Annotated in this window: 106 protein-coding genes (1 of these 106 cut by a window edge); 81 read left to right on the forward strand and 25 right to left on the reverse strand. The window is 71.3% G+C overall.

Going from position 1 to position 114,370, the window contains the following annotated elements:
• The first annotated feature begins 84 nt into the window (after positions 1–84).
• The 33 genes from OG392_RS21790 to truA all read left to right on the forward strand — a co-directional run bounded on the left by OG392_RS21790 (position 85) and on the right by truA (position 19,278).
• Positions 85–447 (forward strand): YciI family protein, encoded by a 363-nt coding sequence (locus OG392_RS21790; protein ID WP_329281962.1) that lies wholly within the window; start codon positions 85–87, stop codon positions 445–447.
• On the forward strand, positions 444–1,685 hold the full coding sequence (locus tag OG392_RS21795) for an RNA polymerase sigma factor (RefSeq protein ID WP_329281964.1): 1,242 nt from the start codon (positions 444–446) through the stop codon (positions 1,683–1,685). The genes OG392_RS21790 and OG392_RS21795 overlap by 4 nt, the downstream gene beginning before the upstream one ends.
• Positions 1,686–2,131: 446 nt before the next feature.
• A complete protein-coding gene (rpsJ, locus tag OG392_RS21800; protein ID WP_003948644.1) occupies positions 2,132–2,440 on the forward strand; it encodes a 30S ribosomal protein S10 in 309 nt (102 codons plus the stop codon).
• Between the two features lie 11 nt (positions 2,441–2,451).
• The gene (gene rplC / locus OG392_RS21805) at positions 2,452–3,096 is read left to right on the forward strand and encodes a 50S ribosomal protein L3 (protein ID WP_148005762.1); all 645 of its coding nucleotides are present in this window, start codon (positions 2,452–2,454) and stop codon (positions 3,094–3,096) included.
• Positions 3,097–3,103: 7 nt separating this feature from the next.
• Positions 3,104–3,754: a 50S ribosomal protein L4 gene (gene rplD, locus OG392_RS21810; RefSeq protein WP_231072450.1), complete on the forward strand. Its 651-nt coding sequence runs from the start codon at positions 3,104–3,106 to the stop codon at positions 3,752–3,754.
• Positions 3,754–4,077: a 50S ribosomal protein L23 gene (rplW, locus tag OG392_RS21815; protein ID WP_024755407.1), complete on the forward strand. Its 324-nt coding sequence runs from the start codon at positions 3,754–3,756 to the stop codon at positions 4,075–4,077. Before rplD ends, rplW begins: the two co-directional genes overlap by 1 nt.
• Before the next feature lie 40 nt (positions 4,078–4,117).
• Positions 4,118–4,954 (forward strand): 50S ribosomal protein L2, encoded by an 837-nt coding sequence (gene rplB / locus OG392_RS21820; protein ID WP_030318653.1) that lies wholly within the window; start codon positions 4,118–4,120, stop codon positions 4,952–4,954.
• A gap of 12 nt (positions 4,955–4,966) precedes the next feature.
• Entirely contained in the window at positions 4,967–5,248 is a 282-nt protein-coding gene (gene rpsS, locus OG392_RS21825; RefSeq protein ID WP_015035577.1) for a 30S ribosomal protein S19, read from the forward strand.
• Positions 5,249–5,290: 42 nt separating this feature from the next.
• Positions 5,291–5,638, forward strand: coding sequence for a 50S ribosomal protein L22 (gene rplV / locus OG392_RS21830; RefSeq protein ID WP_056552397.1), 348 nt, complete (start codon positions 5,291–5,293; stop codon positions 5,636–5,638).
• Entirely contained in the window at positions 5,638–6,486 is an 849-nt protein-coding gene (gene rpsC / locus OG392_RS21835; protein ID WP_017239578.1) for a 30S ribosomal protein S3, read from the forward strand. The genes rplV and rpsC overlap by 1 nt, the downstream gene beginning before the upstream one ends.
• 5 nt (positions 6,487–6,491) lie before the next feature.
• Positions 6,492–6,911, forward strand: coding sequence for a 50S ribosomal protein L16 (gene rplP, locus OG392_RS21840; protein ID WP_015035580.1), 420 nt, complete (start codon positions 6,492–6,494; stop codon positions 6,909–6,911).
• Positions 6,911–7,135, forward strand: coding sequence for a 50S ribosomal protein L29 (rpmC, locus tag OG392_RS21845; protein ID WP_017239580.1), 225 nt, complete (start codon positions 6,911–6,913; stop codon positions 7,133–7,135). The genes rplP and rpmC overlap by 1 nt, the downstream gene beginning before the upstream one ends.
• Complete coding sequence (gene rpsQ / locus OG392_RS21850; protein ID WP_015035582.1) at positions 7,135–7,416, forward strand: 30S ribosomal protein S17; 282 nt, start codon at positions 7,135–7,137, stop codon at positions 7,414–7,416. The genes rpmC and rpsQ overlap by 1 nt, the downstream gene beginning before the upstream one ends.
• A 100-nt stretch (positions 7,417–7,516) precedes the next feature.
• Complete coding sequence (gene rplN, locus OG392_RS21855; RefSeq protein ID WP_003956455.1) at positions 7,517–7,885, forward strand: 50S ribosomal protein L14; 369 nt, start codon at positions 7,517–7,519, stop codon at positions 7,883–7,885.
• Positions 7,886–7,887: 2 nt separating this feature from the next.
• Entirely contained in the window at positions 7,888–8,199 is a 312-nt protein-coding gene (gene rplX, locus OG392_RS21860) for a 50S ribosomal protein L24 (RefSeq protein WP_024755412.1), read from the forward strand.
• Positions 8,196–8,753 (forward strand): 50S ribosomal protein L5, encoded by a 558-nt coding sequence (rplE, locus tag OG392_RS21865; RefSeq protein ID WP_106975815.1) that lies wholly within the window; start codon positions 8,196–8,198, stop codon positions 8,751–8,753. Before rplX ends, rplE begins: the two co-directional genes overlap by 4 nt.
• 5 nt (positions 8,754–8,758) lie before the next feature.
• Entirely contained in the window at positions 8,759–8,944 is a 186-nt protein-coding gene (locus OG392_RS21870) for a type Z 30S ribosomal protein S14 (protein WP_003948630.1), read from the forward strand.
• Between the two features lie 206 nt (positions 8,945–9,150).
• On the forward strand, positions 9,151–9,549 hold the full coding sequence (rpsH, locus tag OG392_RS21875) for a 30S ribosomal protein S8 (RefSeq protein WP_329281974.1): 399 nt from the start codon (positions 9,151–9,153) through the stop codon (positions 9,547–9,549).
• 21 nt (positions 9,550–9,570) lie between these two features.
• Positions 9,571–10,110 (forward strand): 50S ribosomal protein L6, encoded by a 540-nt coding sequence (gene rplF, locus OG392_RS21880; protein ID WP_329281976.1) that lies wholly within the window; start codon positions 9,571–9,573, stop codon positions 10,108–10,110.
• Positions 10,111–10,113: 3 nt separating this feature from the next.
• Positions 10,114–10,497: a 50S ribosomal protein L18 gene (gene rplR, locus OG392_RS21885; RefSeq protein WP_017239584.1), complete on the forward strand. Its 384-nt coding sequence runs from the start codon at positions 10,114–10,116 to the stop codon at positions 10,495–10,497.
• 45 nt (positions 10,498–10,542) lie between these two features.
• On the forward strand, positions 10,543–11,145 hold the full coding sequence (gene rpsE / locus OG392_RS21890; protein WP_017239585.1) for a 30S ribosomal protein S5: 603 nt from the start codon (positions 10,543–10,545) through the stop codon (positions 11,143–11,145).
• A complete protein-coding gene (gene rpmD, locus OG392_RS21895; protein WP_015035589.1) occupies positions 11,145–11,327 on the forward strand; it encodes a 50S ribosomal protein L30 in 183 nt (60 codons plus the stop codon). The genes rpsE and rpmD overlap by 1 nt, the downstream gene beginning before the upstream one ends.
• Position 11,328: 1 nt before the next feature.
• Positions 11,329–11,784 (forward strand): 50S ribosomal protein L15, encoded by a 456-nt coding sequence (gene rplO, locus OG392_RS21900; protein ID WP_030318646.1) that lies wholly within the window; start codon positions 11,329–11,331, stop codon positions 11,782–11,784.
• A 213-nt stretch (positions 11,785–11,997) separates the two neighbouring features.
• Positions 11,998–13,317 (forward strand): preprotein translocase subunit SecY, encoded by a 1,320-nt coding sequence (secY, locus tag OG392_RS21905; RefSeq protein WP_329281980.1) that lies wholly within the window; start codon positions 11,998–12,000, stop codon positions 13,315–13,317.
• Entirely contained in the window at positions 13,317–13,964 is a 648-nt protein-coding gene (locus tag OG392_RS21910) for an adenylate kinase (protein WP_329281982.1), read from the forward strand. The genes secY and OG392_RS21910 overlap by 1 nt, the downstream gene beginning before the upstream one ends.
• A 95-nt stretch (positions 13,965–14,059) precedes the next feature.
• On the forward strand, positions 14,060–14,911 hold the full coding sequence (gene map, locus OG392_RS21915) for a type I methionyl aminopeptidase (protein WP_329281984.1): 852 nt from the start codon (positions 14,060–14,062) through the stop codon (positions 14,909–14,911).
• A gap of 231 nt (positions 14,912–15,142) precedes the next feature.
• Positions 15,143–15,364: a translation initiation factor IF-1 gene (gene infA / locus OG392_RS21920; RefSeq protein ID WP_003956442.1), complete on the forward strand. Its 222-nt coding sequence runs from the start codon at positions 15,143–15,145 to the stop codon at positions 15,362–15,364.
• A gap of 62 nt (positions 15,365–15,426) precedes the next feature.
• Positions 15,427–15,540 carry a 50S ribosomal protein L36 gene (gene rpmJ, locus OG392_RS21925; protein ID WP_003956441.1) on the forward strand — a complete coding sequence of 38 codons (114 nt, stop codon included), beginning with the start codon at positions 15,427–15,429 and terminating at the stop codon, positions 15,538–15,540.
• A 190-nt stretch (positions 15,541–15,730) separates the two neighbouring features.
• The gene (gene rpsM / locus OG392_RS21930; RefSeq protein ID WP_015035595.1) at positions 15,731–16,111 is read left to right on the forward strand and encodes a 30S ribosomal protein S13; all 381 of its coding nucleotides are present in this window, start codon (positions 15,731–15,733) and stop codon (positions 16,109–16,111) included.
• Positions 16,112–16,177: 66 nt separating this feature from the next.
• Positions 16,178–16,582, forward strand: a complete 405-nt coding sequence (gene rpsK, locus OG392_RS21935) for a 30S ribosomal protein S11 (RefSeq protein ID WP_006376016.1) — start codon at positions 16,178–16,180, stop codon at positions 16,580–16,582.
• A 127-nt stretch (positions 16,583–16,709) separates the two neighbouring features.
• Complete coding sequence (locus OG392_RS21940) at positions 16,710–17,732, forward strand: DNA-directed RNA polymerase subunit alpha (protein ID WP_003966937.1); 1,023 nt, start codon at positions 16,710–16,712, stop codon at positions 17,730–17,732.
• Positions 17,733–17,874: 142 nt separating this feature from the next.
• Positions 17,875–18,339: a 50S ribosomal protein L17 gene (gene rplQ, locus OG392_RS21945; protein WP_266895457.1), complete on the forward strand. Its 465-nt coding sequence runs from the start codon at positions 17,875–17,877 to the stop codon at positions 18,337–18,339.
• 81 nt (positions 18,340–18,420) lie between these two features.
• A complete protein-coding gene (gene truA / locus OG392_RS21950) occupies positions 18,421–19,278 on the forward strand; it encodes a tRNA pseudouridine(38-40) synthase TruA (RefSeq protein WP_329281987.1) in 858 nt (285 codons plus the stop codon).
• Here truA and OG392_RS21955 read toward each other — a convergent pair.
• Positions 19,249–20,232 (reverse strand): hypothetical protein, encoded by a 984-nt coding sequence (locus OG392_RS21955; protein ID WP_329281989.1) that lies wholly within the window; start codon positions 20,230–20,232, stop codon positions 19,249–19,251. The genes truA and OG392_RS21955 overlap by 30 nt on opposite strands.
• Positions 20,233–20,279: 47 nt before the next feature.
• On the opposite strand from OG392_RS21955, the gene OG392_RS21960 reads away from it, so the two are divergent.
• The 4 genes from OG392_RS21960 (at position 20,280) to glmM (ending at position 24,651) form a co-directional block, all read left to right on the forward strand.
• Positions 20,280–21,911 carry an ABC-F family ATP-binding cassette domain-containing protein gene (locus OG392_RS21960; protein ID WP_329281991.1) on the forward strand — a complete coding sequence of 544 codons (1,632 nt, stop codon included), beginning with the start codon at positions 20,280–20,282 and terminating at the stop codon, positions 21,909–21,911.
• 261 nt (positions 21,912–22,172) lie between these two features.
• Positions 22,173–22,616: a 50S ribosomal protein L13 gene (gene rplM, locus OG392_RS21965; protein WP_030318630.1), complete on the forward strand. Its 444-nt coding sequence runs from the start codon at positions 22,173–22,175 to the stop codon at positions 22,614–22,616.
• A gap of 44 nt (positions 22,617–22,660) precedes the next feature.
• Entirely contained in the window at positions 22,661–23,173 is a 513-nt protein-coding gene (gene rpsI, locus OG392_RS21970; RefSeq protein ID WP_015035601.1) for a 30S ribosomal protein S9, read from the forward strand.
• A 119-nt stretch (positions 23,174–23,292) separates the two neighbouring features.
• The gene (gene glmM / locus OG392_RS21975; RefSeq protein WP_329281994.1) at positions 23,293–24,651 is read left to right on the forward strand and encodes a phosphoglucosamine mutase; all 1,359 of its coding nucleotides are present in this window, start codon (positions 23,293–23,295) and stop codon (positions 24,649–24,651) included.
• 65 nt (positions 24,652–24,716) lie between these two features.
• Here glmM and OG392_RS21980 read toward each other — a convergent pair whose 3' ends face one another.
• The 4 genes from OG392_RS21980 to OG392_RS21995 form a co-directional block, all read right to left on the reverse strand.
• Positions 24,717–25,676: a DUF389 domain-containing protein gene (locus tag OG392_RS21980; RefSeq protein WP_329281996.1), complete on the reverse strand. Its 960-nt coding sequence runs from the start codon at positions 25,674–25,676 to the stop codon at positions 24,717–24,719.
• Between the two features lie 2 nt (positions 25,677–25,678).
• On the reverse strand, positions 25,679–26,647 hold the full coding sequence (gene coaA, locus OG392_RS21985) for a type I pantothenate kinase (protein WP_329281998.1): 969 nt from the start codon (positions 26,645–26,647) through the stop codon (positions 25,679–25,681).
• A gap of 124 nt (positions 26,648–26,771) precedes the next feature.
• Positions 26,772–27,176: a DUF5959 family protein gene (locus OG392_RS21990; RefSeq protein ID WP_329281999.1), complete on the reverse strand. Its 405-nt coding sequence runs from the start codon at positions 27,174–27,176 to the stop codon at positions 26,772–26,774.
• A gap of 13 nt (positions 27,177–27,189) precedes the next feature.
• Positions 27,190–34,221 carry a polymorphic toxin-type HINT domain-containing protein gene (locus OG392_RS21995; protein WP_329282001.1) on the reverse strand — a complete coding sequence of 2,344 codons (7,032 nt, stop codon included), beginning with the start codon at positions 34,219–34,221 and terminating at the stop codon, positions 27,190–27,192.
• Positions 34,222–34,760: 539 nt separating this feature from the next.
• Here OG392_RS21995 and OG392_RS22000 point away from each other — a divergent pair.
• The 10 genes from OG392_RS22000 (at position 34,761) to OG392_RS22045 (ending at position 48,825) form a co-directional block, all read left to right on the forward strand.
• Entirely contained in the window at positions 34,761–39,659 is a 4,899-nt protein-coding gene (locus tag OG392_RS22000) for an FG-GAP-like repeat-containing protein (protein WP_329282004.1), read from the forward strand.
• A 254-nt stretch (positions 39,660–39,913) separates the two neighbouring features.
• Positions 39,914–40,669: a hypothetical protein gene (locus OG392_RS22005; protein ID WP_329282005.1), complete on the forward strand. Its 756-nt coding sequence runs from the start codon at positions 39,914–39,916 to the stop codon at positions 40,667–40,669.
• A gap of 39 nt (positions 40,670–40,708) precedes the next feature.
• The gene (glmS, locus tag OG392_RS22010) at positions 40,709–42,556 is read left to right on the forward strand and encodes a glutamine--fructose-6-phosphate transaminase (isomerizing) (RefSeq protein WP_329282007.1); all 1,848 of its coding nucleotides are present in this window, start codon (positions 40,709–40,711) and stop codon (positions 42,554–42,556) included.
• Between the two features lie 24 nt (positions 42,557–42,580).
• Entirely contained in the window at positions 42,581–42,949 is a 369-nt protein-coding gene (locus tag OG392_RS22015; RefSeq protein WP_041664125.1) for a holo-ACP synthase, read from the forward strand.
• A 149-nt stretch (positions 42,950–43,098) separates the two neighbouring features.
• Entirely contained in the window at positions 43,099–44,562 is a 1,464-nt protein-coding gene (locus OG392_RS22020) for an NAD(P)H-hydrate dehydratase (RefSeq protein ID WP_329282012.1), read from the forward strand.
• Positions 44,563–44,785: 223 nt separating this feature from the next.
• Positions 44,786–45,613: a L,D-transpeptidase gene (locus OG392_RS22025; protein WP_443055088.1), complete on the forward strand. Its 828-nt coding sequence runs from the start codon at positions 44,786–44,788 to the stop codon at positions 45,611–45,613.
• Positions 45,614–45,633: 20 nt separating this feature from the next.
• Positions 45,634–46,782 carry an alanine racemase gene (gene alr, locus OG392_RS22030; protein WP_329282017.1) on the forward strand — a complete coding sequence of 383 codons (1,149 nt, stop codon included), beginning with the start codon at positions 45,634–45,636 and terminating at the stop codon, positions 46,780–46,782.
• Positions 46,783–46,792: 10 nt separating this feature from the next.
• Positions 46,793–47,965, forward strand: a complete 1,173-nt coding sequence (locus OG392_RS22035) for an alpha/beta fold hydrolase (protein ID WP_329282019.1) — start codon at positions 46,793–46,795, stop codon at positions 47,963–47,965.
• A 33-nt stretch (positions 47,966–47,998) separates the two neighbouring features.
• Complete coding sequence (gene tsaE, locus OG392_RS22040; protein WP_329282021.1) at positions 47,999–48,499, forward strand: tRNA (adenosine(37)-N6)-threonylcarbamoyltransferase complex ATPase subunit type 1 TsaE; 501 nt, start codon at positions 47,999–48,001, stop codon at positions 48,497–48,499.
• A gap of 134 nt (positions 48,500–48,633) precedes the next feature.
• Positions 48,634–48,825 (forward strand): hypothetical protein, encoded by a 192-nt coding sequence (locus tag OG392_RS22045; protein ID WP_329282023.1) that lies wholly within the window; start codon positions 48,634–48,636, stop codon positions 48,823–48,825.
• A gap of 111 nt (positions 48,826–48,936) precedes the next feature.
• Here OG392_RS22045 and OG392_RS22050 read toward each other — a convergent pair whose 3' ends face one another.
• The gene (locus tag OG392_RS22050; protein WP_329282025.1) at positions 48,937–49,503 is read right to left on the reverse strand and encodes a hypothetical protein; all 567 of its coding nucleotides are present in this window, start codon (positions 49,501–49,503) and stop codon (positions 48,937–48,939) included.
• A gap of 96 nt (positions 49,504–49,599) precedes the next feature.
• Here OG392_RS22050 and tsaB point away from each other — a divergent pair, with 96 nt between their 5' ends.
• The 8 genes from tsaB (at position 49,600) to OG392_RS22090 (ending at position 55,441) form a co-directional block, all read left to right on the forward strand.
• Positions 49,600–50,256 (forward strand): tRNA (adenosine(37)-N6)-threonylcarbamoyltransferase complex dimerization subunit type 1 TsaB, encoded by a 657-nt coding sequence (tsaB, locus tag OG392_RS22055; RefSeq protein WP_329282027.1) that lies wholly within the window; start codon positions 49,600–49,602, stop codon positions 50,254–50,256.
• 23 nt (positions 50,257–50,279) lie between these two features.
• Positions 50,280–50,750 (forward strand): ribosomal protein S18-alanine N-acetyltransferase, encoded by a 471-nt coding sequence (rimI, locus tag OG392_RS22060; RefSeq protein WP_329287388.1) that lies wholly within the window; start codon positions 50,280–50,282, stop codon positions 50,748–50,750.
• Positions 50,740–51,855: a tRNA (adenosine(37)-N6)-threonylcarbamoyltransferase complex transferase subunit TsaD gene (tsaD, locus tag OG392_RS22065; RefSeq protein WP_329282029.1), complete on the forward strand. Its 1,116-nt coding sequence runs from the start codon at positions 50,740–50,742 to the stop codon at positions 51,853–51,855. Before rimI ends, tsaD begins: the two co-directional genes overlap by 11 nt.
• Positions 51,852–52,106 carry a hypothetical protein gene (locus tag OG392_RS22070; protein ID WP_148005788.1) on the forward strand — a complete coding sequence of 85 codons (255 nt, stop codon included), beginning with the start codon at positions 51,852–51,854 and terminating at the stop codon, positions 52,104–52,106. Before tsaD ends, OG392_RS22070 begins: the two co-directional genes overlap by 4 nt.
• A 66-nt stretch (positions 52,107–52,172) precedes the next feature.
• Positions 52,173–53,021 carry a polysaccharide deacetylase family protein gene (locus OG392_RS22075; protein WP_329282032.1) on the forward strand — a complete coding sequence of 283 codons (849 nt, stop codon included), beginning with the start codon at positions 52,173–52,175 and terminating at the stop codon, positions 53,019–53,021.
• 98 nt (positions 53,022–53,119) lie between these two features.
• Entirely contained in the window at positions 53,120–53,485 is a 366-nt protein-coding gene (locus OG392_RS22080) for a YciI family protein (RefSeq protein WP_187623382.1), read from the forward strand.
• A gap of 93 nt (positions 53,486–53,578) precedes the next feature.
• Complete coding sequence (locus tag OG392_RS22085) at positions 53,579–54,784, forward strand: RNA polymerase sigma factor (RefSeq protein ID WP_329287390.1); 1,206 nt, start codon at positions 53,579–53,581, stop codon at positions 54,782–54,784.
• A 21-nt stretch (positions 54,785–54,805) separates the two neighbouring features.
• Positions 54,806–55,441: a hypothetical protein gene (locus tag OG392_RS22090; protein WP_329282034.1), complete on the forward strand. Its 636-nt coding sequence runs from the start codon at positions 54,806–54,808 to the stop codon at positions 55,439–55,441.
• 51 nt (positions 55,442–55,492) lie between these two features.
• Here OG392_RS22090 and OG392_RS22095 read toward each other — a convergent pair whose 3' ends face one another.
• The gene (locus OG392_RS22095) at positions 55,493–56,683 is read right to left on the reverse strand and encodes a class I SAM-dependent methyltransferase (protein WP_329282036.1); all 1,191 of its coding nucleotides are present in this window, start codon (positions 56,681–56,683) and stop codon (positions 55,493–55,495) included.
• Between the two features lie 129 nt (positions 56,684–56,812).
• Between OG392_RS22095 and OG392_RS22100 the strand changes: the two genes are divergently transcribed.
• From OG392_RS22100 to groL, 4 genes are all read left to right on the forward strand, one after another.
• Positions 56,813–57,730, forward strand: coding sequence for a polysaccharide deacetylase family protein (locus OG392_RS22100; RefSeq protein WP_329282038.1), 918 nt, complete (start codon positions 56,813–56,815; stop codon positions 57,728–57,730).
• Positions 57,731–57,813: 83 nt separating this feature from the next.
• Positions 57,814–57,999 (forward strand): hypothetical protein, encoded by a 186-nt coding sequence (locus tag OG392_RS22105; protein ID WP_329282040.1) that lies wholly within the window; start codon positions 57,814–57,816, stop codon positions 57,997–57,999.
• A 211-nt stretch (positions 58,000–58,210) separates the two neighbouring features.
• Positions 58,211–58,519, forward strand: a complete 309-nt coding sequence (gene groES, locus OG392_RS22110) for a co-chaperone GroES (protein ID WP_017239619.1) — start codon at positions 58,211–58,213, stop codon at positions 58,517–58,519.
• Between the two features lie 132 nt (positions 58,520–58,651).
• Positions 58,652–60,280 carry a chaperonin GroEL gene (gene groL, locus OG392_RS22115; RefSeq protein ID WP_073910534.1) on the forward strand — a complete coding sequence of 543 codons (1,629 nt, stop codon included), beginning with the start codon at positions 58,652–58,654 and terminating at the stop codon, positions 60,278–60,280.
• Between the two features lie 77 nt (positions 60,281–60,357).
• Here groL and OG392_RS22120 read toward each other — a convergent pair whose 3' ends face one another.
• Positions 60,358–61,056 (reverse strand): ester cyclase, encoded by a 699-nt coding sequence (locus OG392_RS22120; protein WP_329282044.1) that lies wholly within the window; start codon positions 61,054–61,056, stop codon positions 60,358–60,360.
• A 46-nt stretch (positions 61,057–61,102) separates the two neighbouring features.
• Between OG392_RS22120 and OG392_RS22125 the strand changes: the two genes are divergently transcribed.
• Complete coding sequence (locus OG392_RS22125; protein WP_329282046.1) at positions 61,103–64,507, forward strand: hypothetical protein; 3,405 nt, start codon at positions 61,103–61,105, stop codon at positions 64,505–64,507.
• Here the strand turns inward: OG392_RS22125 and OG392_RS22130 are convergent.
• From OG392_RS22130 to OG392_RS22150, 5 genes are all read right to left on the reverse strand, one after another.
• The gene (locus OG392_RS22130) at positions 64,484–65,506 is read right to left on the reverse strand and encodes a hydroxyacid dehydrogenase (protein WP_329282048.1); all 1,023 of its coding nucleotides are present in this window, start codon (positions 65,504–65,506) and stop codon (positions 64,484–64,486) included. The two genes, OG392_RS22125 and OG392_RS22130, sit on opposite strands and share 24 nt — an antisense overlap.
• A 17-nt stretch (positions 65,507–65,523) precedes the next feature.
• Positions 65,524–66,378 (reverse strand): carbohydrate ABC transporter permease, encoded by an 855-nt coding sequence (locus OG392_RS22135; protein WP_329282050.1) that lies wholly within the window; start codon positions 66,376–66,378, stop codon positions 65,524–65,526.
• Entirely contained in the window at positions 66,375–67,274 is a 900-nt protein-coding gene (locus tag OG392_RS22140) for a carbohydrate ABC transporter permease (protein ID WP_329282052.1), read from the reverse strand. The genes OG392_RS22135 and OG392_RS22140 overlap by 4 nt, the downstream gene beginning before the upstream one ends.
• A gap of 4 nt (positions 67,275–67,278) precedes the next feature.
• Positions 67,279–68,607, reverse strand: a complete 1,329-nt coding sequence (locus OG392_RS22145) for an ABC transporter substrate-binding protein (protein ID WP_329282054.1) — start codon at positions 68,605–68,607, stop codon at positions 67,279–67,281.
• A gap of 122 nt (positions 68,608–68,729) precedes the next feature.
• Positions 68,730–69,827, reverse strand: coding sequence for a substrate-binding domain-containing protein (locus OG392_RS22150; RefSeq protein ID WP_329282056.1), 1,098 nt, complete (start codon positions 69,825–69,827; stop codon positions 68,730–68,732).
• Between the two features lie 198 nt (positions 69,828–70,025).
• Between OG392_RS22150 and OG392_RS22155 the strand changes: the two genes are divergently transcribed.
• Positions 70,026–71,840: a DUF2264 domain-containing protein gene (locus tag OG392_RS22155; protein ID WP_329282058.1), complete on the forward strand. Its 1,815-nt coding sequence runs from the start codon at positions 70,026–70,028 to the stop codon at positions 71,838–71,840.
• A gap of 5 nt (positions 71,841–71,845) precedes the next feature.
• On the opposite strand, the gene OG392_RS22160 is transcribed toward OG392_RS22155, so the two are convergent.
• Both OG392_RS22160 and OG392_RS22165 read right to left on the reverse strand, forming a co-directional pair.
• Complete coding sequence (locus OG392_RS22160) at positions 71,846–72,619, reverse strand: SDR family NAD(P)-dependent oxidoreductase (RefSeq protein WP_329282060.1); 774 nt, start codon at positions 72,617–72,619, stop codon at positions 71,846–71,848.
• A 61-nt stretch (positions 72,620–72,680) separates the two neighbouring features.
• Positions 72,681–73,355 (reverse strand): MOSC domain-containing protein, encoded by a 675-nt coding sequence (locus OG392_RS22165; protein ID WP_329282062.1) that lies wholly within the window; start codon positions 73,353–73,355, stop codon positions 72,681–72,683.
• A gap of 81 nt (positions 73,356–73,436) precedes the next feature.
• On the opposite strand from OG392_RS22165, the gene OG392_RS22170 reads away from it, so the two are divergent.
• Positions 73,437–74,354, forward strand: coding sequence for a LysR family transcriptional regulator (locus tag OG392_RS22170; RefSeq protein WP_329282064.1), 918 nt, complete (start codon positions 73,437–73,439; stop codon positions 74,352–74,354).
• 77 nt (positions 74,355–74,431) lie between these two features.
• Here the strand turns inward: OG392_RS22170 and OG392_RS22175 are convergent, their stop codons facing one another.
• On the reverse strand, positions 74,432–74,821 hold the full coding sequence (locus tag OG392_RS22175) for a WhiB family transcriptional regulator (protein WP_266968442.1): 390 nt from the start codon (positions 74,819–74,821) through the stop codon (positions 74,432–74,434).
• Between the two features lie 432 nt (positions 74,822–75,253).
• Between OG392_RS22175 and OG392_RS22180 the strand changes: the two genes are divergently transcribed.
• The 4 genes from OG392_RS22180 (at position 75,254) to OG392_RS22195 (ending at position 79,614) form a co-directional block, all read left to right on the forward strand.
• Positions 75,254–75,865, forward strand: a complete 612-nt coding sequence (locus tag OG392_RS22180) for a response regulator transcription factor (protein WP_003948568.1) — start codon at positions 75,254–75,256, stop codon at positions 75,863–75,865.
• A 244-nt stretch (positions 75,866–76,109) separates the two neighbouring features.
• Entirely contained in the window at positions 76,110–76,712 is a 603-nt protein-coding gene (locus OG392_RS22185; protein WP_030318557.1) for a sigma-70 family RNA polymerase sigma factor, read from the forward strand.
• A 168-nt stretch (positions 76,713–76,880) separates the two neighbouring features.
• On the forward strand, positions 76,881–78,383 hold the full coding sequence (guaB, locus tag OG392_RS22190) for an IMP dehydrogenase (protein ID WP_329282069.1): 1,503 nt from the start codon (positions 76,881–76,883) through the stop codon (positions 78,381–78,383).
• Between the two features lie 106 nt (positions 78,384–78,489).
• Positions 78,490–79,614 carry a GuaB3 family IMP dehydrogenase-related protein gene (locus OG392_RS22195; protein ID WP_030318553.1) on the forward strand — a complete coding sequence of 375 codons (1,125 nt, stop codon included), beginning with the start codon at positions 78,490–78,492 and terminating at the stop codon, positions 79,612–79,614.
• Between the two features lie 71 nt (positions 79,615–79,685).
• On the opposite strand, the gene OG392_RS22200 is transcribed toward OG392_RS22195, so the two are convergent.
• Positions 79,686–80,174: a hypothetical protein gene (locus tag OG392_RS22200; RefSeq protein WP_329282072.1), complete on the reverse strand. Its 489-nt coding sequence runs from the start codon at positions 80,172–80,174 to the stop codon at positions 79,686–79,688.
• A gap of 118 nt (positions 80,175–80,292) precedes the next feature.
• Complete coding sequence (locus OG392_RS22205; protein ID WP_329282075.1) at positions 80,293–81,534, reverse strand: nucleotide sugar dehydrogenase; 1,242 nt, start codon at positions 81,532–81,534, stop codon at positions 80,293–80,295.
• Positions 81,535–81,810: 276 nt separating this feature from the next.
• Between OG392_RS22205 and OG392_RS22210 the strand changes: the two genes are divergently transcribed.
• The 6 genes from OG392_RS22210 (at position 81,811) to OG392_RS22235 (ending at position 95,110) form a co-directional block, all read left to right on the forward strand.
• On the forward strand, positions 81,811–83,517 hold the full coding sequence (locus OG392_RS22210; protein ID WP_329282077.1) for a glycerol-3-phosphate dehydrogenase/oxidase: 1,707 nt from the start codon (positions 81,811–81,813) through the stop codon (positions 83,515–83,517).
• A 232-nt stretch (positions 83,518–83,749) separates the two neighbouring features.
• Positions 83,750–86,188: a serine/threonine-protein kinase gene (locus tag OG392_RS22215; protein WP_329282079.1), complete on the forward strand. Its 2,439-nt coding sequence runs from the start codon at positions 83,750–83,752 to the stop codon at positions 86,186–86,188.
• Positions 86,189–86,346: 158 nt separating this feature from the next.
• Entirely contained in the window at positions 86,347–89,472 is a 3,126-nt protein-coding gene (locus OG392_RS22220) for a serine/threonine protein kinase (RefSeq protein WP_329282081.1), read from the forward strand.
• Positions 89,473–89,608: 136 nt separating this feature from the next.
• Positions 89,609–91,435, forward strand: a complete 1,827-nt coding sequence (locus tag OG392_RS22225) for a serine/threonine-protein kinase (RefSeq protein ID WP_329282083.1) — start codon at positions 89,609–89,611, stop codon at positions 91,433–91,435.
• A gap of 144 nt (positions 91,436–91,579) precedes the next feature.
• Complete coding sequence (locus OG392_RS22230) at positions 91,580–93,244, forward strand: succinic semialdehyde dehydrogenase (RefSeq protein ID WP_329282085.1); 1,665 nt, start codon at positions 91,580–91,582, stop codon at positions 93,242–93,244.
• A 54-nt stretch (positions 93,245–93,298) separates the two neighbouring features.
• Positions 93,299–95,110, forward strand: coding sequence for a GMC family oxidoreductase (locus OG392_RS22235; protein WP_329282087.1), 1,812 nt, complete (start codon positions 93,299–93,301; stop codon positions 95,108–95,110).
• A gap of 611 nt (positions 95,111–95,721) precedes the next feature.
• On the opposite strand, the gene OG392_RS22240 is transcribed toward OG392_RS22235, so the two are convergent.
• Positions 95,722–96,015, reverse strand: a complete 294-nt coding sequence (locus OG392_RS22240) for a chorismate mutase (RefSeq protein WP_329282089.1) — start codon at positions 96,013–96,015, stop codon at positions 95,722–95,724.
• 321 nt (positions 96,016–96,336) lie between these two features.
• On the opposite strand from OG392_RS22240, the gene guaA reads away from it, so the two are divergent.
• The 4 genes from guaA (at position 96,337) to OG392_RS22260 (ending at position 100,968) form a co-directional block, all read left to right on the forward strand.
• On the forward strand, positions 96,337–97,929 hold the full coding sequence (gene guaA / locus OG392_RS22245) for a glutamine-hydrolyzing GMP synthase (protein ID WP_329282090.1): 1,593 nt from the start codon (positions 96,337–96,339) through the stop codon (positions 97,927–97,929).
• 149 nt (positions 97,930–98,078) lie between these two features.
• Positions 98,079–98,867 (forward strand): class II aldolase/adducin family protein, encoded by a 789-nt coding sequence (locus OG392_RS22250; RefSeq protein ID WP_329282091.1) that lies wholly within the window; start codon positions 98,079–98,081, stop codon positions 98,865–98,867.
• 176 nt (positions 98,868–99,043) lie between these two features.
• On the forward strand, positions 99,044–100,276 hold the full coding sequence (locus OG392_RS22255) for a hypothetical protein (protein WP_443054836.1): 1,233 nt from the start codon (positions 99,044–99,046) through the stop codon (positions 100,274–100,276).
• Positions 100,277–100,368: 92 nt separating this feature from the next.
• Positions 100,369–100,968, forward strand: a complete 600-nt coding sequence (locus OG392_RS22260) for a DoxX family protein (RefSeq protein ID WP_329282095.1) — start codon at positions 100,369–100,371, stop codon at positions 100,966–100,968.
• Here OG392_RS22260 and OG392_RS22265 read toward each other — a convergent pair.
• Together OG392_RS22265 and OG392_RS22270 are read right to left on the reverse strand one after the other, a co-directional pair.
• Entirely contained in the window at positions 100,878–101,138 is a 261-nt protein-coding gene (locus tag OG392_RS22265; RefSeq protein WP_329282097.1) for a hypothetical protein, read from the reverse strand. The genes OG392_RS22260 and OG392_RS22265 overlap by 91 nt on opposite strands.
• Positions 101,125–102,471, reverse strand: a complete 1,347-nt coding sequence (locus tag OG392_RS22270) for a PspC domain-containing protein (RefSeq protein ID WP_329282099.1) — start codon at positions 102,469–102,471, stop codon at positions 101,125–101,127. Before OG392_RS22270 ends, OG392_RS22265 begins: the two co-directional genes overlap by 14 nt.
• Positions 102,472–102,627: 156 nt before the next feature.
• Here OG392_RS22270 and OG392_RS22275 point away from each other — a divergent pair, with 156 nt between their 5' ends.
• Both OG392_RS22275 and OG392_RS22280 read left to right on the forward strand, forming a co-directional pair.
• Entirely contained in the window at positions 102,628–103,890 is a 1,263-nt protein-coding gene (locus OG392_RS22275) for a PspC domain-containing protein (protein ID WP_329282101.1), read from the forward strand.
• Positions 103,887–104,597 (forward strand): response regulator transcription factor, encoded by a 711-nt coding sequence (locus OG392_RS22280; RefSeq protein ID WP_329282103.1) that lies wholly within the window; start codon positions 103,887–103,889, stop codon positions 104,595–104,597. The genes OG392_RS22275 and OG392_RS22280 overlap by 4 nt, the downstream gene beginning before the upstream one ends.
• A 6-nt stretch (positions 104,598–104,603) precedes the next feature.
• Here the strand turns inward: OG392_RS22280 and OG392_RS22285 are convergent, their stop codons facing one another.
• Entirely contained in the window at positions 104,604–105,719 is a 1,116-nt protein-coding gene (locus OG392_RS22285) for a C40 family peptidase (protein ID WP_329282105.1), read from the reverse strand.
• Between the two features lie 339 nt (positions 105,720–106,058).
• Here OG392_RS22285 and OG392_RS22290 point away from each other — a divergent pair, with 339 nt between their 5' ends.
• Both OG392_RS22290 and pcrA read left to right on the forward strand, forming a co-directional pair.
• Entirely contained in the window at positions 106,059–106,412 is a 354-nt protein-coding gene (locus tag OG392_RS22290; protein WP_329282107.1) for a hypothetical protein, read from the forward strand.
• A 134-nt stretch (positions 106,413–106,546) separates the two neighbouring features.
• Positions 106,547–109,000, forward strand: coding sequence for a DNA helicase PcrA (gene pcrA / locus OG392_RS22295; RefSeq protein WP_329282109.1), 2,454 nt, complete (start codon positions 106,547–106,549; stop codon positions 108,998–109,000).
• Positions 109,001–109,075: 75 nt separating this feature from the next.
• Here the strand turns inward: pcrA and OG392_RS22300 are convergent, their stop codons facing one another.
• Both OG392_RS22300 and OG392_RS22305 read right to left on the reverse strand, forming a co-directional pair.
• Entirely contained in the window at positions 109,076–110,737 is a 1,662-nt protein-coding gene (locus OG392_RS22300) for a M23 family metallopeptidase (RefSeq protein WP_329282111.1), read from the reverse strand.
• Positions 110,738–110,959: 222 nt separating this feature from the next.
• A complete protein-coding gene (locus OG392_RS22305) occupies positions 110,960–111,721 on the reverse strand; it encodes an esterase/lipase family protein (RefSeq protein ID WP_329287392.1) in 762 nt (253 codons plus the stop codon).
• Positions 111,722–112,048: 327 nt separating this feature from the next.
• Between OG392_RS22305 and OG392_RS22310 the strand changes: the two genes are divergently transcribed.
• Positions 112,049–112,456 (forward strand): cobalamin B12-binding domain-containing protein, encoded by a 408-nt coding sequence (locus OG392_RS22310; protein WP_187623423.1) that lies wholly within the window; start codon positions 112,049–112,051, stop codon positions 112,454–112,456.
• Between the two features lie 181 nt (positions 112,457–112,637).
• On the opposite strand, the gene OG392_RS22315 is transcribed toward OG392_RS22310, so the two are convergent.
• Positions 112,638–114,370 carry the 3' portion of a DUF5691 domain-containing protein gene (locus tag OG392_RS22315; protein WP_329282113.1) on the reverse strand. Its footprint extends 40 nt past the window's final position, so the window shows 1,733 of its 1,773 coding nt (coding positions 41–1,773); its start codon lies beyond the right edge, outside the window; the stop codon is at positions 112,638–112,640.

The following is a 114,370-nucleotide window of genomic DNA, read 5'->3' on the forward strand; positions in this document are numbered from 1 at the left end:
GATCATGTCGAGGAGCGGACTTCGGCTCCGACCACGGGGTGACAGCACGCCACAGGGGCGCGCGGGACGGGGAGGACATCCACCATGAAGTACGTCGCGATGATCTACGGCAACCAGGCCAAGTGGGACGCCTTCCCCGCCGAGGCCTGGCCCGAGGCGATCGCCCGCCAGGAGGCCTTCAACAGGAAGTACCGCGAGAGCGGCGAGCTGATCGGCGCGTACGGCCTCGCCGACGCGGCCACCGCCCGGCTCGTACGCCGTGAGGGCGGCGCCCCGGCGGTCACCGACGGCCCCTACCTGGAGACCAAGGAGTACCTGGCCAGCTTCTACCTGCTCGACTGCGACAGCCAGGAGCGGGCCCAGGAGATCGCCGCGGACATGCCGTTCGCGGACACCGACCCCGTCGAGCTGTGGCCGGTCCTGCACGAGTCCGCGGCCGAGGTGTGAGCGGCTCCCCCGAGGTCGAGGGCCTGCTGCGGACGTACGCGCCGCAGGTCCTCGGCGCGCTCGTCCGCCGGTACGGCGCCTTCGACCTGTGCGAGGACGCCGTGCAGGAGGCGCTCATCGCCGCGGCCGGGCAGTGGCCGGCGGACGGCGTCCCCGATCACCCGCGCGGCTGGCTGGTCACCGTCGCGACCCGCAGGTTCGTCGACCTGGTGCGCAGCGAGGCCGCCCGCCGGCGCCGCGAGGACGCCGTGGCCCTGGCCACCCCGGACTCCGAGCTCCTCGCCCGCGCCGCGGACGAGACGGCGGGCGAGGACCGGGACGACTCGCTCTCGCTGCTCTTCCTCTGCTGCCACCCGGAGCTGTCCCCGCCCAGCCGGATCGCGCTCACGCTGCGGGCCGTCGGCGGCCTCACCACCGCGCAGATCGCCGCCGCCTTCCTGGTGCCAGAGCCGACGATGGCGCAGCGCATCAGCCGGGCCAAGCAGACGGTCAGGGCGGCGGGCGGCTCGCTCACGCTGCCGCCGGGGGAGGACCGTACGGCCCGGCTGGCCGAGGTCCGGCACGTGCTCTACCTGATCTTCAACGAGGGCTACACGGCGAGCGCGGGCGAGGAGTTGACCGCGCCCGAGCTGTCCACCGAGGCGATCCGGCTCGGACGGCTGCTCCACCGGCTGCTGCCCGAGGACACCGAGACCGCGGGGCTGCTCGCCCTGATGCTGCTCACCGACGCCCGCAGGCCGGCCCGGACGGGCCCGCAGGGCGAACTGGTGCCGCTCGCCGAGCAGGACCGGGGGAGGTGGGACGGCCGCCTCGTCGCGGAGGGGGTCGAGCTGATCAGCGCCACCCTGCCCCGGGGCCAGGTCGGCCCGTACCAGCTGCAGGCGGCGATCGCGGCCGTGCACGACGAGGCGGAGACCGCCGCGGCCACCGACTGGCCGCAGATCCTCGCGCTCTACGAGCTCCTGGAGCGGACCGGGCCGAACCCGATGATCACGCTCAACCGCGCGGTGGCCGTCGCGATGGTCGAGGGACCCGCGGCCGGGCTCGCGCTGCTGGACGAGCTCGCGCGGGACGCACGGCTGGCCCGGCACCACCGGCTGCTCGCGACCCGGGCCCATCTGCTCGAACTGCTCGGCGAGCGGGAGACCGCGGCGGAGGCCTACCGGGAGGCGGCACGCCGTACGACCAGCGCTCCGGAACGTCGTCATCTCACGGAGCGGGCACGGCGCTTGGGGTGAGGCGGCGGGGGGCGGCCGTCCCCGGCGCGTGCGCCCCGGCGTATGACCGTACGTGACGTGGGGTACAGTCTTCGCTCCCGATTGGCGGCCGGATGGCCCCGTATGGCAGACTGTCGGGGTTGCTCGGTTGAGTGCCGATGCTGCGCGCCTCCCGTCGGGAGGACCGGAAGCGAGTCCCACAGTACTCGTCGCTCCTTTTCAGGAGCGGACGTACGGGAATCTTCTGGGAAGCGTCAGCGGGGTTCCGACCAGGCGCCCGGTGGGTGTTGTGCCCCCGGCCTGCGGTCATGGCGACCGTGCCCCCTTGGTTGGGAAATCCTTAGGGATTTCTGCGTAGAGGGAGTGCGACACGCCCGACCGCGTGGGTCGGAGACACGACAACGCTTTTCAGTAGGCGAAGCCGATCGGGTTCCAGAGCGTTACGAGACAAAGGACTACTAGTAGCCATGGCGGGACAGAAGATCCGCATCCGGCTCAAGGCCTACGACCACGAGGTCATCGACTCCTCGGCGAAGAAGATCGTCGAGACGGTGACCCGCACTGGTGCGTCGGTCGCGGGCCCGGTGCCGCTGCCCACTGAGAAGAACGTGTACTGCGTCATCAAGTCGCCGCACAAGTACAAGGACTCGCGCGAGCACTTCGAGATGCGCACGCACAAGCGCCTCATCGACATCCTCGACCCCACGCCGAAGACGGTTGACTCGCTCATGCGTCTCGACCTCCCGGCGGGCGTTGACATCGAGATCAAGCTCTGAGGGCGCGCGAGATGGCTAAGAACATCAAGGGCATCCTGGGCGAGAAGCTCGGCATGACGCAGGTCTGGGACGAGAACAACCGGATCGTTCCGGTGACCGTCGTCAAGGCCGGCCCCAATGTCGTGACCCAGGTGCGTACGAACGACGTCGACGGCTACGAGTCGGTCCAGATCGCCTTCGGCGAGATCGACCCTCGCAAGGTGAACAAGCCCCTCAAGGGTCACTTCGCCAAGGCCGACGTCACCCCGCGCCGCCACCTGGTGGAGCTCCGCACCGCTGACGCCTCCGAGTACACGCTCGGCCAGGAGATCACCGCCGAGCTCTTCGAGGCCGGCGTGAAGGTCGACGTCACCGGCAAGAGCAAGGGCAAGGGCTTCGCCGGTGTCATGAAGCGCCACAACTTCCGTGGTGGCAAGGCGTCGCACGGTGCCCACCGCGTGCACCGCAAGCCCGGTTCCATCGGTGGCTGCGCCACCCCGGGCCGTGTCTTCAAGGGTATGAAGATGGCTGGTCGCATGGGCAACGAGCGCGTGACCACCCAGAACCTGACCGTCCACGCCGTTGACGCCGAGAAGGGTCTGCTGCTCATCAAGGGCGCCGTCCCCGGCCCTAACGGTGGCCTCGTCCTGGTCCGCACCGCGGCCAAGGGGGTTTGAGGAACCGATGAGCACCATTGACATCCTTTCGCCGGCAGGCGACAAGACCGGGACCGTCGAGCTCCCCGAGGAGATCTTCGGCGCCAAGGTCAGCGTTCCGCTGATCCACCAGGTCGTCGTCGCGCAGCTGGCCGCGGCCCGTCAGGGCACGCACAAGACCAAGCGCCGTGGCGAAGTCCGCGGTGGTGGCAAGAAGCCTTACCGCCAGAAGGGCACCGGCCGCGCCCGTCAGGGTTCGACCCGCGCCCCGCAGTTCGCCGGTGGTGGCGTCGTTCACGGCCCCCAGCCGCGTGACTACTCGCAGCGGACCCCGAAGAAGATGAAGGTCGCCGCTCTCCGTGGTGCCCTCTCGGACCGGGCCACCCACTCCCGCATCCACGTCGTCTCCGGCGTGGTCGAGGGTGCGATCTCCACCAAGGCCGCGAAGACGCTGTTCGGCAAGATCTCGGAGCGCAAGAACCTGCTCCTGGTCGTCGAGCGCTCCGACGAGGCCGCGTGGCTGTCCGCTCGTAACCTGCCCCAGGTGCACATCCTGGAGCCGGGCCAGCTCAACACGTACGACGTGATCGTCTCCGACGACGTGGTCTTCACTCAGGCCGCCCTCGAGTCCTTCGTGTCTGGCCCCCAGACCGCTGAGACCGAAGGGAGCGACGCCTGATGACTGAGGCCGTCGTCACCAGCAAGACCTTCTCGGACCCGCGCGACATTCTCGTCAAGCCGGTCGTCTCGGAGAAGAGCTACGCACTGCTGGACGAGAACAAGTACACGTTCATCGTCGCGCCTGGCTCCAACAAGACCCAGATCAAGCAGGCCGTCGAGGCGGTCTTCTCGGTCAAGGTCACCGGGGTCAACACGATCAACCGCCAGGGCAAGCGCAAGCGCACCAAGGCCGGTTTCGGCAAGCGCAAGGACACCAAGCGCGCCATCGTGACCCTGGCTGAGGGCAACCGTATCGACATCTTCGGCGGTCCGACCGCCTAACGGCGGTCTGGATCGTCCGGAATCGGACGAGGACTGAGAAATGGGAATCCGCAAGTACAAGCCGACTACGCCGGGCCGTCGTGGCTCCTCCGTAGCCGACTTCGTCGAGATCACGCGGTCCACGCCGGAGAAGTCGCTGGTTCGCCCCCTGCACAGCAAGGGCGGCCGTAACAACACCGGTCGGATCACCGTTCGCCACCAGGGTGGTGGACACAAGCGCGCCTACCGCGTGATCGACTTCCGTCGTCACGACAAGGACGGCGTGCCGGCCAAGGTCGCGCACATCGAGTACGACCCCAACCGCACCGCGCGTATCGCGCTGCTCCACTACGTGGACGGCGAGAAGCGCTACATCATCGCCCCCAAGGGTCTGACGCAGGGTGACCGCGTCGAGAACGGCCCCGGCGCTGACATCAAGCCCGGCAACAACCTGGCGCTCCGCAACATCCCGGTCGGTACCACGATCCACGCGATCGAGCTCCGTCCCGGTGGCGGCGCCAAGTTCGCGCGCTCCGCTGGTGCCTCCGTGCAGCTGCTGGCGAAGGAGGGCACGATGGCCCACCTTCGTATGCCGTCCGGCGAGATCCGTCTCGTCGACGCCCGCTGCCGCGCCACGATCGGCGAGGTCGGCAACGCCGAGCAGTCGAACATCAACTGGGGCAAGGCCGGCCGCAAGCGCTGGCTTGGCGTCCGCCCGACCGTCCGCGGTGTGGCGATGAACCCGGTTGACCACCCGCACGGTGGTGGTGAGGGCAAGACCTCCGGTGGTCGCCACCCGGTCTCCCCGTGGGGTCAGAAGGAGGGTCGTACTCGCTCGCCGAAGAAGGCTTCGAGCAAGTACATCGTCCGCCGCCGCAAGACGAACAAGAAGCGCTAGGAGCGGGTTTAGATGCCGCGCAGTCTCAAGAAGGGACCCTTCGTTGACGGCCACCTCGTAAAGAAGGTGGACGCTCAGAACGAAGCCGGTACCAAGAACGTCATCAAGACCTGGTCCCGTCGCTCGATGATCATCCCGGCCATGCTCGGCCACACGATCGCGGTGCACAACGGCAAGACCCACATTCCGGTGTTTGTCACCGAGTCGATGGTCGGCCACAAGCTCGGCGAGTTCTCGCCGACGCGCACCTTCCGGGGTCACGTGAAGGACGACCGGAAGTCGAAGCGCCGCTAGTAGCGGGGTGGAATGACCATGACAGACACTGGAAGGACAACCATGGAAGCCAGGGCCCAGGCGCGGTACATCCGCGTCACGCCCATGAAGGCCCGCCGCGTGGTGGACCTTATCCGTGGCATGGATGCCACGGAGGCTCAGGCGGTCCTGCGTTTCGCCCCGCAGGCCGCGAGCGTGCCGGTTGGCAAGGTGCTGGACAGCGCCATCGCCAACGCTGCACACAACTACGACCACACCGACGCCTCTTCGCTGGTCATCAGCGAGGCGTTCGTGGATGAGGGCCCGACCCTGAAGCGGTTCCGTCCGCGTGCCCAGGGCCGTGCCTACCGGATCCGTAAGCGGACCAGCCACATCACCGTGGTCGTCAGCAGCAAGGAAGGAACCCGGTAATGGGCCAGAAGGTTAACCCGCATGGGTTCCGGCTCGGCATCACCACGGACTTCAAGTCCCGCTGGTACGCCGACAAGCTGTACAAGGACTACGTCAAGGAAGACGTCGCCATCCGTCGGATGATGACGTCCGGCATGGAGCGCGCCGGCATCTCGAAGGTTGAGATCGAGCGCACCCGTGACCGCGTGCGGGTGGACATCCACACCGCGCGTCCCGGCATCGTCATCGGCCGCCGTGGCGCCGAGGCCGACCGCATCCGCGGTGACCTCGAGAAGCTCACGGGCAAGCAGGTCCAGCTGAACATCCTCGAGGTCAAGAACCCCGAGATGGACGCTCAGCTGGTTGCTCAGGCCGTTGCCGAGCAGCTCTCCTCCCGCGTCTCCTTCCGTCGCGCCATGCGTAAGAGCATGCAGGGCACGATGAAGGCCGGCGCCAAGGGCATCAAGATCCAGTGCGGCGGTCGTCTCGGCGGCGCCGAGATGTCCCGCTCGGAGTTCTACCGCGAGGGCCGTGTGCCCCTGCACACGCTCCGCGCGAACGTCGACTACGGCTTCTTCGAGGCCAAGACGACCTTCGGCCGCATCGGCGTGAAGGTCTGGATCTACAAGGGCGACGTCAAGAACATCGCCGAGGTCCGCGCCGAGAACGCCGCGGCCCGTGCGGGTAACCGCCCGGCCCGTGGTGCCGGCGCTGGCGACCGCCCGGCCGGCCGTGGTGGCCGCGGTGGCGAGCGTGGCGGCCGCGGCCGCAAGCCGCAGCAGCAGTCCGCGCCGGCTGCCGAGGCCCCCAAGGCCGACGCTCCCGCCGCCGCTGCCGCTCCGGCTGAGAGCACCGGAACGGAGGCCTGACCGAAATGCTGATCCCCCGTAGGGTCAAGCACCGCAAGCAGCACCACCCCAAGCGCTCGGGTATGAGCAAGGGTGGTACGCAGGTTGCGTTCGGCGAGTACGGCATTCAGGCCCTCACGCCGGCGTACGTGACCAACCGCCAGATCGAGGCGGCTCGTATCGCGATGACCCGCCACATCAAGCGTGGCGGCAAGGTCTGGATCAACATCTACCCGGACCGCCCGCTGACGAAGAAGCCCGCCGAGACCCGCATGGGTTCCGGTAAGGGTTCTCCGGAGTGGTGGATCGCGAACGTCAAGCCGGGTCGGGTGATGTTCGAACTGTCCTACCCGAACGAGAAGATCGCGCGCGAGGCCCTGACCCGTGCGGCCCACAAGCTGCCGATGAAGTGCAAGATCGTTAAGCGCGAAGCAGGTGAGCTGTGATGTCGGCCGGTACCAAGGCGTCCGAGCTGCGCGAGCTGGGCAACGAGGAGCTCCTCAACAAGCTCCGCGAGGCCAAGGAAGAGCTGTTCAACCTCCGCTTCCAGGCGGCGACGGGCCAGCTCGAGAACCACGGTCGGCTCAAGTCCGTCCGTAAGGACATCGCCCGGATCTACACCCTGATGCGTGAGCGCGAGCTGGGCATCGAGACGGTGGAGAACGCCTGATGAGCGAGAGCAACGTGACTGAGAAGACCGAGCGCAACGCTCGCAAGGTCCGCGAGGGCCTGGTCGTCAGCGACAAGATGGACAAGACCGTCGTCGTCGCTGTCGAGGACCGCGTCAAGCACGCGCTGTACGGCAAGGTCATCCGCCGTACGAACAAGCTCAAGGCTCATGACGAGCAGAACGCTGCCGGCATCGGCGACCGCGTCCTCCTGATGGAGACCCGGAAGCTGTCCGCCACGAAGCACTGGCGCGTCATCGAGATCCTCGAGAAGGCCAAGTAATTCTTGAAGGGGTAACCCTTCGAGTTCGTTCCGCCAGGCTCGGCCGGGGCTTCCACGTGAAGCCCCGGCCGGGAACCGGCAGACAAATCAGGAGATAGACGTGATCCAGCAGGAGTCGCGACTGCGTGTCGCCGACAACACTGGTGCCAAGGAGATCCTTTGCATCCGTGTTCTCGGTGGCTCGGGTCGCCGCTACGCGGGCATCGGTGACGTCATCGTCGCCACCGTCAAGGACGCGATCCCCGGTGGCAACGTGAAGAAGGGTGACGTCGTCAAGGCGGTCATCGTTCGCACCGTCAAGGAGCGCCGCCGCCAGGACGGCTCGTACATCCGCTTCGACGAGAACGCCGCTGTCATTCTCAAGAACGACGGCGACCCTCGTGGCACCCGTATCTTCGGCCCGGTCGGCCGTGAGCTGCGCGAGAAGAAGTTCATGAAGATCATCTCGCTCGCGCCGGAGGTGCTGTAAGCATGAAGATCAAGAAGGGCGACCTGGTTCAGGTCATCACCGGTAAGGACAAGGGCAAGCAGGGCAAGGTCATCACGGCCTTCCCCCGCGAGAACCGCGTCCTCGTCGAGGGTGTCAACCGGGTCAAGAAGCACACCAAGGCCGGCCCGTCGCAGGCCGGTGGCATCGTCACGACCGAGGCTCCGGTCCACGTCTCCAACGTCCAGCTGGTCGTGGAGAAGGACGGGAAGAAGGTCGTCACGCGTGTCGGCTTCCGCTTCGACGACGAGGGCAACAAGATCCGCGTTGCCAAGCGGACGGGTGAGGACATCTGATGGCTACCACCACTCCGCGTCTCAAGACGAAGTACCGCGAGGAGATCGCGGGCAAGCTGCGTGAGGAGTTCTCGTACGAGAACGTCATGCAGGTTCCCGGCCTCGTGAAGATCGTGGTCAACATGGGTGTCGGCGACGCCGCCCGTGACTCGAAGCTCATGGACGGTGCCGTCCGTGACCTCACCACGATCACCGGTCAGAAGCCGGCCGTCACCAAGGCTCGCAAGTCCATCGCGCAGTTCAAGCTTCGCGAGGGCCAGCCGATCGGTGCGCACGTCACCCTCCGTGGCGACCGCATGTGGGAGTTCCTGGACCGCACCCTGTCGCTCGCGCTTCCGCGCATCCGCGACTTCCGTGGTCTGTCCCCCAAGCAGTTCGACGGGCGTGGCAACTACACCTTCGGTCTCACGGAGCAGGTCATGTTCCACGAGATCGACCAGGACAAGATCGACCGTGTCCGGGGTATGGACATCACCGTGGTGACCACGGCGACCAACGACGACGAGGGCCGTGCCCTTCTGCGTCACCTCGGCTTCCCCTTCAAGGAGGCGTAAGCGAGATGGCGAAGAAGGCTCTCATCGCGAAGGCTGCTCGCAAGCCCAAGTTCGGCGTGCGTGGCTACACGCGCTGCCAGCGCTGTGGTCGTCCCCACTCCGTGTACCGCAAGTTCGGCCTGTGCCGCGTGTGCCTTCGTGAGATGGCTCACCGTGGCGAGCTGCCGGGCGTGACCAAGAGCTCCTGGTAATCCCTTACTTGGGATGACCGGAGTCTCTCGGTAAGCACTGGGTTGTCGGATGCCCATCCCTCCATGGCTTAGGCTAGGAGGGTTGGGCGTCCGCCGCCCGTACGACTTACTACGCCGTAGGTCCCCGCGCCGCACCCGTCCCGCCCCTGTGTGGGGAGAGGGATGGCGCACTGGAAACCCCGGCGAGAGAGGCCGAAGGCCAATTCATGACCATGACTGATCCGATCGCGGACATGCTGGCTCGTCTGCGTAACGCGAACTCGGCATACCACGACTCCGTGACGATGCCGCACAGCAAGATCAAGTCTCACATCGCGGAAATCCTCCAGCAGGAGGGCTTCATCACGGGCTGGAAGGTCGAGGACGCCGAGGTCGGCAAGAACCTCGTCCTCGAGCTCAAGTTCGGTCCGAACCGTGAGCGCTCCATCGCGGGCATCAAGCGGATCTCGAAGCCCGGTCTCCGGGTTTACGCGAAGTCCACCAACCTGCCGAAGGTTCTCGGTGGCCTGGGCGTGGCGATCATCTCCACGTCCCACGGTCTCCTGACCGGCCAGCAGGCAGGCAAGAAGGGCGTAGGTGGGGAAGTCCTCGCCTACGTCTGGTAGTCGGGAAAGGAAGGAAAGCTCATGTCGCGTATTGGCAAGCTGCCTATCCAGGTTCCCGCCGGCGTGGACGTCACCATCGAGGGCCGCACGGTCACGGTGAAGGGTTCCAAGGGCACCCTGAACCACACCGTTGCCGCGCCGATCGAGGTCGCTAAGGGTGAGGACGGCGTTCTCAACGTCACCCGCCCGAACGACGAGCGTCAGAACAAGGCCCTTCACGGCCTGTCCCGCACGCTGGTGGCCAACATGATCACCGGTGTGACCCAGGGTTACGTGAAGGCGCTCGAGATCAGCGGTGTCGGTTACCGCGTGGCCGCGAAGGGCTCCAACCTGGAGTTCCAGCTCGGCTACAGCCACCCGATCCTGGTCGAGGCGCCCGAGGGCATCTCGTTCAAGGTCGAGTCGCCGACCAAGTTCTCGGTCGAGGGCATCGACAAGCAGAAGGTCGGCGAGGTCGCGGCGAACATCCGCAAGCTGCGGAAGCCCGACCCGTACAAGGCCAAGGGCGTCAAGTACGCCGGCGAGGTCATCCGCCGCAAGGTCGGAAAGGCTGGTAAGTAAGCCATGGCATACGGTGTGAAGATCGCCAAGGGCGACGCTTACAAGCGTGCCGCCAAGGCTCGCCGCCACATCCGCATCCGCAAGAGCGTGTCGGGTACGGCGGAGCGTCCGCGCCTCGTCGTGACGCGCTCGAACCGCGGCATCACCGCTCAGGTCATCGACGACCTCAAGGGTCACACCCTTGCGTCTGCGTCGACCCTGGACGCGTCGATCCGCGGTGGCGAGGGCGACAAGTCCGCGCAGGCCAAGCAGGTCGGTTCCCTGGTCGCCGAGCGCGCCAAGGCCGCCGGCGTCGAGGCTGTCGTGTTCGACCGTGGTGGCAACAGGTACGCCGGGCGCATTGCCGCTCTGGCTGACGCCGCCCGCGAAGCCGGGCTGAAGTTCTAAGCCCCGGTTCCGGGACTAACGGACGTAACAGAGAGAGGTAATCCAATGGCTGGACCCCAGCGCCGCGGAAGCGGTGCCGGTGGCGGCGAGCGGCGGGACCGGAAGGGCCGCGACGGTGGCGCTGCCGCCGAGAAGACCGCGTACGTTGAGCGCGTTGTCGCGATCAACCGCGTCGCCAAGGTTGTCAAGGGTGGTCGCCGCTTCAGCTTCACCGCGCTGGTCGTGGTGGGCGACGGTGACGGCACCGTAGGTGTCGGTTACGGCAAGGCCAAGGAAGTTCCCGCGGCCATCGCCAAGGGTGTCGAGGAAGCCAAGAAGAACTTCTTCAAGGTTCCCCGCATCCAGGGCACCATCCCTCACCCGATCCAGGGCGAGAAGGCCGCGGGCGTCGTCCTGCTCAAGCCGGCTTCCCCCGGTACCGGTGTTATCGCCGGTGGCCCGGTGCGCGCCGTGCTCGAGTGCGCCGGCGTTCACGACATCCTGTCGAAGTCGCTCGGCTCCGACAACGCGATCAACATCGTGCACGCGACCGTGGCGGCCCTCAAGGGCCTGCAGCGTCCCGAGGAGATCGCGGCTCGCCGTGGTCTGCCCCTCGAGGACGTCGCCCCCGCGGCTCTGCTCCGTGCACGTGCTGGGGCGGGTGCGTAATGGCTCGCCTCAAGGTCACGCAGACGAAGTCGTACATCGGCAGCAAGCAGAACCACCGCGACACCCTGCGTTCGCTCGGCCTCAAGAAGGTCAACGACGTGGTTGTCAAGGAGGACCGCCCCGAGTTCCGCGGAATGGTTCACACCGTCCGCCACCTCGTGACGGTCGAGGAGGTTGACTGACATGGCGGAGACCAACCCGCTGAAGGCCCACAACCTCCGTCCCGCCCCCGGTGCCAAGACCGCGAAGACCCGTGTGGGCCGTGGTGAGGCGTCGAAGGGTAAGACGGCCGGTCGTGGTACCAAGGGCACCAAGGCCCGTTACCAGGTTCCGCAGCGCTTCGAGGGTGGGCAGATGCCCCTCCACATGCGTCTGCCGAAGCTCAAGGGCTTCAAGAACCCGTTCCGCACCGAGTACCAGGTCGTGAACCTGGACAAGCTCACCGCGCTCTACCCGCAGGGTGGCGAGGTCACGGTGGCCGATCTGGTCGCCAAGGGTGCGGTTCGCAAGAACCAGCTCGTCAAGGTGCTCGGCACCGGCGAGATCACCGTGGCGCTGCAGGTGACGGTTGACGCCGTCTCCGGCTCCGCCAAGGAGAAGATCGCCGCCGCTGGTGGTACCGTCACCGAGCTCGTCTAAGACGACTCGATGGCTTGAACATCCGATCGGGGATGCCTCCCAAAAGGGGCATCCCCGATTGGTCGTTCCTAGGGGGGCATGGTCGCCGGTAAGGTGGCGTGCACTGTCTAGACTCCGTGCGCTATGCCTGCACGGATTTGATGACCGATACCTATTCGTCGAACCTCAAGACCGTCACCCTTGACGCCTAGCGCGGGGGTCGCAGGAGGCACCGTGCTCACCGCGTTCGCCCGGGCGTTCAAGACGCCCGACCTGCGCAAGAAGCTGCTCTTCACGCTCGCCATCATCGTGCTGTACCGCCTCGGGGCCCATATCCCGGTCCCCGGCGTCAGCTACGAGGCCGTCCAGCAGTGTGTGAAGCAGGCCAGTGAGGGCAACAACAGCCTCTTCGGCCTGGTCAACATGTTCAGTGGCGGAGCGCTGCTGCAGATCACCATCTTCGCGCTCGGCATCATGCCGTACATCACGGCCAGCATCATCCTGCAGCTGCTGACCGTCGTGATCCCGCGTCTGGAAGCCCTCAAGAAGGAGGGTCAGTCCGGTACCGCCAAGATCACGCAGTACACCCGGTACCTGACGGTCGCCCTCGCCATCCTTCAGGGCACCGGTCTCGTGGCCACCGCCAAGAGTGGTGCGCTGTTCAGCGGCTGCCGCGTCGCGGACCAGGTCGTGCCCGACCCGTCGATCTTCAAGATCGCCACCATGGTCATCACGATGACCGCCGGTACCTGCATCGTCATGTGGCTCGGTGAGCTGATCACCGACCGCGGCATCGGCAACGGCATGTCGATCCTGATGTTCATCTCGATCGCGGCCGGCTTCCCGGGCGCCCTCTGGGCCATCAAGGAGAGCGGCAAGCTCGCCAAGGGCTGGATCGAGTTCGGCACCGTCATCCTCATCGGCTTCGTGATGGTGGCCCTCGTGGTCTTCGTCGAGCAGGCCCAGCGCCGGATCCCGGTGCAGTACGCGAAGCGCATGATCGGCCGGCGCTCCTACGGCGGTACGTCCACGTACATCCCGCTGAAGGTGAACCAGGCAGGTGTGATTCCTGTCATCTTCGCGTCGTCGCTGCTCTACATCCCGGCCTTGATCGCCCAGTTCTCGAACTCCACCGCAGGGTGGAAGACCTGGATCGAAGCCCACTTCGTCAAGGGTGACCACCCCTACTACATCGCGACGTACTTCCTCCTGATCGTGTTCTTCGCCTTCTTCTATGTGGCGATCTCGTTCAACCCCGAGGAAGTCGCGGACAACATGAAGAAGTATGGTGGCTTCATCCCGGGTATCCGGGCTGGTCGACCTACTGCCGAGTATCTGAGCTACGTGCTCAACCGGATCACTTGGCCGGGCTCGCTGTACTTGGGTCTGATCGCTCTTGTGCCGACGATGGCGTTGGCAGGCTTCGGTGGCGCCAATGCCAACTTCCCCTTCGGTGGGACGAGCATCCTCATCATCGTGGGTGTGGGGCTGGAGACCGTGAAGCAGATCGAGAGCCAGCTCCAGCAGCGCAATTACGAAGGGTTCCTCCGCTGATGCGAATCGTCCTCGTCGGACCGCCCGGTGCCGGCAAGGGAACGCAGGCTGCGTTCCTTGCCAAGAACCTGGACATCCCGCACATCTCCACGGGCGACCTGTTCCGCGCCAACATCTCTCAGGGCACGGAGCTGGGTCTCAAGGCCAAGGCGTTCATGGACGCCGGCGACCTGGTACCCGACGAGGTGACCATCGGGATGGCCAAGGACCGGATGGAGCAGCCGGACGCCGTCAACGGCTTCCTGCTGGACGGGTTCCCCCGCAACGTGGCGCAGGCCGAGGCCCTGGACGTGGTCCTGAAGGCCGAGGACATGCAGCTCGACGCGGTGCTGGACCTCGAGGTCCCCGAGGACGAGGTCGTGAAGCGGATCGCGGGTCGCCGCATCTGCCGCAACGACAGCGCGCACGTCTTCCACGTGGAGTACAACGCGCCGAAGACCGCGGGCGTCTGCGACGCCTGCGGCGGTGAGCTGTACCAGCGTGCGGACGACTCCGAGGAGACGGTCCGCAAGCGCCTGGAGGTCTACCACACGCAGACCGAGCCGATCATCGACTACTACCGGGCGCAGAACCTGGTCGTGACGATCTCGGCGCTCGGCAAGGTGGACGAGGTCACGGCGAAGGCGATGGCCGCGCTCAAGAAGTAACCCTGGCTCGTCGATACGGCCGCGGTGCCCCTCAGGGGCGTCGCGGCCGTATCGTTGTTCTGTTCCCCGTACTCGATGGAAAGGCCGCGGCCACGATGGTGCAGATCAAGACCCCCGAGCAGATCGCGAAGATGCGCGAGGCGGGGCTGGTCGTCGCCGCCATTCACGCGGCGACGCGTGAGGCCGCCGTGCCGGGCGCCACGACGAAGGACCTGGACGAGGTCGCGCGGAAGGTCATCGCCGACCACGGGGCGAAGTCGAACTTCCTCGGGTACGGCGGGTTCCCCGCGACGATCTGCACCTCGGTCAACGAGGTCGTCGTCCACGGCATCCCCGACGACGGGACCGTCCTCAAGGACGGCGACATCATCTCCATCGACGCGGGCGCGATCGTGGACGGCTGGCACGGTGACGCGGCCTTCACGGCCTTCGTGGGCACCGGGCACGCGCCCGAGCTCGTGGAGCTCTCCCGTGTCACGGAGGAGTCGATGTGGGCCGGCATCGCGGCCATGCGGCTCGGCAACCGCCTGGTCGACATCTCGAAGGCGATCGAGACGTACATCAAGCGCCAGCCGCGTCCGGCCGTGGGCGACCACAGCCTCGGTCGGTACGGGATCATCGAGGACTACGGCGGCCACGGCATCGGCACCGAGATGCACATGGACCCGCACCTGCTGAACTACGTCTCCCGCAAGCGCGGCAAGGGCCCGAAGCTGGTCCCCGGCCTGTGCCTCGCGATCGAGCCGATGGTCTCCCTGGGCACCCCGCAGACGGAGGTCCTGAAGGACGACTGGACCGTCATCACGACGGACGGCACCTGGTCCTCCCACTGGGAGCACTCGATCGCCCTGACCGAGGAGGGCCCCCTGGTCCTGACGGCGGTCGACGGAGGCAAGGCGAAGCTGGCGGAGCTGGGCGTGACGGCGGCGCCGGACCCGCTGGCGTAGCGGCGGGGCTTCCGCGGCTGCCGGCCGGCCCGGGGTGTTCGCTCGCCGGCAGGAGTAGCTTTGAAGTTTCTACGGCGTGGTGCCTTGCGTAAGGATCAGTCCGGGTGGGCAGACTTCCCGATTCGTCTTTTCCTGGGGCCTGACGTAGACTGATGCGTCGGCTCTCGTGTACCCGTGTGTCCGCATACGGCGACGAGAGTCGATCAAGGTAGCCGATTCGAAAGGCGAAGCGTGGCCAAGAAGCAAGGTGCCATCGAAATCGAGGGCACCGTGATCGAGTCTCTCCCGAACGCCATGTTCAAGGTGGAGCTCCAGAACGGTCACAAGGTCCTCGCGCACATCTCCGGCAAGATGCGGATGCACTACATCCGAATCCTTCCGGACGACCGGGTCGTGGTGGAGCTCTCTCCGTACGACCTGACGCGTGGCCGGATCGTCTACCGGTACAAGTAGATCTTGCCCGCACCCCGCCTTCACGCGCGGGTGATGGCACTGACCCGGAGAACCTCACACCCATGAAGGTCAAGCCGAGCGTCAAGAAGATCTGCGACAAGTGCAAGGTGATCCGCCGTCACGGCCGGGTCATGGTCATCTGCGACAACCTGCGCCACAAGCAGCGCCAGGGCTGACGCACGCCGACCGACCTGCATTTCGCAGTTCTTCGCGCGACGCATAGCAATACGTACATACGCAGAGCCCGTCGGGCCGTGTTCGCACGGTTGACGGCACCTCCGGCGGGGGCCGGGGACCCGACCTGTACCTCATACGGCAGCCGGGAACGGTTCTGCAGCAGACCCCCGAGAACACAGGAGCCATTGAATGGCACGCGTTTCCGGTGTTGACATCCCGCGCGAAAAGCGTGTGGTGGTCGCACTCACCTACGTCTTCGGCATCGGGCGTACCCGGTCCGAGGAGATTCTCGCCGCGACCGGCGTGAACCCGTCCACCCGTGTCCGCGACCTTGCCGAGGAAGACCTCGTCAAGATCCGCGAGTACGTGGACGCCAACCTCCAGACCGAGGGTGACCTCCGTCGCGAGATCGCCGCCGACATCCGCCGCAAGGTCGAGATCGGCTGCTACCAGGGCCTCCGCCACCGTCGTGGCCTGCCCGTCCGCGGCCAGCGCACCAGCACGAACGCTCGTACCCGCAAGGGCCCGCGTCGCGCCATCGCCGGCAAGAAGAAGCCGGGCAAGAAGTAGTCCTCAGCGGACGCTTGACCAAGCGGTCTTCGCTGTAGGACCGACCACCTCCCGTAGGAGTTATAGATGCCCCCCAAGGGTCGTCAGGGCGCTGCCAAGAAGGTGCGCCGCAAGGAAAAGAAGAACGTCGCTCACGGCCACGCGCACATCAAGAGCACGTTCAACAACACCATCGTCTCGATCACGGACCCCGCGGGCAACGTGATCTCCTGGGCCTCCGCCGGCCACGTCGGCTTCAAGGGCTCGCGCAAGTCGACCCCGTTCGCCGCGCAGATGGCCGCCGAGTCGGCCGCTCGCCGCGCGCAGGAGCACGGCATGCGCAAGGTTGACGTCTTCGTCAAGGGTCCGGGCTCCGGCCGCGAGACCGCGATCCGCTCCCTCCAGGCCACGGGCCTCGAGGTCGGTTCGATCCAGGACGTCACCCCCACGCCGCACAACGGCTGCCGTCCCCCCAAGCGCCGCCGCGTCTGACGCACGGCTGCTTGATCCAGGACTTCGGGCGGTACGGCTCTTCGGACCGTGCCGCCCGTACCCTTGCAGTACGCAGCACTCCGTCGGGCGTCAAATAGTGGGCGTCCACGACTGAAGGATTGAACACATGCTTATCGCTCAGCGTCCTTCGCTGACCGAAGAGGTCGTCGACGAGTTCCGCTCCCGGTTCGTGATCGAGCCGCTGGAGCCGGGCTTCGGCTACACCCTCGGCAACTCCCTCCGCCGTACCCTCCTCTCCTCGATCCCGGGTGCCGCTGTCACCAGCATCCGCATCGACGGTGTCCTGCACGAGTTCACCACCGTGCCGGGCGTCAAGGAGGACGTGACCGACCTCATCCTCAACATCAAGCAGCTGGTCGTCTCCTCGGAGCACGACGAGCCGGTCGTGATGTACCTGCGCAAGCAGGGCCCGGGTCTGGTCACCGCCGCCGACATCGCGCCCCCGGCCGGTGTCGAGGTGCACAACCCCGACCTCGTCCTCGCCACGCTCAACGGCAAGGGCAAGCTGGAGATGGAGCTGACCGTCGAGCGCGGTCGCGGCTACGTCTCCGCCGTGCAGAACAAGCAGGTGGGCCAGGAGATCGGCCGTATTCCGGTCGACTCCATCTACTCCCCGGTGCTCAAGGTCACGTACAAGGTCGAGGCGACCCGTGTCGAGCAGCGCACCGACTTCGACAAGCTGATCGTCGACGTCGAGACCAAGCAGGCCATGCGCCCGCGTGACGCCATGGCGTCCGCCGGCAAGACCCTGGTCGAGCTGTTCGGTCTGGCGCGCGAGCTCAACATCGACGCCGAGGGCATCGACATGGGCCCGTCCCCCACGGACGCCGCCCTCGCCGCCGACCTGGCGCTGCCGATCGAGGAGCTCGAGCTCACCGTTCGTTCGTACAACTGCCTCAAGCGCGAGGGCATCCACTCCGTGGGTGAGCTCGTGGCGCGCTCCGAGGCCGACCTGCTCGACATCCGCAACTTCGGTGCGAAGTCGATCGACGAGGTCAAGGCGAAGCTGGCCGGTATGGGCCTCGCGCTGAAGGACTCGCCGCCCGGATTCGACCCGACCGCCGCCGCCGACGCCTTCGGCGCCGACGACGACGCGGACGCCGGTTTCGTGGAGACCGAGCAGTACTAGCAGATCGTCTGCGGGCCGGCTTCGGCCGGTCGCGCAGTTCCCCGCGCCCCTGACGGGGCGCGGGTCTTCGACGGGCGACCGCCCGCTCGGATACTGACCCCGGTACCTGATACGGCCGAGGCAGATCACAAGGAGAAACACCATGCCGCGTCCCGCGAAGGGTGCCCGCCTCGGCGGTTCCGCCGCGCACGAGAAGCTGCTCCTCGCCAACCTGGCGAAGTCGCTCTTCGAGCACGGCCGCATCACCACCACCGAGGCCAAGGCCCGTCGCCTGCGTCCGGTCGCCGAGCGCCTGATCACCAAGGCGAAGAAGGGCGACATCCACAACCGTCGCCTGGTGCTGCAGACGATCACCGACAAGGGCATCGTCCACACCCTCTTCACCGAGATCGCCCCGCGTTACACGGAGCGCCCCGGTGGCTACACCCGCATCACCAAGATCGGCAACCGTCGTGGCGACAACGCCCCGATGGCCGTGATCGAGCTGGTCGAGGGCGAGATCGCCAAGAAGGCGACCGTCGCCGAGGCCGAGGCCGCCACCGTGCGCGCCGTCAAGGAGGCCGACGCGGCCGCCGAGGCTCCGGCCGAGGAGTCGAAGGACGCGTAAGCGTTCCGACGTTTCTCGTGTGCGGGCCCGTACCCCCTGGGGGGTACGGGCCCGTTCCCGTCTGTTTGAGAGGATTTCCGCGTGAGCGATGACGTGCAGGACGGGTTCGTACGGGTTCGGCTTGACCTGTCGTACGACGGCAAGGACTTCTCCGGGTGGGCCAAGCAGTCCCAGGGGCAGCGGACCGTGCAGGGGGACATCGAGGCCGCGCTGCGGACCGTGACCCGGTCCACGGAGACGTACGAGCTGACCGTGGCCGGCCGGACCGACTCCGGGGTGCACGCGCGCGGCCAGGTCGCGCATGTCGACCTGCCCGTCGAGCTGTGGTCCGAGCACCGCGACAAGCTGCTCAGGCGGCTCGCGGGGCGCCTCTCGCACGATGTCAGGGTCTGGTCCCTGACCGAGGCCCCCAGCGGCTTCAACGCCCGTTTCTCCGCCATCTGGCGCCGTTACGCGTACCGCGTCACCGACAACCCCGGCGGCGTCGACCCGCTGCAGCGCGGGCACGTCCTGTGGCACGACTGGGCCCTCGACATGGACGCCATGAACGAGGCCGCCACCGCCCTCGTCGGCGAGCACGACTTCGCCGCCTACTGCAAGCGGCGCGAGGGAGCCACCACCATCCGCACGCTCCAGGAGCTGCGCTGGGACCGGCGTCCCGACGGGGTGATGGAAGCCACCGTGAAGGCGGACGCCTTCTGCCACAACATGGTCCGCTCGCTGGTCGGCGCCCTGCTCTTCGTCGGCGACGGGCACCGGCCCGTGGACTGGCCGGGCAAGGTGCTCGCCGCCGGTGTGCGGGACTCGGCCGTGCACGTCGTACGGCCGCACGGCCTCACCCTGGAAGAGGTCGGCTACCCGGCCGACGAGCTCCTGGCCGCCCGCAACCGGGAGGCCAGGAACAAGCGGTCACTCCCCGGGAGCGCCGGCTGCTGCTGAGGCCTGGGCGCGGCCGCGGGCGTAGATCTGGTTGAAGGCGAAGGTGCCGAGGTCGTCGCTGGCCTGGAAGATCGGCTTGTCGGCCTTGGTGACCTTCTTGCCGTTGGCGAAGCCGGCCTGGGTGAAGTAGGCGTAGCGCCCGACCGAGTTCGAGCGGCGCAGACAGACCGTGGCGTGGCAGAAGTCACGTACGCCCGCGCCGACGAGCGGGGCGATGCCGCCGGTGGCCTGGCTCTTCGCCTTCAGGGCCGCGGCCTCCGAGGGGAAGACGGCGACGCCGACGGTGATCGCCATGCCGTCCTTCACATAGGTGGCGCGGAGCACCCGCTGGCAGCCGTTCTTCTTGAGGACGGCGCCGAGGCCGCCCTGGGTGACGGCCGCGCAGTCGGTCGTCGCCGAGGTCGCGCCCTTGGTGTACGGGCGCTTGTTCATCGTCAGCTTCCTGCCCGGGAAGAGGCCCTCCGCGGAGAGCGGGGCCTTGTCCTTCTTCGGGTCCGAGATGTAGTCCTTCGGGTTCGGCGGGGGCGGCGGCGCCACCGAGGAGAAGGTCGGCTCGGGGGTCGGCGTCGCGGTGGAGGAGACCGTGCCGGTGGGCACCCCGCCGTTCTTGGCCTCGTCGTTCTTCTTGCCGGAGGCCACCACGGCGGTGGCGACGATCGCGCCGACGACCAGCGCGGCCACCGCGCCGCCGCCGATGATCAGCCAGCGCTTGCGGCGGTTACGGGAGGCCGAGGCGTCGGCCAGGGCGCCCCAGTCGGGGGTCGGCCCGCCGCCCTGGGCGCCCGGGAAGGGGTCGGGCGCCTGCCCCTGGCCAGGCTGCTGCCCGTACCCGTGCTGTCCGTATCCCTGGGGCTGTCCGTAGCCCTGCCCGTACCCCTGCTGCGGCTGCTGCCCGTGCCCCTGCTGCCCGCCCTGCTGCGGCTCTTGCGGCCACTGCGGTCCCCCAAAGCTCATGCCGCGCATCCTAAACCGGTTGGGCTCCGGCGACGCGGGCGGCGACAATGCACCTCATGGGACATGTCGAGGCCGCGCATCTTGAGTACTACCTGCCCGACGGGAGGATCCTGCTCGGGGACGCCTCCTTCCGGGTCGGGGAGGGCGCCGTCGTCGCCCTCGTCGGGGCCAACGGCGCCGGCAAGACCACACTGCTCCGACTGATCGCCGGAGAGCTCCAGCCGCACGGCGGCACCGTCAGGGTCAGCGGCGGCCTCGGCGTGATGCCGCAGTTCGTCGGCTCCGTGCGTGACGCGTCCACCGTCCGTGACCTGCTGGTCTCGGTGGCGCAGCCCCGGATCCGGGAGGCCGCGAAGGCCGTCGACGCGGCCGAGCACCTGATCATGACCGTCGACGACGAGGCCGCGCAGATGACGTACGCGCAGGCCCTCAGCGACTGGGCCGAGGTGCAGGGGTACGAGGCGGAGACCCTCTGGGACATGTGCACGATGGCCGCGCTCGGCGTCCCGTACGAGAAGGCGCAGTTCCGGGAGGTCCGGACGCTCTCCGGCGGTGAGCAGAAGCGGCTCGTCCTGGAGTCGCTGCTGCGCGGCTCCGACGAGGTGCTGCTGCTCGACGAGCCGGACAACTACCTCGACGTCCCCGGCAAGCGGTGGCTGGAGGAGCGGCTGCGGGAGACCCGTAAGACCGTGTTGTTCATCTCTCACGACCGGGAGCTGCTGTCCCGTGGCGCGCAGAAGATCGTCGCGGTCGAGCCCGGCCCGGCCGGCTCGGACGTCTGGGTGCACGGCGGCGGGTTCGACACCTTCCACGAGGCGCGCCGGGAGCGGTTCGCGCGCTTCGAGGAGCTCAAGCGGCGCTGGGAGGAGAAGCACGCCCAGCTGAAGAAGCTCGTCGTCAACCTGCGGCAGGCTGCCGCGGTCAGCCACGACATGGCCTCGCGGTACGCGGCGGCGCAGACCCGGCTGCGGAAGTTCGAGGAGGCGGGGCCGCCGCCGGAGCCGCCGCGCGAGCAGGACATCAAGATGCGACTGCGCGGTGGGCGTACCGGCGTGCGTGCGGTGACCTGCGAGAACCTCGAACTGACGGGGCTGATGAAGCCCTTCTCGCTGGAGATCTTCTACGGGGAGCGGGTCGGCGTCCTCGGGTCGAACGGTTCGGGCAAGTCGCACTTCCTGCGGCTGCTCGCGGGGGACCCGTCCGTCGCCCACACCGGTGACTGGAAGCTGGGCGCGCGGGTGGTGCCGGGGCACTTCGCCCAGACCCACGCCCACCCGGAGCTGACCGGCCGGCCACTCGTCGACATCCTGTGGACGGAGCACGCCAAGGACCGGGGCGGGGCGATGTCGATGCTGCGGCGGTACGAGCTGGAGCGGCAGGGCGACCAGCCGTTCGACAAGCTCTCCGGCGGGCAGCAGGCGCGGTTCCAGATCCTGCTGATGGAGCTGGCGGGCACCACGGCGCTGCTCCTGGACGAGCCGACGGACAACCTGGACCTGGAGTCGGCGGAGGCCCTCCAGGACGGGCTCGAGTCGTACGACGGGACGGTGCTGGCCGTGACCCACGACCGGTGGTTCGCGAAGAGCTTCGACCGCTTCCTGGTCTTCGGCTCCGACGGAGTGGTGCGCGAGACCACGGAGCCGGTGTGGGACGAGCGGCGCGTCGAGCGGGCGCGGTGACCTGGGAGGAACGGCGGGTCGGGCCGGGGCGGTGACCTGCGGGCCCACGGCGTTTTGACCCGTCGGGGGCAGCGCGGGTAGTGTTGCGGTTTGTTATGCGTAGTGGCTTCGTCGTTTCACGCGAAGAACCCTTACGCAGGTTCCCTGGAGCAGTTACCAGTGGCTCGCATACGGGCGATGTTCCCGGCAGTGCAGGCCCCAGCTGCATGATCGCTTCAGGTGTGTCTGGACTCCATCCACTGAAGAAGCGAAGGCTACGAAGTGCGTACGTACAGCCCCAAGCCCGGCGATGTCACTCGCCAGTGGCACATCATCGACGCGCAGGACATCGTCCTGGGCCGTCTGGCGACCACGGCTGCGAACCTCCTGCGAGGCAAGCACAAGCCGGTCTACGCCCCCCACATGGACATGGGCGACTTCGTCATCATCATCAACGCTGACAAGGTCCACCTGTCCGGCAACAAGAAGACCCAGAAGCTGGCGTACCGCCACTCCGGCTTCCCGGGTGGTCTGCGCTCGGTCCGTTACGACGAGCTGCTCTCCAAGAACCCGGAGAAGGCCGTCGAGAAGGCCATCAAGGGCATGATCCCCAAGAACACCCTGGGCCGTCAGATGATCTCGAAGCTGAAGGTCTACGCGGGCGAGAACCACCCGCACGCTGCGCAGCAGCCGGTTCCGTTCGAGATCACCCAGGTCGCGCAGTAGTTCCGGCCACACCCCCTAAGAACGAAAGAAATCTGAGGAGCATCGTGGCCGAGACCACCCCCGAGACCCCCGTCGACGAGTTCGAGGGCGTTGAGGAGTACACCACCGAGACCGAGCTCGTCGAGGGTGAGTACACCTCCGAGTCGCTCGCGTCCCGCTTCGGCGACCCGCAGCCGGCCGCCGGCCTGGGCCGTCGCAAGAACGCCATCGCCCGCGTCCGGATCGTTCCGGGCACCGGCAAGTGGAAGATCAACGGTCGCACCCTTGAGGACTACTTCCCCAACAAGGTGCACCAGCAGGAAGTCAACGAGCCCTTCAAGGTGCTCGAGCTCGACAACCGCTACGACGTCATCGCCCGCATCGCGGGTGGCGGTGTCTCCGGCCAGGCCGGCGCCCTGCGCCTCGGCGTGGCCCGTGCGCTGAACGAGGCGGACGTCGAGAACAACCGCCCGGCGCTGAAGAAGGCCGGCTTCCTCTCCCGCGACGACCGTGCGGTCGAGCGCAAGAAGGCCGGTCTCAAGAAGGCCCGTAAGGCTCCGCAGTACAGCAAGCGTTAATCGCCTGCTCGGTCTGCTTTCGTACGCCCCGGCGGCACTGCCCGTGCCGTCGGGGCGTACGTTTTTTCATAACCTTTTTTCTTTCATCAGCTTGGGCACGTATTTCTCGGAGGACAGCTGTGGGACGACTCTTCGGCACGGACGGCGTGCGCGGTGTGGCCAACGCGGACCTGACGGCGGAGCTCGCGCTCGGTCTGTCGGTCGCGGCGGCACACGTGCTCGCCGAGGCGGGCACCTTCGAGGGCCATCGGCCGACCGCGGTGGTCGGACGTGACCCCCGCGCGTCCGGAGAGTTCCTCGAAGCCGCCGTCGTGGCCGGCCTCGCCAGCGCCGGCGTCGACGTGCTGCGCGTCGGCGTGCTGCCCACCCCGGCCGTGGCGCACCTCACCGGCGTCCTCGGCGCCGACCTCGGCGTGATGCTCTCCGCCAGCCACAACGCCATGCCCGACAACGGCATCAAGTTCTTCGCGCGCGGCGGCCACAAGCTGGCCGACGAGCTCGAGGACAAGATCGAGTCCGTGTACGAGGAGCACCGCACGGGCGCTCCCTGGGAGCGTCCGACCGGTTCCGGCGTCGGCCGGGTCCGTGACTACGACGAGGGCTTCGACACCTACGTCGCCCACCTCCTCGCCGTCCTCCCGAACCGTCTCGACGGTCTCAAGGTCGTCCTCGACGAGGCCCACGGCGCCGCCGCCCGCGTCTCGCCCGCCGCCTTCGCCCGGGCCGGTGCCACGGTCGTCACCATCGGTGCCGAGCCCGACGGTCTCAACATCAACGACGGCTGCGGCTCCACCCACCTCGGGCTGCTCAAGGCCGCCGTCGTCGAGCACGGCGCCGACCTGGGCATCGCGCACGACGGCGACGCCGACCGCTGCCTCGCGGTGGACGCCGCGGGCAACGAGGTCGACGGCGACCAGATCCTCGCCGTGCTCGCCCTCGCCATGCGCGAGGCCGGTGCGCTGCGCGGGGACACCGTCGTCGCGACCGTCATGTCCAACCTGGGCTTCAAGCTCGCCATGGAGCGCGAGGGCCTGAACCTCGTCCAGACCGCGGTCGGCGACCGCTACGTCCTGGAGTCCATGAAGGAGCACGGCTACGCGCTCGGTGGCGAGCAGTCCGGGCACGTCATCGTGCTCGACCACGCCACCACCGGCGACGGCACCCTCACCGGTCTGATGCTGGCCGCCCGGATCGCCGCCACCGGCAAGTCGCTCGCGGACCTGGCCGGGGTGATGGAGCGGCTGCCGCAGATCCTCATCAACGTCCCCGACGTCGACAAGTCCCGGGTGAAGACCTCCGGCGACCTTGCCGCCGCGGTCACCGCCGCCGAGCAGGAGCTCGGCTCCACCGGCCGCGTCCTGCTGCGCTCCTCCGGCACCGAGCCGCTGGTCCGCGTCATGGTCGAGGCCGCGGACATCGAGCAGGCGCGCGCGGTGGCGCAGCGTCTCGCGGATGTCGTGAAGTCGGCACTGGGCTAGGCTTTCTGAGGCGCCGTCATGCGTTGAGGGCCTCGTCGCACCCGTAGCGGTGCGGCGAGGCCCTCTCAGCTTCCCTTCCGGGCCCCGGGCGTGCGGCGCCAGCGGCCGCGCTGGGTGCGCCAGAGGAGCTTCTGCGCGTAGAGGGTCAGGATCCCGGCCAGCATGATGCCGAAGAGGTTCAGCAGGAGCTGCTCGGTCGAGCCCCACATCTGGCCGAACTCGCCGTAGCTGAGGGCGACGGCCGCGTTCGCGCCCGCCGGGACCGTCGTCACCGAGATCGCCACGCCCACCAGGGCGCCGGACTTCGCCGAGGTCAGCGAGAGCGTGCCCGCGATGCCCGCGAGCAGCGCCACGACGAACGAGAACGGGTCCGGCTGCCAGATGAAACTGGTGTTGGGCCGGGGCGCGTCCAGCCGGTCCCGGCTGAACAGGTCGAGCGCGTCCATGCCCAGGCTGAACACCGTCGTCGCCACGATCGCCACCGCGAAGCCGACGAGCAGCGCGAGCAGCGAGCGCGCCGCGAGCTTCGGGGCGCGCCGCACCACCGCCGTACTGACGCCGGCGAGGGGGCCGAACTCCGGGCCGACCGCCATCGCGCCCACGATCAGGACCGCGTTGTCCAGGACGACACCGCAGGCCGCGATCATCGTCGCCAGGATCATGAACGCGCTGTACGTGATGGAGAGCGTCGACTCCTCGTGGGTCGCGCCCGTCAGCTGCTCCCAGATCACCGCGTCCGCCGGCTCGCCCGGGGCCTCCTCCTCGGCGCGGTCCGCGCGCGTGGAGAGGGAGAGGTCGATGTTCTCGACGGCGATCGAGCCGTCCTGATCGATCCTCAGGCCGCGCAGCTCCTTGAGGAGTTCATCGCCCGCCTCACGGGCGACGTCGCACATGACGACGTCGCCGGAGGGCTCCCGGGCGGCGCCGGGCAGCACCACGACGTGCGTGGTGCCGACCGTGGACTCGATCACCTCGACAGCGGCCCGGGTGCGGTCGGGCGGAACGATCATCCGGAGATGCAGCATCCTCAGAGCTTACGGAGGCTCAGCCGCTGCACCTTGTGGTCCTGGCCCTTGCGGACGACGAGAGTCGCCCGGCCACGCGTCGGGGCCACGTTCTCCAGGAGGTTCACCTTGTTGATGGTCCGCCACATCGTGCGCGCGTAGTCGAGGGCCTCGTCCTCGGAGACCCGGGTGTACCGCTGGAAGTACGAGTCGGGGTCCTGGAAGGCGGTGTCGCGCAGCTTGCGGAACCGGTTGAGGTACCAGCGCTCGATGTCCTCCGGGCGCGCGTCCACGTACACCGAGAAGTCGAAGTAGTCGGCGAGGCCGACGCGGGTGCGGCCGTCCTTGCCGGGCAGGGCCGGCTGGAGGACGTTCAGGCCCTCGACGATGAGGATGTCCGGGCGGCGGACGACGAGGCGCTCGCCGGGGACGCGGTCGTAGATGAGGTGCGAGTAGACCGGGGCGGTCACCTCGTCCTTGCCCGCCTTGATGTCCGCGACGAAGCGGGTCAGGGCCCGGCGGTCGTACGACTCGGGGAAACCCTTCCGGGACATGAGGCCGCGGGCCTTCAGCTCCTCCATCGGGTAGAGGAAGGCGTCCGTGGTGACCAGCTCCACGCGCGGGTGCTCCGGCCAGCGGGCGAGCAGGGCCTGGAGGAGACGGGACACCGTCGACTTCCCGACGGCGACCGAACCGGCGACCCCTATGACGAAGGGTGTGCCGCGCTGCTCGGCGCTCTCGCCGAGGAAGGTGTTGAGGGCGCCGCGCAGTCCGCTGGTGGCCTGCACGTACAGGTTGAGCAGCCGGGACAGGGGGAGGTAGATGTCCCGTACCTCGTCGAGGTCGATGACGTCCCCGAAACCGCGGAGCCGCTCGACCTCGTCGGCGGTGAGAGGGAGCGGAGTCTTGTCGCGCAGGGCGCTCCACTCGGCGCGGGTGAGGTCGACGTAGGGCGTCGTGCCGTTGGCGCTTCGTGGCGGCGAAGAGATCACGCTGCCATTGTCCCGGGTCGGGGGGTGGTGTGGGGGGTGGGGTGGGTCACGTGGCGTTCCGAGAGCCGCGCCATGGGATGCATGTGCCCCCCGCCGGAGACCGGCGAGGGGCACACGCGGAGCTCTAGCTTGGACCTGGCGAGCCTTGGATGAACTGCCGAAGACGTTCTCGGTGGTCGTTGATCCAATCGCCTTCCAGGGCGATCGGGACGCGCACGGTGACCATGGAAATGGACTCGTCCTCCACGAGAATGTCCGGGCAACCGCGATCGCCGTCGAGCTCGATGGTCATGGTCGGTCCGTTGTTGTCTGACATCCAGGTAATGTCTCGGCCCTCAGTCAATGAGTCGAGTGCCTGTGCCCATGCTTCCAGTTTCGAACTGTGGAGAACGAGCAGAGTTGTTCCCGTGACGAAGAGGCTGGTGATTCTGATCTCAGCCTCCCACATTCCGCTCTCCATGGGTTCGAGCACGGTGACTTTAACTTCGTTCTCTTCATCCGTCAATTGGATGAGATCGAAAGGGAGCATGGATGTCAGTCTTTCAGTCGATGAGGAATTGGGCGGCCGTTGACCAGCCGTTGTCGTCGAATGCGCTGATGTCCAATCTGAACGGGACGTTCGAGCCCGGCAGGTAGCGGGGAATTGCCTGGTATAGGACGGTGTTTCCTTCTGCTACGTGGCTTCGGATTGAGTCCTGAAATGCTTCGATGGCGCCGTTATCGGTCTTGGTTTTCGTTCGCACGAGGTTCGATGGAGTGAGTCCGTCACCCCCCATCGATCTGGGGAGAAGATGGCCCCTGGTGTGACCAGGCGAGTTCTTTACGAAACCTGGCGGTAGAATTCTGCGGCCGGGACGGGTTCCCTTACCGTGGCCCGGTTCCACTATGGCAGTCACGCCGGTTCGTCGTCCGTCAGGCAGCACTGTGCCATAGTCGGCGTCAACGCCTTGACAGTTGTGAACGAGAACCGGAGCCGGGCCCGCCAGTACGTAGTACGTGTGGAAGTCCGCGACCGTCAGGTTGCGGACGTTCGCCGGCTGGGTCCAGGCCTGGACCGCGGTGATCTGGACGTGGGTGCCGGCGCTCGTGCGGAGCCACTGGCCCGGCTTCAGGTCCTTCGCGTCGATCCACTTGCGGAGCGACGGGACCCAGAACGGGTGGCCGTCCGTGGCCGTGATCGGGGCCGTCTTCGTGCCCTTGGCGCCGTCGATGTCGATCGTGACGCGGACGAGGTGCTTCTCGCCCTTTCCGATGATCGTCGCGGCGACGTTCTTTCCGGTGGTCTCGCCGGTCTTCTCGTCCGTCGCGAGGACCTTGTCGCCCGGCTTCAGGTCCTTGATCGGCTTCGTGGAACCGTCGGCGAGGAGGACCTTCGTCTCCGGGGTGAAGCTGTTTCTGATGGGGCAGGAACCGGCGTCACCTCCTCCGCCGTCGGCTTTCTTCGCCGCGTCCGCCGCCGCCTCGTCGGCCTTTTTCGCCGCCGCCTTCGCCGCGTCCGCTTCCTTCTTCCAGTCGGCCATGTCCTCGGCGTACTTCGCCATGGCCGCGGCCTCGTCGTCCGCCCGCCTCAGGAGTCCGGTGGCCCAGCGGACCTCGTCGCTCCAGCGGTTGTACATCTTCCACGCGGTCTTGAGCGCCTTGAGGGTGCGTTTGGCCTTTGCCGCGAAGGGCATTGCGGCGTCCAGCGCGAGCGCCCCGCAGGCCCAGACATCGCCGCCGAGGCAGGCCTGGATGTCGTCGAATCCGCTGATGCCCTTGGCGACCTCCCACGCGATCTCGAGGATCACGTCCGCCTTGGACTTCTGCCGGATGTTCGACGCCTTCTTGACGTCGTCCTCGCTGACGGTCGTCGTCGGCTTCGTCGGCGGCGGTGCCACATATCCGGGAGCGTCGTTGCCGTCGCGTCCGCCGCCACTGCCGACCTGGGAGGGCGACTTGCCTTCGGTCTGGATCTTCCTCGTGCACTTCTCGTCGATGCAGAACGCCTCGCCCGACGGATCCGCGAAGGTGACCGGGCTGTTGTTCCCGTAGGTGTACGGGTTCATCGTCTGCGATTCGGCGATGTCCATCTTCGGGTCGACCGAGATGAACCGGCCCAGCGTCGGGTCGTACTCGCGTGCGCCCAGGTGGGTGAGGCCCGTCGACGCGTCCTTTGAACCGCCGAGGTAGCCCTTGTCATCCGGCCACATCGACGGGGCCGTGCCGCGGTCCTCGCCGTACGGGGTGAGTTTGCGGCGCGTCACCGCCTTCGTCGCCGCGTCGACCGAGGTCGTCGCGGTGCCGTTGCGGTCGGCGAGCAGGTACGACTTCTTGATCGTGCCGCCCTGGGCGACCTTGACCATGACCGGGCCGGCGGGGTGGGCGTAGTACCGGGTCGTCTTGGCGACCGCGCCCGCGGTGTCGAGCTGGAGCTCGGTGCCGGGCAGGTACAGCGTCGTGCCGCTCGGGTCGCGCTTGATGAGCCGGTTGCCGCCCGCGTCGTAGACGTAGGAGGTCTCCTGGCTGCCGGCGGTCACCTTCTCGAGGTGGCCCTCCACGTCCCACAGCAGGCTCTTCGTGTCGCCCTGGACCGTCCGCGACGTGGTGTTGCCTGCGTCGTCGTAGCCGAAGGTCTCCTCACGCGCGCCCTGCGGGCCCGTCGTGTCGACCTTCGCCAGCCGGCTCTTCGTGGGCAGTCCGGTCGCGTAGGTGTACGCGCGCTGGACGTTCTTCGTGGTGTCGCCGAGCGGGTCGTGCTTCGTCTCGCTGAGGCGGTTGCCGACGGCGTCGAAGGTGTACGAGTGCCAGTAGGCGTCCGGGCCGCCGACCTTCGGCGCCGTGCCGGGGCCGGACGCGCCGGGCTTGAGCGCGCAGGCGTCGCTTCCCGTCCAGGCGTCCGTCATGCGGCGGAGGTGGTCGTAGGCGAAGCACTGGACGTCGGTGGTGGCCGGCGTCGGGTTGTCGCCTGTCGTCTCCGTGATCCGCTGGATGTTGCCGACGGCGTCGTAGTCGGTCACCACGTCGTTGAGCGTGACCGTGTCGACGGTGCCGACTTCCTGGTGGTTCGTCGTGCGGGTGACCCGGCGGGTCTGCTCGTCGAACACGTTGCTGGTGATCAGCGCCTTGCCGGCCGAGTCGACCCGGGTGCGCACCACGTCACCGAGCGAGGTGTACTCGGTCGCCGCGACGAAGGTGCTGGTCCCGACCGCCATGGTGGAGACGGCGTCGAGCGCGTTGTACCCGACCGACACCGTTTCCGTGGGGAGCCCGCCGACCGCGGGATGCGTCGTGGACTCCGGCAGGCCGGTGCGCGAGCTGTACGTGTTGGTGTACTTGTACGTGCCGGCGAGCTTGCCCTCGGCGGCCGGGATCGTCACCGTGGTGCTCTTGGGCCGGTACTCGGCGTCGTACGCGGTGACGGCCTGGGTGTAGGCGTTCGTGCCCGTGTCCGTGGTGACGTAGCGGGTCGAGGAGGCCGGGAGGCCCAGGGCGCCCGGAACCGTGTCGTAGGTCTGCGACGTCAGCATCGGCCCGGCGAGCGAGCCCTCGTGCGTGGCGGTGACACGGCCCAGCGCGTCGTACGCCATCGCGATGGTCCGGGCGGGCGTCCGCCCGTCCGTCAGGGAGACGACGCGGTCACCCTTGTCGTACGCGAGGGAGGTCGTGCCCTTGTCGGGGTCGGAGGTCGACTTCACGCGGCCGCGGAGGTCGTAGGTCTGCGACCACTTGTTGCCGGCCTGGTCGGTGACCGTGTCCAGCTGTCCCTTGCGGGTGTACGAGTAGCTGATCTTGTCGTAGGCGCCGGAGGGGCCGCTGCCCTTGTACTGCCGCAGCTCGGTCTTCCGGCCCTGCGCGTCGAGGAGCGCCATCGTCGGCGTCTCGCCGGCCGGCGGGTCGACCGCCGTCCAGTCACCGCCGTACGTGGTGCTCGTCCGCCAGGTCTCCAGGCCCTTGGACCGGGCGATGGTGTCGGTCGGCCGTCCGACGCCGTCGTACAGCGTCACCGTGGAGGCGGGAACGGTGTTGTCGGTGGGCGGGAACATCGTCGCGGTCGGGCCGCTGGCGCTGTTGTAGTAGCCGCCGTTCTCCTTCCAGACCCGCCCGAGGCTGTCGTAGAAGGTGTCCGTGACGACCCGGCCGCCGTTCATCGCCGGGTTCTGGGTCTGCCGCAGGCGCAGCGCGCCGTCGTAGAAGTCGTAGCTGACCCGGTAGGTGCCGTTCTCGAGGAGCCGCTTGTTGGTGATGACGACCGGGGCGTTCTGGCCGACGGTGTAGTCGAACTCCGCGTCCGGCGTGGTGGTGGTCGGGTTCCGGTCGGGGGACCAGACCTTCTTCATCCGGCCGAGGGCGTCGTACTCCATGACGGTCTTGCGGCCGTTGGTGTCGGTCTGCGAGAGCGGCAGGCCGCGGCCGGGGTCGACCTCGGTGGTGGCCGTGTGGCCGAGGGTGTTCGTCGTGACGGTCTTGGTCACGACCGAGCCGGCGGCGGGTGTGTAGGCCGTCGACGTGGTCTTGCCGTAGACGTCGGTCGCGGAGGTGATGCGGCCATACCCGTCGAAGGTCGAGGTGCCCGACAGGGTGTACTGCGGGACGTCGTCGACGTAGCCGGAGAGCGACTCGCTCTTCACGACGTTGCCGACGGCGTCGTACGCGACCTTGGCGTCGGAGACGACGTCGGCGGGGCGTGCGGGCGTGGCGTCGCACGCCTTGGCGACCGTCTCCACGCGGGTCTGCTGGGACTTGAACCACTTGGCGGTGTCGTCGAGGTACTCGAACCGCGTGCACTGGTCGTCGCCCGCGTCGGTGGTGTCGCCCTTGGTCCAGGTCCAGGTGACGCGACCGCTGTCGTCGTAGCCGTGCTCGACGGCGGTGCGGCGTTCGCCGCGGCCGCCCGACAGGATCGTGCGGGAGGAGGTGGACTTCTGGCCCTGGACCCAGGCCTCCATGGGCGCGGCGCCGGTGGCGGAGCGGTTCCGTGTGGCGACCGGGCCGTGCAGCCACGGGGTGTTGATCGTCGCGGAGTGCAGGGAACCCGAGACGCCGTCGAAGTACTGGGTCTCCCGGACCTGGCCGGCGAGCATCGGGTGGTCGTCGACGGAGGTGTTCTCGGAGTCCGTCACCTGGACCGAGCGGCGGGTGCCGTCGGCCTTGAGGTCGCCGTCGAGGCCCCGGTAGAAGAGGCTCTCCGTGCGGGTGCGCACGTCGGGCAGGACGCCGTTGAGGACGCGGACCCTGGAGTAGCCGCGGTACACCGACCAGGTGCGGGCGGGCTTGTTCGTCAGCTCGCTCGCGTCGTCGTACGCCCAGGCGGGCGTGCCGATGTACTCGTAGTTGGCCTCGCGGGTCGGCGAGGTGCCGTTCTTGTCCTCTTCCCGGACCTGGTCGACGCGGTGCTTGTGGAACCAGTCGGTGGAGTAGACCTTCTTGAGACCCGTCGGATCCGTCGGGTCGTTGGTCTCGTTGACGACGGGGTAGCAGCGCAGGGTGTTGCTGTCCGGTGCGGACGGCAGCTTGACGGAGCCCGGGACGGTGGAGCACTCCGTGGGCGCGTACACGACGACCGTGCGCGCACCCGTCTCGGTCTGCACCTGCTGGACGCGCCAGCGCAGGTACGGCGGGTTTCCGTCGGTGTTGTTGTCGACGCGGTTGGGCAGCTGGATGCCCGTGAAGGTCACGGCGGGCAGGCTGATGGCCGTGCCGTTCTGCCCGGTGCGCTGGATGCTCTTCAGCCAGAGCGGGTACTCGCCGTTGACGGAGCCGTCACCCGTGGACTGGAAGTCCTGGTCCAGGGTCCAGGTGTCGACCGGGGTCGGGACACCGTTCTTGAGGACCTTGGTGGTGATGCTCCTCAGCAGCTTGCGGGTGAAGAACGCGGGCGAGTAGCGGTCCGTACAGGTCTCGCCGGAGGCGCAGAGCTGGTCGGCGGGTACGTCCGGCCAGTTCCTCGCGACCTCGGTCGAGGACTTCGAGGTGAGCTTGGACTCGGCGCAGTCGAAGGTCTGCGTGACGACGCAGCGCTCGCGGGCGTCGTAGGCCACCTCGGCGGGTGCCGCCGCGAAGAGGTCGTCGGAACGGAGGCCGTACGCGGCCCGCTTGAGCCAGCTGCCGCGGTCGTAGGCGCGGGCGGTCGACGTGCCGGTGGAGGTGACGTTGGAGCCGTAGTAGTTGGACTCCTTGCCGTACCAGTACGTCAGGGCGTTGCCGCGCGGGTCGACGACGTAGTCGAGGTTCCAGCGGTAGGTCTGGTCACAGACCGAGGCGGCGTAGCCGGTGGCGTGGCAGGGCTCTCCCTCGTGGTTGCCGTAGACGGGCACGTTGAGGGCCGAGTTGGTCTCGGGCTTTCCGGCCGCCCAGCCGGGGAGGTGGTTGAGGCCGAAGTGGTACTTGACGCCCTCGGAGTTGGTGACGACCCAGTACTCGCCCTCCTTGTCGCCGTTCGTGGCGCCCGTCTCCAGTTCGACCTTGGAGCCGTCCTGGTTGGCGGGGTACCACTTCTTGTCGGCGTCGTTGAGTACGAGCGCGGTGGAGGACCCGTTCAGGGAGAGGGTGACCATCGGAGGGCCGTGACAGAGGTCGCCCGTCGGGTGGGTCGTCGGGTTGTTGAACCCGCTGTCCTTCGCACGGTCCTCGGCACAGGCCACGTAGGTGCGCTCGATGAAGCTGGATCCGGTGTCCCAGCCGTCGCCGACCCAGGACGGCTGCTGCGAGGTCGCGAGGGTGCGGCCGTCGATGCTGCCCGAGTTGTAGCCGATGGAGAGGGCCGGACCGGGGCCGCCGAGGGAGGAGGGGATCTCCATCGGGTAGGTCCAGGAGAAGTCACCCGTGGAACCGCCCGCCGACCAGGTGCCGGTGGGGCTGAGCGAGGTCGCCTTGTAGGTGCCCTTGGAGCCGGAGGCGCTCGCGGTGGCGGCGAGGACCATGGCCCCGGAGCCGGCCGCGGCGGAGCGTGCGGCGTAGGTGCCGGTCAGCGTGCCCGTCGCGGTGTCGTTGACGGTCGGCACGGGGACGGACGCCTGGCACTCCGGCTTCTGCGGCGTCGTCAGTGCGCAGCCGGGCATCGCGCTGAAGCGCAGGCGGGAGCCCCAGTCGCCGCCGTAGGCGTGGGCGAAGGCGCGGTAGTCCAGTTCGACGGAGACAGGGTTGGTGCCCTTGCCCTTGTCGGTGCGCTGGACGGAGAGGAGCAGGCCGCGGATTCCGGCCTTGCGGGCCGCCTCCTCGGTGTGGACGGAGACCTTCGCCGTGACGGCGGGGGCGTCGGCGGCGGGGGCGGTGGCGCCCTTGGCCGCGGCCGGGTTGCCGGCCGCGAGCCGGACCGGGAGCGATCCCGCGCGGGCCGAGGGGCCGACGGGGGCGGCCTTGTCCTGCTGGCCCGTGGCGACGCGCAGCGCGGACCGGGCGGTCCGGTCCGCCGCCGGGACGGTGGTCTCGGCGGTGGCCGGGGCCGGCCACTTCACGCCGGGGGCCGTCTTGAGGGCCGCGGCGCTGCTCTGGTCCTGCGGAGCGCGGGGCGGCTTGGTGGTCCCCCGCGCCGCCGGGACGTCGGTGACCTTCTGGAGTTCGGGGAGGCCCTTCCCTCCTGTGGTCTGCGCGGCCACGGGGGACAGGGACGCCCCTGAGGCCAGGAGGGCCAGGGCGAGTGCGGAAATTCCGGATCGCCATGTCCGTGACGTATGTCTGAAATGTTTTTTTGCATGCCGAAGTGGCACGTTGATCCCCACCCCTAATTCGTTGATCGAACGATTGGGGCGCAGGTTATGTGCGGCAGAGAACGGCAAACAAGGAGTATCTGTGCGCAGCCTATGTGCGGCCTGTGCGCAAAAAGGGAGTGTCACGGCTATTTGCGTACACGTCGCGGGCAAGATCACTTGGAATATGTCAGGTCGTCCGAGATGCCATGGCCCGATGTCGGAGGCGCCTGCTACAAAGCAGCCTGAACCACTCCGTTCGGCCTCTGGGTGATCGCGCAAGGGGGACGCTTCCACCGGATGACAGGGGAAGGCCGCGCCGTCCTGGGGGAACGGAATTAACCATCGAGAATGGGGACGGAACCCACTTCATGTCAGTTTTCAGATCGAGAACTTCCGACCCCGGGGGGGTCATGAGGAGAGGGCTCTCGGCAGTCGTCGTCGCGACGATGTCCGCAGGGCTCCTTTCCGCGGCACCGACCGGGAGCGCCACCGCGGCGACACCGGCGAGCGAGAACGCTCCCGCCTCCACGCAGGCGGAGCGGGAGACCCGGGCGACGGCGCAGGCCCTCAAGGAGGCCAAGCGCACCGGCGACCCCGTGGAGATCGCGTCCCGGCGCACCGAGACCGACGAGGTGTACATCAACCCCGACGGCACGGTCCGTGTCGACCGGGCGATCCTCCCGGTCCGGGTCCGCCAGGGCGGCAAGCTCGTCGACATCGACCCCGTGCTCGCGCAGCGCTCCGACGGCCGCGTCGCCCCCAAGGCGTCGGCGATGTCCGTCACCTTCTCCGGCGGCGGCGACGACGTCTTCGCGACCATGCTCCGCGAGGGCCGCACCGTCACCCTCACCTGGCCGCACGGCAAGCTGCCCAAGCCCACGGTGAGCGGCCGGACCGCCACCTACGCGAACGTGCTGCCGGGCGTCGACCTCACCGCCACCGCGGACGACGTCTCCTTCTCGCACGCCCTGGTCGTCAAGACGCCGGCGGCCGCGAAGAACAAGGCCGTCAGGTCCGTCGACTTCGGCGTGAAGACGAAGGGGCTCCAGCTCGCCTCGGACGCCACGGGCGGGATAGCCGCCAGGACCCCCTCGCTCAACTCCGTGTTCTCCGCTCCGCAGCCGCAGATGTGGGACTCCGCCGGCACCGAGGCGGCGACCCCGGTCGACACGAAGACCCCCAAGAGCGCCCGGCCGGCCGCCCGGTCCCTCCAGGACACCCTCGACGGCGCCACCGAAGGCAGCCGGACGGCCAAGCTGGGCGTGAAGCTCGGAGCGGGCAGGATCACCCTCACTCCCGACACCGCGCTCCTCGACGACCCCAAGACCGTGTTCCCGGTCGTCATCGACCCGACGTGGATGCCGGTCGCCTGGAAGAACGCCTGGTCGATCGCGTACAAGCACACCGCGGTCTCCAACTCCGAGAACACCGTCTACTACAACGGCGGCACCATCTCGGACTCCGCGCGTGTCGGTTACGCCAACGACACGACCAGGGGCGGCACCGTCCGCGCCAACACGTACTTCAACATCCCCGTCGCGAACCTCTGGAACAAGGACGTCATCGAGTCGACGCTCCGCATCCAGCAGACGCACGCCGGCTCCTGGTCCTGCAAGTCCGGTGACGTACTCGTGCGGACGATCGGCAAGAGCCTGCCGAAGAACATCACCTACAACAACCAGCCCGCCTGGGGCGCGATCGTCGACTACTCCGGCAAGTCGTTCGGCGGGCGCAACTGCCCGTCGGACACCGCCGGCCTCGTGGAGTTCGACGTCACGGACGCGATCACCGACGCCGCCGCCTCCGGCTGGGGCAACTGGGCGTTCGTCCTGACCTCGAAGTCCAACGCCATCGACACCTCGTGGCGCAAGTTCGACCCCAGCTCGGCGCGGGTCTCCACCAGGTACAACACCGACCCGGGCCGGCCGAAGACGTCGATCGACCCGTCGCTCCCGTGCGCGGGCGGTGTCATCGGCACGACCGACGAGATCGTCCTGAAGGCCACCGGCCTCAGGGACGACGAGGACACCAACCTGACGGTCGAGTTCCGGTACGCGCTGAACGGCGCCAAGACCTCCACGCCCAGGCCCGTCGCCGCCACCAGGGGCGGCACCGCCATGCTGCGCATCGTGGCGGGAACGACCCTCCCGGCCGGCACGTACTGGTACGACGCCATCGTCAAGGACGGCACGGGCAGCGGCGACTGGGCCGGCCGCTGCTACTTCACGTACGACTGGAAGCCGCCGAAGTACGCGCCGAAGGTCACCTCGTACCAGTTCCCCGAGCACACCCTGACGACCAAGCCCCCGGCGTGCGTCGGCGGTGTGGCCACCGGCGCGTGCAACATGCCGGCGCGGACGGACGGCACCTTCGTCTTCTCGATGGACTCCCGTGAGCCCGTCAAGGACGTCGTCGAGTACGTCTACTGGACGGACTTCGACACCAAGGAGAGGCCGGTGAAGCCCGCCGCCGCGGGCGGCTCGGTCAGCATCAAGGTCAAGCCGCTGAACGCCGGCCCCCAGTACCTGTACGTACGCGGCGAGGACACGGCCAACAACCGCTCCCCGGTGAAGTCGTACATGCTTCTGCCCACCCGCTCCGCGTCGCGCGACCGGCTGGGCGACCTGAACGGCGACACCATGGTCGACCTGGTCACCGTGGACCCCGGAACGGGAACCCTCTGGACGTACCCGGGCCGTGGTGACGGCACGTTCGGTGCGGGCGTGGCGGCCGACGACGCCTCCTTCGCCGCAGGTCCGGTGACGAACGGCGGCAGCTGGGACGACGTCGACTACTACGAGGACATCCTCGTCCTGCAGCCCGCGCCCGACAAGGCGGGCGTGTCCGAACTCTGGGCCTACCGGGGCGACGGCAGCGGCAGGCTGGCGGCCGCCAAGCCCGACGAGGACGCGAGCCGTCGTCTGAAGACCATCGACGAGGACGAGACCAACTGGGACGGATCCTCGGCGTCGGAGAACGCCCACTGGCGGACCGGAGCCGAGATCCTCTCCATCCCCAGCGTCAACGACGACGACGAGAACGGCGCGATCGACGACGGGGACAACCCCGATCTGCTGGTCAAGGAAGGCGCCTCGCTCTGGCTCTACCTGGGCAGCCGCGGTGGCAACATCCTCGGGGCCCCGATCGCCCTCGGCAACGCCGACTGGCAGGACATGACCGTCATGACCCCCGGTGACCTCGACAAGGACGGCCTGCCGGAGATCTGGGCCCGGGACAAGGTCAAGGGCACCGTCCACGAGTACCGGAGCAGGAAGCCGGCGACGCCCGACCCGAGCGGCGTCGCCATCGACCTCGCACTGTTCAGCGACGCGACGGTCCGGTCGACCTCCATCGACACCGGCTTCACCGGCACCGCCTACCCGCACCTCGCCACCACCGGAGACTTCGAGAACGACGGCCGCGCCGACCTCTGGTCGCGCAACGGAGCGGGCCGCACCGTCGAGTTCCCGGGCCGAGCGGCCACCGAGGCGGACCCCACCGCCTTCGGAGCGGAGCGCTACGTGGCCACCACCGGGTACGACTGGGCGGACTGCGAGACCTTCCCCGCCGCGTCGGGCACCGGAACCTTCCCCGTGTGCGGACCGATCCTCGGCAAGTACAAGGCGCTCGGAGGCCCGGCCGGCTACGGCAAGCCCACGAGCGGTGTCACCAACGTCAGCGACGGCGGCCGGTTCGTCAACTTCGCCCAGGTCGGCACGTCGGCCACCGACCGGACCATCTCCTGGAGCAAGTCGACCGGCGCCTGGGCCGTCTCCAACGGCGTCTTCAGCAAGTGGAACAGCACCGGGCGTGAGACCGGTGTCCTCGGCTACCCGACCTCGGACGAGCGGCTGACGCACGTCCTGGGCGGTTCGGTCATCACCTTCAGCAAGGCGGGCAAGGCCGGAGCCGTCTACTGGCGGGACGGCATCGGATCGCAGATGATCCGCGGCGCCGTCTACAGCCAGTACCTGGCGCTCGGCGGCGTCGCCGTGTTCGGCTACCCCACGGGTGACGAGACGGCGACGGCGACCAAGCCGGGATCGGTTCAGCACTTCCGCCAGGGGACCTCCGCGACGGACAACGTCTCCTTCTACTGGAGCAGCGCGACCGGCGCCTGGCCGGTGTTCGGAGCCATCCGCACCCACTGGCTGAGCCAGGGCGGTCACAACGGAACCCTCGGGTTCCCGAAGTCCACCGAGAAGTCGGTGTACGGCGGCCGGCGCACGGACTTCCAGAACGGCTACATCCGCTGGAACCGGGAGAGCTACCAGGTCGCCTCGCACGCCTGGACGGACCGGACCGCGCACCTGCGGACGGACCTGGGGGGTGACTACGACGGCGACGGCAAGACCGACGTCTTCACCGTCTACGACTACGAGAAGGACAGCATCGGTCTGTACGTCGCCAAGGCCAACAGCGACGGCGGGCACAACCCGCCGCTGGAGTACTCCTCCGAGGACCCGGGCGACTGGAACAACAGCCACAGCAAGTGGGCCGCCGGCGACTTCGACGGCGACGGCCGGGACGACCTCATGGGCTTCTACGGGTACTCGGACGGCCACGTCACCGCGTTCTCGTTCCTGAGCCAGGCGGCGGGCACGCCGATCCACCGCAGCAGCATCAACCTCGCCACGGGCTGGGACTGGAACCGGAGCACGCCGATGGCCGGCGACTTCAACGGTGACGGCCGCGACGACCTCGCCTTCGTCTACGACTACGGCGACGGCGTCATGGGCGTCCACACGGCCCTGGCGCGTGCCGACGGCACCTTCGCCAAACCGGTCCTCTCGTACAAGACGGCGCCGGGCTACTGGTACGCGGCGAGCGCCAGTTACACCGTCGGGGACACGAACGGTGACGGCCGCGACGACCTCGTCGGCTTCTACGGCTACGCCTCGGGAGAGGCGCGGCTCTTCACCTTCACGGCGAAGGCCGACGGCACCCTCGCCTACCACGTGGGCTCGTGGAACGTGCCCGCCGGAACCTGGGAGCGTTCGCGGGTCAAGATGACCATGGCCGACTTCGACAAGGACGGCCGCGAGGACCTCGCGGTGATGTACGGGTACGACGACGGCCGGACCGAGATCCGGATCTTCCACGCCCGTGCCGACGGAGGCTTCGACACCTTCGTCACCCCGTACAAGAGCGAGCCCGGCGACTGGTACGCCACGAGCACGGGGAACCTCGTCGCGGGCGACGTGAACGGCGACGCGCGCCCCGACATCACCGTGTCGTACAACTACGGGGACGGAAAGACGAGGGTGTTCACCTTCTACGGCAACGAATCGGGAACCGTCGACTGGCCCACGCGCAAGTGGTACGCGGACGCCGGAACCTGGTGACGTGACACGGAAGGACCACCCGCCCGGGTGACACCGTCAGGGCCGCACCCCAGCCAGGGGTGCGGCCCTCCGCTTTCCGGCATGTCCGGGGCCGCCCGGGAAAGGCGTTGTCCGACCGGCCGCCTAGAGTGATCCTCTGATGCCGCGTGGGCTCCTGGATTCGCTGTCTCACGATTTCACGCGGGGGGAGCCGTCCTTTTGGGCGGCATGTGAACTCGAAGAGAAACAGAGAGCCGCCTCAGATGCGTACGTCCATGAGAAGCGCCGTCGTCGCCGCCACCGCCGTGTCCCTCGCCCTGCTCGTCACCGCGTGCGGCGGCGGGGAGAAGAGCGGCGACAAGGGTGACAAGGGCGGCACCGGTGCGCCCAGCGCCTCCGCCAGCAGCGCGCCCGCGGCCAAGGCGCTGTCGGCCGCCGAGCTGGACAAGCTGATCGTGACGACGGCCGACGTCAAGGGCCACCAGGTGACGAAGACCGACGACGGGGACGTCGTCCCCGCGGCCCAGGTCACCGCCGACAAGGCCGACTGCGCGCCGATCGCCCACGCCATGTCCTTCATCTCGCCCGGCTCGCCCGCCGCGTCGGCCCAGCGCAAGGTTCTCGAGGTGCCGAAGAAGGACGCGTCGGCCTCGCCGGAGGAGGCCGTGCTCGGCGGGCTCGGCGTCCAGGTCACGGCGGTGACGCTCGGCTCGTACGACGGACAGGGCGCCCAGGAGGCCTTCGCCTCGGTGAAGAAGGCCGGCACGGAGTGCGCCGCCGGCTTCCAGGTCGTCCACCTCAAGGAGAAGTCGAAGGTCGCCAAGGTCGCTCCGGAGACCGTCACCGCCGGCGACGAGGCGGTCGCCTTCACCGTCACCAGCGAGATGGAGGGCGAGCCCTTCGTCAGCAAGCTCGTCGTCTTCCGCAAGGGCAACACCCTCGCGTCGTTCTCGACCATCAGCCTCGCTCCCGGTGGCGTCAAGACCCTCCCGCAGGCCGTCGTCGACGCGCAGGCCGCCAAGCTGTCCTGACTCCGGCCCTTCGGGCGCCCGCCGCCGTAGGCTGCCGTCATGTGCGGAATCGTGGGATACGTCGGCGGGCAGTCGGCGCTTGATGTGGTGGTCGCGGGCCTCAAGAGGCTCGAATACCGGGGCTACGACTCGGCTGGTGTCGCGGTGCTCTCCGACGGAGGGCTGGCCGCGGCCAAGAAGGCGGGCAAGCTCGTCAACCTGGAGAAGGAACTCGTGGACCGGCCGCTCGCCGGCGGGTCCGTGGGCATCGGTCACACTCGCTGGGCCACCCACGGCGGGCCGACCGACGCCAACGCGCACCCGCATCTGGACAACGCGGGGCGCGTCGCCGTCGTCCACAACGGCATCATCGAGAACTTCGCCGCCCTCCGGGGCGAGCTGGCCGAGCGCGGCCACGACCTGCTCTCCGAGACGGACACCGAGGTCGTGGCCCATCTCCTCGCCGAGGAGTTCTCCTCCGCCGGGGACCTCGCGGAGGCCATGCGGCTGGTGTGCCGTCGGCTCGACGGGGCCTTCACCCTGGTCGCCGTGCACGCCGACCAGCCGGACGTGGTCGTCGGCGCCCGCCGCAACTCGCCGCTCGTCGTCGGTGTCGGCGAGGGCGAGAACTTCCTCGCCTCCGACGTGTCCGCGTTCATCGCGCACACCCGGTCGGCCATCGAACTCGGCCAGGACCAGGTCGTCGAGCTGACCCGGGACGGCGTCACCGTCACCGACTTCGACGGGGCGCCCGCCGACGTACGGGCCTTCCACGTGGACTGGGACGCCTCCGCCGCCGAGAAGGGCGGCTACGACTACTTCATGCTCAAGGAGATCGCCGAGCAGCCCAAGGCGGTCGCCGACACCCTGCTCGGCCGGATCGACGGCGCCGGCCGGCTCACCCTCGACGAGGTGCGCATCCCCGACGCCGTGCTCCGCGAGGCCGACAAGATCGTCATCATCGCGTGCGGCACCGCGTTCCACGCCGGTCTCATCGCCAAGTACGCCATCGAGCACTGGACCCGCATCCCCTGCGAGGTCGAGCTCGCCAGCGAGTTCCGCTACCGCGACCCGATCCTCGGCCAGCGCACCCTCGTCATCGCCATCTCGCAGTCGGGCGAGACGATGGACACGCTGATGGCGCTGCGGCACGCACGGGAGCAGGGCGCGAAGGTGCTCGCCGTCTGCAACACCAACGGATCGACGATTCCGCGCGAGTCCGACGCCGTGCTGTACACCCACGCGGGGCCCGAGGTCGCCGTCGCCTCCACGAAGGCCTTCCTCACCCAGCTGGTGGCCTGCTACCTCCTCGCGCTCTACCTCGGTCAGGTGCGCGGCACCAAGTGGGGCGACGAGATCCACGCCGTGGTCCGCGAGCTCGCCCGGATCGGCGACGAGGTCGAGCGGGTCCTGGAGACGATGGAGCCCGTCCGGGCCCTCGCCCGGTCCCTCTCCCACAAGGACACCGTCCTCTTCCTCGGCCGGCACGTCGGCTACCCGGTCGCCCTCGAAGGCGCCCTGAAGCTCAAGGAACTGGCGTACATGCACGCCGAGGGGTTCGCCGCCGGAGAGCTCAAGCACGGGCCGATCGCGCTGATCGAGGAGGACATGCCGGTCGTCGTGGTCGTGCCCTCGCCCAGGGGCCGCTCCGTCCTCCACGACAAGATCGTCTCCAACATCCAGGAGATCCGGGCCCGCGGCGCCCGCACCATCGTGATCGCCGAAGAGGGCGACGAGGCCGTCGTCCCGTACGCCGACCACCTCGTCCGCATCCCGGCCACGCCTACGCTGCTCCAGCCGCTGGTCTCCACGGTGCCGCTCCAGGTCTTCGCCTGCGAGCTCGCCACCGCGCGGGGCAACGAGGTCGACCAGCCGCGCAATCTGGCCAAGTCCGTGACCGTGGAGTGAGTGTGTGCGTGTGAAGGTGAGCAGATGATCATCGGGGTGGGGATCGACGTGGCGGAGATCGACCGGTTCGCCGCGTCGATCGAGCGGACGCCGGGGCTGCTCCAGCGCCTCTTCGTCGAGCGTGAACTGCTGCTCCCCAGCGGCGAACGGCGCGGGCCCGCCTCCCTCGCGGTGCGGTTCGCCGCGAAGGAGGCCCTCGCGAAGGCGCTCGGCGCGCCGGGCGGGCTGCACTGGACGGACGCCGAGGTGTACGTCGAGGGCACAGGGCAGCCACGGCTGCGGGTGCGCGGGACGGTGGCGGCGCGGGCGGCCGAGCTGGGCGTCAAGCACTGGCACGTGTCGCTGAGCCATGACGCGGGAGTGGCGTCCGCCGTGGTGATCGCGGAGGCGTAGGCGCCGGCGGGGGAGTGGACGGGGGACGGTGTACGGACCAGGGGCCCGGTCGTCGGACGACCGGGCCCCAGGTCGTGTGCGCGCGGCTGCCAGGGCCGGCGTCGGGTGCGCGGCGGGCAGCCGCGCCGGGGCTGCGGCAGACTGCGACCATGCGTACCGCTCACCGCGTGGAGACCGTCCGGGCCGCCGAAGCCGCCCTCATGGCCCGACTCCCCGAAGGCGCGCTCATGCAACGCGCCGCCGCCGGACTGGCCGCCGCCTGCTGCTCCCTCCTCGGCAGGGGACGGGTGTACGGGGCGAGGGTCGTCCTCCTCGTCGGCAGCGGCGACAACGGCGGCGACGCCCTCCACGCCGGCGCCCGGCTCGCCCGGCGCGGCGCCGGAGTCACCGCCGTCCTCCTCGGCGACCGTGCGCACGACGGCGGGCTCGCCGCACTGCGGGCGGCGGGGGGCCGGGTCGTGGACAGCGCCCACGACGACCCGTTCGAACCGCTCGCCGCCGCCGACCTCGTCCTCGACGGCATCACCGGCATCGGCGGCCGCGGCGGGCTCCGGCCCGACGCCGTGCCCGTCGCCCGCGCCGCGCGCGGCTCCGACGCCGTCGTCGTCGCCGTCGACCTGCCGAGCGGCGTCGACGCGGACACGGGAGAGGTGGCGGGGGAGGCCCTGCGGGCGGACGTGACGGTCACCTTCGGTACGTACAAGCCGGGCCTGCTCGTCGATCCGGCGCGGTCCTACGCGGGCGCGCTGCGGCTCGTCGACATCGGGCTCGGCGGCGAACTGCCGGGCGTGGCCGATCTGGAGGCGCTCCAGCACCAGGACGTGGCGCGCCTGCTGCCCGTACCGGGTGCCGAGACCGACAAGTACCGGCGCGGGGTCCTCGGCATCGTCGCCGGGTCCGCACGCTATCCGGGCGCGGCGGTGCTCGCCGTCGAGGGCGCCCTGCGGGGCGGCGCGGGGGCGGTGCGGTACGTCGGACCGGCGGCGGACGCGGTGATCGCGGCGCACCCGGAGACCCTGGTCCACCCGGGTCCGCCGGACCGCGCCGGGCGGGTGCAGGCATGGGTGGTCGGGCCGGGCCTCGGCGACGAGCCGGGCGTCGCGGAGGTCCTCGCCTCGGACGTGCCGGTGCTCGTGGACGCGGACGGACTACGCGGGCTCGACCCCGCGCTCGTACGGGCCCGCAGCGCGCCGACCGTGCTCACCCCGCACGCGGGGGAGGCGGCGGCGCTGCTCGGCGCGACCCGGGAGGAGGTCGAGACGGGCCGGCTCACGGCGGTACGGGAGCTGGCGGCCCGGTTCGGGGCGACGGTGCTGCTCAAGGGGTCGACGACGCTGGTGTGCGGGGCGGGGACGGCCGCGGCCGAGGGGGGCGCGGTGCGGGTGAACCCGACCGGCACGGGGTGGCTGGCGACGGCGGGCAGCGGGGACGTCCTGTCGGGCCTCGCGGGCTCGCTGCTCGCGGCGGGTCTGCGCCCGGTGGACGCGGCGTCGTGCGCGGCGTATCTGCACGGCCTCGCGGCGCGGCGCGCCGCGGGCGGCGGTCCGGTGACGGCGGGGGAGGTGGCGGGAGCGCTGGGCGGCGCGTGGCGGGACGTGACGGCGGGGCTGTAGGGACGTGGCGGCGGGGCTGGGGTGAGGGAAGGACGGCGCGGCCGTAGTCGGCGAAGCACGGCGCGGTCGTGGTGAGGGAGGGGTGCTTCGCCCTCGTCCGGGTGGGGGCGCTTCGCCTCCACTCGGGCTAACCCGCTCCCCCGGGCGCCTCTCCCGGCGCGCTCCCCCGGGTCGCGGGGGATTGGGTGGGCAGGTGATCAGATCGAGAAGTCGCCTCGTGTCGTTGTTCGTTCTTCTGGGGGTCCTGCTCGTGCCCGTGGCCCCGGGCGGGGCCGTCGCCGACGTTCCCGAGCCCGGGGAGGCGCTCGTGCCCGGGGTGGCCGGGGCAGGGCGGGCCGAGTACCCGATGGATACGCCCGACCAGGTGCTGCCGCCCCTGCAACCCGAGGGCGAGGTGCCCGTGCCCGTGCCGGAGGAGGACGTCGACGAGCTGGTCGAGTACCTCCCCCGGAGCGCCGTGGCGGCCTCCTGCACCGCCACCACCGGACCCCACCAGCGGCGGGTCGAGCGGCTGCTCGGGCTCAGGGCCGACGGGAGGCAGTCCGCCGCCGACTGCCGGGCCATCCGCGCCTTCCAGGTCAGGGAGAGGATCAAGCCCGCCGTCGGCTACGCCGGCCCCGTCACCTGGGCCCGGGCCGAACTGCTCGCCGCCCGGAAGAACCTGGACCCGGGGCGCCGCTGCCCCGTGAAGAAGTACGCCGTCGCCTGTGTCGATCTCGACCGCCAGCTCATGTGGGTGCGGAAGGACAAGAAGGTCACCTTCCCCGTCGTCACCATGCGCAGCGGGCGCGCGGGGTACGCGACCCGGACCGGGTGGCACACCGTCTACTGGCGTCACAAGGACCACTGGTCCACCATCTACAACACCCCCATGCCCTACTCCCAGTTCTTCAGCGGCGGCCAGGCCTTCCACGCCGTCTACGGGCAGCTCGCCACGCCCACCGGCAGTCGGGGCTGCGTCAATCTCAGCTACCGCCACGCCCAGAAACTCTGGGACGTGCTGCGCAAGGGTGACCGGGTCTACATCTGGGGAAAGCGGCCCGGGAGCTGACACCTGAGAGACTGGGCGCGATGACTGAGACACCGCCGCCCCGCAGAGCCCGCGCCGAGATCGACCTCGGTGCGCTGCGTGCGAACGTCCGCACGCTGCGCGCCCGTGTCGCCCCCCACGTCCGGATCATGGCCGTGGTCAAGGCCGACGCGTACGGACACGGCGCGGTGCGCTGTGCCCGCGCCGCCCTGGACGCGGGCGCGGACTGGCTCGGCACGGCCACCCCGCACGAGGCCCTCGCGCTGCGCGCCGCCGGGATCACCGACGTCCCCGTCATGTGCTGGCTCTGGACCCCCGGCGATCCCTGGGACCAGGGCATCGAGGCCGGTCTCGACATGTCCGTGAGCGGGATGTGGGCCCTGGAGGAGGTCGTCGAGGCGGCGCGGAGGACCGGCGGCACCGCGCGGGTACAGCTCAAGGCGGACACCGGGCTCGGGCGCAACGGGTGCCAGCCCGCCGACTGGCCCGAGCTGGTCGGCGCGGCCCTGAAGGCCGAGGTCGACGGGCTCGTCAAGGTCACCGGGCTCTGGTCGCACTTCGCCTGCGCCGACGAGCCGCACCACCCCTCCATCGCGGCGCAGCTCGACGTCTTCCGCTCGATGCTCGATCATGCCGAGCAGGCCGGGGTCCGGCCCGAGGTCCGGCACATCGCCAACTCGCCGGCCACTCTCACCCTTCCCGAGTCCCATTTCGACCTGGTCCGTCCCGGTATCGCCCTGTACGGCGTGTCGCCGAGCCCGGAGCTGGGCACCTCCGCCGAGCTGGGGCTGCGGCCGGTGATGTCGCTCAAGGCGAGCGTCGCCCTCGTCAAGCGGGTCCCGGCCGGCCACGGCGTCAGCTACGGACACCACTACGTCACCGACGCGGAGACGACCCTCGGGCTCGTCCCGCTCGGCTACGCCGACGGCGTCCCCCGGCACGCCTCGGGCCGCGGCCCCGTCCTCGTCGACGGCACCGTCCGTACCGTCGCCGGGCGCGTCGCCATGGACCAGTTCGTGATCGACCTGGGCGGGGACGACCCCGCGCCGGGCACCGAGGCCGTGCTGTTCGGACCCGGCGACCGGGGCGAACCGACCGCCGAGGACTGGGCGGTGGCCGCCGACACCATCGCGTACGAGATCGTCACCCGGATCGGCGCGCGCGTCCCGCGCGTGTACCTGGGCGGATAGAGGGGGGCCCGTGGGCGAGTCCAGCAGCACCGGTACGTGGCGCCGCGCCGGATTCGCCGGCGCCGCGATAGGCGTTCTCGCGGCGGGAGCCGCCGCCGGGGTGGCCGTCGAGCGCCTGACGGTCGGCCGGTCCGTACGGCAGAAGGCGCGGCTCGCCCTCGATTCCACCGGACCGTACGGCGGGCTGCGGGGGACGCCCGGCCGGGCCCTCGCCGACGACTCGACCGTCCTGTACTACGAGGTCGACGAAGTGGCGGCGGACACCCCGCCCGCCCGCCGTCGGCGGCTCTTCGGGCGCAAGGAGCCCGCCCCCGTGACCGTGGTCTTCAGCCACGGCTACTGCCTCAACCAGGACTCCTGGCACTTCCAGCGGGCCGCGCTGCGCGGTCTCGTCCGCACCGTCCACTGGGACCAGCGCAGTCACGGCCGCTCGGGTCAGGGTGTCGCCCAGTCCGGTGCCGACGCCGTGCCCGTCACCATCGACCAGCTGGGCCGCGACCTCAAGGCCGTCCTCGACGTCGCCGCGCCCGAGGGGCCGCTCGTCCTCGTCGGGCACTCGATGGGCGGCATGACGATCATGGCGCTCGCGGACCGGTACCCCGAGTTCGTCCGGGACCGGGTCGTCGGTGTCGCCTTCGTCGGTACGTCCGCCGGGAAGCTCGGGGAGGTCACGTACGGCCTTCCGATCGCCGGCGTCAACGCCGTCCGGCGGGTCCTGCCCGGGGTGCTGCGGGCGCTCGGCTCCCAGGCCGAGCTGGTCGAGCGGGGCCGGCGGGCGACCGCGGACCTGTTCGCCGGGCTGATCAAGAAGTACTCGTTCGCCTCCCGGGACGTGGACCCCGCGGTCGCCCGCTTCGCCGAGCGGATGATCGAGTCCACCCCGATCGACGTCGTCGCCGCCTTCTACCCGGCCTTCGCCGAGCACGACAAGGCCGCCGCGCTGCCCGTCCTCCGCGAGCTCCCGGTCCTCGCGCTCGCGGGCGACCACGACCTGGTCACCCCCAGCTCCCACACCGAGGCCATCGCCGATCTCCTCCCGGACGCGGAACTCGTCATCGTGCCGGACGGCGGGCACCTGGTGATGCTGGAGCACCCGGAGGCGGTCACGGACCGCCTCGCCGACCTGCTCGTCCGGGTGGGAGCCGTCCCGGAGCCGGAGACGGCGGGGCGGCCGTCGCGGTGAGACCGGGGAGTCGCAACGGTTAAGTTGGCGGGTATGGAAGCAGCGCACCCGCCCGTCTCCGGCGCGACCCTGGACATCGACTCCCCCCAGCAGATGCAGGAGCTCGGCCGCCGCCTCGCGAAGATCCTCCGCCCCGGCGACCTCGTCATGCTCACCGGTGAACTCGGCGCCGGGAAGACCACCCTCACCCGGGGCCTGGGTGAGGGCCTCGGCGTCCGGGGCGCCGTCACCTCCCCGACCTTCGTCATCGCCCGTGTCCATCCGTCCCTGGTCGGCGGCCCCGCGCTGGTGCACGTCGACGCGTACCGCCTCGGGGGCGGGCTGGACGAGATGGAGGACCTCGATCTGGACGTCTCGCTGCCCGAGTCGGTCGTGGTCGTCGAGTGGGGGGACGGGAAGGTCGAGGAGCTGACGGACGACCGGCTGCACCTGCTGATCCACCGGGTGACCGGTGACACCGACGACGACCGGCGCACGGTCGTGCTGCGCGGGATCGGCCCGCGCTGGGCCGGCGAGGACCTGGGCGTGCTCTGACCGGCGGTACGGGGAGCCCCACGGTCGTACGTAGTTTCCGACAACGTGTCGGGAAGGTGTTGCGTCGTTCGCACGTGCCGTGGTGACATGGATGCACGAGCTGGTTAGGTGAACCTAACCTACGGGAGGCATGCATGGCGACGCCGAAGCGCGCGGAACCCGTCCGGGACCACGTCTCGATGAGTGAGCTGCTGGCATCCTGCGCGGCCGCCCGCGCCGTGTCGACCCCGCCGGGCGGACGCCCGGACCGGGCGGACGAGGGGCACGGGGCGAGGGCCGGGCAGGTCGAGCGGATCGTGCGGGTCGTCCGCGGCAGAGCGGCGTAGCCCGGGGGGCCGGGCCGCTGTGGTCCGGGGGTGCGGCCGAGCCGTGCGGCCCCCGAGGGCCGGCCGGTGAAGGGCTGGGTCCGGAGCGGCCCGCCCTGTGCGCGCACGCGCCTACGCGACGACGACGACCTTCGCGCCGATCACCGCGAACGTCCACAGCGCGTCCCCGTCGACCCGCTTCATGCGGATGCCGCCGGTCTTCTTCGCCGGGTCCGGGCTCGGCGTCGAGCCGTCGACCGCCGCGCTGAAGCCGATCGCCACGTCCTGGGCCGTCGCGAACCGCACCACGTGCTCGATCTGCACGCCGTCCGAGCCGCGGACCGAGCCCGAGCGGGAGGTCACGCTGTACGCGCCCGGCGCCGGGTGCACCGTGCTCGGCATCACCACGAACGTGCGGGTGGCCCTGTTCTTCGCGTCGACCAGCCACACCCGGCGGTCGGCGAGGGAGTACACGACGCGCTCGCCGCTGCCGGAGGCCGCCGGCACCGCGAGGGGGTTCTTCGCCGGCTGCTTCGGCCCGCCGCTCGGCGAGACCGCCGGGACGGAGGCGCCGGGAGTGCGGGGCTCGGCCGACAGATCGGCGGGGGCGTTCGCCGAAGCCTGGTAGGCCAGGAAGCAGACCGCGGCGACGGCCGCCGCCGTCAGCCCGGCCACGAATCCCGAGCTGCTCCGTGCCACCGTGCCCACCTCTCGTACGAACGTATCGAAGGGTGACGGTAGCAGCCGGGGGAGCGAGGGGCGGGGCACCGTGCCCGGGAGCCGTAGGCTGTTCGCGTGCTGTTGCTCGCCATGGATACCGCCACCCCCGCCGTCACCGTCGCCCTCCACGACGGCGAGGCCGTCGTCGCCTCGTCGAGTCAGGTCGACGCCCGCCGTCACGGGGAGCTGCTGCTGCCCGCCGTCGACCGGGTCCTCAAGGAGGCCGGGCTGAAGCTCGACGCGGTCACCGGGATCGTCGTCGGCGTCGGCCCCGGGCCGTACACCGGCCTCCGGGTCGGACTCGTCACGGCCGCCGCCTTCTCCTCCGCGCTCGGCGTGCCGGTGCACGGCCTGTGCACCCTCGACGGCCTCGCGTACGCCTCCGGGCTCGACGAGCCCTTCGCCGTCGCCACGGACGCGCGCCGCAAGGAGGTCTACTGGGCGCGGTACGAGGACTCCCGTACGCGCGTGACCGACGCGGCCGTCGACCGGCCCGCCGAGATCGCCGAGCGGCTCGCCGGACTCCCCGTCGTCGGCGCGGGCGCCCGTCTCTACCCCGAGGCCTTCCCCGACGCCCGCGACCCCGAGCACCAGTCGGCGGCCGCGCTCGCCGCGCTCGCCGCGGAGAGGCTGGCGGCCGGCGAGGGCGGCTTCCTCGACCCGCTGCCGATGTACCTGCGCCGCCCCGACGCGCAGGTGCCGAAGAACTACAAGGTGGTCACCCCCAAGTGACCGGCGCCGTGGAACTGCGCGAGATGCGCTGGTGGGACATCGCACCGGTGCTGGCCCTCGAGGACGAGCTGTTCCCCGAGGACGCCTGGTCGGCCGGAATGTTCTGGTCGGAGCTCGCGCACGCGCGCGGCCCGCGGGCCACCCGCCGCTACGTCGTGGCGGAGACCGCCGGGGGAGGGCTCGTCGGGTACGCCGGGCTCGCCGCGGCCGGCGGACTCGGCGACGTGCAGACGATCGCCGTCGCCCGTGACCAGTGGGGTACGGGGCTCGGCGCCCGGCTCCTCACCGACCTGCTCCACCACGCCACCGCCTTCGAGTGCGAAGAGGTGCTCCTCGAAGTGCGCGTGGACAACACCCGGGCCCAGAAGCTCTACGAGCGCTTCGGCTTCGAGCCCATCGGTTTCCGGCGCGGCTACTACCAGCCCGGAAACGTGGACGCGCTCGTGATGCGACTGACCGTTCAAGGAACTGAGACTGATTCTGATGGCTGCTGACGAACCGCTCGTACTCGGCATCGAGACCTCCTGCGACGAGACCGGCGTCGGCATCGTCCACGGGACCACGCTCCTCGCGGACGCCGTCGCGTCCAGCGTCGACACCCACGCCCGCTTCGGCGGCGTCGTGCCCGAGATCGCCTCCCGCGCCCACCTGGAGGCGATGGTCCCGACGATCGAGCGCGCCCTCAAGACGGCCGGGATCTCCGCCAGGGACCTCGACGGCATCGCCGTCACGGCCGGCCCCGGCCTCGCGGGCGCGCTGCTCGTCGGCGTCTCGGCCGCCAAGGCCTACGCGTACGCCCTCGGCAAGCCGCTCTACGGCGTCAACCACCTCGCCTCGCACATCTGCGTCGACCAGCTGGAGCACGGCAAGCTGCCCGAGCCGACGATGGCACTGCTCGTCTCCGGCGGCCACTCCTCGCTGCTGCTCTCCGCCGACATCACCTCCGACGTGCGCCCGCTGGGCGCCACCATCGACGACGCGGCCGGTGAGGCCTTCGACAAGATCGCCCGCGTCCTCGACCTGGGCTTCCCCGGCGGACCGGTCATCGACCGGCTCGCCAAGGAGGGCGACCCGGCCGCCATCGCGTTCCCGCGCGGTCTGAGCGGCTCCCGTGACCCCGCGTACGACTTCTCCTTCTCCGGTCTCAAGACCGCCGTGGCCCGCTGGATCGAGGCCAAGCGGGCGGCCGGCGAGGACGTGCCGGTCCGGGACGTCGCCGCGTCCTTCCAGGAGGCGGTCGTGGACGTCCTCACCCGCAAGGCCGTCCGGGCCTGCAAGGACGAGGGCGTCGACCACCTGATGATCGGCGGCGGCGTCGCCGCCAACTCGCGGCTCCGGGCGCTCGCCCAGGAGCGCTGCGAGCGGGCCGGCATCCGGCTGCGGGTGCCCCGGCCGGGTCTGTGCACGGACAACGGCGCCATGGTCGCGGCCCTCGGCTCCGAGATGGTCTCCCGCAACCGGCCCGCCTCCGACCTGGAGCTGTCGGCGGACTCGTCGCTGCCGGTGACGGACCCGCACGTGCCGGGCGCGCACGCGCACGGCCACTCCCACGACCACGATCATGTGCACGAGGTCAGCAAGGAGAACCTGTACTCATGAGGCTCACCCTCATGTGGGAGGCGCGGGCCGCGCAGGGCCGGGGCGCCGAGCTCCTGGAGTGGGCCCGGGCACGGGTCCTCGCCCGTGAACCGGTCCGCCGGGAGGTCCTCCGGGCCCCGCAGGACCGGGTCCTCGTGCTGACCTGGTGGGAGGCGGAGACCTTCGACGCCGAACTGCCCGAGCTGCCGGAGCCGGACGCGGAGCTGATCACCCGTCCGGTCCACCGCTGGCGCTTCGAATCGGTCGAATAGCCGGACAGGGCGACACCCGACCGAAAATAGAGCAACCTTTCGATCGAATCAGGCATCCCACAGCGCGTGAAGAAGACGATCGCGCTGTGGGCGGCACTGACCGCTGCCGCCCTCCTGGTGACCGGCTGCGCGGCGGAGCAGCCCGGTCCCGCCGCCGCCACCGCGAAGACGAACGCACCCACGGCCGACCCGTCCGCCGGGCGCAAGGCACCGGAGGCCGCCGAGGCCGCGACCGCCGCCGCTTACCGCCGCTGGGGGCTCAAGCCCTTCCCGGCCCCGCCCGCCCCGCCGGCGGTCAAGCCGGTGAAGCGCCGGCCGGGCGGCCCGGTCCCCGTCATCAGCGACATCCCGACCACCGAGAAGATCGTCTTCATCACGATCGACGACGGAGCCGAGAAGGACCCCGCGTTCGTGCGGATGATGAAGGACCTCAGGGTCCCGGTCACGATGTTCCTCACGGACTCGGCCGTCCGCGCCGACTACGCGTACTTCACCCCGCTCGTCGCGCAGGGCCACGGACTCGCCAACCACACGCTCACCCACCCCAACCTGCGCACCCTCTCCCAGGACGCCCAGCGCCGGGAGATATGCGGCCAGCAGACGAGGCTCGCGCAGCGGTACGGCACGACGCCGCGCCTCTTCCGTCCGCCCTACGGCAACTGGAACGAGGCCACGCGGGCGGCGGCGGGCACCTGCGGCGTCGACGCGATCGTGCTGTGGCGCGAGTCCATGCAGATCAAGAACATGCAGTACCAGCGCGCCGACAGGAAGCTGCACCCCGGCGACATCATCCTGGCCCACTTCCGGGGACCGTCCGAGCTCAAGGGCCGGACGATGACCGAGATGACGGCGACGATGCTGCGCCGCATACAGGAGCAGGGCTTCACGGTGGCGCGCCTGGAGGACTACGTCTAGAAGAAACCTCTCGCGAGTCGTCGATGCGGACCGGTCCCGTTCGACGTAGGAGTGGAAGGCGGGGAACGGCCCCGCCACCGCACCATCGAGGAGTCGTCATGCCCCGCTTCCTGTCCCTCGTCCGCATCGAGGAGAACACCATCGACATGGAGAGCGCCGACCCCGGCTTCGAGGAGCGGATGGGCGCGCTCTTCGAGGAGATCACCAAGGCCGGGGCCATGGTGGACACCGCCGGGCTCAGGCCGACCTCCGAGTCCACCCGGATCACCTGGTCGGACGGGAAGCTGTCGTTCACCGACGGACCGTTCACCGAGACCAAGGAGGTCGTCGGCGGCTACGCGATGCTCCAGTGCAAGGACATGGCCGAGGCCGTCGAGTGGGGGAAGCGGTTCCTCGCCGTGCACCCGCCGCAGTGGAAGGTCGGGCTGGAGGTCCGCGAGGTCGAGGAGATGCCGGAAGGCTGAGCCGTTCCGGAGCCGTTCCGGAGCCGTTCCTGTGCTGTCATGTGAGACGTGACGGCACAGACGGTCGAGGAGACACTGGAGACGGTCTTCCGGATGGAGTCGGCGCGGATCATCGCCACGGTGGCGCGGATCGTCCGCGACGTCGGCATCGCCGAGGAGATCGCCCAGGACGCGCTCGTCGCCGCGCTCGAACAGTGGCCGCGGTCAGGCGCCCCGGAGCGTCCGGGAGCCTGGCTGACGGCCGCCGCCAAGCACCGGGCCGTCGATCTGGTGCGACGGCGAGAGACCTACGCGCGCAAGCTCGCGGAGGTGGGCCGGACGCTCACGGAGGAGTCGTACGACCCCGAGCCCCCGGGGCCCGGGGACATCGACGACGACGTGCTGCGGCTGATCTTCACCGCCTGCCACCCGGTGCTCTCCGCCGAGGCCCGCGCCGCCCTCACCCTGCGGCTCGTCGGCGGGCTCCGGACGGACGAGATCGCCCGCGCGTTCCTCGTGCCGGAGGCGACCGTCGCGGCCCGGATCACCCGGGCCAAGCGGGCGCTCGCGAAGGCGGGCGTGGAGTTCGAGGTGCCCTACGGGGCGGACCGGGCGGCCCGGCTCGGTTCCGTCCTCGAGGTCGTCTACCTGATCTTCAACGAGGGGTACGCGGCGACCGCCGGCGACGACCTGCTGCGGCCGGGCCTCTGCGAGGACGCGCTGCGGCTCGCCCGGGTCCTCGCCGCGCTCGTCCCGCGGGAGGGCGAGGCGCAGGGGCTCGTCGCCCTGCTGGAGCTGCAGGCCTCCCGGACGGCGGCCAGGACCGGGCCCGACGGGCGGCCGGTGCTGCTCGCCGCGCAGGACCGGCGGCGCTGGAACCGGCTCCTCATCCGGCGCGGGTACGCCGCGCTCGAACGCGCCGGGGACGGACGCTCGTACGGTCCGTACGCCCTCCAGGCCGCGATCGCCGCCCTTCACGCGCGGGCCGCCTCCTACGAGGAGACGGACTGGACGACGATCGCCGCGCTGTACGGGAAGCTGGGCGTCCTGGCCCCCTCGCCGGTCGTCGAGCTGAACCGCGCGGTCGCCGTGTCCATGGCCGAGGGCGCCGCGGCGGCCCTCCCGATCGTCGACGCCCTCGCCGCCGAACCCGGTCTGGCCCGCTACCACCTGCTGCCGAGCGTCCGCGGCGACCTGCTGGCCCGGCTCGGACGCACGGAGGAGGCGCGGGCTGAGTTCGAGCGGGCGGCGGGCCTCACCCGCAACGAGAGCGAACGGGGGCTGCTGCGGGGGAAGGCGCGGGAGTTGGACGGGCCGTGACGCCCCCTTAGGGTGCTTGGCATGTCCCCGCGCAACCCCTTGCCCCCGCCGCCCCCGCCCGCCGAGATCCGGAGCTGGCCCGACCGGGAGGCGCGGCTCGCCGACCGGGCGCGCGCGTTGGACGAGCTCGGCAGGCGGCTGCTCGGGGGCGGGCGGCTCGCCATGTTCCTGCTCTGGTTCCTCCTGCTCCAGCTGGGCTGGGGCCTGGTCGGCGTGCTGCTCATCGCGATCGGACAGCCCGTCCTGGACCCGCTGATGGTGATGACCGGGCTCGTCACGTCGCTTCTCGGCATCGGCGTCCTCGTCCCGGCCGTGTGGCTGACGGTCCGAGGCCTGCGGCTCGACCGTACGGTCCGCGAGCGCCTTGCCCAGTGGGCGGTCCTGGACCGGCACGGTCCGACGGACGCCCGGCTGCGCGCCCCCGTCCTCAGCGCCTCCTGGCTGCTGCTGTCCTTCGCGATGTCCGGGTTCGGGCTCTGGATGGGCTTCGCGGTCCCGGCGGGCGTCAGCCGCGACGACGGCTACGGCCTGGTCGCCTACGGCATGGGCGTCGCCATGATCTTCTGGGTCACCGGCCTGACGGGCCTGGTGAAGGCCGTCGGCCACTACCGCTTCGCGGTGCGGCTGACGGGCCGCGGACCGGCGGAGGCGTCCTGAGAGGGGCCGCCGGCCCGCGGGTCCGGGCCCATGCGCGGGCAGGCCCCGGGGTCAGCGGCCGCCGCCCGCCGGGCGGCCGATCAGCATCGTCGGTGCTCCCGCGACGCGCGTGAGCAGGACCGTCGCCGCGTTCGGGCCCTTCGGCTTCACCCTGCGGCGGATCTCCTCGGGCTCGACCGCCGAGCCGCGCTTCTTCACCGTCAGGGTGCCGACCTCGCGCTCCCTCAGCAGGGCCTTCAGCTTCTTGAGGTTGAAGGGCAGTTCGTCGGTGATCTCGTACGCGGCGGCATACGGCGTCGGGACCAGCGCGTCCGCCGTGATGTAGGCGATCGTCTCGTCGATCAGGCCGCCGGCCAGCTCCTCCGCCACCTCGGCGACGAGGTGCGCGCGGATGACCGCGCCGTCCGGCTCGTAGAGGTAGCGGCCGACGGGGCGGACCGCCGGATCGGGGAGGCCGCGGCCGGTGAGCCCGGCGCCCGAGGGGAGCAGGGTGGCGCGGCGGGCGCCCGGTTCCGTGCCGAACCAGAGGACGGCCTCCTTGACGTCCCCGCCGTCCGAGATCCACTCGGCCTCGGCCTCCGCGGGGACCGCCTCGTGCGGGATCCCCGGGGCCACCTTGAGCGCCGCGTGCGGGGCCCTGCGGGCCGCCTCGACCGCCCAGGACAGCGGCGGGGAGTAGGACTCGGGATCGAAGATCCGGCCCCGGCCGCCGCGTCGCGCCGGGTCGACGAAGACGGCGTCGAACGGGGCGGTGTCGATCTCGGTGACGTCCGCGCACCGCACCTCGATGAGCTCCGCGAGGCTGAGTGCCTCGGCGTTGGCGCGGGCGACCTCCGCGGTGAGCGGGTCGCGGTCCACGGCGAGCACCGAGATCCCGGCGCGCGCCAGCGCGATCGCGTCGCCGCCGATCCCGGAGCAGAGGTCCGCGACGCTCCGGATCCCGAGCGCCTTCATCCGGCCGGCCCGGTACGAACCGACCGAGGCGCGGGTCGACTGCTCGACGCCGTTCGGCGTGAAGTACATCCGGTACGCGTCCTCCGCGCCGAACTTCGCCACCGCCCGCTGCCGCAGCCGGGCCTGTCCGACAGCCGCCGTGACCAGCTCGGCGGGGTGGTCACGGCGCAGCCGGGAGACGGCCGCCAGCTCCTGGGCGGGGTCGTGGTCGCGCAGGGCCGCGAGGAGCGTCTGCCCCTCGGGGGCGAGCAGCGGGGCGAAGGAGGCGAGGTCGGTCACCCGTCCCATTGTGGGCCCTGTGACGCTGTGGGCCGGCCGGGGGACCGAGGGCGCCTACGGCGGTGTCGTACCCGGGAAGTGGCGTCCGCGCTGACAGGATGCGGCGCCATACGACTCGTACGACAAAAGGAATAAACGATGGCAAAAGGTGTGCACGCTTCCGCTCGGGCGCTCGGGGCGGTGCTCGTCGTCGCCGCCCTCGCCTCCGCCGCCACCGGCTGCTCCGAGAGCGCCCAGCCGGACCGCGGCACACCCGGCCCCGCCGCCGGGCAGCAGGCGCGGGCCCGGGAGCAGGGTGCGGCCGGTGCGCTCAGCGCGTACGTCGAGAAGGTCCGCGAGCGGCGCGCCGCCCGGGTGCTCGCGGCCAGGAAGTGGGGCCTCGCCAAACCCCCGCTCGAAGCCCCGGCCCCGCCCGTGGCCAAGCCGGAGATCACCACCCGCAAGGGCTTCGAGACCGACGGCGAAGGGCTGCCGCCCGTCTTCACCACCGTCCCGACCAAGCAGAAGATCGTCTTCCTGACGATCGACGACGGCGCGGAGAAGGACCCCGAACTGCTGCGGATGATGAAGGAGCTGCGGATCCCCTACAGCGCCTTCCTCAGCGACTACGTCGTCAAGGACGACTACGGCTACTTCGCCCGGATGCAGAAGGAGGGGGTGTCCCTGCACAACCACACCCTCAACCACCGCTACCTGCCCGGACTCTCGTACCAGCAGCAGAAGCGCGAGATCTGCGGCATGCAGGACGTCATCGAGAAACGATTCGGCAAGCGGCCCCCGCTGTTCCGCCCGCCGTACGGCAACTACAACGAGGACACCCTGCGCGCCGCCCGGTCCTGCGGCGTCAAGGCCGTCCCGCTCTGGGCGTCCGAGGCCTTCCCCGACCACATGGAGTGGCGCGAGTGGGACCGGGACCTGCACCCCGGCGACATCGTCCTCACCCACTTCCGGGGCAAGGAGGACTGGAAGGGCTCCATGGCCGACATGGTCCGCCGGGTGATGAACGTGATCACGGCCAAGGGATACGCGGTCGCCAAGCTCGAGGACTACGTGTGAGCGGGCGGCGGGAACCACGGGTGAGCGGACGGCCGGGACCACGGACCGGCGGACGCCGGACGCGGGGCGCGAGCGGACGGCGGATGCTGCCCCTCCTGGCAGCCGTACTCGTGCTGGGACTCACCGGCTGCGCCTCGACCGTGGACTCGATCGAGCGGCTCGGCCGGAAGGCGGCGGAACGCGTCGGCCCCCACGACACGAAGCCGGCGCCCCGGTCCGACCGCGCCTCGACGGAGCTGTCGCCGGCGCCGGGCGTCCCGGCCCGGTGAGGCCCGAACTCGTCGCGACGGCACCGCCACGAGTGAGGAATTGGCACTCCGCTTGACCGAGTGCTAATCGCGGTCATAGTCTCGGCTCTGGCACTCACCACTGGAGAGTGCCAACAGAGCGACGGGCAGGTCCGGCACCCGCGACGACGGATCCACCTGGTCGCCACCTCAGACAGTTAACCCCGAGATCTCCGAAGGGGGAGGTCGGATCGTGACGACCACCAGCTCCAAGGTTGCCATCAAGCCGCTCGAGGACCGCATTGTGGTCCAGCCGCTCGACGCCGAGCAGACCACCGCCTCTGGCCTGGTCATCCCGGACACCGCCAAGGAGAAGCCCCAGGAGGGCGTCGTCCTGGCCGTGGGCCCGGGTCGCTTCGAGAACGGCGAGCGTCTGCCGCTCGACGTCAAGACCGGCGACATCGTGCTGTACAGCAAGTACGGCGGCACCGAGGTGAAGTACAACGGCGAGGAGTACCTCGTCCTCTCGGCTCGCGACGTGCTCGCGATCGTCGAGAAGTAATTCACCGACGTACCGAAGTACCTGAAGTACCGAGCACCCAGCAGATGCTCAGAGCTGCGCCCCGAGGCCCCTTCCAGGCGCCCCGGGGCGCGGTTCGTTCCACCCCGATTCCGAGAGGGCTGAACCGCTCCCATGGCGAAGATCCTGAAGTTCGACGAGGACGCCCGTCGCGCCCTTGAGCGCGGCGTCAACAAGCTTGCCGACACGGTGAAGGTGACGATCGGCCCCAAGGGCCGCAACGTCGTCATCGACAAGAAGTTCGGCGCCCCCACCATCACCAACGACGGTGTCACGATCGCCCGCGAGGTCGAGATCGAGGACCCGTACGAGAACCTCGGCGCCCAGCTGGTGAAGGAGGTGGCGACCAAGACCAACGACATCGCGGGTGACGGCACCACCACCGCCACCGTGCTCGCCCAGGCCCTGGTCCGCGAGGGTCTGCGCAACGTCGCCGCGGGTGCCTCCCCGGCCGCCCTGAAGAAGGGCATCGACGCCGCCGTCAAGGCCGTCTCCGACGAGCTGCTCGCCACCGCGCGCCCGATCGAGGACAAGTCCGACATCGCCGCCGTCGCCGCGCTCTCCGCGCAGGACCAGCAGGTCGGCGAGCTCATCGCCGAGGCGATGGACAAGGTCGGCAAGGACGGTGTCATCACCGTCGAGGAGTCCAACACCTTCGGCCTGGAGCTCGACTTCACCGAGGGCATGGCCTTCGACAAGGGCTACCTGTCCCCGTACATGGTGACCGACCAGGAGCGTATGGAGGCCGTCCTCGACGACCCGTACATCCTGATCAACCAGGGCAAGATCTCGTCGATCCAGGACCTGCTGCCCATCCTGGAGAAGGTCATCCAGGCCGGCGCCGGCAAGCCGCTCCTGATCATCGCCGAGGACGTCGAGGGCGAGGCCCTGTCGACCCTGGTCGTGAACAAGATCCGTGGCACCTTCAACGCCGTGGCCGTCAAGGCCCCCGGCTTCGGTGACCGCCGCAAGGCCATGCTCGGCGACATCGCCACCCTCACCGGTGCGACCGTCATCGCCGAGGAGGTCGGCCTCAAGCTCGACCAGGCCGGCCTGGACGTGCTCGGCACCGCCCGCCGCGTCACCATCACCAAGGACGACACCACGATCGTCGACGGTGGCGGCGACTCGTCCGAGGTGCAGGGCCGCGTCAACCAGATCAAGGCCGAGATCGAGTCCACGGACTCCGACTGGGACCGCGAGAAGCTCCAGGAGCGCCTCGCGAAGCTGGCCGGCGGCGTGTGCGTGATCAAGGTCGGCGCCGCCACCGAGGTGGAGCTGAAGGAGAAGAAGCACCGTCTCGAGGACGCCATCTCGGCGACCCGCGCCGCGGTCGAGGAGGGCATCGTCTCCGGCGGTGGCTCCGCGCTCGTCCACGCCGTCAAGGTCCTCGAGGGCAACCTCGACAAGACCGGCGACGAGGCCACGGGTGTCGCGGTCGTCCGCCGCGCCGCCGTCGAGCCGCTGCGCTGGATCGCCGAGAACGCCGGCCTCGAGGGCTACGTCATCACCTCGAAGGTGGCGGAGCTCGACAAGGGCCAGGGCTTCAACGCCGCGACCGGCGAGTACGGCGACCTGGTCAAGGCCGGCGTCATCGACCCGGTGAAGGTGACGCGCTCCGCGCTGGAGAACGCCGCCTCGATCGCCTCCCTCCTCCTCACCACCGAGACCCTCGTGGTGGAGAAGAAGGAAGAGGAGCCGGCGGACGCGGGCCACGGCCACGGTCACGGCCACTCCCACTGAGGCGTGTCCTAGCTCGTAGCTGATCCACCGAGGCCCGGTGCCCCCGTCGCGGGGGCACCGGGCCTCAGTGTCTCCCGCTAGCCTTCCACGGCGCCCAGCTGTGCCATCAGCCCGAGGAGGTCGTACTGCCACCACCCCTCGACGATCTTCCCGTCGTCCCGGAAGCGGTGGATGACCGCCCCCGTCATCGTCACGGCGATGCCGGACGGCTGGAGCCCCATGAAGTCGCCGGAATGGGTGCCGTTCCAGGTCCAGCGGGTGCAGACCCGGTCGCCCTCGGCGATCTGGTCGTCGACGGTGAAGGCGAAGTCGAAGCCGGACCGCCACATCTCCACCTCGCGCCGGACCGCGTCCATGCCCATGACGTCCTGTTCATTGGCCGGATCATGGTCGTGGTACCCCTCGGCCAGCACCTCGTCGAGGAGCGCGAGCTCCGGCTCGGTGGCGATCATCTCCAGCAGCCGCCGGGCGTTGGCCTTGTACATCGCCTCGTCCCGGACCACGTCCAGATCGGTGAAGGTCGGCATCTCGTCACAGAGCGCGACCATCTCCCGGAAGATCCGGTCGGTCTCGGGAAGCTGCGAGTTCCGCATGGCCACGTCGTAGGACGGGAACTCCACGATCTCCACGAGATGCGTGGAATCGGCCCGGTCCTTCCCGAGAACACTGTGCGTGGCGGTCCGCTTGCCCTTCGTCTGCTCGATCCACCGGTCCATGAGCCGGCTCATGTCGTCGACCCGGCTGGTCTTGAAGTCGATGATCTGCGTGAACGTCATGACGCCTCCCGACCCAGGTGGGATCTCTCCAGTCTAGGTTGGGCGCATGGAGCGGGCAGGGGGAGAGCGGCCGGTCACGGTCGACAACGAGGCGGGCGTCGTCGTGATCGGCGACGGCAACCAGGTCGGATTCGGAACGGGAACGGTGGTCCGCTCGGCCTACCGGGAACAGGTCCGACGGATCGCCCCGCCGGAACTCATCGGCCGGGAGGAGGAGTTGGCCGAACTCGCCGCGTTCTGCCGGACCGGGGCCGGCTACCGGTGGTGGCGGGCGGACGCCTGGGCGGGCAAGACGGCGCTCATGGCCTGGTTCGCGCTCAACCCGCCCGCCGGGGTGCGGATCGTGCCGTTCTTCATCACGGCCCGGCTCGGCTCGCAGAACGACGTCGTCGCGTACGTGGACGTGGTCCTGGAACAGCTCGCGGAGCTGGCCGGCGAGGGCCTTCCGGCCCATCTGACCGCCGCCACCAAGGAGGCCCACCTCTTCCGTCTCTACGGCGAGGCCGACCGGGCCTGCGCCGCGCGCGGCGAACGGCTGGTCCTGCTCGTCGACGGCCTCGACGAGGACCGTGGCGTGACGACGGGCCCGGAGGCCCGCTCGATCGCGAGCCTGCTGCCCTCCGACGGGCGCGTCATCGTCTCCGGCCGGCTGAACCCGCCGCTCCCGGCGGACGTACGGGCGGACCATCCGCTCCGGAACCCGCGGGCCGTACGCATCCTGCCGCCGTCCCCACGGGCGCGTGCGATCAGAGCGGAGGCGGAACGCGAGCTCAAGCACCTCCTGGCGGCGGGCGGCCTCCCGTACGAACTCCTGGGCCTGGTCACCACCTCGGGCGGGGGGCTCACGGCGGACGACCTCGCGGAGCTGACCGGAGACGTGCCCTACCGGGTGCGGGACCTGCTGCGCACCGGCCCCGGGCGGACGTTCGCCCTGCGCGGCGGAGGGTACCTCCTCGCCCACGAGGAACTGGTCGTGCAGGCGGGGGAGATGCTCGGTCCGCGCGAGCGGGAGCGGTGGCGCGGGGTGCTGCGCGACTGGGCGGAGCGCCTGCGGGTCCGGGGCTGGCCCGCCGACACCCCCGCCTACCTGCTGCACGGCCGGTTCCCCATGCTGCGCGCGGCCGGTGACCGGGACGGGATGGTGGAGTACGCGCTCGACGCGGTACGGCACGACCGGCTGCTCGCGGCCACCGGGGGCGACGGGGCGGCGCTCGCCGAGATCGGTGCGGCGGGGGAGGCGGTGCTCGCCCGGGGCGACGGTCCCGGCCTGGTCACCACGCTGCTGCGGCTCGCCCTGCGGCGGGCCGCGCTGCGGGACCGCAACGGCCAGGTGCCCGCCGAACTGCCGGTCGCCTGGGCGGAACTCGGTGAGCGCGACCGCGCGTCGGCGCTGGCCAGGGGACTCGAACCGGCGAGCCGCGTCCCGGCGCTGTGCGCCGTCGCGGAACTGCTGCACACCGAGGGCCACATGGCGCGGGCCCACGACCTCCTGGGCGAGGCCGACGCCCTGGCCCGGGCGGAACACCGCACGCAGGAAAGACCTTTCGTGCTCTGGGCCGTCGGCGACTCCTGGCTCGCGGTCGGGGAGGCGGACCGGGCGGAGTCGGTCATGAACGCCCTTCCGGGGGTGATCCTGCGCCGCCGGCCACTGCTGGCCCTGATCGCCTTCCGGTGCCGCGCGGGCGAGTCCGAGCGCGCGCTCGACGCGGTGCGCGAGGTACGCGAGCCCCGGACCCGCGCCCTCGGCCACGCGATCGTCTGCGGTGCGCTGGCAGCCTCGGACCGCACGCCCGAGGCCCTCGCCCTGGCCCGTTCCGAGCAGGGCTTCGGACGGGCACTGGGGCTGCTGCGGATCGCCGAAGCCCTTCGGGCCGGAGCCGCCGGGACGGGCGAGGCTGCCGGGCTCGTCGAGGAGGCCCTCGCCGTCCTCGCGGACGAGGAGCCCGCCGGTGGCAGCGAACTCGCCGCCGAGCTGATCACCGCCCTCGTCGCGGCCGGGGCCGCCGGGCGGGCCGAGGCGCTCGCCGTCGAGCCCGGGACCTCGCGGCACGGGGAGGCGATGCGTCTCGCCCTGGTCAAGGCGCTGGCACGGCAGGGCGACCGGGACCGGGCCGAGGCACTGTCACCCCTGCTCCTCTCGGAGAGCAGCCGGAGCCACGCCCGGGCCGCGCTCGTCGAGGCCTGGGCCGGGGCGGACGACGTCGACCGGCTTCTTCCCGTCCTCGCCGCGCTGACCGACCGGTTCAGCCGCCCGCGGGCCGTGCGCGCGGCGATCGGGGCCCTCGTCCGGGCGGGCTCGGTGGAGGAGGCCGAGGCCCTCGCGTCGAGCGAACCGGAGGTGGCCGATCCGTGGGGATGGGGCCTGAAGGTGGCGCTCGTCCGGGCCCTCACCGCGGCCGGGCACCGCGAGCGGGCCGCCGCGCTCCTCGCCCGGGTGGAACAGGCGAGCCGCGCTCCCCGGCGCGAGGACGCCGCCCCCGTGCTCGCCGCCGTGGCCGAGGCGCTGGCGCTGGCGGGGCACCTCGCGCCTGCCCGGCTCCTCACGGACGGACTGGAGGCGGGGACGGACCGGGCGCCGGGGCTGCTCCGGGTCGTCCGGGCCCTCCTCGCGACGGGCCGTTTCGAGGAGGCGGAGCGGCAGGCCGGGGGCGCCCGCGGCAACCAGCGGGAGTATCTGGACGGGCTGATCGCCCGCGGCCGGGCGGTGGCGGGGCCCGACGCGCTGAGCCGGGAGTTCGACAGGCCGGTCGCGCAGCGCGGCTGTGTGCGGCTGAGCGGCGACGGCGTCCCGCGCCCCCTGCTGCCCGCGCCCGAGACGGCGGTCCCGGTCGCGGAGGTGGAGCGGCGGGCCGAGCGCGCCCTTGCCCTGTCCGGGGAGGGCCGGGGCGACGAGGCGGCGCGGGAGCTGGACCGCGCGGTGGCCGCAGCGCGCGGCACGCTGCGGTACACGGCGGTGCCGCTCGCTGCCGTGGTGCGGGCGCAGGCGGTCCTGGGCAGGCGGGCCCAGGCCGCCGAGCTGCTGGCCGAGGCGTCGGCGTACCTGCGGCTCGCCGACGGACGCCGCGAGGTGTCGTTCGTGGCCCACGCGTTCGTCGCGGCGGGGCTCCACGACGAGGCGGAGTCGCTGGTGGCGACGGCGACCGAGGAAGCGAACGAGGAGACCGCCACGCTCCGGCTCGACCTCGCGGAGGCGCTGGCCCGCGCGGGTGAGCACGGCCGCGCGGAGGCTCTGCTCGACGGGCTCGCGCGCCTCGGTCTCGCCCGGGCCAGGGCCTACACGGTGCTGGCCCTGACGCACCCCGACCCGGTCCGCGCCCGGGAGACCACCGCGCTCGCGCTGCACGTCGGGCCCTGGTACGAGGCGCTGCCCGGCGTGCTGCGCCACGAGCCCGCCGCCCTTCCCCTCGTCCTCGAGGAGGCCGGGCGGCTACGCCGAGCGCTGGAGGTCTGACGCCCTGACCTCGTCCGCGAACGGCTCGCCCCGGTTGTACCGCGCCACCTCCTCCAGCGCCTGGTCCGTCATCCGGTGCAGTTCGTTGCCCAGGGAGCCGGCGACGTGCGGGGTGAGGAGGACGTTGGGGAGGGTGTAGAGCGGGGAGTCCGGGGGCGGGAGTTCCGGGTCCGTGACGTCCAGGGTCGCGTGGAGGCGGCCCGAGATGAGGTGGGGGAGGAGGGCCCGTTCGTCGATGAGCGAGCCCCGGGACGTGTTGATCAGCGTCGTCCCGTCGCGCATCGCCGCCAGTTGGGGCGCGCCGATCATGTGGGTCGTGGACGGGAGCTGGGGGGCGTGGACCGAGACGACCGTGCTGCGGGCGCACAGGGCGTCGAGGTCGGTCACCAGTTCCACGCCGGGGGGCGGGACGTCGACGTAGGGGTCGTACAGGAGGATCTCGATGTCGAAGGGGCGCAGCAGGTCGATCACCCTGCGGCCGATCCGGGAGGCGCCCACGATGCCGACCGTGCGGCGGTAGTTGCCCCAGGTGGCGGACTCGGTGAGCCAGGAGTGGTCGGCGCGGAGCGCGGCGTACCGCTGGGCCGAGCCGAGGACCCGCTTCCCGGCGAAGAGGATCGCGGCGAGCGTGTACTCGGCCACCGGCAGCGCGTTGGCCGCGGCGGCCGAGGTGACGCGCAGGCCGCGGTCCCAGCAGGCCTCGGTGATGTGGTGCTTGACCGAGCCGGCCGCGTGGACGACGGCCCGCAGGCGCGGTGCGCGGTCCAGGACGTCGCCGGTCAGCGGGGTCGCTCCCCAGCAGGTGAGGAGGATCTCGGCCTCGGCGAGCGCGGTGGTGATCCGGGGGTCCCGGGACGTCAGGTCGTGGGCGACCAGGTGCGGGTCCGTGCGGGTGAGGCTGCCGAGGCGGGTGCGGTGGGTGTCGGTGAGGAGGCGGTCGGCGACGCCTTCGCCCATCGCGAGCAGGAGGGACGGGCGGTTGTCGGTGGTCGGGTGCATCGTGGTACCTGAGTTCCTCACTTGACGCTGCCGGCCGTCAGACCGGCCTTCCAGTGGCGCTGGAGGGAGACGAAGGCGACGACGAGGGGGACGACGGCGAGCAGGGATCCGGTGACGACGAGGGGGTAGAAGTCGGGTTCGGCGTGGGCGTTGCTGTTCCACGCGTACAGGCCGAGGCTCAGCGGGTAGAGCTTCTGGTCCGACAGCATCACCAGGGGGAGGAAGAAGTTGTTCCAGACGGCGGTGAACTGGAAGAGGAAGACGGTCACGAAGCCGGGCATCACCATGCGCAGGCCGATGGACCAGAAGACGCGCAGTTCGCCCGCCCCGTCGATCCGGGCCGCCTCCAGGGCCTCGTCGGGGATGTAGCCGGCGCAGAAGACCCGGGACAGGTAGACGCCGAAGGGGTTGACGAGGACGGGGATCAGGACGGCCCAGTAGGTGTTGACGACGCCGATCTCGCTGGCGAGGAGGTACATCGGCAGGGCGAGCGCGGTGGTGGGGACGAGCACGCCCAGGAGCACGAGGCCGAAGAGCTTCTCCTTGCCGCGGAAGTCGTAGACGTGGAAGGCGTATCCGGCGGCGACGCTGACGAACGAGCAGGCGAGGGCGCCGAGTCCGGCGTAGAGCAGGCTGTTGGCGTACCAGTGGAAGTAGATGCCGTCGTTGTACTCGGCGAGCCGGGTGAGGTTGCCGCCCAGGTCGAAGCCCTCGAAGGAGAAGGCGTTCCCGGCGAGGAGGCCGCCGGCGTCCTTCGTGGCCGCGGTCAGCAGCCAGACGAGCGGGAAGAGCATGTAGACGACGGCGAGGACGAGGGCGCCGTTGACCGCGGCCTTGGAGAGCCAGACGGAGCCGGTCGTGGGCTTGCTCATGCCGTGCGCCCCTTCCCGGCCTTGCGGCGGCCGGTCATCCGCGTGACCGCGAACGACAGCAGCGCCGCCGTCAGGGCGAGGAGTACGGAGGCCGCCGCGGCGAGTCCGTAGTCGTTGCGGTCGAAGGCCGCGGTGTAGGCGTACATGTTCGGCGTCCAGGTGGAGGTGACGGCGGAGCCCGTGCCCTTGTTGAGGATCAGCGGCTCGGTGAAGAGCTGGAGGGAGCCGATGATCGTGAAGAGGGCGACCATGGCGAGCGAGGCCTTGACGAGCGGGACCTTGACGGAGAAGGCGATGCGCCAGGCGCCGGCCCCGTCGACGGTGGCCGCTTCGAGGACGGAGCGGTCGATGGCCTGGAGGGCCGCGTAGAAGATGACCATGTTGTAGCCGAGCCACTCCCACAGCGCGATGTTGACGACGGAGGGCAGGGCGCCTTCGGGGGAGAAGAAGTCGAAGCCGATGCCTCCGGCCTCCATGGCCTGGACGACCGGGCTGAGCTGGGGCGTGTAGAGGTAGACCCAGATCAGCGCGGCGATGATGCCGGGGACGGCGTGCGGCAGGAAGAGCGCGAGCTGGAAGAAGCGGCGGGCGCGGGCGAGCGCCGAGTCGAGCAGGAGGGCGAGGCCGAGGGCTCCGCCGAGCAGCAGTGGGATGTAGAGCAGGCAGTATCCGAGCAGGACGCCGAAGCCCTCGCGGAAGGCCCGGTCACCCAGCGCCGCGGTGTAGTTGTCGAGGCCGGTGAAGACGGTCTCGGTGCCGCCGAAGCCCAGTCCGGACTGCTTCTCGGTGAAGAGGCTGAGCCAGACCGCGTATCCGATCGGCACCACCATCACCGCGGTGAACAGCAGGAAGAAGGGGGTCAGCAGGACCGTGGCGGCGCGGGTGCGGGCCTTCATCCGGTCAGCCCTCGACCTTCAGGCCGCGCTTGGTGAGTTCGGCGACGGTGGCGTCGTGACCGGCCTTGACGGCGTCGGCGATGCCGGGGCCGCCCTGGGTGATCTTGCCGAAGTGGTCCTTGATGGTGGTGTTGGTGGTGCCGGTGGTCGGTCCCCAGGCCCAGTTCGGGCTGATGGAGGCGCCCGCGGCCTCGAAGAGGGCGTAGATGTCCTGGCCGCCGTAGTAGCTCGCGTCGAAGGCCTTCTTGGCGACGGGGCGGAGCGCGGTGGCGGCGGGGAAGGCGGAGGAGGTTCCGGAGGCGATCCGGGCCTTCACGCCGGCCTCGGTGGTGGACATCCACTCGGCGAAGGTGACGGCGGCGGCCTGCTGCTTGCTGTCCTTGGTCACGGCGAAGGAGGTGCCGCCGAGCATGCCGCTGGCGGGCTTGCCGTCCCAGCTGGGCATCGGGGCGACGCCCCACTTGCCGTCCTGCTCGGGCAGGGTGCCCTTGAGGACGCCGGCGCCCCAGGAGGCGCCGAGGTAGCCGATGGTGGTGCCGTTCTTGAGGGAGCCGGTCCACTCGGGGCTGAAGGAGGCGTTCTTGTGGACGAGCCCGGCGTCGAGGAGGCCCTGCCAGTAGCCGGTGACCTTGGTGGTGGCCGCGTCGGTGGTGTCGATCTTCCAGCTGTCGTTCCCGGCCTTGAACCACTGGGCGCCGGCCTGCCAGGCCATCGCCTCGAAGGTCGTCGGGTCGTCGGGGAAGAAGGTGGCGATACGGGCCTTGGCGTCGGCCTTCTTGACCTGCTCGGCGGCCTTCTTGAACTCGTCCCAGGTGGTGGGGACCTGGACCTTGTACTTCGCGAAGAGGTCCTTGCGGTAGAAGAAGGCCTGCGGGGCGGCGTCGAAGGGGACGGCCCAGGTCTTGCCGCCGAGGGTGGTGAGCTCGACGGTCTGCGGGAGCAGCTTGGCGCGGTCGGCCTCGGTGAACTCGCCGCCGATGTCCTTGAGGGCGCCGGAACTGACGAACTCGGGGAGCGAGGAGTACTCGATGGAGACCAGGTCGGGGGCGTTGCCGGCCTTCACGGCGTTGGAGATCTTGGCGTAGCCGCCGGCGGTGCCGGAGGGGATCTCCTCGAACTTCACCTGGATGTCGGTGTGGGAGGCGTTGAAGGCGTCGACGACGTCCTTGGAGCCCTTGGCCCAGCCCCAGAAGGTGATGGTCACGGGCCCGTTCGGCTTGTTCGCCGTGCTGTTCGCTGTGTCGTCACCGCTGCCGCCGCAGGCCGTGAGAACGGCGAGGGCGGTGGCGGTGCCGGCTATGACACGGGACGTTCTGCTCCAACTACGGGTCACGGCACGACTCCTGAAGGGCGGCGGCGGGGAGGTTGTGGCCGTGATCCTGTGACCGTTCATGACCGAAGTCAAGAGCGAAAGATTGATTGATCGAAAAAAGATCAGAACGGAGCCGCTGGAACTCAGCCGGACGCCGTCGCACGCGCCCCGCACGACTCCCGGACCCGCAGCCGCGGCAGCAGCCCCAGATGACGCCGCGCCGCGTCCTCGTCCGCGCTCTCCGTCAGCCGCTCCACGAGGAGTTCGGTGGCGTGCCGCCCCACCTGCCGCTTCGGCGGCGCGACCGCCGTCAGCGGGGTGTCGGCCAGCGCGGCGACCTCGTCGTCGTACGCGATCAGGGCCAGGTCCTGCGGCACCCGCACGCCCAGCTCGGCGAGGCGCTGCACGATCTCGATCGCGTCCACGTCGTTGTGCACCAGGGCCGCGCTCGCCAGTCCGGACCCGACCGCCTCGTACAGCGCCCGTACCGCCCGCTCGAAGCCCTCCGGGTCCGCCTCCGCGGGGACGGAGTCGATGACCGGCCGGGGCTCCGCGAGGCCCAGGGTGCTCAGCGCCTCGGCGTACCCGGCACGCACCGCGAGCGCGGTCGGCGAGTCCCCGCGCGCCACGAGCAGCGGGGTCGCGTGGCCGAGGCCGAGCAGGTGGCGCAGGGCGAGCAGGACGCCGTGGCCGTGGTCGGAGGCGACCCGGTCGAGGCCGTCCAGCGGGCTGCCGGGCTCGGCCCGGCGCTCCAGGAGCACCGCCGGCACGGAGAGTTCGGCCAGCCAGTCCCCGTACGCGCGCCGATCCTCGGGGCCACGCCAGCCGGGCGCGACGAGGACGCCCTCGGCGCCGGCCGCGAGGAGTCCCTCCGTGCGCGCCCGGTCCTCCTCCGGCCGGTAGTCCGAGACCCGCAGGACGAGCCGGGCGCCGGCCCGGGCCGCCGCCTCGTGCGCGCCCCGGATGACCTCGGCGAAGTAGTAGGTGGCGGACGGCGCGAGCAGGCCGAGGACCAGGCCCTCGCCGGTCCGCGCGCCGCCCGGGGCGCCCCGCCGCTCGGGCCAGGACACCTGGCCGTGCACCCGGTCGAGCAGGCCGCGGCCGGCCAGCAGCTCGACGTCCCGGCGGGCGGTGACGGGGGAGACCCCGAGCCGCTCGGCCAGTTCGGCGACGCGGGCGGTGCCGCGCTCGCGCACCAGGGCCAGCAGTCGGTCGTGTCGTTCGGCAGCACTCTCGCGCACGGCGCAGTTCCCCCTCGCGGTGGTGGTGGTTCCCCGACCTTAGATCACAGGCGCCCTCTGAATGATCGAACGGAAGAAATTTCGATCATTCGCTCGGAATCTCTTGACCTCCGATCGGAGCCTGTCCAGGATTCCCGGCGACGCAGTCGTCGCCGCAGGGAGCCCGGGGAAGCTCCCGGGGAAAGCCCAGGGAGCATCATGCCCACGCCGCCCGAGAACCGTGAGCTCAGCCCGTACACCGGCTGGACCCGTGCCCACTGGGAGGACGCGGCCGACCGACTCCTCCTGGCGGTACGCCCGTTCGCCTCCCCGCGGCACGGACTGATCGGCCTTCCGGGGCCCCGGCCCAGCTGGTCCGGAACCCGATCCGACGGCCTGGAGGGCTGGGCCCGCACCTTCCTCCTCGCGGCGCTCCGGGTCGCGGGCGCGCGCGGCGAGGACCCGCACGGACATCTCGGCCGGTACGCCGAAGGCCTCGCGGCCGGAACCGCGAAGCCGGGACGGTCGGACGAGGAGTCCTGGCCTCTCACCACCGACACCCGTCAGGCGATCGTCGAGGCCGCCTCCGTCGCCCTCGGCCTCCGCCTCACCCGCCCCTGGCTCTGGGACCGGCTCGACGACCGCACCCGCGAGCAGGTCGTCGACTGGCTCCGCCCCGCCCTCGGCCCGTCACCCGTCGACAACAACTGGTGGCTCTTCGGCCTCACGGTCGCCGGATTCCTCCAGGACGCCGGCATCGACACCGACCGGGCCGCCGTCACCGTCGACCGCTCCCTCTCCCGGATCGAGGACTGGTACCTCGGCGACGGCTGGTACAGCGACGGCGACAACCGCGCCTTCGACCACTACAACGCCTGGGCCCTGCACTTCTATCCGGTCCTCCACGCCCACCTCGCAGGAGACCGGGACCTCCTCGACCGGTACGGGCCGCGCCTGCGGGCCCATCTCGACGACTACGTCCACCTCTTCGACGCCGACGGCGCGCCCCTCCCGTACGGACGCTCCCTGATCTACCGTTTCGCCGCGGCCGCCGCCCCGTGGCTCGGCACCCTGACCGGGCACACCCCGCTCACCCCGGGTGCCACCCGCCGCCTCGCCTCCGGCACCCTGAGGTACTTCCTCGACCGCGGCGCCACCGAACCGGACGGGCTTCTCACCCTCGGCTGGCACGGCCCGTACGCGCCCCTGGTCCAGGAGTACTCCGGCCCCGGCTCCCCGTACTGGGCGTCCAAGGGCTTCCTCGGCCTCCTGCTGCCCCCCGGCCACCCCGCCTGGACCGACCACGAGGAACCCCTGCCGGCCGAACGCGCCGACACCGTCCGCCCCTTCGCCCCGGCCGGACTGCTCGTCCAGACCACCGCCGCCGACGGACTCGTACGCCTCCACAACCACGGCAGCAACCATGTGCACAGCGCCGAGGCGGGCGAGGACGACCCCGGCTACGCCCGACACGCCTACGCCACCCGTACGGGACCCACCACCGGCCCCGCCCCCGCCGACAACCACTTCGCACTGCTCGTCGAGGGGAGGCTCACCACCCGGGGCCCCGCCGCACCCGCCGGCACCGGCCCCGGCTGGGCCGCCTCCCGGCACACCCCGTACCCCGGCGTCCGGGTCGTCTCCGCGACCCTCGCCCACGGCCGCGCGGAGGTCCGCGCCCACCTCGTCCTCGGCGCCCCCGAGGGGACGCCCGTACGGCAGACCGGCTGGGCGACCACCCCCGACGGGCCGCACGCGCAGCTGCACCCGGTCCACGGCTACCCCGCCGGCCGCGAGGCCACCGAACTCCCCACCGGGGAGACCCTCCAGGGGCCCGGCAGCCGCACCCTCGCCCTGCACGGCGCCACGAGCGGACCGGCCGCCCTCTTCGTCGCGCTCGCCTCGCTCACCGCCGAGCCCGCCCCGGGCCCCGTCGCGGACCTCGCGGCCGTCCGGGTCACCGGCCACACCCTCCGGGTGACCTGGCAGGACGGCACCACCGCGGAACTGGACCTCGACGCACGGGCCGGGTGAGCGGGTCACTCCGGTCCGTACTTCCGCCCCGCCTTGGAGGAGACCCCGCCGAGCAGCCCGCGCGGTGCCAGCTTCACCACACCCATGAGCGCTTTGTAGCGGGGGTCGGGGATGGACAGCGACTTCCCCCGGTCCAGATCCGCGAGCGCCGCCGTCACCAGCTTGTCCGCGTCGAGCCACATCCAGCCCGGGATGTTGTCCGTCCCCATCCCGGCCCGCTCGTGGAACTCGGTCCGTACGAAGCCGGGGCAGAGCGCCATCAGCCGTACGCCGCTGCCCGTCAGGTCCCGCGCCGCGCCCTGGGTGAACTGCACGACCCAGGCCTTCGACGCCCCGTACGTGCCGCGGGGCAGGAAGGCCGCCACCGAGGCGACGTTGACCACGGAGCCCCGCCGGCGCTCCTTCATCGAGGCGGCGGCCGCCGAGGTCAGCCGCAGCACCGCCTCGCAGTGCACCGTGAGCATCTTCAGCTCGTCGGCCATGGACACCTCGAGGAAGCGGCCCTTGTTGCCGAAGCCGGCGTTGTTCACGAGCATGTCCACCGGCTGCTTCGGGTCCGAGAGCCGGGCCTCGACGGCGGCGATGCCCTTCTCCTCGGCGAGGTCCGCCGCGAGCACCTCGGCCTCGATGCCGTGGCGGTCGTGCAGCTCCGTCGCCTGCTCCCGGAGCCGCTTCACGTCCCGGGCCACGAGCACGACATCGTGGCCGTCCGCGGCGAGCCTCCGTGCGAAAGCGGCCCCGATGCCCGCGGTGGCGCCCGTAATCAGTGCAGTCGTCATACGGGCACGGTAGTGCCACGGCGGAGGCGTTCTTGTCCGCGTACCGCCGACCAGACGCGGACTACGCGCGCGCGTACTTCTCCGCGTACTGGCGTGCGAGCGCGAGGAGTCCGGACTCCATCCACTCGGCGGCGACCAACGTGCCGGGGAGGAGGGCGCGTTCGGTGGTCGCGGCCCGGTGGAGCAGCGCGACGGTGACGTCGTGGTCGGGCCGGTGGACGACCGTGATCGGGTCGCCGGCGCGGATCTCGCCCGGCACGATCACCCGCAGCAGCGCGCCCGGACCGGCCTCGGACCGGGTGAACCGCTTGACCCAGCCCTTCTCCTCCAGGAATCCCGCGAACGTCCGGCAGGGGATGCGGCCGCCGGTGACCTCCAGGACGACCTCCTCGCCGATCCGCCAGCGCTCGCCGATCAGGGCGCCGTTCACGTCGAGGCCGGCCGTCGTGAGGTTCTCGCCGAAGGAGCCGTTGGCGAGCGGGCGGCCGAGTTCGCGCTCCCAGTGGTCCAGGTCCTCGCGCGCGAAGGCGTACGCGGCCCGGTCGTCGCCGCCGTGGAAGCGCAGGTCGCAGACCGTGTCCCCGGCGAGGCCGCTGGTGCCGACGCCGGGCGCCCCGGGTGCCTCGATCCGGACCGGCCCCTCGACGGGGCGCTTGTCGATGGCGGTCAGGCCGGACGCGGCCTCGGTGTAGTCCACGGCCTTCGCGCGGCCCACATTCACACTCAGCAAGGTCATGTGGGCACTTTACGGGCACCCGTCTCAAAGCTGTAGGCGAAAAAGTGGGACTCCACCCAAGATTCGCTTATGCTGGAGTGCATGATCGAGGCTCGTCATCTCCGCGTCCTGCGCGCCGTCGCCGCCACCGGCTCCTTCTCGGCCGCCGCGCGCGAGCTGGGCTGTACGCAGCCGGCCGTCAGTCAGCAGATGAAGGCCCTCGAAGGCTCCGCCGGCACGCCGCTGCTGATCCGTACGGGCCGCGAGATGCGCCTCACCGAGGCCGGTGAGGTCCTGGTCCGCCACGCCTCCGGCATCCTCGCCGGGCTGACCGCCGCCGAGGAGGAGGTCGCCGCGATCGCCGGGCTCCGCGCGGGCCGGGTCCGGCTGGTCTCCTTCCCCAGCGGCAGCTCCACGCTCGTCCCCACCGCGCTGGCCGCGCTGCGGGCCGCGCACCCCGGCACCCGTGTCTCGCTCGTCGAGGCCGAGCCGCCGCGCTCGATCGAGATGTTGCGCGAGGGCGACTGCGACGTGGCCCTCGCCTTCCGCTACGGCGGGGGGCCGGCCGGCCGGCAGGCCGACGGGCAGGCGGAGTGGGACGACCTGGTGGTCCGCCCGATCCTGGCCGACCGCCTGGTGGGTCTGGTCCCCGAGGGTCACCGGCTCGCCGGTGCCGGGTCCGTGGGGATCGCCGAACTGGCCGACGAGTCCTGGATCGCGGGCTGCCCCCGCTGCCGCCGTCAGCTCGTGGACGTGTGCGAGGAGGCGGGCTTCACCCCCCGTATCGACTTCGCCACCGACGACTACCCGGCCGTGGTGGGCCTGGTCGGCGCCGGTCTCGGCGTGGCCGTCCTGCCGGAGCTGGCCATCGAGTCCGTACGGCCCAGGGGCGCGCGGACCGTGGCCGTGGAGCCCGCCGTGGAGCGGGAGATCGTGGCCCTGACGCTGCCCGACCTGGCGCAGGTCCCGGCCGTCGCCGCCACGCTCGACGAACTGACCCGGGCCGCCACGCGCGCGTAGGACGCCGCCTCGCACGCGTGGGCGCGGATCGGGGTGTCGGGTGCTCAGATGCGTCGCTTAGTTGAGGAAACGTTCCTTCACATGCGCTCCACAATCGGCCGGCCTGCTGCCGACGCCGATGTCGTCATGGATGTCACGGAAGCCGCGGACGCGACCGACGCGGTCGTCGGCGCCGTCGTGATCAGGCGATTGCGCGCGCGTCCCATGAGCTCTTCGCGTTCGTCCTCGGTGAGGCCGCCCCATACGCCGTAGGGCTCCCGCACGGCGAGTGCGTGTGCCGCGCACTCCGCGCGTACCGGGCACCGCATGCAGACCTCTTTCGCCGAGTTCTCACGCGCACTCCGTGCCGCGCCGCGCTCTCCCTCGGGGTGGAAGAACAGGGAGCTGTCGACGCCGCGGCAGGCCGCGAGCAGTTGCCAGTCCCACAGATCGGCGTTGGGTCCGGGAAGGCGGGAGAAATCTGCCATTGCGCTTGTCCCCTTGAAACCGTGTCGAACGGATAGGTGGGCGGGTGGATGGCTGATGGGCGGGCTCCTCGGGGCCCCGCCGGTCCGGGTCGGTACACCTACTGTCTAAGTAGATGTAAATATGACTCATTGCGAATCTAGCCACAGACACCGCGAAAAGGGAAGAAAAGCCGCTAAATGGGGCATAGCTTTCGATGAAGGACAGAAGGGCCGCGTCGCTCTCCTCCGCACACGACCCCTCACGTAGAGTGCCGAAGGGTGCCGTCCGACCCGTAACTCTTTCGAGTGACCGTCGTTGAGAGTGCGGAGGCGGTTGAAGGAACAAGCGATCGGGCAGGTGTCCGAGAGCGTCAATCGCACAGGTGACGATTACGTACAGCCCTGGAGGCTCAAGGTGACGCGCTACAGCTGCGAGAGCCGCGGAGGTCAGGCATGACATCCGTTCTCGTCTGCGACGACTCCCCGCTTGCCCGAGAGGCGCTCCGCCGCGCGGTCGCGACCGTGCCCGGCGTCGAGCGCGTGACCACCGCGGCCAACGGCGAGGAAGTCCTCCGCCGCTGGGGCGCGGACCGCTCGGACCTGATTCTGATGGACGTACGCATGCCCGGTCTGGGCGGCGTGGAGACCGTCCGCCGGCTGCTCTCCGCGGACCCCGGCGCCCGCATCATCATGCTGACGGTCGCCGAGGACCTCGACGGCGTCGCCCTCGCGGTCGCCGCGGGCGCCCGCGGCTATCTGCACAAGGACGCCTCGCGCGCCGAACTGCGGGCCACCGTCACCCAGGCGCTGGCCGACCCGACCTGGCGGCTCGCCCCGCGCCGGCTCCGTTCGGCCGAGATGGGCGCCGCGCCCACCCTCACCGCGCGCGAGATCCAGGTGCTCGAGGGCATGAGCCACGGCCGGTCCAACGCCGAGATCGGACGCGAGCTCTTCCTCTCCGAGGACACGGTCAAGACCCACGCCCGGCGTCTCTTCAAGAAGCTGGGCGCCTCGGACCGGGCGCACGCGGTCGCCCTCGGATTCCGCTGGGGCCTGGTCCGCTGAATCGCGCAGGTCACCGGCCATCTCCCCGTCCTCGCCCGCGTCCGTCGTGGGGTGGACGGGGCAGGCTTGTGTCACTTCCCCGCGCGATGCCGCATCCTTGAGATGTGGAGTTCCTCGGGGACGAGTCGATCGAGCGGGAGGGGAGGGCGCGGAGATGAGTACCGGCGCACCTGCTCATAACGCTTCGGTGCACAACTACGGACGCGGTGCCACGAACGCCGAGGCGTCGGGGCACCATGGAGCGATGCGCGACGACGAGACCGTGGGGTCCCCCATGCCTGCCGGGCAGGGGGAGATCGGCGCGCTCGTGCACCGCGCGGTCGAGGGCGACGCCCAGGCGACCCACGACCTGCTCGCACGGGTGCACCCGCTCGCGCTGCGGTACTGCCGCACCCGCCTCAACCGGCTGCCGGGCGACGCCCGGCACTTCGTCGAGGACCTGGCCCAGGAGGTCTGCGTCGCCGTCCTGATGGCGCTGCCGCGCTACAAGGACACGGGCAGGCCCTTCGAGGCCTTCGTCTTCGCCATCGCCGGGCACAAGGTCGCCGACCTCCAGCGGGCCGCCATGCGGCACCCGGGGTCCACGGCCGTCCCCTCCGACGAGATGCCCGAGCGGCCCGACGACTCCCTCGGCCCCGAGGAGCGCGCGCTCCTCAGCGACGACGCCGAGTGGGCCAAGAAGCTGCTCGCGAACCTCCCGGAGAACCAGCGCGAACTGCTCGTGCTCCGCGTCGCGGTCGGACTGACCGCCGAGGAGACCGGGCAGATGCTCGGCATGTCCCCGGGGGCCGTCCGGGTCGCGCAGCACCGCGCGCTCAGCCGGCTCAGGGCGCTGGCCGAGCAGTAGCCGACGGGCCGCGGTAGCCAGCCAGTAAGAGTCGCCGGGGTCAGTCGTCCCTTTCGTACACGTGCGAAGGTCCAAAGCTTGCGGCTGATCTTGATCGTGGAATGAGACACCGCTCCAGCCCGTTAGCATGGACATCCGCACCGATCAAGGCCATTTGGGGAAGGTGTCATGACTGCAAACGTCGACGGAGTGCCCGAGAAATTCGCGACACTCGGGCTGACCTACGACGACGTGCTGCTGCTGCCGGGCGCGTCCGAGGTCCTCCCGAACGCGGTCGACACCTCGTCCCGCATCTCCCGCAACGTGCGCGTGAACATCCCGCTGCTCTCGGCGGCGATGGACAAGGTCACCGAGTCCCGCATGGCCATCGCCATGGCGCGGCAGGGCGGCGTGGGCGTGCTGCACCGCAACCTGTCCATCGAGGACCAGGTCAACCAGGTCGACCTCGTGAAGCGCTCCGAGTCCGGCATGGTGACCGACCCGATCACCGTGCACCCGGACGCGACGCTGGCCGAGGCCGACGCGCTGTGCGCCAAGTTCCGCATCAGCGGCGTCCCGGTCACCGACCCGGCCGGCAAGCTCCTCGGCATCGTCACCAACCGCGACATGGCGTTCGAGTCGGACCGCAGCCGCCAGGTGCGCGAGGTCATGACCCCCATGCCGCTCGTCACCGGCAAGGTCGGCATCTCCGGCGTGGACGCCATGGAGCTGCTCCGCCGCCACAAGATCGAGAAGCTGCCGCTGGTCGACGAGGCGGGCATCCTCAAGGGCCTCATCACGGTCAAGGACTTCGTCAAGGCGGAGAAGTACCCGCACGCCGCGAAGGACAGGGAAGGCCGCCTGCTCGTCGGCGCGGCCGTCGGCGCCAGCCCCGAGGCGCTGGAGCGCGCCCAGGGTCTCGCCGAGGCCGGTGTCGACTTCCTGATCGTCGACACCTCCCACGGCCACAACAGCAACGCCCTCAACTGGATGGCGAAGATCAAGTCCAGCGTCGCCGTCGACGTCATCGGCGGCAACGTCGCCACGCGTGACGGCGCCCAGGCCCTGATCGACGCCGGTGTCGACGGCGTCAAGGTCGGCGTCGGGCCCGGCTCCATCTGCACCACGCGTGTCGTCGCCGGCATCGGTGTCCCGCAGGTCACCGCCATCTACGAGGCGGCCCTCGCCGCCCGCGCCGCCGGCGTCCCGGTCATCGGCGACGGCGGTCTGCAGTACTCCGGAGACATCGGCAAGGCGCTCGCCGCCGGTGCCGACACGGTGATGCTGGGCAGCCTGCTCGCCGGGTGCGAGGAGTCCCCGGGCGAGCTGCAGTTCATCAACGGCAAGCAGTTCAAGTCGTACCGCGGCATGGGCTCGCTCGGCGCGATGCAGTCCCGCGGCCAGGGCCGGTCCTACTCCAAGGACCGCTACTTCCAGGCCGAGGTCGCCTCGGACGACAAGCTCGTGCCCGAGGGCATCGAGGGCCAGGTGCCCTACCGCGGCCCCCTGGCCAACGTCCTGCACCAGCTCGTCGGCGGTCTGCGCCAGACCATGGGCTACGTGGGCGCGGCCACCATCGAGGAGATGGAGTCGAAGGGCCGCTTCGTCCGGATCACGTCCGCGGGCCTCAAGGAGAGCCACCCGCACGACATCCAGATGACGGTCGAGGCGCCGAACTACAGCAGGAAGTAACACAGCACGACGCGTGGGGGCGGTTCCGGCATGTGGCCGGAGCCGCCCCTCACGCTTGTGTCGGGGATACTGGTAGGCGCAGACGTAGAGGGAAAGGCCACACATCGTGACTGAGATCGAGATCGGGCGCGGCAAGCGCGGCCGCAGGGCGTACGCGTTCGACGACATCGCCGTCGTTCCGAGCCGGCGCACCCGGGACCCGAAGGAGGTCTCGATCGCCTGGCAGATCGACGCCTACCGCTTCGAGCTCCCCTTCCTGGCCGCCCCCATGGACTCGGTCGTGTCGCCGCAGACCGCGATCCGCATCGGCGAGCTGGGCGGACTGGGCGTCCTGAACCTGGAGGGTCTCTGGACCCGGTACGAGGACCCGCAGCCGCTGCTCGACGAGATCGCCGAGCTGGACGAGGCGACCGCGACCCGCCGTCTGCAGGAGATCTACGCGGCCCCGATCAAGGAAGAGCTGATCGGGCAGCGCATCAAGGAGGTGCGCGACTCCGGTGTCGTCACCGCCGCCGCGCTCTCCCCGCAGCGGACCGCGCAGTTCTCCAAGGCCGTCGTCGACGCCGGTGTGGACATCTTCGTCATCCGCGGCACCACGGTCTCCGCCGAGCACGTGTCGGGCGCGTCCGAGCCGCTGAACCTGAAGCAGTTCATCTACGAGCTCGACGTCCCGGTCATCGTCGGCGGCTGCGCCACGTACACCGCGGCCCTGCACCTGATGCGCACCGGCGCCGCGGGTGTCCTCGTCGGCTTCGGCGGCGGCGCGGCGCACACCACGCGCAACGTGTTCGGCATCCAGGTTCCGATGGCGACCGCGGTCGCCGACGTGGCCGCGGCCCGCCGTGACTACATGGACGAGTCCGGCGGCCGGTACGTGCACGTCATCGCCGACGGTGGTGTCGGCTGGTCCGGCGACCTGCCGAAGGCGATCGCCTGCGGTGCCGACGCGGTCATGATGGGCTCCCCGCTGGCCCGCGCGACGGACGCGCCTGGCAAGGGCCACCACTGGGGCATGGAGGCCGTCCACGAGGACGTGCCGCGCGGCAAGCTGGTCGACCTGGGCGTCGTCGGCACCACCGAGGAGATCCTCGCGGGCCCGTCGCACATCCCGGACGGCTCGATGAACTTCTTCGGCGCCCTGCGCCGCGCGATGGCCACCACGGGCTACAGCGAGCTCAAGGAGTTCCAGCGCGTCGAGGTCACGGTCGCGGACTCGCAGCACAAGCGCTGACGTCCGTCCCGTACGTACGAGGAGGGGCCCCGCACCGGACGGTGCGGGGCCCCTCCTCGTACACGCGTGGGTTACGAGGCCTTCTTGGCGCCGGAGAAGGCGGCGAAGGCGGCGATGCCGAAGAAGAGGAACGTCAGCCCGTCCTTGGTCGCGTTCCAGCCCTCGGTGAGCAGGCCGAACTCCTGGAAGAAGAGCTCCGTCACGGAGACGTCGAGCTCCTTGGAGAGGAGGATCGCGATGCCCAGGAGCTGGCCGAGGTAGACGGCGCCGAGGGCGAGCACCGCGCTCGCGATCGGGAGCACGGGGTTGCGGCCGCCGACCTTGCCGGCGGCCAGGCCGGTGAGGAAGCCGACGCCGACGGCGGCCCAGCCGATCTCCCGCTCGAGGCCGCCGATGACGGCGCCGTACACACCGGCCGAGACGAGCGCGGCGACGAGCGCGGCGACCAGACCGAGGGCGACGTTGTCGCGGGCGGGCGCCGGCGGCGGCGCGTACGGGTACTGCTCGGGGGCGGCGCCCCCGGCGAAGGGGTTGCCGGGCGGCGGAACGGGCTGGCTCATGGTGCGGATCCCCCCAGGGACGAAAAGCGGCACGCGCGTGCGTGCATGCGAGAGGCCCGGAGATTAGCACCCCGCTATGACAGGGGCACAACAGTTATGGCCCCGCTGCTCACGCAGGTCAGAGACGGTGGGCCGTGCCCGTCGGGGTGGCGCCGCGGGTGTCGAGGAGGAGCTGGGCCTTCACCGCGAGTCCCTGGAGGTCGTACGTGCGGTGGTGCTGGAGCAGGATCGTCAGGTCGGCGTGGGCGGCCGCCTCGTAGAGGGAGTCCGCGCGGGGCACGGGCAGGTCGCGGACGCGCCAGTCGGGGACGTGCGGGTCGTGGTAGCTGACGGCCGCACCCAGGTCCATGAGCCGGCGGGCGATCTCGTCGGCGGGAGAGCCCTGGCGGTCGGGCAGGTCGGGCTTGTAGGTGATGCCGAGCAGCAGGACGCGGGCGCCGCGGGCCGCCTTGCCGTGCTCGTTGAGGAGGGTGGCGGCGCGCTGGACGACGTACTGCGGCATGCGTTCGTTGACCTGGCCGGCGAGTTCGACGAGGCGGAGCGGGCGGTGGGCGCCGACGGTGTCGACGGGGACGCCGTGGCCGCCGACCCCGGGGCCGGGGCGGAAGGCCTGGAAGCCGAAGGGCTTGGTCTCGGCGCAGCGGATGACGTCCCAGAGGTCGACGCCGAGTTCGTGGCAGAGCACCGCCATCTCGTTGACCAGGGCGATGTTGACGTGCCGGAAGTTGGTCTCCAGGAGCTTGACCGTCTCGGCCTCGCGGGGGCCACGCGCGCGTACCACCTTGTCGGTGAGCCGGCCGTAGAAGGCGGCCGCCGCCTCGGTGCAGGCCGGGGTGAGGCCGCCGATGACCTTGGGGGTGCCGGCGAAGCCGTGGGTACGGCTGCCGGGGTCGAGGCGGCCGGGGGAGTACGCGAGGTGGAAGTCGCGTCCGGCGCGCAGGCCGGAGCCCTCTTCGAGCAGGTCGCGGAGCAGGCCCTCGGTGGTGCCCGGGGGGACCGGGGACTCGAGGACGACGGTGGTGTGCGGGCGCAGCCGGGCGGCGAGCGCGCGGGCCGCGTCGGTGACGGCGGTGAGGTCGAGGGCGTGGTCGGGGCCCAGGGGGGTAGGGGCGCAGAGGACGGCGGTGCGGACCCGGCCGAGTTCGGCGGGGTTGGCGGTCGGCCGGAAGCTCCCCGAGAGCATCCGGCGGATCTCCGGGACGGTGAGGGAGCCGTCGACCGGGGAGCGGCCGGCGGCGAGTTCGGCGACGGAGCGGGGATCGGTGTCGTAGCCGATGGTGTCGATGCCTGCGGCGGCGGCCGCCTGGGCCAGGGGGAGTCCGTGGTGGCCGAGGCCGATGACGGCGAGATCAGCGGGCATGGGGGGTGGGCCGTCCTTCCCGATAGCCGGAGGGAACGCGACGCGCAAGCCCGGTGGACAGAACGGGTCGAGCGCAATGTCAGACTAGGCGTAAATATGACCGATATGCCGCATTGTGCGACCGAAGGTCGCCGAGTGTTATCCACAGGTCGGTGGCGAGGCGGTGGCTGAAGTCGCCGGGGAGGGCCAGAATCGAGCTGTGAGCCGGACCACATGGCCCGGTTCGCGTGCTGCGACGACGGAGAACGGAAAGACGGGGACGACGGGAGGCAAGCCGTGAGGACAGCGACACTGGGACCCGCCGAGCGCGCCGAGGCGCTCGCGGCCATGGCCGAGCGCGAGCTGGACGTGCTGGTGGTCGGCGCCGGAGTGGTCGGCGCCGGGACGGCCCTCGACGCCGTCACGAGAGGGCTGTCCACCGGCATCGTCGAGGCGCGTGACTGGGCCTCGGGCACCTCCAGCCGGTCCAGCAAGCTCATCCACGGCGGCCTGCGCTATCTGGAGATGCTGGACTTCGCCCTGGTCCGGGAGGCCCTCAAGGAGCGCGGGCTGCTCCTGGAGCGGCTCGCACCCCATCTGGTGAAGCCGGTCCCCTTCCTCTACCCGCTCCAGCACAAGGGCTGGGAGCGGTTCTACGCGGGCTCCGGCGTCGCCCTCTACGACGCGATGTCCCTCTCCTCCGGCCACGGCCGGGGCCTCCCCGTCCACCGGCACCTCTCCCGGCGCGGCGCCCTGCGGGTCGCCCCCTGCCTCAAGAAGGACGCCCTCGTCGGCGCCATGCAGTACTACGACGCGCAGATGGACGACGCCCGCTTCGTCACCACGCTCGTGCGCACCGCCGCGTCCTACGGCGCCCTGGCCGCGAGCCGGGCCCGCGTCGTCGGCTTCCTGCGCGAGGGCGCGCGGGTCGTCGGCGCCCGCGTCCAGGACGTCGAGGCCGGCGCGGAGTACGAGATCCGGGCGAAGCAGATCGTCAACGCCACCGGGGTGTGGACCGACGACACCCAGGCCCTCATCGGCGAGCGCGGCCAGTTCCACGTCCGTGCCTCCAAGGGCATCCACCTCGTCGTCCCCAAGGACCGCATCCACTCGTCGACCGGGCTCATCCTGCGCACCGAGAAGTCCGTGCTGTTCGTGATCCCCTGGGGCCGGCACTGGATCGTCGGCACCACCGACACCGAGTGGGACCTGGACAAGGCCCATCCGGCCGCGTCCAGCGCCGACATCGACTACCTCCTGGAGCATGTGAACACCGTGCTCGCCACCCCGCTCACCCGGGACGACGTGGAGGGGGTCTACGCGGGCCTGCGTCCCCTGCTGGCCGGCGAGTCGGACGCCACGAGCAAGCTCTCACGCGAGCACACCGTCGCCCACCCCGTGCCCGGCCTGGTCGTGGTGGCCGGCGGCAAGTACACGACGTACCGCGTCATGGCCAAGGACGCCGTCGACGAGGCGGTGCACGGCCTCGACCAGCGGGTGGCCCCCTGCGTCACCGAGGACATCCCGCTGCTCGGCGCCGAGGGCTACCGGGCCCTGTGGAACGCGCGGGCCAGGATCGCCGCGCGCACCGGCCTCCACGTCGTCCGGGTCGAGCATCTCCTCAACCGGTACGGCTCCCTGACGGAGCAGATCCTCGACCTCGTCGCCGAGGACCCCGCCCTCGGCCGGCCGCTCCCCGCCGCCGACGACTACCTGCGCGCCGAGATCGTCTACGCGGCCTCCCACGAGGGCGCCCGGCATCTGGACGACGTCCTCACCCGGCGCACCAGAATCTCCATCGAGACCTTCGACCGGGGAACCCTCAGCGCCCGCGAGTGCGCGGAACTGATGGCGCCGGTCCTCGGCTGGGACGAGCACCAGATCGAGAAGGAGGTCGAGCACTACGAGAAGCGTGTCGAGGCCGAGAGGGAGTCGCAGCGGCAGCCCGACGACCTGACGGCGGACGCCGCCCGGCTCGGGGCGCCCGACATCGTGCCGATCTGACAGGACGTCCGGGACGCGCGCCGGGCGGCGCGCGCCCGGTGGGAGAAAGGCCGGGCCGCCCGCGGCGGGTGGGAACCTGAGGGGCCTGCGGGGGCGTCGTCATCCCGGAGTACGGACCCGGGGGCGCCACCCGTCCTGAGGTGAGGGACAATGGCCTCTCTTCCAGGGCGGGTTACCGCATCGCGCGGGAAGCGGCAGACGCGGCGAAGATCAGGGATCGCAGAGGGGACGCATGTCGGAGGCGGAGCAGTCGCGGGACACGGCGAAGGACCCCGGGCGGGACGCCGCCGCGGGGGCCGCGACCGACGGCGACCGAGGGGCGGTCCCGGCCGCGCGTGAGCCGGAGCGGGACGACGCGAAGGACATACAGGACGCGAAGAACGCGCAGGTCGAGCGGGGTGTGGAGGAGGCCGGGACATCGGCGGCGCCCTCCGCGGAGCCTGCGGACTCCGTGCCGCCCGCGGATCTGGTGAAGCCCACGAGGTCCGCGGACCCGGCGGGTCCGGCCGACGCGGCGGGCGCGCGCAACGCGGCGGCCGGGGACGTGAAGGGCGTTCAGGACGCCCCGGGCGGTCCGGACGTGAAGGACGTTCAGGACGCGTCCGGCGGGCGGCTGCGGGGGACCGAGCCGTCGACCGGGCGGGCCGGGTTCGGCGCGGGTGACGGCGACGGCGAGAGCGATCGTTCCCCGGCGCGGGGTTCCGCCCGTGCCGCCGGCGGCGACCGGGCGCGCAAGACCCCGTCCAACGAGGGCCGGCTCCTCGCCGGCCGCTACCGGCTCGGCGGGGTCCTCGGCCGCGGCGGCATGGGCACGGTGTGGCGCGCGGTCGACGAGACCCTCGGCCGTACCGTCGCCGTCAAGGAACTCCGCTTCCCCACCAGCATCGACGACGACGAGAAGCGCCGCCTCATCACGCGGACCCTGCGCGAGGCGAAGGCCATCGCCCGGATCCGCAACAACGGCGCCGTGACCGTCTACGACGTCGTCGACGAGGACGACCGTCCGTGGATCGTCATGGAGCTCATCGAGGGCAAGTCCCTCGCGGACGCCGTCCGCGAGGACGGCACGCTCACGCCCCGGCGCGCCGCCGAGGTCGGCCTCGCCATCCTCGACGTGCTGCGCTCGGCGCACCGCGAGGGCATCCTGCACCGCGACGTGAAGCCGTCCAACGTGCTGATCGCCGAAGACGGACGGGTCGTCCTCACCGACTTCGGCATCGCCCAGGTCGAGGGCGACCCCTCGATCACCTCCACCGGCATGCTCGTCGGCGCCCCGTCGTACATCTCGCCGGAGCGCGCCCGCGGGCACAAGCCCGGCCCCGCAGCCGACATGTGGTCGCTCGGCGGACTCATCTACGCGGCGGTCGAGGGCAGCCCGCCCTACGACAAGGGCTCCGCCATCGCCACCCTCACGGCGGTGATGACCGAGCCCGTGGACCCGCCGAAGAACGCGGGACCCGAGCTGGAGAAGGTCATCTACGGCCTCCTCGCCAAGGACCCCGCCCAGCGGCTCGACGACGCCCGCGCGCGGGTCCTGCTCCTCGCCGTGCTCGACGCGCCCGATCCGGTGCCCCCGGTCTCTCCCGAGGTCACCAGGGTCGTACCGCTGCCGCCGCGCCCCGACCAGCCCCCGGTCGCTCCGGCGGCCGGCCGGGACAAGGCGCCCGACGCGTCCGCCGACCGGATGCGCGGTGCGCTGAACTCCGTGCGGAACGCGGCTGCCTCCGTGAAGGCCGAGCCGAAGACGTCGTCGACGCCGGCGGCCAGGACGGCGGCGGGAGCCGCCGCCCGGCAGGGCGGTGGCAGACCGGCCCCGGCCCGTGCGTCGCTCACCGACGTCGTGCCGCGCCGCACTCTGGTGATCATCGCCGCGGTCGCCGTGCTCGCGCTGCTCGGGACGATCCTCGCGGTCTCCCTCAAGGGCGGCGACAAGGGCAACCAGGGCAAGGACAGCGGGGGCACCACGGCCTCGGCCGGCGCATCCGCCGGCGGTGACGGCGCCAACGGCTCCGGCGGATCGGACGGCGGCAAGGGCGGGTCGCCCGACGGCGCCGGCCAGCAGGGCGGCGCGACGCCCGGCGACACCGGCGCGAACGGGTCGACCGGCGACAACGGCGCGACGGGGTCCACGGGCACCACGGACGGGTCCGGCGGGTCGAACGGCACCGCAGGCACCACGCCGACCGGCAAGCCCGGCGGCACGGGCGCGCAGCTTCCCGCCGGCTACACCCTCGTCACCAACGACCGCTTCCACTTCTCCATGGCGATGCCCGCCACGTTCAAGCTCCGCTCGATACCGGGATACAGCGGTGGCGGGATATTCAGCGAGAGCGGCGGCTTCCCGCGCGTCCAGGTCGACTTCAACTCCAGCCCGAAGGACAACGCGGCGGCCGCCTGGGAGCTGGGCAAGATCGGTGTGGCCGCCACCAGCAAGAACTACAAGCACTTCGGCATCCGGACGGTCTCCTACAAGGGCTACCCGACCGTCGCGGACTGGGAGTTCGAGCGCACCCAGCAGGGCATGCGCGTCCATGTGCTCAACCGCGGCTTCAAGGTGGACGCCACGCACGGCTACTCCATCATGATCAGCTGCAGGGCCGAGGAGTGGAACGGCGCGGAGTGCAAGACGCTGCGCGAGACGGCGTTCGCGACGTTCAGCCCCAAGGACTGACCGGCGGCACGTATCGTGAGAGTTCGAGGACCGTACGCAGCCGAAAAGAGCCGATAACTGCACGGTGCCGGACCGGAATTGTCGGACTCGCGTGATCCCGCTCGATCCTGAGGGGGCCGCGGGTCCACGGGGACAGCGTGCGCGCGTGGGGAGGCGTCGTGGACGACTACGCGGGAAGGGTGCTCGCGGATCGCTACCGCCTGCCGCTGCCGCCGGCGGACGCGGACACGGACGCCCACGACCCGGCCGAGACGCGCGCCTTCGACACGTACAGCGGGCAGGAGGTCCTGGTCCGCCGGGTGCCGCTGCCGGAGTTCGTCGACGCCGAGGTGCTCGACGGCGAGGGCGGCCCGGCGGGTCCCTACGGCGCCGCGGGGCGGGCGACCCGCCGCCCGGCCGAGCCCGTCGTCCGCCGGGCGATCGAGGCGGCCCAGGCCGCCGCGCAGATCCCCGACCATCCCCTGCTCGACCAGGTCTTCGACGTCTTCGCGGAGGCCGGTTCGCTCTGGATAGTGAGCGAACGCATCACGGCCCGGCCGCTGGCCGCGCTCCTCGCCGAGCGGCCGCTCAACCCCTACCGTGCGGCCGAGATCGGCGCCGACGTCCTCACGGCCCTGCGCGCGCTCCACGCCCACGGGTGGGTGCACCGGAACATCACCGTCAGGACCGTGCTGGTCTGCGACGACGGCCGGGTGGTCCTCACGGGCCTCGCGGTGGGCGCCGCGGAGGAGGCCCTCTGCGGGTACGCGCCCGTACCGGAGCCGGATCCGGACGCGACGGCGTGGCAGGCGCCGCCGGAGGAGGACGGGGAGGACGGTGAGGACGGGGACGAGGGGTACGACGCCGAGGAGTACGGCTCCGAGGACTACGGCTCCGAGGACTACGGACCCGAGCTGTACGAGGCGGAGATCTACGAGGAGGGCGACGAGCACCTCCCGTACGGGACGGACGAGTTCGAGGAGCCGGCCGGGGAGCCCGGCGGGGAACTGGCCGACGAGCTGCTCGGCGGGCCGGCCCTGGAGCCGGCCGAGCGGCCGGACCCGGACCAGGACTACGGCTACGGCTACGGCTACGGGGACGGCCAGGGGGACGGCCACGGCGACGAGGCGTACCTCCCCGAACCCGCTCCCGGTCCGTACGCCCCCGAGTCCGACGCGTACGCCGTCGAGCCCGCCCCGTACGCCCCCGAGTCCGACGCGTACGCCCCCGACGCCGGGCCGGACGACGGCGGCTCCTCCTCTTCCTCCCCCTACGGGACCGCCCCCGGCGGCTACGGCAACGACCCCTACGGCCGGGCGCTGCCCGCCGCGCCCGCCGCCGGGACGCAGCCCGCGCCCGTGCCTCCCACCGCCGATGTGCGGGCCGCCCGCGCCGGGGCCATCGCCGCCTACCGGGCCGGCGCCCGCGCCGCCGCCAAGCTCGGCGAGAGCGGGGCCCTGCCCGTGCAGCGCCCCGCGCCGACGGACCCGCCCGAGCCGCCCCCGGCGCCGACCGCGCAGGCGGCGGGTGCGCCCGAGCCGCAGTGGTGGGCGCGGGTGGCCGACGACGAGGACGACGAGGACGACGGCGACGAGCCGTACGGCGCGGGTCCGCAGGCGGGTCCGCCGCCCCGCGTGATGCTGGCCGGAAACTGGAGCGACGGCCCGCACGCCTCGCGGGACGGCTCCCCGCCGATCTCGGCCGGTGGCGGTTCGGGTCCCGCCCGCGGTCCCGTGCTGCCCGGCTCGGGCCGTCCGGCCCTGCCCGCCGGCTACACGGCGGCGACGCCGGACCCCGCACGCCTTCCGGTCCCCGCCGGCTCCCGGGAGGGGGCCCTGGAGACGGCCAGGATCCCCGCCCAGGCCCCGGCGGACCGCGGCCCCACCACCCGGCTCGCCGCCGAGCGGGCACGGCAGACCAGGATCGCGGTCGTCGGCGCCGTCACCGAGCGCTGGGCCCCCGAACAGGCCGGTCCCGTCCACGAGAACTGGCGCCTCGCCCCGCCCATCGGCCCCGCCACCGACCTGTGGGCGCTCGGCGCGCTCCTCTACCGGGCCGTTCAGGGCCATGCCCCCTACCCCGAGGACAGTGCCGCCGAGCTCGTCCAGCTCGTCTGCGCGGAGCCGCCCGCCTTCGCCGAGGAGTGCGGCCCGCTCCGCCCGGTGGTGGAGTCCCTGCTGCGCCAGGACCCCACCGAGCGACCCGACTTCGAGGAGCTGCGCGGCTGGCTGCGCTCCCTCGTGCGCTCGGCTCCGGAGCCCGAGGCGGGTGTCGGAGTCGTACCGTTGCCGTCCTTCGACGAGAAGCGGCTGCCGATCGTGCGCAGGCGCGGCGAGCTCGTACGCCGCCGGCGTGGGGGAGCGGGAGCAGGCAGGCACCGTCACAAGCGGGGCAAGGACCCGCGCCCCCCGGCGCGGGCGCGCCCCCGTCACGACGACCTCCCCGCGCGTGAGTACGGGCCCGCCGCCGCGCGGGCCGATGTCCGGGAGGACTTCCGGGAGGACTTCCAGGAGTCGTTCCACGAGGAGATCCCACAGCGCGCGTCCAGGGCCCCCAGAGCGCCCCGCGGCGGCCGGTCCCCGTCCTCGCGGCCCCCGGGTTCTCCGCGTTCCCTCGGCCGTACGCTCCTGGTCCTGGTCTTCCTGCTGCTCGGCGGGGCCGTCGCGTACGCCGTCCTCTTCCTGCCCGGCGACGGGGAGGAGCCCACCGCGCCGACCGCTCCCACGGCCGGGCAGAGCCCGCGGACGACCGCGACCGCGAGCCCTCCGCCGGCGACGCGGACGCCGACCACGGCGCCGCCGGCCACGCCGCGCACCACCCCGCCCGCGGCGGACCCTTCGGCTCCGGTTCCCGCCGCCGGGTACGCGCTGCGACAGGACCCCGAGGGCTTCCGGATCGGGGTGCCGAACGGCTGGCGGCGCAGCCCGATCAACGACGCCGGTCAAGTGCGTTACACAGGCGGCGACTTCACGATGATCGTCGTACCCGGCCGCGACAGCGTCGCCGACAACGGCTCCGACCCGCTGGAGTACCAGAACTCCAGGGAGCGCGAACTGGAGCCGTTCCGGGGGTCGAGCTGGTCGCGGTCGGACGACACCCGCCGGGTCGACATCGGTACGACGGCGACGGCCACCGGCAGTTACTGGTGGCTGGACAGCACGGGCCGTCAGGTGTTCGTCCGGAACCTCGCCCTGATCGACGGGGGCCGGTACCACATCGTGCAGGTCATCGGCCCGGAGGACGGGAGCAGGAAGGTCTCCGAGATCTTCGACGAGGCCACGAAGGCGTTCCGTCCGGGCCGCTGAGCCGTACCGTGTCGGGAGGGGGTGCCCGGAATGCCCATCGGCCCCCGGTCACAGTGCTGTTCCTATGGCGGCCCCGAGGTTCCGCCACCCGTACCCCCCTCCGTAACCTGGCATCCGAAGGAACGGGCGGGGGCAAGTGGAACATTCTCAGAGCACAGGCACGGGGCTGCTGCTCGCCGGTCGCTACCGGCTGGGCGAGTCCATCGGACGCGGCGGCATGGGCAAGGTCTGGCGCGCGCACGACGAGGTGCTGCACCGCGTCGTGGCGGTGAAGGAGTTGACGGCCGGCCGGTTCGTGGCGGAGGCCGACCGCCTCGTCCTGCACGCCCGTACGCAGAAGGAGGCACGGGCCGCCGCGCGGATCACGCACCCGGGGGTGGTGACCGTCCACGACGTCCTGGAGCACGACGACCGGCCGTGGATCGTGATGCAGTACGTCGACGGTCCCTCGCTCGCCGACGCCGCCAAGGAGAAGGGGCCGATCGACCCGCACGAGGCGGCCAGGATCGGTCTGCACGTCCTCGGCGCCCTGCGCGCCGCGCACGCGGCCGGGGTGCTGCACCGGGACGTGAAGCCGGGGAACGTCCTGCTCGCCCGGGACGGCAGCGTCCTGATCACCGACTTCGGGATCGCGGCGATCGAGGGCGACGCGACGATCACCCGGACGGGTGAACTCGTCGGCTCCATCGACTATCTGGCCCCCGAGCGGGTGCGGGGCGGTGACCCGGGTCCCGCCTCCGACCTCTGGTCGCTCGGCGCCACCCTGTACACGGCGGTGGAGGGCACCTCGCCGTTCCGCCGCACCTCGCCGATCAGCACCATGCAGGCCGTGGTGGCCGAGGAGCCGCCGTACCCGGAGAAGGCGGGCCCGCTGGCCCCCGTCATCGTGGCCCTGCTGCGCAAGGACCCGGCGCAGCGGCCGAAGGCGGACGAGGCCGGGCGGATGCTGCTCGACGCGATGGAGGGGCGTTCGCCGGCGGCGGCGCAGGCGTACGTACCGACCCAGCGGGTGCTGCGGGAGGACCTGGACCCGAGCGGGGACGGTTCCGTCTCCGGCCACGACCTCGTCACGCTGGGGGAGGAGTCCGACGGCCCGGGGCCGACGGGCACGGCCCGGGCGGCGAGGCCGTCCGGCACCGCCCCGTGGCCCCACCCGGCTCCTTCGCCCCACCCGTCGCACCAGGCCAACCAGGCCGGCCACTCCCCGCAGTCCCGCTCGCCCCAGCCCTCTCCGCGCTCCCCGTCGCCCCAGGGGGCTACGGGACAGTCCTCCCCGCCCACCGTCGTGCCTCCGACCGCCGGCCTCGCCACCTCCGGCCCGGGCTCCGGCCGCGGCAAGAGCTGGCGCACCGCCGTCCTGGCCGCGCTGCTCGCCGGGCTCGTCGCGGGCGGCGCCGTCTTCGCCGCCATGAACCAGTCGGGCGGCGACCGCGCCGACGGCGGGCGGACCACGTCCACCGGTCCCGCCCCCACCACCACCGCGCAGGGTGCCCCGGGCGACATCCCGGACGGCTGGCACCGGGTCGACGACCCGGAGGGCTTCAGCCTCGTCGTACCGAAGGGGTGGAAGCGGCAGACCGAAGGCGACAACATCGACTACACCCCCGACAACGGCCGCCACCGCATCCGGATCAACGTCGACCCCAGCCCCGACTTCGAGAACCCGTACATGCACGCGCTCGACCTGGAGCGCATCGTCGCGAAGCGGATGGAGTACACGCGGGTCAAGCTCGGCCAGACCACCTATCGCGACCAGGTCCGCTCCAGCCTGTGGGAGTTCACCTGGACGGAGAAGCGGGACTTCCCCGGGCCGCGGCACGCGATCGACCTCATGTACTACGCGGACGACGGCACGGAGTACGCGATCTACATGTCGTCCCCGGAATCGAGCTGGGAGACCACCCGCGAGCAGTTCGACGTCGTCCTCCAACACTGGCGGGCCCCGGGCGAGCGAACCGGGTGAGAATCTCCGGAACGGGCCTCCTCGCAGCCGTAAGCCCCTGATCAGGGCTTATGTGCCAGTGATCGCTGGCGCGATGTGCGCACCCGGTGAAAACGCGTTACCGACGGGTACCCAAAGGGAGGAACGGAGCCTACGCTCGGGCCCATGACGGACTCGCAGGCCCCCGCCGCCCCCTCGGTTCCCGACGCCCCCGCCGCGCAGGCCGGAGTCGCCGCGCCCGCCGGGGCGACCAACCCGGTCGCGCCCGCGCCCGCCGGCGCCCGCACGGCCGCCGACGTCGTGACGCCCGAGGTGGTCGCCCGGCTCACGCGCGGTGTCGTCGGCTCCGGCCGGACCGCCAACCACACCCCCTTCACCGGGGCGAAGCTGGCGGACCTGCCCGAGTCCACCCCCGAGGACGTCGCCGAGGCCTTCACGCGCGCGCGGGGCGCCCAGGCCGCCTGGGCCGCCACCCCGGTCAGGGCCCGTGCCGCCGTCCTCCTGCGCTTCCACGACCTCGTCCTCCAGCGCCAGTCCGAGGTCCTCGACCTCATCCAGCTGGAGACGGGCAAGGCCCGCCTGCACGCCCACGAGGAGGTGCAGGCGGTCGCCGTCGCCGCCCGCCACTACGGCCGCAAGGCCTCCTCCTACCTGAAGCCCCGCCGTCACACCGGCGTCGTGCCGACCCTCACCAAGGTCACCGAGCTGCGCCAGCCGCGCGGTGTGGTCGGCCAGATCGCTCCCTGGAACTACCCGCTCGAACTCTCCGTCGGGGACGCGCTCCCCGCCTTCGTCGCGGGCAACGCCGTCGTCATGAAGCCCGACACGGAGACCGCGCTCACCGCGCTGTGGGCCCGGGACCTGCTCATCGAGGCCGGGCTGCCCGCCGCGGTCTTCCAGGTCGTCCTCGGCGACGGCCCCGTCGTCGGCCCCGAGGTCGTCAAGCACGCCGACTACGTCTCCTTCACCGGTTCCACCCGTACCGGCCGCGAGGTCGCCCAGGGGGCCGCCGCCCGCCTCGTCGGCGTCTCGCTCGAACTCGGCGGCAAGAACGCGATGCTCGTCCTCGCGGACGCCGACATCGAGAAGGCCGCCGCCGGAGCCGTCCGCGCCTGCTTCTCCTCCGCCGGCCAGCTCTGCATCTCCATCGAGCGCCTCTACGTCCACGAGTCGATCGCCGACGCCTTCGTGGAGCGCTTCGCCGCCCGCACCCGGGCCATGCGGCTCGGCAACTCCCTCGCGTACGGCGCCGACATGGGCTCGCTCGTCGGCGACCGGCAGCTGGAGACCGTCACGAAGCACGTCGAGGAGGCCGTCGCCAAGGGCGCCACGCTCGTCGCCGGCGGCGTCGCCCGCCCCGACATCGGCCCCCTCTTCTTCGAGCCGACCATCCTCGACGGCGTCGAGGCCCCGATGGCGGTCTGCGGCGAGGAGACCTTCGGTCCGGTCGTCTCCCTCTACCGCTTCCGCGACGAGGACGAGGTCGTCGACCTCGCCAACGCCACCCCGTACGGCCTGAACTCCTCCGTCTGGACGAAGGACTCGCGCCGGGGCCACGCGGTCGCGGCGCGGCTGCGCACCGGCACCGTCAACATCAACGAGGGGTACGCCCCCGCCTACGGCAGCGTGCAGTCCCCGATGGGCGGCATGAAGGACTCCGGGCTCGGCCGGCGCCACGGTTCCGAGGGCATCCTCAAGTACACCGAGGCGCAGACCGTCGCCCAGCAGCGGCTGATCCCGCTCGCGCCCTCCTTCGGGATGGACGACGAGAAGTACGCCGCGTTCATGAGCGCGTCCCTGAAGGCGATGAAGGCCCTGCGCCTGCGCTGATCCGGCGCTGCGCCTTCCCCCTCCCGACCGTCCCGATTCCGTACGAGGAGAGCCATGACCGCGGTACCCCCTACCCAAAATCAGGAGCAGGCGGAGGACGAGGCGTACGACTACGACGTCCTCGTCGTCGGCTCCGGCTTCGGCGGCTCGGTCACCGCGCTCCGCCTCACCGAGAAGGGCTACCGGGTCGGCGTCCTGGAGGCCGGGCGGCGCTTCACCCGCGCCACCCTCCCGAAGAACTCCTGGGACGTGAAGAACTTCCTGTGGGCCCCCGCCCTCGGCCTCTACGGCATCCAGCGGATCCACCTGCTGGGCAACGTCATGGTGCTCGCGGGCGCCGGCGTCGGCGGCGGCTCCCTGAACTACGCCAACACCCTCTACGAGCCGCTCGCGCCGTTCTTCGACGACCCGCAGTGGAAGGACATCACGGACTGGCGCGAGGAGCTGGGCCCGTACTACGACCAGGCCAAGCGGATGCTCGGTGTCCGGATCAACCCGACCATGACCCCGTCGGACGTCCACCTCAAGGCGACCGCGCAGAGCATGGGCATCGGCGACACCTTCCACATGGCGCCCGTCGGGGTGTTCTTCGGGGACGGGCAGGACGGCGACGGGACGGCGAAGGCGAAGCCGGGCGGCGAGGTCCCCGACCCGTTCTTCGGTGGGGCCGGACCCTCCCGCAAGGCCTGCACCGAATGCGGCGAGTGCATGACCGGCTGCCGGCACGGCGCCAAGAACACCCTGAACGAGAACTACCTCCACCTCGCCGAGAAGGCCGGCGCCACCGTCCACCCCATGACCTCGGTCGTCGCGGTCACCGAGGACTCGCGGGGCGGATACGCCGTCAAGACCCTCCCCTCCGACAACCGGAGGAAGGGCAAGGGCCGTACCTTCACGGCCCGCGAGGTCGTCATCGCCGCCGGCACCTACGGCACCCAGACCCTGCTGCACCGGATGAGGGACACCGGCCTGCTGCCCCGGATCTCGGCACGGCTCGGCGAGCTGACCCGTACCAACTCCGAGGGCCTCGTCGGCTCGCAGACCACCGACCGGCGCTACCGCAAGAAGCACGGCAAGGAGAGGGCCGACTTCACCCGCGGCGTCGCCATCACCTCCTCGATCCACCCCGACGAGAACACCCACATCGAGCCCGTCCGGTACGGCAAGGGCTCCAACTCGATGGGCGCGCTGACCGTCCTCCAGGTGCCGTACGGCGCGCACCGGGTCCGCAGGTGGCTGCTCGAACTCGTCAAGCACCCGGCGCTCGCGGCCCGCTCGCTGTCCAACCGGCGCTGGTCGGAGCGGACCATCATCGGTCTCGTCATGCAGTCCCTGGACAACTCCCTGACGACCTACCGCAAGCCGGGCGGCATCGGAAAGGGCCTGCTCACCGCCCGCCAGGGCCACGGGGCACCCAACCCGACGCAGATCGAGGCGGCGACCAAGGCCGCGACCCTCCTCGCCGAGGAGATCAACGGCTTCGCCGGCTCCAATGTCGGCGAGCTGATGGGCACCCCGCTGACCGCCCACTTCCTCGGCGGCTGCCCGATCGGCGCGGACGCCGAGTCCGGTGTCATCGACCCGTACCACCGGCTCTTCGGGCACCCGGGGATCTCCGTCGTCGACGGAGCGGCCGTCTCCGCGAACCTCGGCGTGAACCCGTCGCTGACGATCACCGCGCAGGCGGAGCGGGCGATGTCCTTCTGGCCGAACAAGGGCGAGGAGGACCCGCGGCCGCGGCAGGGCGAGTCGTACGTACGGATCGCGGCGATCGAGCCCAAGTCGCCCGCCGTCCCGGCCGAGGCCTTCGGCGCGCTGCGGCTGCCGTTCCTGGGGATGCCGGCGGTCCCGCCGAAGGCGTCGTGAACCGGCACAGGTAAGGGGCGCTGCACCCCCCTCCGAGTGCAGCGCCCCTACCAGCTTTGGTGTTGCTGCATAGATGACCCGCGACCGGTGGGGATGGTTGTAGCGGTTGCGCAGGATCTTCGTGTGACGCGCGTCACGTCGGGAGGCGGGGTGCGAACAAGGGCCCCGTGGCGCGATTCCGGTCGCGCCACGGGGCCTTTGGGATCGGCACCGGTGTCAGGGCAGCGGCGGTGCCGAGCGGGGCGGCGCCGGGGGTTGCGCCGCGTGGGAGGGGTTCGGAGGGGACGACACGGGTTCGGGGTGGAGAGCCGGTTGCGGCCGGCCCCGAGCGTCCCCGGGGCCGACCGCTCCTTCTGGGTGACCGGGCTGCTGTCCCCTGCTGTCCGGTCACAAGCGCTGGTGCGAGGTCCCACGACGTACCTGAGGTACGCCACACGCCCCAGCGAAGCCACGCGTGGTTTCCTGCGGGCCCGCCCCTGGCTGGCACGGACACCCGGACCAACGAAGCCGGGCCGGAGCCGGTCACGCGCCGTACGGGTGAGAGCGGGCCCGAACTCAGATCCGGGGACGCACCCGGTCGTCGGGGCGCACCCGGACACGCGGGCGCACGCTCAGATGCGGCCCCGGCACAGCTCCAGCATCGTCATCGCCAGCGCCGTACCCGGCTTGCCGAGGGCGTCCCTGTAGTGGCCGAGGACCTCCATCTCGCGGTTCAGGTTCACCCGGCGGCCGCCGGAGGAGATCCGGGCCTCCTGGATGACGGCCGAGACGGCCATCCGTTCCTGGATGAGACCGATGATCCGGTCGTCGAGCGCGTCGATGCGGTCGCGGGCGCCGCCGATCAGCGTCGCCGCCTCGTCGGTCCGGGCGCCGGTCTTCTCGGGGGTGGCGGTGTTCGTCGTCATGGCGGGGCTCCTGGGGTGTCGGATGCCCCGGGGCGGACCGGCCCGAAACGACAGAACGCCCCGGGCTGTCAGCCCGGGGCGCCTGGGAAGTCGCTTGTCAGTTGCTCAAGCAGCACGACCATGGCAGCCGGTGGGCCGGTTGCCATAGGTAAAGACGAAGGTCGTGAGCTCGCGCATGGCGACAGTATGGACCCCGACGACGGAGCGGAGCCAACCCGGGTTCGGATGGTGAGACGAAAAGTGCTACCGGCGCGCCGGTAGAATCGACAAATAGCACCCCCCTTCGGGGGACCCTCCTCCTACCGCCGGAAGGCCGCCGTAGTGTCATCAGCGACCCCCGCTGCCGCGCCCGACGTCACCAACCCGGACGTAGTCCTCGTTGTCGACTTCGGCGCCCAGTACGCCCAGCTCATCGCCCGTCGTGTCCGTGAGGCCCGGGTCTACAGCGAGATCGTCCCGTCCACCATGCCGGTGGCCGAGATGCTGGCCAAGAACCCGAAGGCGATCATCCTCTCCGGCGGCCCGTCCTCCGTGTACGCCGAGGCCGCCCCGCGCCTCGACCGTGCGATCTTCGAGGCGGGCGTCCCCGTCTTCGGCATGTGCTACGGCTTCCAGCTGATGGCGACGACCCTCGGTGGCACCGTCGACAACACCGGCGCCCGCGAGTACGGCCGCACCCCGCTGCACGTCTCCAAGGCCGGCTCCACCCTCTTCGAGGGCACCCCGGTCGAGCAGTCCGTGTGGATGTCGCACGGCGACGCCTGCTCCGCCGCCCCCGAGGGCTTCTCCGTCACCGCGTCCACGGACGTCGTGCCGGTCGCCGCCTTCGAGAACGACGAGAAGAAGCTCTACGGCGTCCAGTACCACCCCGAGGTGCTGCACTCCACGCACGGCCAGCAGATCCTGGAGCACTTCCTCTACCGCGGCGCCGGCATCGAGCCCAGCTGGACCACGGGCAACGTGATCGAGGAGCAGGTCGCGGCCATCCGCGCCCAGGTCGGCGACAAGCGCGCCGTCTGCGGCCTTTCCGGCGGCGTCGACTCCGCGGTGGCCGCCGCACTCGTGCAGAAGGCCATCGGCTCGCAGCTCACCTGCGTGTACGTCGACCACGGCCTCATGCGCAAGGGCGAGACCGAGCAGGTCGAGAAGGACTTCGTCGCCTCCACCGGCGTCAACCTCAAGGTCGTCGACGCGCAGGAGCGGTTCCTCACCGCCCTCGCCGGCGTCTCCGACCCCGAGACCAAGCGGAAGATCATCGGCCGCGAGTTCATCCGGGTCTTCGAGCAGGCGCAGCTGGAGATCCTCCAGGAGGACGGCCCCGAGGTCGCCTTCCTCGTCCAGGGCACCCTGTACCCGGACATCGTCGAGTCCGGCGGCGGCACCGGCACCGCCAACATCAAGTCCCACCACAACGTGGGCGGCCTCCCCGACGACATCGAGTTCGAGCTCGTCGAGCCGCTGCGCCAGCTGTTCAAGGACGAGGTCCGGATGGTCGGCCAGGAGCTCGGCCTGCCCGAGGAGATCGTCCAGCGCCAGCCGTTCCCCGGCCCCGGCCTCGGCATCCGCATCGTCGGCGAGGTCACCAAGGAGCGCCTTGACCTGCTGCGCGAGGCCGACGCCATCGCCCGCGAGGAGCTCACCGCGGCCGGTCTCGACCGCGAGATCTGGCAGTGCCCGGTCGTCCTGCTCGCCGACGTCCGCTCCGTGGGCGTCCAGGGCGACGGCCGCACCTACGGTCACCCGATCGTGCTGCGCCCCGTCTCCTCCGAGGACGCCATGACGGCCGACTGGTCGCGCCTGCCGTACGACGTTCTCGCCAAGATCTCGACCCGCATCACCAACGAGGTCGAGGACGTCAACCGGGTCGTCCTCGACGTCACCAGCAAGCCGCCGGGCACCATCGAGTGGGAGTAGTCGCTCCCGCCCGCTGAGCCGGACGAAGCCGTCGCCCCCGCGCCCGTCGCGCGGGGCGGCGGCTTCGTCGTATCCGGCCCCGTCGAACGTGCCTTTCCGTGGTGTCCGGAGTCTGGTGACTTGACCGGCCGGGCGTTACCTTCCGGCGCATGAGCGTGATACCCGACCCCGTTCCCGTCGACCGGCTCCACTTCGCCATGCCGCCCGTCCACGCGACGGCCGAGGAGGAACGCACCCACCGCAGACAGCGGCTCGCCGGCGCGCTCCGGGTCTTCGGGCGGTTCGGTTACGAGGAGGGCGTCTCGGGCCACATCAGCGCCCGCGACCCCGAACTCCCCGACTGCTACTGGGTGAACCCCTTCGGGGCGCCGTTCGAGGAGATCTCGGCGAGCGACCTCATCCTGGTCAACGGCGACGGGCAGGTCGTCCGGGGTGGGCAGTACGTCAACCAGGCCGCGTTCACCGTCCACGCCCAGGTCCACCGGGCCCGGCCCGACGTCGTGGCCGTCGCCCACACCCACTCCCTGCACGGCCGGGCCCTCGCCGCGCTCGGCGAACTCCTCGACCCGATCACCCAGGAGGCCTGCGCCTTCTACCAGGACCACGCGCTCTACGACGCCTACACCGGCGTCACCGTGGACCCCGAGGAGGGACGCCGGATCGCCCTCGCGCTCGGCACGTTCAAGGCGATCGTGCTCCGCAACCACGGCCTGCTCACCGTCGGCGCCTCCGTCGACGCGGCCGCCTGGTGGTTCATCGCCCTGGAGCGCTGCGCCCAGGTGCAGCTGGCCGCGCGGGCGGCCGGGAAACCGGTCCTGATCGACCACCGCGAGGCCGTCGCGACCCGCGAACAGCTCGGCGGCGACCTCGTCGCATGGATCAACTACCAGCCCCTCTGGCGCAGGATCAGCCGCACGGCGCCCGAACTCCTGTCGTAGCACCATCGCTTCACCCTTCTGTACGTCAATGCGATGGCGCGTCAATCACCCTTCGGCGGGGCGCACGCGGCAGGCGCGGGAGCCGCCGGTACGACACAATTCCGTTGAACCTACGGCTGGTTGACCCTCGGGACGCACCGGTACGTGTCGTGAAGTGAGCTCGGGAAGTGAGCACCGTGGCGGTTCAAGAGGCGAGACAGTACGGCGAGCACGCGACGGCCTGCGCGGGCTGCGCCCACTGCGGACGGACCGGCCACCGGCGTGCCGTCGCCGCCTTCCTCGCGCGCCGCGACGAACTCGCGGCCGGGCACGGTGTCCCCGCGGCCCTCGCCCACTCCCCGGTCGCCTCCCGCCAATGGGTCTCCGACGAGCTCGCCCAGTCCGCCCGCGCGGTGGCCGTGCACGGCCGGGAGGCCGGCGTCGCCTGGTTCGACCGGGTACGGCGCGGAGGGCTCGCCGCGGTCTGGGGCGCCGTCGTCGTCCTGCTCCTCGGCCAGGCGCTCACCGCCGTGGGCGGCGGCTGGACCGGTGCCCGCACGGCCGGCCTCTGCACCGCCCTGGTCCTCGGCGTCCTGCTCAGCGGAGCCGCCCACGCCCACCGCTCCCGCGGCGGACTGCTCGCCCCGCTGATCGGGGAGGACAACCGGCTCTCCACCACCCGTGCCGTCGCCGCGGCCTGGCTGCTCCTCCTCGGGTACGCCCTGATCCTCCTGGCCTTCCAGGCACCGGGCGCGGGTGCCTTCGGGCTGGGCCGAGGCGCCGGTCTGCTGACCGCCCTCGCCCTGGTGTCGGCCGTCACCGTGGCCGCCCGGCTCGTCGTCGCGGCGGGAATCGCGTCCCGCCGTCTCCAGAAGGTGCGCGCCGACCGGCCGCGCGCCGCCGATCTGCTCTGCGACGACAGCGGCCGGGCCGCGCTCGCCGACGTCCAGTACGTCCTCGTCTCCGGTTCCGTCCTGGTGCTGACGGCCGTCGCCCTCGTCCGCGACCCGGCCGGGCTTCCCGGGGTGCCCTGGTCCCTCGTGCTCCTCGTCGGCGTCTCGGCGGTCTGGCACCTCGCCGCGAAGTACACCGAGGGGGTCCGCCCCACGATCCACTCCGTGGTCAGGTCCCGGGAGGCCGGCGACCTCGACGCCCCGATCCGCACGGGGGACGACATCGAGATCCGCGGCTGCGGTTTCGTCCCGCCCGGTGCCGGAGCCCCCGACCCGCTGACCCGTCTGGTCGTCCGTATCGGCCCGGTCCACGCCCATGTGCCACTGGTCCCCGTCCCGGGCGGCTTCGCCAACCCCACCGACGACGCCCTGACCGTCCCCCTCCCCGCGGACGTGGAGCCGGGCCGGGTCGAGGTCTCGGTCGTGACGGCGGCGGGAGTCGAGACCAACCGGGTCACGATCGACGTCGTGGACTGATCCCTCCGGCCTCCTTCCCGTATCCCTTCACAGGCGGGGCGGGGAGAATCGTTCCGCGAACAGTCTTACGGGGCGAGGAGAGGTGACCGACGATGACGGGACACGCGGGCCGGTCGGACAGCGCGGCCGACGGAACCGGTGGCGCGGGCGGTGCGAGCGGCCCGGACGGGACCCTGGGCACGGGAGATCCCGGCAGTGCGGGCCGGACCGGCGCCGCCGGCACGCTCGACCGGTGGAAGGCGCTCGGCTCCCGCTACGCCCTCCTCCCGCTCCGCGTCTTCCTCGGCGTCACCTTCGTCTACGCCGCCTTCGACAAGCTCACCGACTCCGCCTTCTTCGCCGACTCCGGCACGGGCTCCATCGGCGAGATGATGACCGGTGTCCGCGACAGCTCGGCCATCCCCGCCCTGGTCGACCTCGCCCTCAAGAACCCCGCCGGCTTCGGCTACGCCATCGCCTTCGGCGAGCTCGCCGTCGGGATCGGGACCCTCGTGGGTCTCTTCGGCCGGGTCGCGGCGCTCGGCGGCGCCCTGATCTCCCTGAGCCTCTGGCTGACCGTGAGCTGGCAGGTGAACCCGTACTACCTCGGCAACGACCTCGCCTATCTGATGGCCTGGCTGCCGTTGGTGCTGGCCGGGGCGTCGGTGCTGTCGCTCGACCGGCTCCTCGCCGAACGGCGCCGGACCCGGTAGACGATCCAGGTCACGAGGCCGGCCGTGCCCAGGCCGCCGAGGAGCACCGGGAACACGACGTACCACGGGGTCGTCCAGGCCCCGGTGGCGTCGCCCGCGTAGAGCCCGGCGAGGGCGAGGGCCGTGAGGCCGGCGATCATCCTGCCGGGGCGGAACTCATGAAGCAGCACGGGTGACCTCCACCTGTCCGATGCCGACCTCGAGAGAGAGGTCGAGGGTGCCCGCCGGGGTGGTCCCGGCCGGCGGGTCCAGGGTCCGGGTCACGTCGCGGTCCGGCGAGATGTCGATGTCGTCCGCCGGCTCGCCCGGCAGCCGCAGATCGCCGAGTCCCGCCTGGGCGTGGAGCTTCACGACCGCGTTCTTCGGGACGATCACCTCGAGCCGGCCCGCGCCCACCTCGACCGACGACGACACGGTCGTGCCCGCCGGGAGCGCGAGCGTCGACAGGTCGAGCGTGCCGACCCCGGTCCCCAGTTCGTAGCGCGGCTGCACGGCGGCGACCGACGCCGGTTTCCACGTCTCGCGCATCCACTCCGTCGTGATCCGGCTCGGCAGCGCCGTGGTCAGGGCGAGCAGGCCCGCCGTGACCACGGTGAGGAAGATCGTGCCGAACCCGGTCCGGCCGAGGAAGCTGCTGACCACCAGGCCGAGGCCGAACACCGCCAGGGCCGCGACCAGACCGGTCTGCAGGCTCGTGCCCAGCGGCTCGCTCTCCCAGGTCAGAGAGGTGCCGACCACCGCCGCGACCATCGCGAGCAGATAGACGAGACCACCGATGGAGAACGGGCTCCGCCGGATCGAGGGCGTCGGCCGCCCGGGGTCGGTCCGGACGCCGTTCCACCGGCCGCCCGGCTTCGGCACCTCGCCGTCCACCAGACCGTCCTGGTCCACGATGCCCTGCGGCCCCCACAGGTAGCCGATCGCCACCTTGCCCGTCGAGCCGTCCTTGACGATCGGGTCCCGCCACCACGAGGGGGACTCGACGAGCGGCGGGGCCTTGGTCTCGGGCGGCGCCTCGGCGACCGGCCGGGAGGCCGTCGCCGCGTCCGCCCGTCCCTCCGCCTCCACCGCGCCGGCCTGCCGGTGCCGCGACCAGATCGCCGCCGACGACAGCGCGAACGCCACCAGGAGGGCCGAGCCCAGCATCGACCCGCTGTGCAACATCGACAGGAAGACCCCGCAGCCCACCAGCGCCATCAGCACGGCGGCCAGCGTCCCCCCGGAGACACGGCCGGTCAGCAGCCTGCGCCCGTCGTTCTCCTCCTCGCCCTCCAGCGGGATCAGCAGCCAGGCGAAGCCGTAGAAGATCAGCCCCAGGCCGCCCGGCACCGCGAGCACACCGACCACCACCCGGAAGATCACCGGGTCCAGGTCGAAGTACCGGCCGAGGCCACCGCAGACACCGCCCACCACCTTGCTGCCGCGCGAGCGCCGCAGAGGAGGGGCGGAGACGGCCTCCGCCGGCGGCGGGGCCTCGTGCTGCGAAGGCGTCGAACTCGTCATGCGTCCATGGTGACGGCCCGTGACGCCGAGCGGCACCGGGGGCGACCCTGGCCCGACCCTGATATTCGGCGCCCCGCCGCCCCCGAGCCGGTACCAGGGACGATCTCAGGGCCGACCCTGATGTCCAGGGCGGGCCGAACGTGTGACGATCGGTGCATGTCCGCAGCCGCTCGTGTCACCGACACCGACGAACCGCCCGTGCGCAGGCTCTACCGGAGCGCCGACGGGCGATGGCTCGGCGGTGTCACGCGCGGCCTCGCCGGACACCTCGGGCTGCCGGTCGTCTGGGTCCGCGTGGCCTTCGTGGTCATGTGCTTCCTGGACGGCCTCGGGCTGCTGATCTACGCGGCCTTCTGGATCGTCGTCCCGCTCGGTGTCGGCGGCCGGACCGCCCCGCGCCCCGTCTTCGAGACCACCCCCGACGGGCGCCGCAGACTGCGCAAGCCCGACCGGGGTCAGATCTTCGCCCTCCTCGTGCTCGCGATCGGCGCCGCGCTCCTCATCGGGAACATCAGCGTCGACGGCGAGTCCGGCCGCTACGTCTGGCCGCTGCTTCTCGTCGGCGGCGGTGTCGTCCTGGTCTGGCGCCAGGCGGACAACGCCCGCCGGGCCAGCTGGACCGACCCCGGCCGCCGCACCCGTGCCCTCCAGCTCGCCCGCGGCCTCGTCGGTGTCGCCCTGGTCGGCACCGGTCTCGCCGTCTTCGTGGTGGTCCGCGGCTCCGTCGCCCAGCTCGGCACGGCCCTCACCGCGGCCGTCGCCGTCCTCACCGGCATAGCCCTGCTCTCCGGACCGTGGCTGGTCCGGATGTCGCAGGACCTCACCGAGGAGCGGACCATGCGCATCCGCGCCCAGGAGCGCGCCGAGGTGGCGGCCCACGTCCACGACTCCGTGCTGCACACCCTCACCCTGATCCAGCGGAACGCCGAGGACGCGGGCGAGGTCCGCCGGCTCGCCCGCGCCCAGGAGCGGGAGCTGCGGAACTGGCTCTACAAGCCCGAGGGCACCGGCAGGGACGAGGAGCCCGAGACCCTCGCGGAGGCGGTGAAGAAGGCGGCGGCCGAGGTGGAGGACAAGCACGGCGTCCCGATCGAGGTGGTCGTCGTCGGCGACTGCCCGCTCGACGAAGGACTGGTCGCGCAGATCCAGGCCGCACGCGAGGCGATGGTCAACGCCGCGAAGTACGGTGGCGAGGGCGGGGCGGTACAGGTGTACGCGGAGGTCGAGGGCCGCACGGTGTTCGTCTCCGTCCGGGACCGGGGGCCGGGGTTCGACCTGGACGCCGTCCCCCAGGACAGGATGGGCGTACGAGAATCGATCATCGGCCGGATGCAGCGCAACGGCGGCACGGCCCGGCTGCGGTCCGTGCCGGGCGGGGGCACCGAAGTGGAGCTTGAGATGGAGAGGGCGGACGGATGAGCGACGAGACGGAAGCGACCGGAACCGAGGCGGGGGCGGGCACGGAGCGCCGGGTGCGGGTGGTGCTCGTCGACGACCACCGGATGTTCCGTACGGGAGTGCAGGCCGAGATCGGCCGTACCGAGGTCACCGGTGTCGAGGTGGTCGGCGAGGCCGCCGACGTCGACCAGGCGGTCACCGTCATCACGGCGACCCGCCCCGAGGTCGTCCTCCTCGACGTCCACCTCCCGGGCGGCGGCGGGGTCGAGGTGCTGCGGCGCTGCGCGAACCTGATGAGCGCGGCGGAGGATCCGGTGCGCTTCCTCGCCCTGTCCGTCTCGGACGCTGCCGAGGACGTCATCGGGGTGATCCGGGGCGGTGCCCGCGGCTATGTCACCAAGACGATCACCGGTACCGACCTGGTCGACTCGGTCTTCCGGGTCCAGGAGGGCGACGCCGTGTTCTCGCCCCGGCTCGCCGGATTCGTCCTGGACGCCTTCGCGTCGACGGACGCTCCGCCGGTGGACGAGGACATGGACCGGCTGACCCAGCGGGAGCGGGAGGTGCTGCGGCTGATCGCCCGGGGGTACGCGTACAAGGAGATCGCCAAGCAGCTCTACATCTCGGTGAAGACGGTCGAGTCGCACGTCTCGGCCGTGCTGCGCAAGCTCCAGCTCTCCAACCGCCACGAACTGACCCGCTGGGCCACCGCCCGCCGCCTGGTCTGAGCCGCGTCAGCCCACCCGGGCCGCTCCCGCGAAGGGCATCTCGTCGATGGGGGCGACCCGTACGGGTGCGCCGGGGCGGGGGGCGTGGATCATCTGGCCGCCGCCGATGTAGAGCCCGACGTGGCTGATCCCGGAGTAGAAGAAGACCAGGTCGCCGGGGGCGAGCTGGGACCGGGAGACCCGCGTGCCCGCGTTGATCTGGGTGTACGTGGTGCGCGGCAGCGAGACGCCGGCGGCGCGCCAGGCCGCCTGGGTGAGGCCCGAGCAGTCGTACGCGGAGGGGCCCGTCGCCCCCCAGACGTACGGCTTGCCCAGCTGGGCGCGGGCGAAGGAGACGGCCTCGGCCGCCCGGCCGTTCGGCGCGGTCACCGGTCCGCGGTCGCCGCCCGAGGAGCGGTCCGCGCGTACGGAGGGGGCGGCGGTCGCCGTGCCCGCATCCCCGGTGCCGCCGTTCCCGGCCGACGTGCCGGTGCCGTCGCGGCCGGCCTCGGCGGCCTCGTAGCGGGCGCGTTCCTCCGCGGTCAGCCGGGCGAGCAGCGTCCGTGCCGCCTGGAGCTTCCCGAGGACGGCCGCCTTCTGCCGCCGCAGCTCCGTCTCGTGCGCGCGCAGCGCGTCCAGACGTCCCGTCGCCTCGGAACGCAGCTGCCGGACGGCGGCGAGCTCACGGCGTACGGCGCTGACGGCCGCCGCCTGCCGGTCCCCGGCCCGCTCGGCGAGCGCGGCCCGCTCCAGGTACTGGTCGGGGTTCGAGGTGAGGGCGAGCTGGACGGCGGGATCGAGGCCCCCGGACCGGTACTGGGCGGCGGCCATGGCCCCGAGCCCGTCCCGCGCGGTGTTGAGCCGCTGGGTCCTGCGGGCGGCCTCGTCGCGCAGCCGCTCGAAGGCGGTGCGGGCCTCGTCCGCCTTCTCCTTCGCCCCGTTGTACCGCTCGGTCGCGACCTCGGCCTCCTCGTACAGCCGGTCGACCTTCTCCTTGACCTGGGCGGTGGTGGGCCGGGGTTCGGCGTGTGCCGACCCCTCGAAGAGAGTCGCGGTCGCGGCGGAGGCGAGGGCGAGTGTGGCGGCGGTGCGGCCCGCCTGACCACCGAGGGGCGACTGCTTGGGTTTTCGGTGTGCTGCCACGAGGGCGGGTCACATCCTCTGCCTGGGGGACGGGCCCGCCGGGCCGACGGCGGGCCGCACAGGGGAGACGGACCGCCGCCGGGTTCTCGGCGGGGGTGACCGACAACCGCCGGATCGCCGGCGGTGGTGGGGAGCCGGCCACCTGGTGAAGGACGCTAAACCTGGGGTCACGCCCGGGCGGTGGGATGACCGCTATTGGCGACACTTGGCGGCCGGCGACCGATGTCTTCCGCCCCGGGGGCCGGCCCGAGAGGCATTCCGGCGGCCGTCCGACCGAAGCGGGGGAGTGGGTGGACCCGGCCGGATGCCCGTGCTAGTGCCCCGGTTAGGCTCCGGCCCATGGACGTACTCATCAATGTCTTCGTCGCCCTGCACATCATCGGTATCGCCTCCCTGCTGGGCGGGTTCCTCACCCAGATGAAGGCGATGGGGGCCGGTACGGCCCGCTTCAGCCCCGCGATGCTGCACGGCGCGCTGACCATGCTCGTCACCGGCGTCGCGCTCGTCGGCCTGAACCAGGCGGACGACCAGAGCGTCGACAACCTCAAGATCGGCATCAAGCTCGGGATCCTCGTCGTGATCCTCGCCCTCGTCTACGTGAAGCGCGACGAGGAGCGGGTCGAGAAGGGTCTCTTCGCCGCCGTCGGCGGTCTGACCACGGCGAACATCTTCATCGCCACCCTCTGGACGTGACCCCCGGACGGGACCCGGAACCCCTCCGGCGCGCGGCCGGCCACGCGGGTGTGACCGGTTCCGCAGCCCCGTGAGGAAGGCCGCTCCCGAAGGCGGGCCCGGATGTCGGTGGGGCGTCCTAGACTCGTGAGGCGATGAGCAGCCTCTTTGACGACAGCTTCCTGGCCGGCCTCCAGATGAACCACTCCTCGGAGGAGCCCCCGCCCCATCCCGAGGACGACCACCATGGCTCCCCGGCCGTGGAGGAGGTCCCGCACGACCTCTTCGGGGAGCACTTCGACGTGCCCCCGCCCGCCCGGGACACCCACTACCGCGACGGCGCACCCCGCCCCGTCGTGGACACCGCCGCGCTCCTGGACGGGCTGAACGAGCAGCAGCGTGCCGCCGTCGTCCACACGGACACCCCGCTGCTCATCGTCGCCGGAGCGGGCTCCGGCAAGACCCGGGTGCTCACCCACCGCATCGCCCACCTCCTGGGCACGCGGCACGTGCACCCCGGCCAGATACTGGCGATCACCTTCACCAACAAGGCCGCCGGCGAGATGAAGGAGCGCGTCGAGCAGCTCGTCGGACCGCGCGCCCACGCGATGTGGGTGATGACCTTCCACAGCGCCTGCGTCCGCATCCTGCGCCGCGAGTCGAAGAGGCTCGGCTTCACGTCCTCCTTCTCGATCTACGACGCCGCCGACTCCAAGCGTCTGATGTCCCTGGTCTGCCGCGACCTGGACCTCGACCCGAAGAAGTTCCCGCCGAAGTCCTTCAGCGCCAAGATCTCGAACCTCAAGAACGAGCTGATCGACGAGGAGACCTTCGCCGACCAGGCCGTAGACGGTTTCGAGAAGACGCTCGCCGAGGCCTACCGGATGTACCAGGCGCGGCTGCGCGAGGCGAACGCCCTGGACTTCGACGACATCATCATGACGACGGTCCATCTGCTCCAGGCGTTCCCCGACGTCGCCGAGCACTACCGCCGCCGCTTCCGGCACGTCCTCGTCGACGAGTACCAGGACACCAACCACGCCCAGTACACCCTCGTGCGCGAGCTCGTCGGCACCGGCTACGAGGACCTCGGCCCCGCCGAGCTGTGCGTCGTCGGTGACGCCGACCAGTCGATCTACGCCTTCCGCGGCGCGACCATCCGCAACATCCTCCAGTTCGAGGAGGACTACCCGGACGCGACGACGATCCTGCTGGAGCAGAACTACCGCTCCACGCAGACGATCCTCTCCGCCGCGAACGCCGTCATCGAGCGCAACGAGTCCCGCCGCCCCAAGAACCTCTGGACGAACGCCGGCGCGGGCGCGCAGATCACGGGCTACGTCGCCGACACCGAGCACGACGAGGCCCAGTTCGTCGCCGACGAGATCGACCGGCTCACCGACGCGGGCGAGGCCAAGGCCGGAGACGTCGCCGTCTTCTACCGGACCAACGCCCAGTCGCGTGTCTTCGAAGAGATCTTCATCCGCGTCGGACTGCCCTACAAGGTCGTCGGCGGCGTGCGCTTCTACGAGCGCAAGGAGGTCCGGGACGTCCTCGCCTATCTGCGCGTCCTGGCCAACCCCGAGGACAACGTCCCGCTGCGCCGCATCCTCAACGTCCCCAAGCGGGGCATCGGCGAGCGCGCCGAGGCGATGATCGACGCCCTCTCGCTGCGCGAGAAGATCACTTTCCCGCAGGCCCTCAAGCGGGTCGACGAGGCGTACGGCATGGCGGCCCGCTCGGCCAACGCCGTCAAGCGGTTCAACGCGCTGATGGACGAGCTGCGCACCGTCGTCGAGTCCGGCGCCGGTCCCGCCGTCGTCCTGGAAGCCGTCCTGGAGCGTACGGGCTACCTCGCCGAGCTCCAGGCCTCGACCGACCCGCAGGACGAGACCCGGGTCGAGAACCTCCAGGAACTCGCCGCCGTGGCCCTGGAGTTCGAGCAGGAGCGCGGTGAGGAGCCCGCGACCCTCGCCGAGTTCCTGGAGAAGGTCGCGCTCGTCGCCGACTCCGACCAGATCCCGGACGACGACGAGGAGGGCCGGGGCGTCATCACCCTGATGACGCTCCACACCGCCAAGGGCCTCGAATTCCCCGTGGTGTTCCTGACGGGCATGGAGGACGGCGTCTTCCCGCACATGCGCGCCCTCGGCCAGGCGAAGGAGCTGGAGGAGGAGCGGCGCCTCGCGTACGTCGGCATCACGCGCGCGCGGGAGCGGCTCTACCTCACGCGCTCGTCGATGCGCAGCGCCTGGGGCCAGCCCTCGTACAACCCGGCCTCGCGCTTCCTCGAGGAGATCCCGCCCGCGTACCTGGACTGGAAGCGGACCGGTCCGATGGCGAAGCCCGCCGGACCGACCTCGGGGATCACCTCCTCGCTCTCCTCCTCCCGTTCGCGCTCCGGACCCTCGGGCTTCGCGACCCGGCGTGCGGGGGAGAAGCCGGTGATCTCCCTCCAGGTCGGCGACCGGGTCACGCACGACCAGTTCGGCCTCGGCACGGTCATGACCGTGACCGGTGCGGGCGCGGACGCCCAGGCGACGATCGACTTCGGCGACGAGAAGCCGAAGCGGCTGCTGCTGCGGTACGCGCCGGTCGAGAAGCTGTAGCGCGGAGACGGCGTACGCGAGCGGGCCCCGGCCGAAGAAGCCGGGCCCGCTCGCGTACGTGAGGGATGGGGGCGATCAGCTGGTCGGGTCGAGACCGTGGCTGCGCAGCCAGGCCAGCGGGTCGATCGCGTAGCCGCCGCCCGGCCGGACCTCGAAGTGCAGGTGTGGGCCGGTGGAGTTGCCTGTGTCGCCGGAGTACGCGATGACGTCGCCGGCCTTCACCTGGCCGTAGCGGATCTTGGCGCTGCTGAGGTGGCAGTACCAGGTCTCGGTGCCGTCGGGCGCGGTCACGATCACCATGTTGCCGTAGGCGCTGTTGATCTGGGTGCGGACGGTGCCGTCCGTCGCGGCCATCACGGGAGTGCCGGGCTGCACGGGGAAGTCGATTCCGGTGTGCACGGACATCCAGTTGACGCCGGACTGGCCGAAGCGTGCGCTGAGCCGGTGGAGTGCCACCGGCAGCATGTACTTGGGACGCAGCGCCTCCTTGCGGGCCGCCTCCTCCTCGCGCTTCTTCTTGTCGGCCGCCTGGCGCGCCTTGAGGTCGATGCGCTCCTGGGTGCGGCTGGCGCGGTCGCCGAAGTCGCGGGCGTCGGCGCTGAGCGCGGCGAGCTGCGTGTCGAGGGCGTTGTTGGCGGCGACCTGCTTCACGGACGCCGGGTCGGCGGCGGCGAGCGCGGTCGTGTCTTCCTTCTTCGTGCTGTCGGCACCGGTTCCGGTGAGTCCGCCGACGGAGGCGGCGGCGATGCCGGCGACTCCCATGACGCAGGCGGAGGGAACGGCGACGGTCAGCAGCGCGGAGCGCTTGGCGGGGGTACGGCGGCGGCCGCGGCTGCCGTTGGGGGAGCGGCGCACGGGGCGGCCGGCGAGGGGGGAGTCCGTACGGACCTCGACGGCGGGCTGGTCGTCGGGGTCGGTGTCGTGGGCCTCGCGGGCCTCGTGACGGTCCTCGTCGTCCTCGTGGTCCTCGGACGCGGCCCGGTCGTGGGCGGGCTCGGCGTCGTCGAGGTCCGCCTCGGCCTCGGAGACGTACTCGAACGCGAACTCCGCGGTGTGCTCGGGACCCGGGGTGTACTGCTGGGGGACGACCGGCTCGGCCTCCGGGGTGTTCTGGTTCCACGCGGTCGCGTCGTAGGCGCCGGTGTCGGTCGCGAAGGCGGGGGCGGCCCACTGTCCGGTCGCGTCGTACGACTCGTAGCCGTACGCGCCCTGGGCGGTGTAGGCGCCCGCGTGGAGGGTCTCGTACTGGCCGGTGTGCTGCGCCTCGGTCCAGGCGGAGGCGTCCCACTGGCCGGTCGTGTCGTACGTGGGGGCGGCGCCGTGCTGCGCGGCCGCCGTGTCGTACTGCCCGGTCGTCGTCTCGTACGTGCCGGTCGAGGTCCCGTACGTGCCGGTGGCGTCGTAGGCGCCGGTGGTGTTCCACTGCCCGGTCGTGTCCCACTGGCCGGTCGTGTCGTACGTGCCGGTGGCCTCGTACTGCCCGGCGGTGGCGTACTGCCCCGTCATGTCGTACTGACCGGTCGCGGCGTACTGCGTCGCGTCGTACTGCCCGGTCGTCGTTCCGTACTGCTCCGCCGTCCCGTACGTGCCGGTGACGTCGTATCCGCCGAGGTTCCACTGTCCGCTGTGGTCCGCCCCGCCGTCGCCGTAGGCGCCGAAGAGAGGGTCTGTGGCGAAACTGCCGGTGGAGTGGGCGCCGTCTCCGACGTACCCGGCGTGGGGGTGCTGGTCGTTCACCAACGTCTCTCTCGCCTCGGCAGCAGGACCAGTCCGGGGCGGGCCCGACGAGGGTGTCCCGGGGGTAAGCAGTGGCGCGACTGTACCCGGCGGTATGCGCAGCCGACAATCTTCGGCGGTGGGTGAGGCCGTAGGAAACGGGCAATCGGCCGTGTTTCGCCAGCTCAGGGAGAGAGCTTTGGCCTTGTGTTCGAGGAACGTTCGAAGAACGGTGTCGGAGTGTCACGCCACGGACGTGGCGCCCGGCTCCTCCTCACGCGCTCCCGGGGCCTCCGGACCGTCCGCGTCGAGGGCATCCCGGACCCCGGCGGCCACCGTGGGGTGCACCGGCAGGGCGAGATGACCGATCCCGCTGACCCGCACGTTGTGCACGAGCAGGTCGGGATGGTCGAGCCGCGCCGTCTCCGCCGGCACCATGATCTGGTCCAGATCGCTCCAGAAACTCACGAACCGGGTCCGGCAGCCGGGCGAGGGCCCGGCGAGCTCCCGCAGGACCTCCGAACCGGGCCGCATCTGCCGCACCAGCGGATGCGCGTCGGCGAGCGGGGCCACGCTCGTGCCGGAGTGCGGGGTCCCCAGCGTGACCAGGGTGCGTACCCGGCTGTCACCGCCGAGCCGCTGTACGTAATAACGGGCGATGAGCCCGCCCAGGCTGTGGCCGACGATGTCGACCTCGGCGTGTCCCGTCCGGGCGCGGATCTCGTCCACCCGGCGGCCGAGCAGCTCGGCGGCGGCCCGCAGGTCGCAGGTGAGCGGTGAGTAGTTGAGCGACTCGACGCAGTCACGGCCGTTCCTGGTGAGGGAGCGGCGCAGCATGACGAAGACCGAACGGTTGTCGACGAAACCGTGCAGCAGGACGACCGGGCGCCGGCCGGGGGTGACCGACGGGGGCGGGACGGGGGCGAGGCGCTCGGCCACGATCCCGGACGGGTAGAGGACGAGATGCCCGGTGAGGATCGCGAGCTCGAGGGCGGTGGCTTTCATCAGGGCGGTGACCTTGGTGAACTCCACGGGCGACCTCCCGAACTGCACGTGGGGCCGGACGGTACGCCGGTGCGCCGCGCCCCCGTGCCGCACGGACGGCGGCGCGGAGGCGCGGCGACCTCGTCGCGGCTCCCTTCGCGAGCGTGCCCCGCTTGCGGCTGGTGGGCCCGGGCGGGCCCGAAAGCGGGGTACGACGCAGAGCGAACATGTCCCACGTGTGATTTCCCCCTCGCTCGCCGCCGCGAAACAGCCGGGTGCGAGATGCTGGAGATAACGTTCGTTCACCTCCCCGGCAAAGACGCGCGGGGGTCGCATGTGGAGGCAGTGATGGGTGTGACCGGTCCGATCCGCGTGGTGGTTGCCAAGCCGGGTCTCGACGGCCACGATCGCGGGGCCAAGGTGATCGCGCGGGCACTCCGCGACGCCGGTATGGAGGTCATCTACACCGGCCTCCACCAGACGCCCGAGCAGATCGTCGACACCGCGATCCAGGAGGACGCCGACGCCATCGGCCTCTCGATCCTCTCGGGCGCGCACAACACGCTGTTCGTGAAGGTCCTGGAGCTCCTCAAGGACCGTGACGCCGAGGACATCAAGGTCTTCGGCGGCGGCATCATCCCCGACGGGGACATCGCGCCGCTGAAGGAGAAGGGCGTGGCGGAGATCTTCACGCCGGGCGCGACGACCACGTCCATCGTCGACTGGGTGAACGCGAACGTCCGCGTGGCCGCGTAGCCCGTGCCGTCCGTGTACCGCGCGTAGTCCGTGTCACCCGTTTCGGCGATACGTACCGCAGGCTGCGAAGGGCCCTTCCGTACGGGAGGGCCCTTCGGCGTGCCGGGGCCGCCATCCGACCGCCGCGGCCGGACCCGGGCGTGGCCTGCTCAGGGCGGGCCGACTCCCGACGAGGGTCGCGCTATGGGGCCGGTTCCGTGAGTTCGGCTCTCATCGCCTCACGCAGCCGCAGCGTGGAGACCAGGCGCTGGAACGCCTCGGACCAATAGCCGCCCGCGCCGGGGGAGATGTCGTCCGCCTCCTCGGGCCGGGCCGTCAGGGACTCCAGCTGCCGGGCCGCCTCCGGGGCGAGGCAGCGCTCCGCGAGCCCCATCACCCCGCTGAAGCTCCACGGGTAACTGCCCGCCTCCCGCGCGATGTCGAGGGCGTCGATCACCGCCCCGCCGAGCGGCTCGGCCCACGGGACCTCGCAGACACCGAGCAGCTGGAACGCCTCCGACAGGCCGTGGGCGACGATGAACGCCCCGACCCAGCAGGCTCGTTCCTCCGCCGGCAGCGTCGACAGGAGCTGGGCCCGCTCGGCCAGCGACGACGTGCCGGGGCCCGTCGCGGGCGGGATCGCCGGGGAGCCGAGCAGCGCCCGCGACCAGGCCGCGTCCCGCTGCCGTACGGCCGCCCGGCACCAGGCGGCGTGCAGTTCGGCCTGCCAGTCGTCGGCGACCGGCAGCGCCACGATCTCCTCCGGGCCGCGCCCGCCGAACCTCGGCGGCCAGCAGGACAGCGGCGCGGCCTCGACGAGCTGGCCCAGCCACCAGGACCGCTCGCCCCGGCCGGCGGGCGGTGTCGCCGCGAGGCCGTCCCGCTGCATGGCCGAGTCGCACTCGTGCGGGGCCTCCACCGTGACCGTGGGCGACTCCGCCGTCCGGTCGAGACCGACGCAGGTGACCGCGCGGCCCGCCATCCGGCCCGCGAGCGCCGAGGCCGGCAGGGCGGAGAGCAGTTCGGCGGCGGTGGCGCGGACGTTGCGGCTGCGGTCGCCGAGGGCCTCCTCCAGGAACTCCTCGTCCGCGCCGGACAGTCCGGTCCGCAGCGAGTCGAGGAACATCAGCCGGTCCTCCGCCCGCTCGGCGGACCAGGTGGACGCGAGGAGGGCGAGACCGGCCGCCGGGTCCTCCGTCCGTACGGCGCCGAGCAGGGCGACGCGCTCGGCGAACAGTCCCTCGTCCCAGAGGGCGCGCACCCCCTCCCGGTCCCCGGGGTCCGGGAGGGAGCTGCCCGCGCCCGCGCCGCGCAGGGCGAACCGCCACTCGGGGTTGAGCCGGGCCAGCCACAGGCCGCGCGGCCCGGCGAGCAGAAGGGCCTGGGGCCGCAGATCGGTGCGGGCCCGGGCCGCGTCGAGCAGGGCGGGCAGGGTGGCGGCCGGTGCCTTGTAGCCGCGTTCGTTGGCGAGGGCGAGCCACTGCGGGAGGAGTTCGGCCAGATCGGGCGCCGCCCCGCGCCGCCCGGAGGGGGAGGGGGCGGCCCGGCCGGCGAGCAGCTGGTCGAGCCGCCGCCGCGCGTCCCCGGGCAGCGGCCGGCGGTGGTCCTCGGGCGCCGGCTCCGGCGGTGGGGCGGCGGGCCCGGGGCGCAGTCCCGCCCTGCGCCGTACGGTGTGCAGCGCGGCGGCGTCGAGCAGGGCGCCCGGCAGCTCGCCGCCCGGCAGCCCTGCGAGCCGGGCGGGCACCCGGCGGTCCGTCCCGAGCAGGGCCGAGGTGACGAGTTCCTCCCAGCCGCCGTCCGCTCCGTCCGTGCCGCCGCCTCCGTCCGTGTCGTCAGGGGCGCCGCCGGCCTCCCGGGCTTCTGTGTCCTGCCCGGCGTCGTCGGCTCCGTCCGTGTCCTCCCCGGCGTCGTCACGGACGCCGCCCTCCTCCACGA

This window comes from Streptomyces sp. NBC_00691, from assembly GCF_036226665.1.
Taxonomy (GTDB): domain Bacteria; phylum Actinomycetota; class Actinomycetes; order Streptomycetales; family Streptomycetaceae; genus Streptomyces.

Coding starts and splice junctions, on each gene's coding strand:
- OG392_RS21790 (WP_329281962.1), top strand. CDS start 85: ATGAAGTACGTCGCGATGATCTACGGCAACCAGGCCAAGTGGGACGCC.
- rpsJ (WP_003948644.1), top strand. CDS start 2,132: ATGGCGGGACAGAAGATCCGCATCCGGCTCAAGGCCTACGACCACGAG.
- rplC (WP_148005762.1), top strand. CDS start 2,452: ATGGCTAAGAACATCAAGGGCATCCTGGGCGAGAAGCTCGGCATGACG.
- rplD (WP_231072450.1), top strand. CDS start 3,104: ATGAGCACCATTGACATCCTTTCGCCGGCAGGCGACAAGACCGGGACC.
- rplW (WP_024755407.1), top strand. CDS start 3,754: ATGACTGAGGCCGTCGTCACCAGCAAGACCTTCTCGGACCCGCGCGAC.
- rplB (WP_030318653.1), top strand. CDS start 4,118: ATGGGAATCCGCAAGTACAAGCCGACTACGCCGGGCCGTCGTGGCTCC.
- rpsS (WP_015035577.1), top strand. CDS start 4,967: ATGCCGCGCAGTCTCAAGAAGGGACCCTTCGTTGACGGCCACCTCGTA.
- rplV (WP_056552397.1), top strand. CDS start 5,291: ATGGAAGCCAGGGCCCAGGCGCGGTACATCCGCGTCACGCCCATGAAG.
- rpsC (WP_017239578.1), top strand. CDS start 5,638: ATGGGCCAGAAGGTTAACCCGCATGGGTTCCGGCTCGGCATCACCACG.
- rplP (WP_015035580.1), top strand. CDS start 6,492: ATGCTGATCCCCCGTAGGGTCAAGCACCGCAAGCAGCACCACCCCAAG.
- rpmC (WP_017239580.1), top strand. CDS start 6,911: ATGTCGGCCGGTACCAAGGCGTCCGAGCTGCGCGAGCTGGGCAACGAG.
- rpsQ (WP_015035582.1), top strand. CDS start 7,135: ATGAGCGAGAGCAACGTGACTGAGAAGACCGAGCGCAACGCTCGCAAG.
- rplX (WP_024755412.1), top strand. CDS start 7,888: ATGAAGATCAAGAAGGGCGACCTGGTTCAGGTCATCACCGGTAAGGAC.
- OG392_RS21870 (WP_003948630.1), top strand. CDS start 8,759: ATGGCGAAGAAGGCTCTCATCGCGAAGGCTGCTCGCAAGCCCAAGTTC.
- rpsH (WP_329281974.1), top strand. CDS start 9,151: ATGACCATGACTGATCCGATCGCGGACATGCTGGCTCGTCTGCGTAAC.
- rplF (WP_329281976.1), top strand. CDS start 9,571: ATGTCGCGTATTGGCAAGCTGCCTATCCAGGTTCCCGCCGGCGTGGAC.
- rplR (WP_017239584.1), top strand. CDS start 10,114: ATGGCATACGGTGTGAAGATCGCCAAGGGCGACGCTTACAAGCGTGCC.
- rpsE (WP_017239585.1), top strand. CDS start 10,543: ATGGCTGGACCCCAGCGCCGCGGAAGCGGTGCCGGTGGCGGCGAGCGG.
- rpmD (WP_015035589.1), top strand. CDS start 11,145: ATGGCTCGCCTCAAGGTCACGCAGACGAAGTCGTACATCGGCAGCAAG.
- rplO (WP_030318646.1), top strand. CDS start 11,329: ATGGCGGAGACCAACCCGCTGAAGGCCCACAACCTCCGTCCCGCCCCC.
- OG392_RS21910 (WP_329281982.1), top strand. CDS start 13,317: ATGCGAATCGTCCTCGTCGGACCGCCCGGTGCCGGCAAGGGAACGCAG.
- map (WP_329281984.1), top strand. CDS start 14,060: ATGGTGCAGATCAAGACCCCCGAGCAGATCGCGAAGATGCGCGAGGCG.
- rpmJ (WP_003956441.1), top strand. CDS start 15,427: ATGAAGGTCAAGCCGAGCGTCAAGAAGATCTGCGACAAGTGCAAGGTG.
- rpsM (WP_015035595.1), top strand. CDS start 15,731: ATGGCACGCGTTTCCGGTGTTGACATCCCGCGCGAAAAGCGTGTGGTG.
- rpsK (WP_006376016.1), top strand. CDS start 16,178: ATGCCCCCCAAGGGTCGTCAGGGCGCTGCCAAGAAGGTGCGCCGCAAG.
- OG392_RS21940 (WP_003966937.1), top strand. CDS start 16,710: ATGCTTATCGCTCAGCGTCCTTCGCTGACCGAAGAGGTCGTCGACGAG.
- rplQ (WP_266895457.1), top strand. CDS start 17,875: ATGCCGCGTCCCGCGAAGGGTGCCCGCCTCGGCGGTTCCGCCGCGCAC.
- OG392_RS21955 (WP_329281989.1), bottom strand. CDS start 20,232: ATGAGCTTTGGGGGACCGCAGTGGCCGCAAGAGCCGCAGCAGGGCGGG.
- OG392_RS21960 (WP_329281991.1), top strand. CDS start 20,280: ATGCACCTCATGGGACATGTCGAGGCCGCGCATCTTGAGTACTACCTG.
- OG392_RS21980 (WP_329281996.1), bottom strand. CDS start 25,676: ATGCTGCATCTCCGGATGATCGTTCCGCCCGACCGCACCCGGGCCGCT.
- OG392_RS21990 (WP_329281999.1), bottom strand. CDS start 27,176: ATGCTCCCTTTCGATCTCATCCAATTGACGGATGAAGAGAACGAAGTT.
- OG392_RS22000 (WP_329282004.1), top strand. CDS start 34,761: ATGTCCGCAGGGCTCCTTTCCGCGGCACCGACCGGGAGCGCCACCGCG.
- OG392_RS22005 (WP_329282005.1), top strand. CDS start 39,914: ATGAGAAGCGCCGTCGTCGCCGCCACCGCCGTGTCCCTCGCCCTGCTC.
- glmS (WP_329282007.1), top strand. CDS start 40,709: ATGTGCGGAATCGTGGGATACGTCGGCGGGCAGTCGGCGCTTGATGTG.
- OG392_RS22015 (WP_041664125.1), top strand. CDS start 42,581: ATGATCATCGGGGTGGGGATCGACGTGGCGGAGATCGACCGGTTCGCC.
- OG392_RS22020 (WP_329282012.1), top strand. CDS start 43,099: ATGCGTACCGCTCACCGCGTGGAGACCGTCCGGGCCGCCGAAGCCGCC.
- alr (WP_329282017.1), top strand. CDS start 45,634: ATGACTGAGACACCGCCGCCCCGCAGAGCCCGCGCCGAGATCGACCTC.
- tsaE (WP_329282021.1), top strand. CDS start 47,999: ATGGAAGCAGCGCACCCGCCCGTCTCCGGCGCGACCCTGGACATCGAC.
- OG392_RS22045 (WP_329282023.1), top strand. CDS start 48,634: ATGGCGACGCCGAAGCGCGCGGAACCCGTCCGGGACCACGTCTCGATG.
- rimI (WP_329287388.1), top strand. CDS start 50,280: ATGCGCTGGTGGGACATCGCACCGGTGCTGGCCCTCGAGGACGAGCTG.
- tsaD (WP_329282029.1), top strand. CDS start 50,740: ATGGCTGCTGACGAACCGCTCGTACTCGGCATCGAGACCTCCTGCGAC.
- OG392_RS22070 (WP_148005788.1), top strand. CDS start 51,852: ATGAGGCTCACCCTCATGTGGGAGGCGCGGGCCGCGCAGGGCCGGGGC.
- OG392_RS22080 (WP_187623382.1), top strand. CDS start 53,120: ATGCCCCGCTTCCTGTCCCTCGTCCGCATCGAGGAGAACACCATCGAC.
- OG392_RS22085 (WP_329287390.1), top strand. CDS start 53,579: ATGGAGTCGGCGCGGATCATCGCCACGGTGGCGCGGATCGTCCGCGAC.
- OG392_RS22090 (WP_329282034.1), top strand. CDS start 54,806: ATGTCCCCGCGCAACCCCTTGCCCCCGCCGCCCCCGCCCGCCGAGATC.
- OG392_RS22095 (WP_329282036.1), bottom strand. CDS start 56,683: ATGGGACGGGTGACCGACCTCGCCTCCTTCGCCCCGCTGCTCGCCCCC.
- OG392_RS22100 (WP_329282038.1), top strand. CDS start 56,813: ATGGCAAAAGGTGTGCACGCTTCCGCTCGGGCGCTCGGGGCGGTGCTC.
- OG392_RS22105 (WP_329282040.1), top strand. CDS start 57,814: ATGCTGCCCCTCCTGGCAGCCGTACTCGTGCTGGGACTCACCGGCTGC.
- groL (WP_073910534.1), top strand. CDS start 58,652: ATGGCGAAGATCCTGAAGTTCGACGAGGACGCCCGTCGCGCCCTTGAG.
- OG392_RS22120 (WP_329282044.1), bottom strand. CDS start 61,056: ATGACGTTCACGCAGATCATCGACTTCAAGACCAGCCGGGTCGACGAC.
- OG392_RS22125 (WP_329282046.1), top strand. CDS start 61,103: ATGGAGCGGGCAGGGGGAGAGCGGCCGGTCACGGTCGACAACGAGGCG.
- OG392_RS22130 (WP_329282048.1), bottom strand. CDS start 65,506: ATGCACCCGACCACCGACAACCGCCCGTCCCTCCTGCTCGCGATGGGC.
- OG392_RS22135 (WP_329282050.1), bottom strand. CDS start 66,378: ATGAGCAAGCCCACGACCGGCTCCGTCTGGCTCTCCAAGGCCGCGGTC.
- OG392_RS22140 (WP_329282052.1), bottom strand. CDS start 67,274: ATGAAGGCCCGCACCCGCGCCGCCACGGTCCTGCTGACCCCCTTCTTC.
- OG392_RS22155 (WP_329282058.1), top strand. CDS start 70,026: ATGCCCACGCCGCCCGAGAACCGTGAGCTCAGCCCGTACACCGGCTGG.
- OG392_RS22160 (WP_329282060.1), bottom strand. CDS start 72,619: ATGACGACTGCACTGATTACGGGCGCCACCGCGGGCATCGGGGCCGCT.
- OG392_RS22165 (WP_329282062.1), bottom strand. CDS start 73,355: ATGACCTTGCTGAGTGTGAATGTGGGCCGCGCGAAGGCCGTGGACTAC.
- OG392_RS22170 (WP_329282064.1), top strand. CDS start 73,437: ATGATCGAGGCTCGTCATCTCCGCGTCCTGCGCGCCGTCGCCGCCACC.
- OG392_RS22175 (WP_266968442.1), bottom strand. CDS start 74,821: ATGGCAGATTTCTCCCGCCTTCCCGGACCCAACGCCGATCTGTGGGAC.
- OG392_RS22180 (WP_003948568.1), top strand. CDS start 75,254: ATGACATCCGTTCTCGTCTGCGACGACTCCCCGCTTGCCCGAGAGGCG.
- OG392_RS22185 (WP_030318557.1), top strand. CDS start 76,110: ATGCGCGACGACGAGACCGTGGGGTCCCCCATGCCTGCCGGGCAGGGG.
- guaB (WP_329282069.1), top strand. CDS start 76,881: ATGACTGCAAACGTCGACGGAGTGCCCGAGAAATTCGCGACACTCGGG.
- OG392_RS22200 (WP_329282072.1), bottom strand. CDS start 80,174: ATGAGCCAGCCCGTTCCGCCGCCCGGCAACCCCTTCGCCGGGGGCGCC.
- OG392_RS22205 (WP_329282075.1), bottom strand. CDS start 81,534: ATGCCCGCTGATCTCGCCGTCATCGGCCTCGGCCACCACGGACTCCCC.
- OG392_RS22215 (WP_329282079.1), top strand. CDS start 83,750: ATGTCGGAGGCGGAGCAGTCGCGGGACACGGCGAAGGACCCCGGGCGG.
- OG392_RS22230 (WP_329282085.1), top strand. CDS start 91,580: ATGACGGACTCGCAGGCCCCCGCCGCCCCCTCGGTTCCCGACGCCCCC.
- OG392_RS22235 (WP_329282087.1), top strand. CDS start 93,299: ATGACCGCGGTACCCCCTACCCAAAATCAGGAGCAGGCGGAGGACGAG.
- OG392_RS22240 (WP_329282089.1), bottom strand. CDS start 96,015: ATGACGACGAACACCGCCACCCCCGAGAAGACCGGCGCCCGGACCGAC.
- OG392_RS22250 (WP_329282091.1), top strand. CDS start 98,079: ATGAGCGTGATACCCGACCCCGTTCCCGTCGACCGGCTCCACTTCGCC.
- OG392_RS22260 (WP_329282095.1), top strand. CDS start 100,369: ATGACGGGACACGCGGGCCGGTCGGACAGCGCGGCCGACGGAACCGGT.
- OG392_RS22270 (WP_329282099.1), bottom strand. CDS start 102,471: ATGACGAGTTCGACGCCTTCGCAGCACGAGGCCCCGCCGCCGGCGGAG.
- OG392_RS22275 (WP_329282101.1), top strand. CDS start 102,628: ATGTCCGCAGCCGCTCGTGTCACCGACACCGACGAACCGCCCGTGCGC.
- OG392_RS22280 (WP_329282103.1), top strand. CDS start 103,887: ATGAGCGACGAGACGGAAGCGACCGGAACCGAGGCGGGGGCGGGCACG.
- OG392_RS22290 (WP_329282107.1), top strand. CDS start 106,059: ATGGACGTACTCATCAATGTCTTCGTCGCCCTGCACATCATCGGTATC.
- pcrA (WP_329282109.1), top strand. CDS start 106,547: ATGAGCAGCCTCTTTGACGACAGCTTCCTGGCCGGCCTCCAGATGAAC.
- OG392_RS22305 (WP_329287392.1), bottom strand. CDS start 111,721: ATGAAAGCCACCGCCCTCGAGCTCGCGATCCTCACCGGGCATCTCGTC.
- OG392_RS22310 (WP_187623423.1), top strand. CDS start 112,049: ATGGGTGTGACCGGTCCGATCCGCGTGGTGGTTGCCAAGCCGGGTCTC.